This window comes from Arthrobacter sp. TJ-178 (genome assembly GCF_058269275.1).
Genome location: NZ_JBZCNK010000004.1, coordinates 57,672 through 169,555, shown reverse-complemented (window position 1 = coordinate 169,555; position 111,884 = coordinate 57,672). Strand labels below are relative to the sequence as shown.

Below are 111,884 nucleotides of genomic sequence, written 5' to 3'. Positions count from 1 at the left end.
CGACGACGCAGCCCGACAACTCGCAGAGCTGGGGCTGTCGAGCGAGACGACACTCGCGCTATTTCGCCAACGACTGGATAAAGGAAGAGCCTGATGACGATGGACACCACACGCAGTCCGGCGACCGAACCCGACCCCCGTTTCTGGCTCGGAGCGTTCCTCCCGACAGCCGGAGTTCTCTTCGGTTCCTTCGCCCTTTCCCTCGCATGGAGCCGCCAGCTGCCGTCCTCCGTCGCCCAAAAGTGGGACTGGTCTACGCAGGAAGTCATCACCATCGCACCACTCTGGACGGGGATTCTCTCCCTCGCCGGTCCTTCTGCTGCGGCACTGATCTTCCTGGCGTTCCTGAAGTGGTCTGGAAAACTCACCGGATGGGGACGCTGCCTGTCCATCGCCGCGCTCACGGGCATCGCCGTTTTCACCTCCTCGTCGCTGCCCGTCATGCTCAGCGGTCAAGTTGGGCTCACGGATCCGCTTCTTGCCCCTGACCCGCGGACCATGATGGGCGTCGTCGCAGCCCTCAGCCTCGCCTACGGCATTCTCGCAGCGCTCATCGCCGGCGCACGTCCCCTTGCCACGCCGACCGCAGGGGCCACGCCGACTCCGCCCCTTGAACTGGGGCCGAACGAACTTGCTGTCTGGACGACCACCACCACCGCCTGGGTCTGCCTGCTCGGCGGAGGTGGAGCAGGGCTGATCCTCATCATCCTCGGCATTACGACGCCGCTCTGGGGCCTTGCCATCGCCGGCGGGATTCTGCTGGCACTTGGCATCATCACCGGCCGGTGGACCGTCACCGTCGATTGCAGGGGCCTAACCTGCACTACCCTCCTGGGCCTTGGCCGTTTCACAGCACCGGCCATACCGGGAGCGACTGCCGAAGTAGTCACTGTCCGGGAACTGTCCGAGTTCCTCGGCTGGGGTATCCGAGTAGGAGGATCCAGCTCGATCGGTCTGATATTCCGGAACGGAGAAGCCCTCCGCGTTCACGGGCCGAAGAGCTGCAGCCTGACTTTCACCACCACCGACGCCACAACAGCAGCAGCCCTCTTCAACGCCCAAACAGCACGCCACCACACCACGCTGTAACACCGCAGAGTTCCCGTCCGATGAGGCATCCTTCACCCGCAGCCGTTTAGTAGTCAGCTCGGCGATTCAGGTGAATGGGATCCATCAGTTGGCGTTTCGTCAGCTGATGGATTCTTCCACCGCCGGCCCTGAAAGACTAACCATGCGGTGCCGGCAATTGGCACTAGCGGGAAGACGGGCCTCCCGCTAAACGCAACTACCGCAAAGGCGATCCAAAGAACACCAGTGAGAACGCCTACAGAGATCAATGACTTGCGGGTAACCGGGTAGGAAGGCAGTTCAATCCCTTCGGCGCGGAGCTGTCGGGCCTCCGAAGCTGCTGCCCGGATCAAGGAAATAAACACGGCAGCCAAAACGGCGGCGACAAGCGTGGAGCGCCACGGTTCCCGAACGCCGAATGCCTCGAGGGCCGACCCCAGCAGCGATCCCAGGATAATGAACCAAAAAATTGCCCAGCCAGCCAAGCGCCTCCGCTTGGGCGGCATGCCCACTAGGGAATCCGGTGGCCATGACTGCCACTCGTATCTGTTGTCGCTCTTGCCTGCCCCCGTGGCCATGTCCACAGAATACGCCAGTGCAGACTTCGAGGAGGGCGAGGGTGTCCACTGCTGAATTCCTTCGCGGGGTCTTGCCCGTAAGCCGGTCCCTTACCGGAATACTACGGACCGACCTCGGTTACTGCCTCTCGGCCTTGCCTGCTTCAGGAGGATCGGTCGATTCTTGGTTCTCCACACGAGCGAAGATCTCACGGCGAACCTCACGGGCTTCAATCAGATTACTGATCGCAAAGTAGCTCAGAGCAACACCAGCAGGAATGGCACCTACCCACCAGATGTCTGGGAACACTTGCGGCAAAGTTACATAGGCCAGAAAACAGAGAGAGAATGTCCAGATCTTCATTGACCTGCGAACCATAAAGATCTGCCACCGCCGGATCGGGTGCAGTTCGTTGCTACTGATGACGTCTCCTTGTTGTTGGGGCTGTGAAGTGCAGTCTAATCAGGCCGCTCAGGAGGCTCCGCCGACTGGGGTAAGAATGCACAACCAGCAATCGCTGACAGTGACCGATTTGGATCTGTCACTCCCGTCGCAACCAGACACGGATAACTTGCCAAACGCAGCGGTAAATGGCGCGGCTTTGCAGCGATTTGTGGCCAACTCGTCTCGTAAGCCGCTCTTCGATCGTGCGTTATCTGAATGTCAGTTCGGCCTAAGCTGGCCAAAATTATGTGTCCGTCCCTGGCGCCTCTGTCCCACTTGAGCCGAGAATCTACGAACAATGATGAAGGAGGATCGTGGAACCAGGTGATGCCGCTGCGGCCAGGGCCTGGGGAACAGGCAACGCCTGGTCGGAGCCTTCCTCCAGACTCTTCCGGGCTTCAGCTATCCTGCTGGTGCTCGCCCCACTATGCAGTGTCTTGGGCTGGAGCGGGTTTTTGTTCGTTCTCGGACAGCAGGCCGTCCCCGGCTGGGCCATCGGCGGTGTTCTATTCCTGGCCTCTATGGTGTTGCTGAAGGTGGATGCGTTCAGGCAGCGATCCATCACATTTACAGATCGGACCCGACGCAGGCCCTTGTTCGTGACTCTGCTGGCCGTCGTCTCGGTTGCATTCAGTGGCTTGGGTGCCGTGGACGATCTTTCCAGCGCCAAGTACTACGTCCTGTCACCGGCCAACAGCGAGGGTTGCCGCGTGGCTGTGCGCGAATTCTCGTTCCTGTTTGCCGGCAGGGGTACGGTTTACGTCGTCGGCGCCGCCGGCGTCGGCCGGAAGGTCAGTTCATGGACGGCCGATGACGGGCACAAGCCATTTAGCAGCGGAAATTATGAGCTTGAGTGGTACTCCTCCGGCGGCTCGCTCATCCTTCACGGCAAGGGTGATCCAGTCTGGCCGGCTCTGCACGAAATCAACTGCTAGCCAGCATCTCTGTACCGCGGGGTGGTCGATGCTTCGAAATCCTACCCGAGGGGCTGTGTGTCGACCAGTTGTCCCAATCCATAACGTGCGGACGAAACCGCTCCGTCTCGGGGTGGATCTATTGGAATGCTCGGAGATGCTCTTGCACTCACGCGGTTTCGTTCCCTTTGAACTCTGGCGCCAATAGGGTGACACCATGACACTCACATTAGGCATGGTCACGATCAACACCACAGACGCCGAACCGCTCGCTCGCTGGTGGGCTGAGCAGACCAATGCGGAGATCACCCAGACCAACGGGGGTTGGTTCGTGGTCCTCGAGGGCGGTGGGCTGCCAGTCACGCTGGCTTTCCAGAAGGTTGACGACCAGTCCGTCGCAAAGAACAGTATCCATCTCGATCTGGCTGCTCCCGACCTCGACGCCGAGGTCGATCGCTTGCTCACCGCCGGGGCGACCCTCGTCGAGCGCCGGGGCGAGAAAGACTTTCGCTGGGTCACGCTCGCTGACCCTCAAGGCAACGAGTTCGACGTAGCCGAGCACACCTGAGCGCTGACATAGGCCCCGCACCCTTCCTCGATCCTTCTTATAAGCGGATCCTCATTCGACCCAAAACACCGAGGGGCAGCTCTTCATTACCGATCAGAATCGAGCTGTTTGGTGAACATCAGGGTCGTGTTGTCGTCCAGAGCCACGGTTTGACCGGCTGAGACCGGCTGGTTTGCATGCATCACACCTCGCCCGTCCGGCAGGTAGCCGCGGCGTACATAGATTCGCTGGGCCGCTCCGTAGTCCGCATACAGCCCGACGCCGAGGCCGACCGTGGGCGAGCGTCGCGCCGCTATGCGCTCGAGAAAATCGAGTAAGTTCGTCGCGATCCCTAACCTGCGGTAGCGCGGGAGCACGTTGAGATCGGAGACCTCTGGTATGCGCTGCTCGGTAAACGGTGGATACTTCGACTGCCACGCGAGGGTCACATAACCGGCAACGTCACCACTCACCTCTGCGAGCACGGCGTAACGGGTCTGTGAAACATGTTCCTGGAGGTACCGCTCGAACAACGTGATCGGCTTTCCCCAGCCAACAGCCGTGAACGCTGCATGCAGTCTGGGTGGATCACCTGGGTTGAAGGGACGGATCACGATTCTGCTCATATCCGCAATCATCGCAGTTCTACTCTTACTAACAGATCCCTTTGCTGACAGACCCAGTTTCCGATGACCCACCGGCTTGCGGGCGCCGGTCGAGGACGTTCCTTCAAGCACTGCAGCACTGAGTTGTGTCGACGACGGGAACAAGGAGCAGCTGGCGGCACCTGCAAGAGGGTTCTTGAGTGGGCATTGGCTAGCATGGGAATCGACTGAGGGGGGGGGCTGTGCGCGAATTGAGGGGAATTAACCCATTGTTTTGGTTCGCCAACATGATCGTTGCACTTGTCTTTGCCGCAGCTTTCTGGCTGTACGGGGCCTTTTCTGGTGGGTTGAACAATGCGGAGACATGTACGGCCCGTGGCCAAACGTGGGACAGAGAATATCGGCGTTCGAACTGGGAGGAGGCGGGACGGTATTTTCCATTGCACAATAAATGCAACGCTGACTACGACCTAATTCCGTTCTGGATAAACCCGGCGGTGGCATTCCTAACCCTGCTCGCCTTAGCGTTCGCCGCTGCGTGCCTCGTCAGCCTGACTCTGCGGCTAAGGAGGAGGAGACCACGGACGTAGAGGGAATAGTCAGAAGCAGCGTGCAGGCTCTCAGCCAAGGGATCCGAACGTCGAGGGATCCGACAACGCGTCCGCACGAGGACCGGCTTGCGGGATGCCCGATGAGGAGTCTTTCTCGGGCTGCGTCGACGAGTTCGGATGTCGTCGAGTCGTGGCATCATGCTGAACATGAGGCCTCCGGAAAAGCGGTTTATGTGGTTCCTTTGTGGGGGAGTTGCTGCCCTGTTCCTCGTTATGCTCTTTCTCATCACGAGTGGTGTTTTGGGCTATGTTTTTGATCCTTAGAGAATTGGCGGCACCACGAACATGAACCGACAGTCTAATGAAACCGGGGCGGTCTAGGTCTTCGATGCGTAGGCAAGCCGATCCCTCAGAGCGAAACGCGCAGCGCGCGCTTGATGGAAGGCCAAAGCGTGTCCAGCCTGGCAGTCCAGGGATCTGCCATGAGGCCCGCAGTCAGCCGTCGTTCGGCCACCTCCGGTAGCACCCACTCGGCGGCTGTGACTTCGCTGTGCTGCAGAGTCAGCCGCGGATTCGACCTCACACGCGCGACATAGAAGTCGAGAAGAGCTGATGTCTCGACAAACCGACCAATTGGTGTCAGCGCGGATGGCTCCACATGCAGACCCGATTCCTCCCGCAGTTCCCGGCTCGCTGCATCCGCGCCCGATTCACCAGCCAGAGCACTTCCACCCGGGAACTCCCAACTAAATGGGAACTCCTTATTGGCCGCACGCTGGGTCAGCAGAACTGCCCCGTCCTCACGCTGTACACAGACCGCGACAACCAGGTGAAAGCATCCGGACGGCCACCCCTCAGCACCCCTGCGAAAGATCTCGCCGGTTCGCGTTCCCTCGGTGTCCAAGATGTCCCACCACTCGTCGTCGATGCCCATCGCGTCATTGTGCCATTCTGGACGACCGGTCGGGGAAACGTTTCGGAGGTCCTCATCCCAGGTCTCGCGGGCGGGGTGGGGTCATATTGGTGCCGGACGGAAGTTACTGATGAGGAAGCTCTTCCACGAGGTACCGGTTCCTCGTTTCGATGAGCTTCTTCAGATATCGGGCGAGCACAAGCTTCTCGACGACTCGGCCCAGCGCGCCCAGAGGGGCCTCGAACTCGATCCGGTCCGTCATGGTTGCGATTGCGCCGATCTGACTGAATTCGTGAACGTGCCGAAATCGCCGAAACGGACCTTTGATCTGTTGATCCACGAAGTAGTTCGGCGCTTTCATCTCGGTGATTTGGCTTGTCATGCGCAGCGGGATGCCGAAGTGCCACGCTCGCCATGTCACCTGCTCTCCCAGGGCAATCAGGCCGGTAGTGGCGCCCGCAACAGCTTTCTCCCGTGATTGGGCCATGGAACTCACGTGCGCATCAATGCATCGGGCACGGTCAAACAGCTCTAACTGGGATGTGCACGCTTGAGTGGTGCACTCGAAATAGACAGCCATCTCCCCAGTGTCGCAGTCCACCCCATATTGCTCACCTTGGCATGATTACGAGCGCCGTCATGCTGATGCAGTGAAGGTGAGTTGCTGTGGACTCTTACCCCCTTAGGCAGAAATACGCCATGCCGAGTACGCCTCGGTAGCCTTCTTCATATGCAGCGCGCTGTTCCTCATACTGCCGGCGGACCTGCCCTGCGTCGGGGTGGTCGGCATCATGAGCTTCCAGCCAACGGGTAAACCTGTCGCGATATCCGGCCTCGAAGACGTCCCACTCCTGAATGCTTGCAAGGTCGTCCTCCACCACCTCGAATCCAGCGGCGTAGATCTGTTCGCGTAACGCATCTGCTGTCAGGTACTCGTCATCACGTCCAGCCAGAGGGGCGGTAGCAGCCGGATGAGGTGCGGCTGACCAGATTGCCTCGCCGTAGACGAGTCGGCCGCCGGGGAGCACCAGAGCTCGAAGGGCGCGCAGAGCTGCGGCGTAGTCGAGCGGCTGCGCGTCCTCTACCGGCGGCCCCCAGATCTGGCTCGCGCCGATGCAGATGACAGCCTCTGCGGGGCGATCTTGGGCTTCTGCCCCAAGCATCGAATCAAACGTCACTCTGTTGTGCAACCCACGAGCCAATGCCTGTTGCCTTGCCCGGTCGATGGACGCGGAAGCACTGTCCACTCCGCGTCCCCGTGCCTGCGGGGCCGAGGTCAAAACGCGAAGCAGCAGTTCGCCCCATCCGCACCCCATGTCCAGAACCTCGGCCGGTGCCGGGTCGGACAGGAACGCCACAAGGTGTGCGGCACGTTCCTCGGAAAGCGGGGTGAGCCAGGTCAGGGACTCATACAGGGGCGGCAATTCGAGCGAAGCGTCGTCGGTCACTCAGTGATGTTCTCACGCATAGAAGCGACTGCTGGGGATATCCGCTCGTCCGGCGATTGATCACCTAACGCGACATGGCGCCGCATAACGCTCATCTTGATGGTTTCGGTCAATGATGGAAGCTTTTAGAATCCTTCATCCGTGACGCGCAGCGGTCTCAGCGGCCAGGACGGAATCCGCGATCTGCCGTGCGGCTTGGTTCGCTGTGATGTGCGTGTTGTCGATGACCTCGGCTGCATCGTGCAGCCAGGTACTAGCCGCCTCGGCGTATGGCTCTACGTACGCGAAACGGAATGTCGAGGGGCCGAGAACCCTGTCATTCTGTATGCGGTCGCGGAGCGTTGCCTGGTCGGCGTGGAGCACGAAGTGCCGGATCGGTATGCCGTGCTCTGCCAGGCCACCGCTGATCTCCCGCCAGTAGCGTTCGACCAGGACGGTCATCGGCATCACAAGCGTTCCTCCGGTGTAGTCGAGCACACGCCGAGCGGTTTCGACGACGAGGGCCCGCCACGGATCCCAGTGCTGGAAGTTATCCGTGGCAGGAAGTCCCGGTTTGATGTCCATAAGCACCTCACCGACCTTCTCAACGTCGAGGGCACGGGAGTGAGGCAGCATTTGCTGCAGGAACACGCTCGTTGTTGTCTTTCCCGCTCCGTGGGTGCCGTTGAGCCAAATGATCATGGAGCGAACTCTAGTGCCAGCCTGATGCGTAGACTCGTACGTACCAGGGCAGCTTCCCGGTGCCAGTCCGCAGCAGCCGGTCAGGCCTGACAAGGAGGTCTTCAACGTGCAGGACAAGCGATGACGCTCTCCGGGGCACGGCTGCAGCAGATTGCCCGCCAAACAGCGGCCTCGCTTGACGATGTGAGCCACGGACGTCCGTTCACCCCGCATCTGGACGTGTGGAAAGCGCGGGACAAGGTCTTCCTCATCATCACCGGCGGCCGTAACCCGGGGCACTCGTGAACGACACGCCATCCCTGTTCGACGTCGATGACCTCTCACGGCCCCTGGCCGACCGGCTTCGGCCCCGCACCCTGCGCGACGTCGTCGGGCAGGACCATCTGCTCGCACCGGATGCACCGATCGGCCGGATGGTGGAGGCGCACCGGTTGGCATCGATGGTGTTGTGGGGTCCGCCGGGGTGCGGGAAGACCACGGTCGCCAGGCTCCTCGCAGAGCAGACCGATCTCGCGTTCGAACCGCTCTCCGCCACCTTCTCCGGTGTTGCTGACCTCCGGAAGGTGTTCTCCGCGGCGCAGCGCCGCCGTGAGATCGGTCAGGGCACGATGCTGTTCGTCGATGAGATCCACCGGTTCAACCGCGCCCAGCAGGACTCGTTCCTGCCTTACGTCGAGGACGGCACCATTGTCCTCGTCGGCGCGACGACGGAGAACCCGAGCTTTGAGCTCAACGGGGCGCTCCTTTCCCGAACCCAGGTCTTCGTGTTGAAACGCCTCGACGACGGCGCGCTGGAGACCCTCATCGCCCGTGCCGAGGACCTCATCGGCGCACGGCTGCCGCTCACGGATGATGCACGGCAGGCGCTGGTTGCGATGGCGGACGGTGACGGCCGGTATCTGCTGAACATGATCGAGCAGGTCCATGCCCTTCCGGCGCCCGTGGACGCTGCAGCGCTTGCTGCGGCGGTGCAGAAACGGGCACCGCTATATGACAAGGGGCAGGAAGGTCACTACAACCTGATCTCCGCGCTGCACAAGACCATGCGCGGCTCGGACCCGGACGCGGCACTGTACTGGCTGGCGCGGATGCTCGACGGCGGGGAGGACCCCCTGTTCATCGCCCGCCGCATCACCCGGTTCGCAAACGAAGATATCGGCATGGCCGACCCTCAGGCCGTGCAACAGGCCCTCGCAGCCTGGGACGTGTACGAGCGCCTCGGCTCGCCCGAAGGCGAACTCGCCATCGCGCAAGCCGTCGTCTACCTCGCGACTGCGCCGAAGTCCATCGGGGTGTACCGCGCATTCAGCAAGGCGCGCGCCGCAGCGAAACGAACCGGGTCACTGATGCCGCCGGCGCACATCCTGAATGCCCCGACCCGGCTGATGAAAGACCTCGGTTACGGCGATGGCTACCAGTACGATCCCGACACCGACACCGGATTCTCCGGTGCGAACTATTTCCCCGACGGCATGCCCAGGGAAATCTTCTACCAGCCCACCGCGCGCGGATACGAGCGGGCGATTGCTGAACGGCTGGCCCACTGGGCGCGGCTCCGGGCAGCGGCATCCGGATCCTCTGAAGCAGATCCGCCCGGCACCTCTGCAAAGGGACCAGACGCATGAGCGGTGCTTCAGTCGACCCGGTGTCCGCCCGTCACTCGTAGGTGCAGAAACTCAGTGCACCGGTTTGGGCCCTGCTTCGCCTTGGCCGTCAACCCGGTCCGCTGTTTTGTGAAGAATGAACAGGCCTCCGTACGAGGGCTGATCGGACCGCTGCTGGTCGGTGTCCGTGTATTCGTTGAGCACCGAGTAGACCCGGGTGACGAGTTCCTCGGCGTCTCGTGGGGAGAGGTGCAGGACGAAGCGTGAAAGGTTGGCGAGTGCGTCCGGACCTGATTCGGTCAATTCCTCGCGCAACGCGTCCAACGGAGCAAGGGGTGCTTCCGGGCCGGCATCATGCAGTGCCGTATCCAGGTTCCATGTCTCTTTGTGGGCGGCATAATGGTTGTGCTGTGGAACGTCATCACAGTCTCGCTGCGTCAACGTATCACCCCAAACCGACTACTCGGCAGAGTCAATAGTGCTTACCGTCTCTTAGCCTGGGGAACCATGCCCATCGGTGCAGCAGCCGGGGGAGTGCTGTCCCAATGGTTTGGCCTTCATGCCATGTTCGGCATCATGGGACTACTCACCCTCGCGCTGTTGGTGATGATGCCGCTCCTCACGGACAAAGCCATCACCGCCGCTGAGGCGGACCACGACTAAACCGAAGCTGACTCTTATCGTCCGCCGGAAACAACAAGCGGGTGAAAACCCTGGTGCGGTTGAGGAAACCTCCCGTGACACGAACCGCGTTAATTGGCGGTTATGCTCACCTCTCGGCCGAGGATCATGGTGATCAGATCCTCTAATGTTCCGTGGCACTTTTCCACTTCAGGGAGGTGGTAAAACGTGCTGGTGGCCCCGGGATTGTCGATGACTTCGGCCGGGGAATGCAGGATTATCCTTCTGCCTTGAGCGATCGCGATGCCAAGCTCGACATGCGTGCCCTTTCCGCCCGGAAGGAGGACCACGACGACGTCGGCGCCAATCACTGCATCCCGCTCATGCTGACCGATGGAGCGCAGATCATCGAGGGTGACGGTACTCCCATCGAGCGCGGACGCGTTCTGGGTCCAGTCGTACGTGTTGACGTAGCCCTTGCTTTCCAGGGTTTGCGCGATGTACCGGACGTTGACGATATTCCTGAAACTCGACGCAACATAGAATCTTTGCAACTTCTGCCTCCTGGTGGGAATTGCGACCATTGTTCCTCACTGAGCTGGCCCCGCAACGGCGAAGGCCCCGCTTCGCTGCGAATTGACAGGGAAGCAGGGCCTTCTGGGGATTGGACGTGAACCAATCGTTGATGCTCAGTCCTTAGGGCTGGTTGTAACGCGTTCGCACGAAGAACAAGCCCACCAGGGAAATCACGGCGATGGCCATATAGTACAAACCCGGTGCGCTCAGCGACCCGGTGATATTCAACAGCCAGGTCAGCACCAGCGGAGCAATACCACCCAGCAGCGTCACTCCAACGTTGTAGGTGATGGCCAGCCCGGTTCCTCGAATTGCTGCCGGGAACAGCGAGGAGAGCAAAGCAGGAAGCGGTCCAAAGTAGAACGCCATAATCACGCCAAGCAGGCCGATGACGATCACAAGTGTTGGAACTGTTGGGTTGGTGACCAGGAGCTGGAACAGCGGCCAAGCAAGGAGCAGCGCACCGACGGCCGCATAGGTCATCACCTTTGCGGGTCCCACCCGGTCCGCCAGATGGCCGACAAAGGGCACGCCCACGAGGGTGACAAGACCGGCAACCACGCCGCCGAGGAATGCCGCGGTTGCGGGGATTTCCAAGTTCGTCACGGCAAACGTCGGCATGTAGAGAATCATGTAAACGGAGATCGTCGCAACACCGATGACCGCAGCACCGGCAAGCAGGCGCCCATAATGATCGACGATCAGTGTCTTCACCGGAGAGGAAACCTTTTCACTGTGTATGAAATCCTCGGTTTCCGAGAGCCTGGCGCGGATGTAGAGTCCCACCGGGCCAATGAGCAGGCCGACGAAGAACGGCACACGCCAGCCCCAGCTGTTCAGCGCCTCTTCGGAGAGCCCTTCGGTCAGCGCGAAGCCAAAGCCTGAGGCCAGCACCATCGAGGCGCCCTGGCTTGCCACCTGCCAGGAGGAATAAAACGCTTTCTTATGCGGTGCCGTCTCAATCAGAAATGCAGTTGCCGTGCCAAATTCGCCACCGGCGGAGAAGCCCTGGATGAGGCGTGAGAGCAGGATAATGACCCCGCCCCACATGCCAACCATTGCGTAGGTGGGTGCCACGGCCATGATCAGCGTGCCGACCATCATCAGCATCAAGGTCAGTGTCAGCGCGCTCTTGCGTCCCTTGCGGTCCGCGTAGCTGCCCAGCACCATGCCGCCCAGCGGGCGGACGAGGTAGGAAATGGCAAAGGTGGCAAAGGTGAGGATCAGTGCGAACGCGGGGTCCGAATCCGGGTAGAAGTTTTTGGCAATGACGGTTGCGAAGGTTGCGTAAACGATGATGTCGAACCACTCAAGGGCGGCACCAATCGAGCTGCTGATCACCGCCTTCTTCGCGTCTTGAAATTGCTTCGGGGTAATCGTTGCTGTTGCGCTCATAAGGTGCTCCTGGCGGGCGTAAGGGCTGCAGACTAGGCGGTGAGTGATGCCACAAGGTTGTCGATGAATGATTCGCACGCGGCGATCTGTTCCAGATCGATAAATTCATTAGGTGCATGCGCCTGGGCAATGTCGCCGGGGCCGCAGACAACCGTGGGAATGCCCGCGTTGAAGAACAGTCCCGCCTCGGTGCCGTACGTTGCCTTGTCCGGGCTCGGCGTTCCACCAAGTTCGGCCGCCATCGAGACAATCGCGGCCTCGGCGGGGGTATCGAGCCCGGGGGTCTGGGCCAGCACTGCGAATTCAACGCGAGCTTCGGGGTTCTGGGCCTTCATGAGCGCTTCAATGCGCAGTGCTTCGGCACGGAAGTTTTCAATGAGCGCTACCGGGTCATCGGCACCGATGGAACGGAATTCAAAGTGAAGTGTGCATAATGCCGGGATCGTGTTTACCGCGATACCGCCCTGAATCTGGTTAACCGTGGTGGTGGTGTAAGGGACGATGAAGGCTTCATCAGAGGCACCGGCGCTGGCGAATTCCTTGGCCTTGGCATCTACAAATGCCGCAAAGTCGGCGGCGGCGGAAATTGCATTGACGCCCTGAGTGGTCAGTGAGGAATGTGCTGCAATACCGTGGAAATCCACCTTGATGACATTGACCGATTTGTGCCCCCGGACCACGCGCATGGATGTGGGCTCCCCGACGATGGCACCGCGCGGCTTCAGGCCATCGGCGGTGATGGCCGCTACCAAATCAACCGCTCCAATGCAGCCGACTTCCTCATCGTAGGAGAAGGCCAGGTGGATGGGTTCACTGAGTTTGGCCGCGACCATGGAGTCGAGCCTCGTCATCACCACGCCAATAAAGGCTTTCATGTCACAGGCACCCCGGGCATAAAGCTTGCCGTCGCGGATCTGAGGGGTGAACGGATCGGAGCTCCAGTCCTGTCCGTCGACCGGAACAACATCGGTGTGTCCGGAGAGCACAATTCCGCCGGTCCGCGTGCCGTCGCCTGCGGGAATGGTGGCCAGCAGATTTGCCTTCTGCCCGGTTGCATCGTGGATGAGCTTTGACTCGATGCCCAGCGCATTGAGGCGTTCACCCACGTAGTCGATCAGCGGGAGATTGCTGTCGCGGCTGACTGTTTCAAAATTGATCAGTTTGGTGATTTCTTCAAGCGCTGCATCGCTCGGTGTAGGTGACATGTTTTACTCCTGGTATTCATCGAGCAACTGCTCAGATGTCCGCATTTTCAGCGAACGGCTAGCCGAGAGTCTGTCATTATGGGCCATTCTTGTCACACTGTTTCCGGATTCGTGACGTCATACTGTCCCTGAGCGACACGAACTTTCCCATATATCCCACGCAGGTTAAGGTTTGTGGATCGACAGCGGTGATTCCCGCGATGCCGGTTCCAAGAATCCGCCGCCTTGCCTGGTGACTGTTCGATTGCCGGAGTAATTCAGTGGTGTTCAACCCAGCAGGCCAGAATGGTCGTGGAGAGCTGATAGGCCAGGGCGTTCCTGGTGATGCCGTCGGGCCCCAAAGTGGCGGGCAGCCCTGAGGCATCGACCTTGAGAACGAAGCTGTCTTTTTGGAAAACTGCGGATCCGTCGGCAGTTTCATAGGCCGGGAAGCCGAGGTTGGCGAGGCCCTCGATGGGCGTGGCATCACGGGCCAGAGCCTGCATCGCCTCAAAATAGGTCATTGCCATCGTCTGGTCGGGGGCTTCCTGGACGGAGATTTCCAGTGCCCCCTCCTGCAGATGGTAGGTGCAGGTGAAAGTGTCATCGACCCAGTCGTTGACGGTGTGCGGGTCCTGCTCCAGATCCAATATGGAGGTGAGTCTTTCCATGGGCTGATCTCCGCAGACCATCAGCGCGGCGTCACTGGGACCGTCGACTGTGGGGGATGCCGGGGCTGGGGAGCCTTGGTGATGGCCGTCCCCGTGTCCGGGGTCAGCGGCAGCCGAGGCGGTTGCCGAACTTGCGGCGGGGGCATTTTCAACGTTGGTTCCGGCAGCCGGCGCACAGCCGAAGAGGAGCAATGATGCGAAGGCCAGGGATGGCAGCGTGAGGGACCGATTGTTCATTTTCCTGTCCATTCCTGCCTGCTTTGCGCGTTCCAAAAGAGAGAAGCGTTTAGTCGTCAGGCTTTTAATTTGGCGTAGATGACGTAGTTATCGTCGAAGAGTCCGGTGTCGGGGTCATAGCCGTCACAAGTGATAAGCCGCAGCTCGGCTCCCGGAGTATTGCCGTAAACCTCAAGGGTGGGGAATTCATTCTTGCTGTAGAGGGCACCGCGCTCCACGGTAAATACTGCGATGCTCCCGTCGGCTCGATAAACATCGATTTCGGTGCCGGGCGTGAGCTTTCTGAGATCTGCAAAGACTCCCGTATTCCCGCCGAGCGCATTCACATGACCCAACATCACGGACGGGCCGCGTTCTCCCGGGGTTGGGGAACCGTTGTACCAACTCGCAGGTGCTCCATTGCCGGTGTCCTCCGGGACCTCCAGAGAACCGTTATCGCGCAACCCAAGATGGAGAAGATCCGTCCGGACCCCGATCGAAGGAATACTCAGGGTTACCGGAGCGGACTCACTCAGCACCGGAAATTGTTCCTCCCCCGGGACGCTCGAAGTGACAGACGGCGGGGCGGAAGGTGCCTGCGATGGGGCCGCGTTGCTCGCTTCCGCCGAAGCTGAAGCGGGAGCAGAAGGTGAGGGGCCGGCGTCGACCGTTCCGGAGGCGCATCCGGCCAGCGACAGCAGGAGCAGAATCCCGCACGCCGCGGATGCCAGAGGGCCTCCGCGGCGTCCGGGCTTCTTGGTGGTCATCGTATGGACCCAGTCAGCCCGGACTTAGGCTGCTGTGCCGGTGCTGCGCCGGCGAACGACATAGGCTCCGCCTGCGAGGGCTACGAGGGCCAGGCCGCCGCCGAGGGCGAGGGCTCCGGCGTCGCTACTCGTTTCCTGGGCGACACCGGTGTCAGCGCCGCCTGAGGGCATCTCCATCTGCCCTGCCGTCAGCGTCCCGCACAGGGCCGGAGATGTGGCGGCCAGGGGAAGTGTGGGAGCCAGATCGCTCATAGCTGCCTGGCCCGCGGGACTCAGGGTTGCCGGATCAAGTCCGTGGACGACGACGACGGCAGTGCCTTCCTCCAAAGAGGCCCTGGTTGCGGCGTCAATGTCGAATGTGCGGTCAACCGTGTAGGCGCCGCCTTGCCCGCCGACCTTGAGGTCAAGTCCGGCGGCGGGACTGGTGTCACCACTGGTGGACAAGGTGGTGAGGATGTCTCCGTAGAACGGAGCACCTTCAGTAGTTGAGATGACGTCGTCGCCGTCTTTGTCTGCCGCAGGTGCAGGGCACAGGCCCTGGGATCCGCCGTGGATGTGCTGGACGTGGGGATACGGGGCATCCATAAAGGTCTCGGGCATCCCCGAAACGTTCAGGACAACGTGGGCCTGGTTGCCCGTAACGTCAACAGTGATGTTGCCGGAGCCCGTGCTGCCGTTGAGCTGACCCAGGGTGGACTGGTAGTGGTCGGCGCCGTCATGAGCCATGGCGGGGGAGCCCGAAAGGGCGAGGGCAGCCAAAGCCAGGGTGGGAACCGCCATAAGCCGAAGTGACTTATTCATGGAAAATCTCCTAATTCAGGGGCGTGTGATGCTGGTGCCCCGGAAAAGGGGACATCCATGCTTCGGAACCACGCCTGAAAAGGATGGGTGCAAATATGATGCAAACCACAAATGCTCCTGAGGGGCTCCTTGTCCGGGAGGGGGCGGCAAGGGAAAGTGGAGGCGCTGACCCGGCCGGGCCTTGGGCGACGAGTAGCATTACTGCCAATAACCAGCAAGGGAAAGGGCTTTGTGTAATGCAGAACTATGTTGTTTTACAGGTAATCCTCAAAGAAAAACTGTTGGGAGCTGGGTCGGGAAACCTGACCTCCTTAGAGCAGGCCATCAATGATCAGGCTGCGAAGGGTTATCGGCTCCACACCATTACCACCGCGAGCAGCGGGAGCAAGGGATTCGGCGGCGGGGACCGCATTCAGGCGACGATGGTGTTCGAGAGCCTCAGCTACTCTCATGCCGGGAGCTAGCAGCAGCCTTTTCTGCGCATCTCTGGTACGCAGGCTCAGGTGGAGGTCACAATTTGCCGCAGAGCGGTGACAACCTGCTGGACCGCAGTCCTGTGGAGGGCTTCCGGGCGACAGAGGAGGTCTACGTGTCTGGCGAGCGGCAGATCGTGGATCGGTTTGAGAAGCACGCCGCTGCCCGGAGGCGGGGCTGCGGTCCGGCGGGGCATCAGCGCGATGGCAGGGCCGGCGGCGACGATCGCGGCTGCGATGAAGAATTCATTGATCCGGTGCGTGATGTTGAGGGGCCGCCCCGCGTGAACGGCAATAGCCTCCAAAGCCGGCATGAGCGGAAATCCGTCCTGGACTGACACCCAGTCTTCATCGACAAGGTCAGTGACGCTGACGCTTGGTGCCCCGGCGAGCCGGTGCCGGTCCGACATGGCGACGTCCAGGGGCTCCCGCAGCAGCGGGAGGACGCTGATTGATTCGGGCCAGGGTTTGCTGTGCTCAAGGCGGTGTGCGATGACCAGGTCGTAGTCGGCAGCCAGGGCGGGGAAGCCCTCCTGCCCCACGTCGCGGTCATAGCAGATCAGCCGCGGATTTCCTTCTTCGGACAAGGCTTGAAGCAGGGGGCGGAAATAGGTGAGACCCGCGCTGTTGAACGCGGAGATGCTGACGGTTGCACGGGGGTCCTGCAGATAACGGGCTACGGCCTGCTCGGCGGAGCTCATGGCAACGCTGATTTCCACCGCCGCCCGAGCCAAGGCCTGACCGGCCTCCGTGAGGACCAGGTTCCGTCCCCGCCGTTCGGTCAGGGGAACCTCGACGCGACGCTGCAACGATGTGAGCTGCTGGGATACAGCCGACGCCGAGACGTGGAACGCACGGGCGACGGCGGCGAGACTGCCTCGCTCACCCAACTCCCTCAGTAATCGCAGCTGATGTAGATCCATAAGGTAAAGCTAAACCAATATTTCAGAATGTGCCCTCTTGTCTTACGAATCTACTGCTATGAGACTCGAGTGGTGCCTTCTTTCATACTGAATCCAGCAGCGAGCGTACGCGGTGAACGACGACGCCGGATGTTCTCACTTTTTGCTGCGCGCAAAGTAGACCTGTTGCTGCTCCTGGTCGCTATCGTGTGGGGCAGCAGCTATCTGGCGGCAAAAACCCTCACCGACACGGTTGGCGTGACCGTCCTCCTCTCGCTGCGTTTCCTGATCACCACCCTGGCACTGGTGGTGATCTGGCTGATCTGGAACCGCCGCCGGATGACGCGCCGCGAAGCTGCAGTCGGCGTCGTTCTGGGCTTTACCCAGGCGGCAGTGCTCATCCTCGAAACTCACGGGATTGCGGGCACCAGCGCTACCAACGCCGGACTGATCATCAGCCTCGTCATCGTTTTCACTCCCGTTACCGAGAGCATTGCCTTTCGGGTGAAGGTGCCGCGCACGGTCTTCGTTGCCGGCGTCATCGCGGTGGTAGGGGTCTGCCTACTCGTCTCCGGCCGCGGGTTCGCTGCACCCGGTCTTGGGGACATGCTCGTACTTGCTGCAGCTGTCGTGCGCTCCATCCACGTCACCGCAGTCTCAGCTCTCACCCGGGGGCGCGGTTACAGTGCGCTGAATCTGACCGTAGCTCAAAGTGCGGTCTGCGCCTTCGTCTATACCGTTGCCGATTATCAAGGCGTGCTCCGGGCAGTGCAGGGCTTCGACGTACAAGAATGGATGGGCGTGCTCTACCTCGGGCTGGCGTGCAGTGTCTTCGCGTTCCTGGTCCAGACGTGGGCCATCCAACAAACATCGGGATCCAGGGCCAGCCTCCTCATGGGAACGGAACCCATCTGGGCCGTCCTCATAGGAATCACCATTGGCCGGGAGTCCCTTGCGCTGCTGGGCTTGATCGGGGCAGCGCTCATCATCGCCGGCACGTATTTGGGGCTGAGGGCGGAAGCACGTCACCGAACCCGGCCGCGACTAGCTGAGGGCCCCGTCATTTAGCTGCAGGTGCCGGGAACGCCTGTGAATTCCCCTGGCACAGAATGCAATCAGACCAGCAGACCCCAGGCCGGGAGCCTGAGAAGCCAGCCGCCGGCCCATAGGCCCAGATCCAGTAGTGCCAGGACCAGGACCAGGAGCAGGACCAGGAGCAGTGCGCAGGGAAGCAGGAATGCCACGGCCTGACGCAGCGGCGGAAGCTGCCCGAGCAGACCAACCTTGTGCTGACTGCCTCGTGTGTCCTGCAGTTCCAGCGTTCCCGCCGGCAGAAGACGAATATCGAGAGCCTTAGGGTATAGCCATGACGGTCCGTGTAGATGAAGCCCGAGCAAGCTCTTCCATCCTCGACGGGTTGGACGAGGCCAATGTGCGGATGCTTTTGGATAATGCTGATGAGGCAGGCATCGGCATTGGCGGAACAACCAAGACATTGCGCATTGGTGAAACCACCGTCTTCGTGAAACAGCTGCCATTGACAAGCATCGAAGAAGCGGATCCGACAGCCACCATGAGCCGGCTCCAGCTTCCCTTCGTGTCCCACTACGGGATAGGAAGCCCTACCCATGCGGTTGGGCGGGAGCTGGCAGCGCATCAGGTGACGTCCGAGTGGGTTCGGTTCGGCGTCGTGGATTTCTTTCCGCTCCTGCTCGGCTGGCGAGTCATTGACTCAAAATGCGAGGCTGACCTTAGCGAATTCGACGGCGATGCTGTTCCCCGCCGATGGGGACTCCATTGGCTTCAGGTCGAAAGCAAGCTCACCGCGATGAAGAACGCCCCCAAAAGCATGGTGTTATTCCTTGAGTACGTGCCCGAGACACTGGGTGCCTGGATTCGGAGGAGTCTGGCCGAGGGCACCGGGGCGACTGTCTTTCCCGAAGTTGTCGACCAGCTCCTGAAAGCTACAGCATGGATGAACAGTCAGGGGTTCCAGCACTTTGACGTGCACCCGGGGAACATCCTCGTCCGGGATGGCAGACTCCTCTTCACTGACTTCGGATTGGCGCTCCACCGCGAGTTCGACCTCACTGCGGAGGAAGCAGCATCCATGCCCACCCATGACGGCTTCGACCGTGATTCGGGCCTGATGCACCTGTTCCACTGGACCTTGTTTGAACTTGGCTATACCTCAGGCCTGGAGCGACTGGACTTGTTGCGTGCTGCCGCCGCCGACGCAACCACGCCGGCTTTGCATCCGGTTCGAGCCGCACTTGGAGACGGTGCTGACCTCATTGCGGAATATGCGGGTATCGCTGTCTCTATGACCGAGATGTTCGACGCCCTCATGCAGGATGTTCTGGCAACACGATACCGGCGCACGTAGGTCTTTCACCCGAGGGGATTCACCCGCCTTCCGGTTTGAAAGTGCTGCCTGACAGCGGAGCGCGTGCGTACCATCCTGGTTCTTTTTCCCGCAGCAGCGCGGTTCGGGCACGGTGACCGTCGGCCACTTCTGTTTGCAGTGCGACGGTTATGACGTCGAACGCGGCAACGGCATTGGCATTCCGGGCAGGGGCGGATGAGCGGAATGCTCGGAGGGGCACATCCCTTTCGTATGACTGGAACGCAATCTCGTACCTATGGCCCAGCTCGTCCGCCAACCACTCGGCCAACCGGTTGCCCTCAACCGTAAACCGGCGGGCTGCTTCAGTAGACACCCACTCCAAGTCATGAGTCATGGAATGGTAATAGGACTCTTCCCACGACCGGAGAGCACTGATGAGTTTCTGTGTCAGTCCCGAGTCTTCGTATCTGACGGGGCCGTCGAACCAGAGCACGGTCCCGACGTAGTCCGGGAACATGCGTACGGTCGGCGGGTGATCCGCTTCCGGAGTTGTCATGACAGGAGCGTACTGCAGCTTCTGAGCCCGGGGGACTGGGTCCTTCTCAGCTGATACCGGGTATGCCATGATGACCAGCAAAAACAAACGGGGAATGCCATGACGCGAAAGAACCGAGTTGCTGTGACCGCCGCTTTTCTCCCGCTGGTTATAGGAACATGTTCGGCCTGCAGCGTCGAGAAGGCATCCGCTGATGGCTTGCCCTCCGTCAGCTCGTTGGAAGAGGCCCGGCAGGCTGTGTCCGGTCAGCTCGACTGCCAGGAAGACCCGCCCTCGCCCACTGCTGTAATGGGCGCGGACGGACAGATACCGGCAGAATCGGTGAAGTGCACTCAAACCGTGGAGATCTTTTACTTTGACTCATCAGGTGCACGGGACGAGGCCTACACGGTGATGGCTGACGCCGCGGGCAGTGCTGGATCCGTCTCTTTTGCAGAGGGCAAAAACTGGTTTGTCGTTGACTACTCCGCGGTGGGGATCGGTGCCGCAGATCCTGAACCCATGGACCTCTCAACCCTTTCCGAGCCGCTCGGCACCCGTTTCACTGAGGTGAAATAAGGATGCCCGCTCGTCCGGAAGAACGCCATGAGCAGCTGTGCCGAGCAACTCAGCAGAACGCCGCTATAGACGAGCTGCGTTGAATACCGAACGGAGCGCTGCAAACCTTTACAAGCCGGTCAGGTCAGGCGGCCCGGGCTTCCTGGTATTGATGACGCTGTTTTTTACCTTCCTCCCCATACTGCTCCTGGTAGTGCTCTCATTGGACACCATTGGTTCTTTTGTGAGGGGCACTGGTGCCACGGGGGACCAAGTACTGACGTCGTTGCCTTTCCTGGCAGCAGTTCTCGCCGCGGTTGTGACCGGCGTTCTGCTAAGGCGAGCTGAGACGAACCGGAGGGCGTGGGCGATGTCCGTATGTACGGTTGCACTGCTCCTCGTCGCGGCCTTTCCACCTGCTTACAGCTTCGGCAAGGCAATGGCGGAGGAGCTATGCGAAAGCGCGCCAGGCGGCCGGGGGTACTCTGGTGCGCCGAATGAACCTCCCGGCATCTGTCACTGGGCCCGCAGCTAGTTGCGCAGTCCGCTCCATTCTCCAAGCGCCTTGCTGAACAGCATGTAGTCGCCGTCCTGGCCCGTGGTTTCGTAACCCGCGGCCTCGTAGAGCAGGCGGGCTTGGTTGTTCCGATGAACGCCGAGCTTCGCAATGCGTGCTCCGGTTGGGCGGACACTTTGCTCGAATGCCTCCAGCAGGAGCTGCCCAAGTCCCCGGCGGCGATGGCTGTCAAGGATATGGATCGAGGCCAGGGTTGCGCTGTCACCTTCGAGGGTCCACATTGCATACCCGAGCTGCCGCCCGTCGTCGTCGACACAGAACAGCGTCCGGGGAAGGGAATCTATCCAGAACTCAAGGTTCAGGTCCAGGGCCGCCAGCCACCCCTGGTGCGCATCCGGCTCGACGGTCTCCATGTACTCGAGCTCCTTGCGGAAGATGAAGGGCAAATCAGTTACTTCGGCGGGCCGAAGGCGTGTTGGCGCGGTCATGGAACTGAGCATCTCACAGCTAAGACCGAAGGATGTGCAAAGAAACGTTTGCAAATAAACCTTTGCACTGGCATGCTGTCTACATGAACGCAGATCCAGAATCCGGACAGCCCCCAATCCACGCCGGCGACCGGGTTATCGACGGCCCCGTCCTCAAGGCCCTCGCGCATCCGCTGCGGGTGCAGTTGCTCGAAATTCTCTCCCAGCACGGGCCCCAAACAGCGAGCAGCATCGGCAAACGGCTCGGGGAATCCAGCGGCGCAACGAGCTACCACCTGCGGCAGTTGGCCCGGCACGGTCTTGTCCGTGAAGTTCCGGACCGCGGTTCGGTACGCGAGCGGTGGTGGGAACGCACGCCGGGCGCACTGAGTATCAGCACGCCCGGCGCGGAACAGGACCCAGCTGTGCGGGAAGCGGCCCGGCAGGTCAGCAGCTACTTTGAGCGCGGACGCGCGGAGTCACTGGCTGCCTTCATGGCGAGCGACGCAACGGCGCTGCCGGAGGAGTGGTCCCAGGCTGCGACGATCAGCACGCTCAATGCCTACTTCACCGCGGACCAGCTCAAGGCGCTCACCCTCGAGATGGAAGCGTTCCTGCGCGAGAAACTCGAGACCTACCGGAACGATCCGGGAACACCCGGGGCACGCTCCGTTCAGGTGCACTTCAATGCATTTCCACTCATCGACACACAGGAGCCCGCATGAGTTCCACAGCCCTCGGGTACTCCCAGCCCGTCTCCGCGCATGCGGGATTCACCTCCCGCGCCCTGATCCGCCTCGGCACTGCTTTCATTTCTGCTGGTGCCAGGCTCGCCCGCCCGGAGCCACCCGAAGTAGCGTTCTTCCGGGAGCACATTGAGCGCCGAACCGATGCCCTCGCCGCCGCCCACAGCGGCCAGTACCTGCTCCTGTAGGAACCGGCAGCGGATCAGTGGCCGCGGGCGATCCATTCCTCCAGCTGCGGCGCCTCGGCGCCGACGGTGGTGGCGTCACCGTGGCCGGTCAGCACCCTGGTCTCCGACGGCAGGGTCAGCAGCCGTTCCCGGATGGACTTGATGATGGTGGGGAAGTCGCTGTAGGACCGGCCGGTGGCGCCGGGACCGCCGTGAAAGAGCGTGTCCCCGCTGAAGACCACCGGGGAACCGTCGCCGGGCGCGCCGGCGGCCAGCAGGAAGCACACTGATCCGGGGGAGTGGCCGGGGGTGTGCAGGGCCTGCAGCGTAATCCCGGCCACCTCGTAGATGTCGCCGTCCTGGATCTCGTCGTCGGGCGCTTCGTCCGGGAACACCGCATCCCAGAGCATCCGGTCCGCGGCGTGCAGGAACACCGGGGCGCTGAAGCGTTCCCGGGCGGCGCCGACGGCGCGGATGTGGTCGTCGTGGCCGTGCGTGAGCAGGATGGCCATGACTTCCCGGTCACCGACAGCGGCAGCCACGGAGTCGACGTCGTGCGCGGGATCAATAATGATCACCTGCGAGTCGTCACCGACGATCCACACGTTGTTGTCCACCTCCCAGGTGCCGCCGTCCAGGGAGAACGTGCCGGAGGTGATGACGTTGTCGATGTTCACGGCCATTTAGAGGACCACCACGGAGCGCAGGACCAAACCGTCATGCATCTTGGTGAAGGCTTCTTCGATGTCGCCCAGGCCGATGCGCTCGGACACGAAGGCATCCAGGTCCAGGCGGCCCAGCTTGTACTGCTCCACCAGCATCGGGAAGTCACGCGACGGCAGGCAGTCGCCGTACCAGGAGGACTTCAGCGAGCCGCCGCGGCCAAAGACATCGGCCAGCGGCAGTTCGATCTTCATCTCCGGGTTGGGCACGCCCACCAGGACCACGCGGCCGGCAAGATCACGCGCGTAGAAGGCCTGCTTGTAGGTTTCGGGGCGGCCGACGGCGTCAATCACCACGTCTGCACCGTTGCCTTCGGTGAGGGCACGGATGGCCTCGACCGGATCTTCTTCCTTGGAGTTGATGACGTGGGTGGCGCCCTGTGCCTTCGCCAGTTCCAGCTTCTTCGCGTCAATGTCCACGGCGATGATGGTGGTGGCTCCGGCCAGCTGCGCGCCGGCAACAGCGGCAATGCCCACGCCGCCGCAGCCGATGACGGCTACGGATTCGCCGCGCTGGACCTCGCCGGTGTTGATGGCGGCACCGATGCCGGCCATCACGCCGCAGCCGAGCAGGCCCACTGCGGCGGCGTCGACGTCGTCGTCCACCTTGGTGCACTGGCCGGCGGCCACGAGGGTCTTCTCAGCGAAAGCTCCGATGCCCAGGGCGGCGGTCAGCTCCGTGCCGTCCTCCAGGGTCATCTTCTGCGTGGCGTTGGCAGTGTTGAAGCAGTACTGCGGTTGGCCCTTGCGGCACGCACGGCACTCGCCGCAGACGGCGCGCCAGTTCAGGACCACGCGGTCGCCGGGGGCAACTTCGGTGACGTCGGGGCCGACGGCGGAAACCACGCCGGTCGCTTCGTGGCCGAGCAGGAAGGGATAGTCATCATTGATGGCACCCTGCTTGTAGTGCAGGTCCGTGTGGCAGACACCGCAGGTAAGGATGTCCACCAGTGCTTCTCCGGGACCGGGATCCGGAACCAGGATGGTCTCCAGCGAGACCGGGGCGTTCTTTTCCTTGACGACTACTGCCTGAACCTTGTGAACCATATGCGTTGTGCTGCCTCTCGGGGGTGTCCGGGCGGGGCACCGATATCCGGCATCCCGCCTTCCATCCTATGAAGCGGGACGGATTCGCGCGAAGTTGACGTGGGCTGAGCCTGGAGGCCCAGGGGGTTTGCCAAGGCTTGGGAAGCGGCAAGGCCCGGGCGGCTAGAGGCCCAGGCGGGCCTTGACCTCGGCTGCGGACGGGTTCGTGGCCGACGAGCCGTCCGGGAAAATGACGGTGGGCACGGTCTGGTTTCCGCCGTTGATCTCGGCCACCAGCTCTGCGGTGCCCTCCACGTTTTCGATGTTGACCTCGTTGTAGCCGATGCCGGCGGCCTCCAGCTGGGACTTCAGGCGGCGGCAGTAGCCGCACCAGGAGGTGGAGAACATGGTGATGGATCCGGCGTCGGGGGTGAAAGCTTCTGCTGTGGCGGCCATGGAAGGCTCCTTCTGCGTACGGGAAACAGGGACTGCCGGGTACAACCGCCGGGCTGCCGGTTCAATTCCCCGGCCGGCGGACTGGCAAACTGGAAGCATGTGCGGACGTTACGTGATGGCCAGGACGACGGCGGACCTGGTCGCGGAGGCCGAGGCGGAAGCCGACGCTAATCTGGAGCTGCGGCAGTCCTGGAACGTGGCGCCGACGTCGGACGTGCCGGTGGTGCTGGAACGCTACGTCGGCGGGCCTGCGGCAGGCCGGGGTCCGGTGCGGGAAATTCATGTGGCCCGCTGGGGACTGGTGCCGGGATGGGCAGCAGATGACTCGGTGGGGGTCCGGGCCTTCAACGCGCGCAGCGAAACGGTGCTGGAGAAGCCGACCTTCCGCGACGCGGTGTTCTCCCGGCGCTGCGCAGTGCCGGTGCAGGGATACTACGAGTGGAAATCCGGGCCGGGAAAAACCAAGCAGCCCTTCTATGTCCACCGCGCCGACGGGGCCCTGACGTTTTTCGCCGGTCTCTATGAGTGGTGGCGGGACCCGGCGAAAGCACCGGGGGAGCCGGGCAGCTGGCTGCTCTCGACGTCGATCCTGACCGCGGCAGCGCCGGACCCGGAGGAAATCCGTGATGCCGGGCAGTCGGAGGTGCTGGCGGAACTGGGGGAGCTGCACCACCGGATGCCGGTGCCGCTCACGCGCCAGGGGATGGACGCGTGGCTGGACCCCGCGGCACGCAACGCCGGGGAGCTGGTGCACCGGGTGGTCGGCGAAGGCTGCATCGCAGCGGCTCAATGGACTCTTGCGGCAGTGGATCCTGCCGTGGGCAATGTCCGCAACGACGGTCCGGAACTGCTGGCAGCCCCCGCCGCTGAATCAGATTCTGAGCCCGCCCTGTTTTAGCGCACTGTTTTTGCGCCCTGCTCCAGCGCACTGTTTTTGCCCGCTGTTCTAGCCGCTGTTTCGGGAAGACAGCTCGGTGAGTGCGGCCTGGGCCGGGTCAGATGCGATGGGCTCAATGACCTCAAGGGTGACGTTGCCGTTCGCGTCCATGGACAGTCCCGGGTTGTGGCAGACCTCCCAGCGGTAACCGTCCGGATCGGTGAAGTACCCGGAGTAGCCGCCCCAGCTCATCTGGGTTCCCGGCGCCGTAACTGACCCTCCCGCTGAGGCTGCTTCCGCCAGCACAGCCTCCACTTCAGCCGCTGAGCCCACGTTGTGGCCCAGGGTTATGGGAGCAGCTGCGGCCTCACCCATGGCGCCGGCTTCGGCCGCCAGATGATCGCGCCGGAAGAAGGCCAGCAGCAGCCCGGGACCCACCTGGTAGAAGATCACTTCCTCCGGGACGTGCTGAACGGCTTCCCAGCCAAGCCGGGAGGAATAGAACGCGTAAGTTACCTCGAGATCCCGCACGCCTGCGGTAATCACGGATAGAGAAGGTTTCACAGTCATGATCCTGCCACTGCGGGGCGGGTAAACCCCTCTTCGACGCGTTCTGATGCGGTTGAACTCGTCGGCCAAACAGCATGGACGCGGCCGGACCGTTGACCGCGCTCCCGGGCGGGGCTGTCATGGACCTATGCCCCGGAATGTTCCAGCACCCCGTAACCCGGACGGAAGTCACCGGGCCGCCAGCACCGAATCAGGGCAGAGCCCCGCCGGCAGGCCCGGCGGGCGCAGCGGCTGGGTCCGCTTCCTGATTCCGGTGGTGCTGATCATCGTCTGGTTCGGTGTGGGCGGCATTGGCGGACCGTACTTCGGCAAGATCAGCGAAGTGGCGGACAACAACCAGACCTCGTATCTTCCCGCCAGCTCGGCGTCCACGCAGGTGGCGGACCTGCAGCAAAAATTCACGGACAGCGACGCGATCCCCGCCGTCGTCGTCTACGTGAACAATGACGGCCTGACCGAGGCGGACCGGACCTTCGTCACCGGCCGGGCTTCCGAGTTGTCGAAGGTCAGCGGCGTTGCGGGCGAGGTTTCCCCGCCTCAGTTCTCCACCGACGGCAAGGCCGCGGAGATCTTTGTGCCGGTGCAGGACAATGACAGCGCCACGGCCACCGTGGAAGATCTGGGCAATGAGGTGCGGGACGGGATCCCCCAGGGGCTGGACAGCTACGTCACCGGACCGGCCGGGCAGCTGGCGGACATCACCGAAGCGTTCGGCGGCATAGACACCTCGCTGGTCCTGGTGGCGGCATTGGCGGTGCTGGTGATCCTGGTGGTGGTCTACCGCTCACCCCTGCTGCCGTTCCTGGTCCTGCTGACCTCGATCTTCGCCCTGTCCGCCGCCATTCTGGTGGTCTACTACCTGGCCAAGGCCGGAACGCTGACCCTGAACGGCCAGGTCCAGGGCATCCTGTTCATCCTGGGCATCGGCGCTGCAACGGACTACTCGCTGCTCTATGTTTCCCGGTACCGGGAGTCGCTGCGGGACCACGAGGGACGGTGGGATGCCACCTGGGCGGCGCTGAAGGGAACCTTTGAACCGGTCCTGGCTTCGGCAGCCACGGTGACCGCCGGGCTGCTCTGTCTGCTGCTCAGCGACCTCAATTCCAATAAGGCCCTGGGTCCGGTGGCGGCGATCGGCATCGGATTCGCTTTTCTGGCCGCAATGACCCTGCTCCCGGCGCTGCTCTTCCTCTTCGGGAGGGTGGCCTTCTGGCCGCGCCGGCCCACGTTCGGGTCCGAGCATCCGGACCGGGACGGGAACTCCCCCAAGGGGTTCTGGCCCCGCGTGGCCCGGACCGTCAAGGCGCATCCGCGCCGCACCTGGGTGATTCCCACACTGGTGCTCCTGGTCGCGGCAACAGGCCTGCTGCAGCTGCGGGCCTCCGGGGTGCCGCAGAGCGACTTTGTGCTGGGGCAGACCGCCACCAAGGAAGGCCAGCAGGTCCTGGGCGAGCATTTCCCCTCCGGTTCCGGCAGCCCGGCACTGATTGTCGCCCCGGAAGGCGAGATCGACGCCGTCGCCCGCGCAGTGCTGGCCGTGCCCGGCGTGGATGCCCTGGCCGTGGATGCCACCGGCACACCGGCCGGGGAGCTGCCGGTGACGGCCGACGGCGTGCAGTCCTCTCCTGTCCCCGGGACTTCGGGCGCGCCGAAGGTTGTGGACGGAAAGGTCCTGCTGGAAGCCACGCTCAAGGAGGCTGCGGAGTCCGACGCCGCGGAGCAGACTGTCTCCACCATGCGGGAGAAGGTGGCCGGGATCGGGGATGTGCTGATCGGCGGGGTGACGGCCACGACCATCGACACCAACGCTGCGGCCGCCCACGACCGGGACCTGATCATTCCGGTGGTGCTGGTGGTGATCCTGTTCCTGCTGATGCTGCTGCTGCGCGCGCTGCTGGCCCCGTTCCTGCTGATCCTGACGGTGCTGCTGTCCTTCGGGGCCACCATGGGCGTTTCCGCCCTGGTCTTCAACCATGTTTTCCGCTTCCCGGGTGCGGACCCGGCCGTTCCGCTGTTCGGTTTTATCTTCCTGGTGGCCCTGGGCGTGGACTACAACATCTTCCTGATGACCCGCGTCCGGGAGGAAAGCATCAGGCACGGCACCCGCGAGGGGGTGGTCCGCGGGCTGATGATCACCGGCAGCGTCATTACCAGTGCCGGCATTGTGCTGGCGGCAACCTTCGCCGCCCTGGGTGTCATCCCGGTGCTCTTCCTGGCGCAGCTGGCCTTTATTGTTGCCTTCGGCGTCCTCCTGGACACCTTGGTGGTGCGCTCGCTGCTGGTGCCGGCCCTGTCCTATGACATCGGCCGCAGGATCTGGTGGCCTTCGAAGCTCTCGCGGAGCAACGCGGGATCTGTGGACGGCTAATCTAAAGTCATGGAAACCTCTGATCATCACCGATCCATCTCCTGTCAGCTGGACGATGTCCGCACGGCCATTGACGAAATCGATGAAGAGATCGTGGCGCTGATCTGGCGCCGGGAGCGGCTGGTCCGCCTCGCCGGTCCGCTGAAGGACAACGACGCCGAGGTGAAGGCTCCCGCGCGTGTCGAAGAGGTCCTTGAACATGTCCGCGCCACTGCAGAGGCCCAGGACGGGGACCCTACCGTGGTGGAAGCAACGTACCGCGCGATGATTGACGCCTTCATCGACTATGAGCTGAAGGTGCGGCATGAGGCCGAGGCCCAGGCCAAGCTGGACGCTTTTTCGCGCAGCTAGCGGACCATCTCCGGTTCCCCGGGGCAATTCCGCGGCTATCGGGTGGAAGGCCGCGGGCGTGGGGTACGGTACTCACACGTCAGCGGTGCGCGCACCGGAACAGTACGCACTCAGGGGGAAGAGGCAGGAATGGACCAGGAGCAGTCGGCACCGGATATCACTGCGCCGGAACAAGCGGCATCGGAGCAGTGGCGGGCCGTCGCTGCTGCGCTCGCAGATGAGCGCAGGCTGCGGCTCTACGCCCGCATCATCACGGCGGCGGAGCGCGGAACGCCCCTGGACGGGCAGACCATGGAGCCCAAGGAACGCAAATCGCTGGCTGCCCTGCAAAAGGCCGGACTGGTCTCCTCGGGAGTATGCGATGTCCAGCCGGTCAGCGGTGTTTTTGCCCGCCTGCTGGCCAGCGGTAAGCAGCCGCCGGAAACTTCGGCACAGAGGTTCCTGGTCAACGGGAAAATCTCGGCCTACCCCCGGCGCTCCGCTGACCGCCTGGAACTGCTCCACTACGTGGCCGGGCACGTCTTTGAAACGGTCCCGGCACCTCCCGGAGAGGTGCCGGTGCTGACGGAGCGCGAGATTACCGGCCGCCTCGGCAGCTATTCCACGGACCCGGCAGCCGTTCGGCGCTATCTGGTGGATGAAGGAATCGTAGCCCGCAGCACCGATGGGTCCCGGTACTGGCTCACGTCTCCGCGTCCTGCGGACGGAATGGAATTCGCGTAGCTACGACGTTCCCTCTTCGAGGATCGACACGATGGAAAAGAGCGTAAAGCAGATGGCCCCGAGTCCAACCAGCACGTGAGCGCCGACGAAGAACGCCGGCTCCGTGCCTGCGGCTTCAAAGAGGAACGCGGCGAAGAACAGACAAGTGAGCGCTGTTCCGATGGGCATGAGCGGGATGCGGTTGGCCAGGGCAAACGTCCGGCGCCACACGAGGGCGAGCAACAGCACTTTCGACAGGATGCTGAAGCAGATCAGTCCGAGGCCGATCAGCACACATCCGGGGGCCAGCCGATAGGACTCGTCTGAGCTGAACAGCACGAATAGTCCCAGCACCAGGTTGACGGTGCCCGCGGCAGCGACGAGCCACGCCCAGGCGAAACGCTCGCTGTCGCTGAATGCGTTGCGTATCTGGCGAACGATGCTCGCGACCAGAGCGATCAGGGCCGTGCAGATCACCGACAGGCCGGTCACGACGTGGCCGGCAATGAATCCGGGAGTGTCTGAGCGCATCAACAGCCCGGCCGCGAGGGAGAAGCCGACGACGGCGGCCATCACCGGAACTGCGACCAGCATGAGCCCGGCGGCGCGGGAGTGGGCACCTTCCGGCGGGCCGCCCAGGGGTTCGAGCAGCTGGGCTGACTGGATCAGCGTGAATTTTGTGGACGCGGCCGCTACGGTGCTGACGCACGCGGCGACGAGGCCGACGCCGATCACAACGAAACCCGCCGTGAGGTTCTCCGCGGTGTTGTCCCGGTTGGCCAGAATGATGCCCCAGATGATGGCGGCTGCAGCAGCCGCGTAGCCGGAGAGCGGCAGGATGATCCCCCACACGCGCCCGTAGCGGTTGATGAGCTGCCTGATGATGGTGGCCGCCGTAGTGAACAGGGCATAACAGATGGCGGTCAGCCCAACGTTGACGTGTCCGGCCACAAAATGATTGGCATCGTCCGGCCCGGCCAGGATGTAGAGGCCGTACGACAGGCAGACAGCTCCCATCAAGAGCGGTATGGCGCGAAAAATGACACTGATTGTCTGGTTCATGGCCCATCCCGAGAGACATCGTGGATCCCGTGCGGCTTCGACATCAGAATCGGTCCGCGTTTAGTGCCCAGTTTGTGCCCGTCTCACCCGCGGAACAATGCCGGAGGCCTGCAGGCGGCGGGCAGGAGGAGACTCCCTGCCTGAGCAGAACCTGACGGGCAACCCCGAGGTGGCCGCGCGCCGTTGACTCGGCCGCGGGCGGGGCGTCGAATGGAAAGTGCTGTCTGGTCCGGCACTATTCAAGACGAGCTCCCAAGGAGCGTCAATGGCCGCCAAGTTCACCGCCCGAGGAACACATGCAACCCATCCTGCAGCCGCTATGGCAGGGGCCATGGGTGCCCCGGTCAACACCGTGTCGCTGGCGGCCCGTTCCAGTGCGGCTCCGGTGCATCCGGGTGCGGCGGCAACGGTTGCCTCCGCTCCGGACCTCCCCTCGGGCCGGCAGCCGGCACCGGAACACTCCAACCGGCGCGTCGCCGTCATTTTCACCGGCCTCATACTCTCGGTGCTCGTTGCCGCCCTGGACCAGACCATCGTTTCCACCGCACTGCCCACCATCGTGGGGGACCTGCACGGGCTGGATCACCTGTCCTGGGTGATCACCGCATATCTGCTGACCTCCACCATCGGGCTGCCCATGTACGGCAAGCTCGGTGACCTGTTTGGACGCAAGAATTTCTTTATCTTCGCCATTGTGGTGTTCCTTGCCGGTTCCGCACTGTCCGGTCAGTCGCACAGCATGGCCGAACTGATCACCTATCGGGCCATCCAGGGGGTCGGCGGCGGCGGGCTCATGATCGGCGCGCAGGCCATCATCGGTGACATAGTTTCCGCCCGGGACCGCGGTAAATACATGGGCCTGATCGGAGCTGCCTACGGCATCGCCTCGGTCGGCGGCCCGCTGCTCGGCGGGTACCTCACGGATACATGGTCCTGGCGGTGGGTGTTCTACATCAACCTGCCCATCGGCATCATTGCCCTGGCTCTCATTATCGGAGCCCTCCACCTGCCTCGGAACAGCGCAACGGGTGTCCGGCTGGACTATGCCGGGGCCGGACTGCTCGCCATCGGCACCGCCGCCCTGGTGCTGCTGACAAGCTGGGGCGGCAACAACTACGCCTGGACATCTCCGACCATCCTGACGCTGGCTGCCGTGGCCGTCGCAGCCATTGCGGTGTTCATCCCCGTGGAACTGCGGGCAAAGGAACCGCTGCTGCCGCTGCGGTTATTTTCCATCCGGAATTTCCTGATCTGCACGTTGGTGGGCCTGGCCGTAGGGCTGGCAATGTTCGGCTCCATCGGCTACCTGCCCACCTTCCTGCAGATTGTCAACGGGGCGTCTCCCACCATGTCCGGGCTGATGATGCTGCCCATGGTGGCCGGCATGCTGATCAGCTCCATAGGAACCGGCCAGCTGATCTCCCGCACCGGCAAATACAAGATCTATCCCATCCTGGGCTCAGCAGTCATGATTCTTGGGCTGATCCTGCTCTCGCGGATTTCCAGTACGACCCCGTATTCGTTCACCGCCCTTGGCATGCTCGTGCTGGGACTGGGCATTGGGGCGCTGCTGCAGAACGTGGTGCTGATCGTGCAGAACAGCGTCCCGCCCAATGACATGGGTACCGGGGTGTCGACAGCCAACTATTTCCGGCAGCTTGGCGCCTCGCTGGGTATTGCCGTGTTTGGTTCGCTGTTCATCCACCGGCTCAATGACCGGTTGGACTCGGCGCCCGCCGGAGCAGGAGACCCTGCGTCCGGCGGGGCCAACTCGATCAGTCCCGAAATGATCAAATCCCTGCCGCCCGGCGCGCAGGACTTCATTAAGTCTGCTTTCGGTGAGGCACTGCCGCCCATCTTCCTGCTGGGAGTGCCCATCCTGGCTGTGGCGTTCGTTCTCACGCTCTTCATCGTGCAGCAACCGCTGTCCAAAACCTCCCGAGTGGAGGCGGCGACAGAGTAGAACGCACTCCAGTGAGGAGAAGTAATTCCCATATGTCCCACAAAGTCTTTGGCCGCAAGAGCATTTTCGTCTTTGCCATCGCGGTGTTCCTGCTGGGGTCCGTCCTCTCCGGGCTGGCACAGAACATGGGCGAGCTGATCGGTTTCCGCGCCCTGCAGGGCCTTGGCGGCGGCGGTAGAAAGACAGGTGCCCGGGGGAGGTGCCGATTGTCAGCTGCTGGCCGTACACTGGATTCTGTTCGAACATACGTTCTAATGGATTGCCGTTCTGGTGATCAGTCCAAGCGCGGGGCCGGCGTAACCGCGGGTGCACGCCTGCCGGCGGGAAGGAATCGGAAATGGGTGTCTTCAGCGAGGCAATAGAGGTGGTGTGCTCGCCCGCGGGCCAGCCCCTCCGGCTCGTCTGGAGCGGCCATACCTATAAGGTGGCAGCGGATCCGGTGCGCTGGTATGAGCGCCGGAACTGGTGGGAGGAAGAATCCCGGGCAGAACGCGGACGCGGCCCCGGGCTGGTGGACTCTGAGATCTGGCGGGTCCAGGCCCGGCGAACCCCGCGCTCGCCGCTGCGGACCTTGGACATCTCCCATGACATCCGTTCCGACCGCTGGCGGCTGATCCGCATTCATGACGCCCTGCGGGAAAGTGCCTAGGAACTGCCTGCCATGAGCTTCACCCATCTGCATGCCGCCACCGCCTTCAGTGCCCACTACGGGGTGTCCTGGCCGGAGGAAATGGCGCAGGCCGCCGCAGCAGACGGCGCCGACGCACTGGCCTGCACCGACCGGGACGGACTGTACGGAACGGTGAAGCACCTGCGTGCCTGTATGGACGCCGGAATTGATCCAATCGTGGGAGTGGACCTTGCAGTGCTGGGCGAGCCGGATGCCGGCGGTGCCCCGCCCGTTACCGGCCGCGTGGTGGTTCTGGCCCGCGGCGGAAACAGGGGTGCAGGCTACCGGGCGCTGTGCCGGCTGATCTCCGACGCCCACGCCGGCACCTCGGCGTCGGCGGCGCGCAAGGGCAGCAAACCGGTGGGAGTGACGGCGGCGCAGCTGGCCTCGCGGGCTGCCTCCGGCCCCGGTGATGAACCGGTCCTGACCGTACTGGTGGGCCCCTGGTCCGACGTCGGGCAGGCCATGCGCAGCCGCAGCTACGCCGTCGCCCGCACGCTTTTTGCCCGCTGGCAGGCAGTCCTTCCGCGGAAAGCGCTCGCTGTGGAGGTGGTGGCCCACCTCAGCGCTCCCGGAACCAACCTCAGCCTGGCCCACGCCGTACGCATGTTCCGGCTGGCCGATGAAATGCGGCTGCCGGCCATCCTCACCAATGCGGTGCGCTACGTGGATGCCGACGGCGCCGCCACCGCCGATGTTTTGGATGCCGCCCGGGCGCTGACCTCCCTGGCACGGCTGCCCGACCTGCAGCCCAACGGGCAGGGGTGGCTCAAGAGCGCCGCGCAGATGAAGTCACTGGCCCGGGAGATCAGCACCGAGGCGGGCTACGGAGCGGCGGGCGCCTCCCGGATGCTCCGCGACACCGAAGCGCTCGCCGACGCCTGCCGGATGGATCCGGTCCGGGACATGGGCTGGAAGCAGCCGGTGGTTCCGGAAGCCTCGGTGATCGGTATTGCCGCCGAACCCATGGCCGAGCTGGTGAGCCGCTGCGAAGCGGGCATCGGCCGCAGGTTTCCGGCACTGGACGCGGGCAGTGAGGCGCGCCTGCGCAACCGGCTGTCCCATGAACTGGGCATCATTGAACGGCTGGGGTTCGCCTCCTACTTCCTGACCGTGGCGGAAGTCTCCGCGATGATCACCGACATGGGGGTGCGTGCGGCGGCCCGCGGATCAGGGGCGTCCTCCCTGGTGAACTATCTGCTGGGCATCAGCCACGTCAATCCGCTGGCCCATGACCTGATCTTTGAGCGCTTCCTCTCCCGTGACCGCTCCACCCTGCCGGACATCGACATAGATGTGGAAAGTGCCGAACGGCACAACGTCTATCACCGTATTTTTGAACGCTTCGGGGCCGAACGCGTCACTCTGATGAGCATGCAGAACGGTTACCGTGCCCGGGGTGCGGTGCGCGACGCCGGCATGGCCCTGGGCCTGGCCGAAGAAGACATCGGGGCAGTGGCCAAACAGCTGTGGCGCTTCTCCGCCCGGAAGTTCCGTGAGGCGCTCGCGGAAAAACCGGAGCTGCGGGACATTGCCGGACGGGTGGAGGGAAACCGGCAGCTGGATTTGCTGGTGGACCTGACCGAGCGCCTGGACCGGCTGCCCCGGCACATCTCCATGCACCCGTGCGGCGTGATTCTGGGGGACACCTCCCTGCTGGACCGCACCCCGGTGCAGCCCTCCGGCCTGGGGCTGCCCATGTCCCAGTTCGACAAGCACGACATGGATCCCATGGGCATGCTCAAGCTCGATGTGCTGGGCGTGCGGATGCAAAGTGCCATGGCCTACGCCCTGAAGGAAGTGCGGCGGCTGCATCCCACCAAAGCGGACACGGTGCGTGCCGGAGCGCATCCGGCCGGTCCCGACGGGGACGGTCCGGACTATGTGCTGGCGGACGGTTCCATCAACCTTGACGCCGTGCCGCTGGATGACGCGCCCACCTATGACCTGATCTGCAGCACCTACACGCTGGGCTGCTTCCAGATTGAATCCCCGGGACAGCGCGAGCTGATCGGCAAGATGGAGCCCCGGGAGTTCAATGACCTGATCATCGACATTTCCCTGTTCCGGCCCGGACCCATGAAATCCGACATGGTCCGTCCGTTCCTGGAACACCGGCACGGCTGGGCTCCGGAGGTGTATCCGCACGAGGCCCTGCGGCCGGTCTTGGCGGAAACGCACGGGGTGACCGTGTTCCACGAACAGGTCCTGCGCACCTTTGACGTCTTCACCGGCTGCGGGCTGGCCAAGGCCGATGAACTGCGCCGGCTGCTGGGCAATGAAGACGCCGAAAAATCCGTGGAGGATTTCTTCCGCACCGAGGCAGCCAAGCGCGGCTACACCGCAGACGTCATCGATAAGGTCTGGGGCACGCTGAAGGCTTTCGGCAGCTTCGGATTCTGCAAGGCGCACGGCGCCGCATTTGCCGTACCCACTTATCAGTCCGCCTGGCTGAAAACACACCATCCCGAGGCTTTCCTGGCCGGGATCTTTGAACACGATCCGGGCATGTATCCGCGACGGCTGCTGGTGGCAGAGGCCCGGCGGATGGGCATTCCCATCCTGCCCCTGGACATCAACCGCAGCGGCGCGCAGTACCGGGTGGAGCGGGTGCCGGCGGTTCCGGCCTCGCCCGGGCACCCGGCGCGCCCGGAAAAGCTGGGCATCCGGTTGAGCCTGGCCGGGATCTACGGTCTCTCGGCAGCGGAACTGCGGCGCATCACCGCCGGCCAGCCCTACGATTCCCTGGCCGACCTGCGGGCCCGGGCCAAGGTGGGCCGGGCCACCCTGATGCGGCTGGCCTCGCTGGGTGCCTTCGATTCGCTGGCCCGGGACACCGGAACAGGTGCCTCCCGCGCTGATCTTTTGCGCCACCTGGACGCGGCACCGCCCCGCCCGGCGCCGCGGAAATACGATCCCATTCCCGGGCAGCTTGCCCTGCCGCTGGGAGACACCGAACTGGAAAACCTGCACCCCGAACTGCCCGAACCCACTTTGCGGGAGAAGGTGCGCACGGAACTGGACCTGCTGGCCGTGGATGTCAGCGCCCACCTGATCGACAGCTACGCCCCGCTGCTGGCGGAATTCGGCGTCACCAAGGCCCGGGACCTGATTGGACTGCGCAACAATTCCGAGGTCTGGGTGGCCGGCATCCGCGTGGCCACCCAAACTCCGCCCATGCGCGGCGGGCGGCGCGTGGTGTTCATCAGCCTCGACGACGGGACCGGCTGCGTGGACTGCACATTCTTCACCGAGGCCCAGGAAAAGACCGGGCCGCTGCTCTTTGGCACCGAGCTGATGCTCATCCGCGGACTCACCCGCCGCACCGGTCCGCGCGGCATCAGCATGCAGGCGCTGGAGGCCTGGGACCTGAGCGACACCGCATCCCTGCCCCGTCCCCAGCGCGGCAGGTTGGTGGGGCCGAACTCCAGCGGATAACATCGAAGGGGCGCAGAAGCAGCCGGCCACGTCCTGGCCGGCCCAAAAAACGCCGTACAACGAAATCTAGGAGACAACCGTGTCAGTGCCAGAGAAGTTCACCCTCATCGTCGACGGCGAAGAGACCACGGTGGATACTGGCACCACAGGTGCGCAGCTCTTCTTCGACCGCCGCGACGTCGTCGTCATGCGCGTGGACGGCGTCCTGAAGGACCTGGACACCGAACTGGCCCCCGGCTCCGCCGTCGAAGCCGTGACCATTGACTCCGAAGACGGACTCAACGTCCTGCGCCACTCCACCGCCCACGTCATGGCCCAGGCCGTGCAGCAGCTGCGCCCGGACGCCAAGCTGGGCATCGGCCCGTACATCAAGGACGGCTTCTACTTCGACTTTGACGTGGCCGAGCCCTTCACGCCCGAGGACCTGAAGACCCTCGAGAAGATGATGCAGAAGATCATCAACTCGAACCAGAAATTTGCCCGCCGCGTGGTCACCGAAGAAGAAGCCCGCGAAGCCATGGCCAACGAGCCGTACAAGCTGGAGCTGCTCGGCAAGAAGGACGGCGCGGACGAAGCCGGCGAGGGCGCGAACATCGAGGTCGGCGCCGGTGAAATCACCATTTACGACAACGTGGACCGCAAGTCCGGCGACGTCATCTGGTGCGATCTGTGCCGCGGCCCGCACCTGCCCAACACCAAGCTGATCTCCAACGCCTTCGCGCTGACCCGCTCCGCCGCCGCCTACTGGCTCGGCAATCAGAAGAACCAGCAGCTGCAGCGCATCTACGGCACCGCCTGGCCCACCAAGGATGCCCTGAAGGCCTATCAGGAACGCCTGGCCGAGGCCGAGCGCCGAGACCACCGCAAGCTGGGCACCGAACTGGACCTGTTCTCCTTCCCCGATGAGCTGGGTTCGGGCCTGCCGGTGTTCCACCCCAAGGGCGGCATCATCCGCAAGGCCATGGAGGACTACTCCCGCCAGCGCCACACCGAGGCCGGCTACGAGTTCGTTTACACCCCGCACATCACCAAGGGGCACCTGTACGAGGTCTCCGGCCACCTGGACTGGTACCGCGACGGCATGTTCCCTCCCATGCACGTGGACGAGGTCACCGATCCGGAGACCGGCGAGATCACCAAGCCCGGCCAGGACTACTACCTGAAGCCGATGAACTGCCCCATGCACAACCTGATCTTCCGCTCCCGCGGACGGTCCTACCGTGAACTGCCGCTGCGGCTCTTCGAATTCGGTTCGGTGTACCGGTATGAGAAGTCCGGCGTGATCCACGGCCTGACGCGCGTGCGCGGCATGACCCAGGACGACGCCCACATCTACTGCACCCGCGAGCAGATGAAGGACGAGCTGACCACCACGCTGCAGTTTGTGCTGGACCTGCTCAAGGACTACGGCCTGGATGACTTCTACCTGGAACTGTCCACCAAGGACCCGGAAAAGTACGTCGGCTCCGACGACGTGTGGGAAGAAGCGACCCGCACCCTGGCCGAGGTTGCCGAGGCATCCGGACTGGACCTGGTGCCGGATCCGGGCGGAGCTGCCTTCTACGGCCCGAAGATCTCCGTCCAGGCCCGTGACGCCATCGGGCGCACCTGGCAGATGTCCACCATCCAGCTGGACTTCAACCTGCCCGAGCGCTTTGAGCTCGAATACCAGGCCGCCGACGGCACCCGCCAGCGCCCGGTCATGATCCACCGCGCACTGTTCGGCTCCGTGGAACGCTTCATGGCCGTGCTCACCGAGCACTACGCGGGTGCGTTCCCGGCCTGGCTGGCTCCGGTGCAGGTGGTGGGCATCCCCGTGGCCGAAGCCTTCAACGACTACATGTTCGACGTCGTGGACAAGCTCAAGGCCCAGGGCATCCGCGCCCAGGTGGACACCGGCACCGACCGCTTCCCGAAGAAGATCCGCACCGCCTCCAAGGACAAGATCCCGTTTGTCCTGATTGCCGGCGGCGACGACGCCGATGCAGGGGCCGTTTCCTTCCGCTTCCGCGACGGCAGCCAGGACAACGGCGTGCCCGTTGAAGAGGCCGTCAAGCGGATCGTCGAAGCCGTCCGCAACCGGGACAAGTAGACGGCGGCGGAGGCAGGAATGCAGATGGAAAACGGCGGACGGGACGGCAGCGGCAGTCCCTACCCCGGGGACGCTGAAGTCACCGACTCATTTGAACTCCCCGGCGTGCCGGATTCCTTTGCACGCCTGTGGACACCGCACCGCCTGGCATACATCAAGGGCGGGCAGGAACAGGTCTCCTCGGAGCACAACTGCCCGTTCTGCGCCGCCCCGGGCCGCAGCGACGAAGAGTCGCTGATTGTCCACCGCGGCAAGCATGCCTATGTCATCCTGAATCTGTTTCCGTACAACGCCGGACACCTGCTGGTCTGCCCGTACCGGCACGTGCCGGACTACACGGACATTGACGAGCAGGAGACAGCGGAGATAGCTTCCCTGACGCAGACCGCCATGCGCGTGCTGCGGAAGGTCTCCAATCCCAGCGGCTTCAACCTGGGCATGAACCAGGGCGTGACCGGGGGAGCGGGAATCGCCGCTCACCTGCACCAGCACATTGTGCCGCGCTGGGGCGGGGACGGAAATTTCCTGCCGATCATCGCCCAGACCAAGGCAATTACCCAAACCCTGGGGGATGTCCGCCAACAAGTGGCAGACGCATGGCCCCAGGCCAGCGAGGACTGAGCAGTGCTGAACAAATACGCAAGAGGCTTTTTCACCAGCGTCTTTACGCCGCTGGCGGCCTGGCTGCTGAAGCGCGGCGTCTCACCGGACGCCGTGACCATCCTGGGCACCCTGGGCGTCATGGTGGGCGGCCTGGTGTTCTATCCGCTGGGCCACCTGTTCTGGGGCACCGTGTTCATCACGGCGTTCATCTTCTCCGACGTCATTGACGGAATCATGGCCCGCCAGCAGGAACGCACCGGAAAATGGGGCGGTTTCCTGGATTCCACCCTGGACCGCTTCGCCGACGGCGCCCTGTTTGCCGGGGTGAGCATCTGGTATTTCACCGGCGGACACAATGACGCCATCGGCATCGCCGCCATCATCGCGCTGGTGCTGGGAATGCTGGTGTCCTACATCAGGGCCAAGGCCGAGTCCCTGGGCTTTAACGCCAACGTTGGCATTGCCGAGCGTGCCGAGCGTCTGGTCTCACTGCTGGTGGCTACCGGCCTGGTGGGACTGGGCGTCCCCGAGGTGCTGCTCCTGGTGGTCCTGCTGGTGCTGTGCGCAGCCAGCTGCGTGACCATCGGGCAACGGATGCTCGCGGTGCGCCGGCAGGCCATCTAGGCTCAGGCGGCCAATAACTGAAGGACAACTCACAGCTGCGCGTCACCGGAAGCAACCCGGTGACGCGCATCGCTCTTTAAAGCGGAGGGAAGCCCTAGGCTGGGTCCAGCAGCATTTGCTGATTCGGTTTCCCATGAAGGTGAGTTCCATGCACAACCCACAGTTCCCGGGCGCGGCTGCGCCCGTTTCCGCGTCCGGCTCCCTCTCTCCGGTCACCGGCAGCAGCCGGGTCAAGCGCGGTATTGCCGAGATGCTCAAGGGCGGGGTGATCATGGACGTGGTCACCGCCGAGCAGGCCCGCATTGCCGAAGACGCCGGGGCCGTGGCCGTCATGGCGCTGGAGCGCGTTCCGGCCGACATCCGCGCTCAGGGCGGAGTTTCGCGCATGAGCGACCCCGACATGATCGACAGCATTATCAATTCGGTCTCCATCCCGGTCATGGCCAAGGCCCGGATCGGCCACTTTGTGGAGGCCCAGGTCCTGCAGTCGCTCGGGGTGGACTACATTGACGAATCCGAAGTCCTGACCCCGGCCGATTACACGAACCACATCGACAAGTGGAAGTTCACCGTCCCCTTTGTCTGCGGGGCCACCAACCTGGGCGAGGCCCTGCGCCGCATCAACGAGGGCGCCGCCATGATCCGTTCCAAGGGTGAAGCAGGCACGGGAGACGTCTCCAACGCCACCATGCACATGCGCGCCATCCGCTCCGAGGTGGCCCGGCTGTCCTCACTGCCCGAGGATGAGCTGTACGTGGCCGCGAAGGAACTGCAGGCCCCCTACGAACTCGTGAAGGAGGTGGCCGCCGCCGGGAAGCTTCCCGTGGTGCTGTTCACCGCCGGCGGCATCGCCACACCCGCGGACGCAGCCATGATGATGCAGCTGGGCGCGGACGGCGTGTTTGTGGGCTCGGGCATCTTCAAGTCCGGCAACCCCGCCCAGCGCGCGGCAGCCATCGTGAAGGCCACCACCTTCTTTGATGACGCCGATGAAGTTGCCAAGGCCTCACGCGGCCTGGGCGAGGCCATGGTGGGCATCAACGTGGATGAAATTCCGCAGCCGCACCGGCTGGCCGAGCGCGGCTGGTAACACCGGGCGTCCCTGCGGGGGCCGGTGCTGCCGGCCTCTGCAGCGAGCCGTGCAGTCCGTCCCGGGCCTAGCTGCCCGGGACGGACTCTGCGTTAGCGCAGGTCCAGGCTGAGGTACTGCCCGCGGCCGATGAGCTCGAAGCCCCGTTCGGCCAGGAATTCGGCGCCGGCAGGAGCAGCGTTGACCGCCAGGCGGTCCGCACCGGCGGCTTCCGCCACCGTTGCCGCACGGCTCAGCAGCGCCGTTCCGTACCCCTTGCGCCTGCTGGAAGGACCAACCGCCAGCCCGAAAACCCCGGCGAGCGAACCCTTGCGGGGTTTGCGTGTCGGCTCGTCGGGAACCTGCGGCTTGCCGGTGATCGGATCCATGGGCGGGGGCTGCTGATCGACGGCGGCGGGGACATACACCCACGCCCGGCCCGTCAGCTTTCCGTCGCCCCGGGTGGTGAGGTGCCAGGCGGTGCGCGGGTGGCTGCGCCCGGCGGCGAGTTCATCGGCGTCGGGCCCGGTAACCTCAGCGGGCTCCGGATCGACGCCGGCGGTCCCGGCGTCGTAACGCTCCGGTACGCTCACGGGAGCGCTCATCCACTGCGGCTGCGGGCCGCGGCGGAACCCGAAGGCCTCCAGCGGCGCGTAGTTCACTGCGTTGTTCATCCAGACGGACACGCTCTGCGCGCCGAGCCGGGTGGCTTCGGTCAGGCCGGGCCGGATGCCGGCGGGCGCAATCCGCTGCGGGTACAGCAGGACCAGCTGACGCCGCGCTGGCAGCCACAACCACTCCGACTCATGGGTGGAAAAGGTATTGCCGCCAGTGACTCCGGCGAGTTTCGTCAACCAATTCCGGTGAAGGTCCTGACAAGCTGCGATGGTAACCATTTAAATTAGTCTAATCCGCGGCGGTGCAGCAACGGTTCAATGGCTGCATCACGGTCCCGGAAGTTACGGAATGCCTGCAGCGGGTCAATACTGTTGCCCCGGGCGAGCAGTTCGCGGCGGAACCGGTCTCCGTTCTCCCGGGTCAGGCCGCCGTTCTCCCTGAACCACTCCACGGTGTCAGCATCCAGGACCTCACTCCAGATGTAGGCGTAGTAAGCGGCTGCGTATCCGCCGGCGAAGATGTGCTTGAAATAGCCCGAACGGTAGCGCGGCGGCACCAGATCAAGTGCCACGCCGGCGCGCTGCAGGGCCTCAGCCTCGAAGGCCTCCGGGTCCTGCACGGTTTCTCCGGGAGCCAGTTCGTGCCAGGCCAGGTCCAGCAGGGTTGCACCGAGGTATTCCGTGGTGCCGAAGCCCTCGCCCCAGGTGGAGGCGGCCTCGATCTTGTCGATCACATCCTGAGGGAGCGGCTCTCCGGTGACGTGGTGCTTGGCGAAGTTGGCAACAACCTCCGGCCACAGCATCCACATCTCGTTGACCTGCGAGGGGTACTCGACAAAGTCACGCGGAACGGCCGTACCGGAAAACCGGGGGTAGGTGACCGAGGAGAACAGGCCGTGAAGTGCGTGTCCGAACTCGTGGAAGGCCGTCACCACTTCATCGAAGGACAGCAGGGTGGGCTCTGACTCGGGCGGCTTGGGGATGTTGAGGTTGTTGATGACCACCGACTGCGTGCCCAGCAGAGTGGACTGGTGCACCAGCGAGTTCATCCAGGCACCGCCGGCCTTGGTGTCGCGGGTGTAGTAGTCGCCCAGGAACAGTCCCAGCCCGGAGCCGTCCTCATTCTTCACTTCCCAGATCCGGACATCCGGGTGGTAACCGGCCAGATCCGGGCGTTCGGTGAAGGTCAATCCGTACAGCCGGTTGGCGGCGTAGAAAACGCCGTCATGCAGAACCCGCTCCAGCTCGAAGTAGGGCCGCAGGGCCGCCCGGTCCACGCTGAACTTTTCGCGGCGCACCTGCTCCGAGTAGTAGGACCAGTCCCAGGCCTGCAGTTCCTCGATCCCGTCCCGGGCGGCGGCTTCGCGCAGCAGTTCGGCTTCGGCCTGCGCGTTGCGGACAGCGGGAGGCGCGAGCTTGCCGAGCATGGAATGGATGGCTTCCAGCGACGGAGCCGTCTGGTTGTCCGTGGCGAACTCCGCATGGTTGGCGAAGCCCAGCAGGGCTGCCCGGTCGGCGCGCAGCGCGGCCATTTCCGCGGCGAGGCCCAGGGTGTTTTCCTGGTTGTCCCGGAAACCGCGGTTCAGTGAGGCTTCGAGGAGGCGGCGGCGGGTTTCCCGGTTGGTCAGCGAGGCGAGCGCAGGCTGCGAAGTGGGCAGGACCAGGGACAGCAGATAACCCTCCTTGCCTGCCTCGGCGGCAGCGGCGGCTGCCGAGGCGACGTCGTCGTCGGAAAGGCCGTCCAGCTCAGCAGCATCGGTGACCAGCAGCGCCGACTCATTGGTGTCCTTGAGCAGCTTCTGGGCGTATTCGGTGCCCAGCACGGACAGGCGCGAGTTCAGTTTCCGCATGCGTGCCTGGCCGTCTTCATCCAGCTGGCCCCCGGCCCGGATGAAGCTGCGGCGGTATTCCGAGACCAGCCGCGCGGATTCCTCATCCAAACCCTCGGTGGAGACGGCATTAACCCGCTCGAAGAGGTCCTTGTTGAGGTAGATGGCGTCTTCGTGGGCGGCCAGCTGCGGTCCCACTTCCTGCTGAATGGCCTGAACCTCGTCAGTTGCATCCGCTGCCGTAAGCGTGAAGAACACCAGGGCCGTGCGTTCGAGCATCTGGCCTGCCCGCTCCATCGCGGCGATCGTGTTCTCAAAATCAGGTGCCGCCGAATTGCCGGTAATCGCATCGATTTCTGCGAGGTGCTCCTCGAAGCCGGCCTTGAAGGCGGGGCGGAAATCATCCGGGGTGATGTGCTCAAAGGGCGGGAGCTGATAGGGCAGGGAGCTGATACTTCCGAAAGGGTTACTCATAATTGTCAAGACTCGCACACGGCTGTTGAGCCGAACAACAGAAACGCCGTCGTAGGCTGGCCGGGGGCTGCGAGGGGCCTCCTTTGCGCCGAATATGACGAGCGGGAGCGCCAATGACTACACGCAGGTTCGGATTTCTGCCCGGAACGGGTTCGACGGCGAAGGCTGCCGCTGCTGTGCTGCTGCTGGCCGTGGCGGGATGTGCGCCGGCATCGGACCCGGATCCGCAGGCAACGCCGTCGGCCTCCTCCGGTTCCGCGTCGGCCTTCTCGGGTTCCGCCTCGGCTCCCGATTCCGGAAGCAGCGGGACTGCGCCGCAGGCATCTCCCGCTCCCACCGCGACCCCCGGCGTGGGAGCGGAATGCGCTGCTGAGCGGTGCTTCTCGATGATGGTTGCCGGAGACCTTCTGGTGCATCCGCAGCTGTGGACCCAGGCCGGAGCCGACGCCGCGGTGAGCGGAAAGATGCCGCTGGACTTCGAACCGCTGCTTGAGGGCAAGCGGGCCTACCTCGATTCGGCTGACCTGGGCGTCTGCCACATGGAAACGCCGGTTGCGGAGGCCGACGGTCCCTACACGGGCTATCCGATGTTCAACGTTCCGCCGCAGATCCTGACCGCGGCCAGGGACGTGGGCTACGACGCCTGCACCACGGCCAGCAACCACACCGTGGACGCCGGAACTGAAGGACTGAACCGGACCCTGGCCGTACTGGACGCCCTGGGACTGCCCCACACCGGGTCCTACGCCACCGAGGCCGACGCCGCGAAGCCCCTGATCCTGTCCACACCGGCCGCGAAGGTGTCGGTGATCGAGGCGACCTACGGGCTGAACGGGATGAGCGCCGAGTTCGGCTGGCAGGTGGACCTGCTCGATCCCGCGGTGATGATCGCCAAGGCGAAGGCCGCCCGGGCTGCCGGCGCCGACGTCGTCGTGGGCGCGGTCCACGCCGGTGAGGAATACGCCTCGGTTCCCAACTCGCAGCAGGTGGAAACGGCACATGCCCTGGCGGACAGCGGGGAATTCGACTTCATTTACGGTCATCACAGCCACTCGGTGCTGCCGATTGAGAACTACAACGGAACCTGGATCGCCTACGGTCTGGGCAACTCCGTCACCGAGCTGTCCCCCTGGTACGACGTGAACAACGAGGGACTGATCCTGCGCGCCCAGTTTGGCCAGGACGACGACGGCGGCTGGGACGTCACGGACCTGGCCTGGGCTCCGTCCGTCATCGTCCGGGACCCCTACCGCTGGTGCTCAGTGGCGGCGGACCTGCCGCAGGGCCAGTGTGCGCCGCCCGAACAGCAGGCGGCAGTGCGGGCACGGACCATCGGCGTGGTCGAATCCATGGGTGCAGCGGATGCCGGAGCGCATGAATGGCTCGTGACGAAGGATCCGTTGCGCTGACTCCGATTCCGGAGGCGCTGGGCTGGACCGGATTCCTTCGCGCAGATAACGGGGCTAAGAGCGCTGTCCCAGGTTCCTTCGTGCAGATAACGGGGCCAAATGCGGTCTCCCGGATTCTCTCGTGCAGATAACGGGCCCAAATGCGGTCTCCCGGATTCTCTCGTGCACATAACGCGCCCAAAGAAGCAGATTCGGCTGTTTTGAGCCCTTGATCTGCACGAAGGATTTAGGGAAAGCCCGTTATCTGCACGAAGGATCAGCTCCGGAGCGCAATTCGCCGGATCGCAATTCGCCGGAGCGCAATTCGGCAGAGCAGCGACGTCCTAGCGGGGGCGCTGCGAGGCGTGCTGCCGTGCCAGCTCGGAGAGCTTGGCCAGCTCCGCCAGATCCTTCGCTGATTCCGGCCGCGGTTCAAAGCTGCCGAACTTGCGGATCACGGCCTGCTGGAGCAGGAAGTCCGCAATGGCCGGGTTCTTGGGCAGCAGGGATCCGTGCAGGTAGCTGGCCACCACGTTGCGGTAGCGGGCTCCCTCGTAGTTGTCCTTGGAGTTGTTGCCCTCGCCCTTGCGCACCTCGGCCAGCGGCTTAACACCCGAGCCGAGGAATGTCTGGCCGGAGTGGTTCTCGTAGCCGTGGATTTCACCGAATTCCTCGCTGACGGAAAGCACGTTGCCGATCAGCCGTTCGGTGCCGCCGTGGGTTTCCAGGTCCAGCAGTCCGATGCCCGGAATCACGGTCCCGGTGTGCGTCTTGAAGAAGTTGCCGAACAGCTGGTACAGCCCGCAGATGGCCAGCATCGGCAGGTCGTCTTCGGCCATCGCGCGCAGGGTCGGCGCAATTGCCTGCAGATCGTCCTGAATGACCACCTGGCCGCTGTCCTGACCGCCGCCGCCCACCAGCAGGTCCACATCCGCCGGGAATTCGTCGCCGGGGTTGTATTCCAGGACGTTGGCGGTGTAGCCGTGCCATTTCAGGCGCTGCTTCAGGACCAGAACGTTGCCCCAGTCGCCGTAAATGTTCATTTCCCGCGGATACAGCTGCAGGATGTTGATGGTCCGGTCTTCGCCGGCCTGCGGGTTGAGCGGCTCGCTCATGAGACCACCTCTACTGTTGTGATCTTGGAAAGTTCCCGCCGCACGGCGAGCATGGCCGTGTACGTGCAGAAGATGCGCATGGGGGAGGACCCGGCGGATGCGATGAACTTCTTCAGCGCGTCGGTGATGTCCGGGTCGATGTCCGCGACCGGGACGTCGTCGTACTTCAGCCGCAGCGCCATGTCATAGGCGCGCACGCCCGTGACCATGTTCACGCCGTTTTCGGCGAGGGTTTCAAAGTCCACGTCCCACAGCCAGGACATATCCCGGCCGTCGGCGTAGTTGTCGTTGATGGCGATCATGGTGGAGTAGCCGTGGGCGGCAAAGGACTTCAGCCCCAGCCGGAACCCGCTGGGGTTCTTCACCAGCACCAGTTCCAGCGGCTGCCCGTTGACCATCAGCGATTCGCCGCGGCCAAAGGCGGGCTCCACGTTGGACAGCGCCGTGAACAGTGCCTCCGAGTTGGCCTGCGGCCCGGCGATGACGCGTGCCAGGGTGAGAGCGGCGGCGGCGTTGAAGATGTTGTAGACGCCGCGCAGCTTGAGCGAGGTGTTCACCACGGTCTCATCCACGCGGAAATCGGCGTCGGTTTCGGTAACGCGTTCCAGCACGACGTCGGCGGGCAGCACGGCTGCGGCGGCTTCGGCTGAGGAGCCGCGCATCTCGTCGTCGTTCGGGAAGGTGCTGCGCAGCGACGCGTCGAGGCCGAAGTAGCGCACGTCCTGCTTGTCCAGGGAGGCGGCAATGCCGGCCACGCGGGGGTCTTCGCGGTTCAGGACCACGGTGCCGGTGGTGGCCTTCGCAATGGTTTCCAGCAGCCGGGTGGTCTTGTCGATTTCTCCGAAACGGTCCAGCTGGTCGCGAAGCACGTTCAGCAGCAGCGAATAGCGCGGCTGGATGAGTTTCACGAAGTGCGTTGCGTGCGCTTCGTCCAGCTCCAGGACGGCGACGTCGGCATCCAGCCGCCCGCGCCAGTCCACCTCGCCGAGCAGTGCGGCAGCGACGCCGCGGGTGAAGTTGCTGCCCGTGCGGTTGGTGAAGACCTTCAGGCCCTGGCTTTCGAGGAGCTCGACCACCATTTTGGTGGTGGTGGTTTTGCCGTTGGTGCCGGAAACCACGGCAACGCCAAGGGGGAGATCGGCCAGCGTGCGGCGGATGAAATCGGGATCAATTTTCTCCACCACCAGGCCGGGCAGTGCGGAGCCGCCGCCGCGCAGTTTGGAGGCACTGCGGACCAGCTTGCCTGTCAGGACGGAGAAAGAACTCATGGTGTATGAATATATCGCAAGCAGCTCCGCCGGGCTGATTCCGGCCCCGACGGCGGCACCGGACAGCGGGGGCGGCGGCAGGCGTTGCTCCTCCCGGGTCCGTAGACTGGCCCGATGACACAGGAGCGGAAATTGCGGGTGGGCGTGCTGGCACTGCAGGGCGGGGTCCGCGAACACGCAGCAGCGCTGGAGGCCACGGGTGCCACGGCAGTTCCGGTTCGGCGGCCGGGAGAACTCGACGGGCTGGACGGCCTGGTGCTGCCGGGAGGCGAGTCCACCACCATTGACAAGCTGATGCGCACCTTCGGCGTATACGAACCCCTGCAGGGACGGATCCGGGACGGCCTTCCGGTCTACGGTTCCTGTGCCGGAATGATCCTGCTGGCGGACCGCATCGCAGATCCGGCGCACAACGCCTCCGGTGAGCCGCAGCAGACCCTGGGCGGGCTGGACATGGTGGTCCGCCGCAACGCCTTTGGCCGCCAGCGGGAATCCTTCGAAACCCTGCTGGATTTCAAGGGCCTCGAAAATCTTCCGTCGGTCCGCGAATCCGGGGCCGACGCTGCTCCCGTCCACGCGGTTTTTATCCGTGCACCTTGGGTGGAAAAGACGGGTAATTCGGTCCAGGTCCTCGCCGAGGTCCCGCCGCAGAGGGGCGGTCATGCGTCTGCTGAGGATTTGGTCGCTAGAATTGTGGCAGTGCGTTCGGGAAACCTGCTGGCCACCTCGTTTCATCCGGAGGTAACGGGGGAGAGCCGGGTCCACGAACTTTTTATCCAGATGATCAGAGGAGAAGCGTAGAGCATGTCGGGCCACTCTAAATGGGCAACCACTAAGCACAAGAAGGCAGTCATTGACGCCAAGCGTGCAAAGTCGTTCGCCAAGCTGATCAAGAACATTGAAGTTGCGGCCCGCGCAGGCGGCGCCGACATGGCCGGCAACCCCGGTCTTGAACTGGCCGTCGCCAAGGCCAAGAAGACCTCTGTTCCCATTGACAACATCAACCGCGCCGTCAAGCGCGGCGCCGGACTCCTGGGCGAGGCCGTTGACTACCAGACCATCATGTATGAGGGCTACGGCCCCCAGGGCACCGCTCTGCTGATCGAGTGCCTCACGGACAATAAGAACCGTGCCGCCTCCGAGGTTCGCCTTGCGGTAACCCGCAACGGCGGCAACATGGGAGACCCCGGGTCCGTGGCTTACATGTTCACCCGCAAGGGCGTGGTCACCCTGCCCAAGAAGGACCTCACCGAGGATGACCTGCTGATGGCCGTGCTGGATGCAGGCGCCGACGAGGTGAAGGAATCCGGAGACAACTTCGAGATCATTTCGGAAGCTGCGGACCTGCGCGCCGTGGTTGCCGCCCTCGAAGAAGCCGGCATTGAGTACGAGACCGACGAGGCCGAGTTCCTGCCCTCCATGCACGTGGAGCTGGACGCGGACAACGCCCGGAAGTTCCTGAAGCTCATGGACGCTGTGGAGGACCTGGACGACGTCCAGAACGTGTACTCCAACGCTGACATCCCCGCCGAGGTCTTCGCCGAGCTCGAAGAGGACTGAGCAGCCGGTGAGCCTGCGCGTCCTGGGCGTTGATCCGGGTCTTACCCGCTGCGGGCTGGGAGTCGTTGAAGTTGAACGCAACCGCCGTGCCACCCTGGTGGCCGTCGGCGTGGTGGGCACGGAGGCCGGAACCGCCCTGGACGCCAGGCTGCTGGTGATCTCCAACGCCATCGACCTGTGGCTGGACACCCACAAACCGGATGTCCTGGCCGTTGAACGCGTCTTCAGCCAGCTCAACGTCAGCACGGTCATGGGCACCGCCCAGGCGTCCGGCGTCGTCATTGCGGCGGCGGCGCGCCGCGGCATTCCCGTGGCCCTGCACACGCCCACCGAGGTCAAGGCGGCGGTGACGGGTTCCGGCTCCGCCAACAAGGACGCGGTGGGCAAAATGGTCACCAAGATCCTGCGGCTGGATGAAATGCCCAAGCCCGCGGACGCCGCCGATGCCCTGGCGCTGGCCATCACCCACGCCTGGCGGCGCGGCGTGGCCGGCCCGGGGCAGACGACGGCGGGATCGGCTTCCGGAGCGCGGGCCGCAGTTCGCCCGCCCAGCAACGGGCTGACGCCGGCCCAGCGGCTGTGGGCCGAGGCGGAAGCCCGGGCCCGGCGTTGACCGCAGCGTGCCGGAACCGCGGATTCGGGCCGGCACACAGTAGGGTATTCGTAGATATGTTCTACACAGCCCCTGGAGTTTTGTCATGATCGCATCCCTGCGCGGGACCGTAACGCACGTTGGCCTGCACTCGGCGGTGATCGACGTCAACGGCATGGGCATGCTCATCCAGGCCACGCCGCAGACACTGAGCTCCCTGCACGCGGGCCGCGAGGCCGTGGTGCAGACGGCCCTGATTGTCCGCGAGGACTCCATGACCCTCTTCGGCTTCACCGACGCGGATCAGCGTGAAGTCTTTGAAACGCTGCTGAGCGTCAGCGGAGTGGGCCCGCGCATTGCCCTGGCCGTCCTGGCCGTCCACACCCCCGAAGCCATCCGCGTTGCCGCTTCTTCCGGCGATGACAAGGCATTCAGCAAGGTCTCCGGCATCGGTCCCAAGGGTGCCCGGCGGATTGTGCTGGAGCTGGCGGACAAGCTGGTGCCGCTGGGCACCGCGGACAACCCCGCCGCAGCGCGCTGGCAGGACCAGGTCCTGGCCGCCATGACCGGCCTGGGCTGGTCCGAGAAGGACGCCAACGCCGCCATTGATGCCGCCGTTGCCGAAGCTCCCGAGATTGCCGCCGGCGGCAACGTGGGCGAAATCCTGAAACTGACGCTCCGCCGGCTGGGCACCGACGGCGCCCGTGCCCGCGCTCCCCGCCAGCAGGTGAGCTGAGGTGTCGGTCCTTCCCGGCGACGGACTGGTTGCCGCTGCCGGCGACCCGGATGACAAGGCGATTGAGGCGGCTCTCCGGCCCAAGAACCTGGATGACTTTGTCGGCCAGAAGCGTGTTCGCGAGCAGCTCTCGCTGGTCCTGGAAGCCTCCCGGCTCCGCGGCCGCAGCGCGGACCACGTGCTGCTGTCCGGGCCTCCCGGCCTGGGCAAGACCACCCTGTCCATGATCATCGCGGCTGAAATGAACGCGCCGCTGCGCATTTCCTCCGGCCCCGCCATCCAGCACGCCGGAGATCTGGCGGCCATCCTGTCCTCGCTCACCGAGGGCGAGGTGCTGTTCCTTGACGAGATCCACCGCATGTCCCGCCCCGCCGAGGAAATGCTCTACATGGCCATGGAAGACTTCCGCGTGGACATCATTGTGGGCAAGGGGGCCGGAGCCACTGCCATTCCGCTGGACCTGCCGCCCTTCACCCTCGTGGGCGCCACCACCCGTGCCGGACTGCTGCCGGGGCCGCTCCGCGACCGTTTCGGATTCACCGGACACCTGGAGTTCTACTCCACCGCCGAACTGGAGCTGGTGCTGCGCCGCTCCGCCATGCTGATGGACATGAAGGTCAACTCCGCCGGCTTCGCCGAGGTGGCCGGCCGCTCCCGGGGCACCCCGCGCATCGCCAACCGGCTCCTGCGCCGGGTGCGCGACTGGGCGCTGGTTCACGGCGTGGACCAGATTGACGCCCGCACCGCCGGAGCCGCCCTGGACATGTATGAAGTGGACGCCCGCGGGCTGGACCGGCTGGACCGCTCGGTGCTCCGCGCACTCATCACCAAATTCAACGGGGGACCGGTGGGCCTGTCCACCCTGGCCATCGCCGTCGGAGAAGAACCGGAAACTGTGGAAACGGTGGCCGAGCCCTACCTGGTGCGCGAAGGACTCCTGGGCCGCACGCCGCGCGGACGCGTTGCCACCCGGGCCGCCTGGGAACACCTCGGCCTGGACATGCCGGACAACGTGGCAGCGGGTCTGCCGGAGAACATGTTCTCCGGCCCCGGCACCAACACGTCTGCCGAGGATGGATCCGCGTTCCGCTGAACCGGCACCCCGGTTCTCCTTTCAGAGCGGCTTGAGGATACCGGCCGCACGAGAGAAAATGCAGTGCAGGGAGAAACTTTTCTGCCGTTGCGGACGTTTTACCTTTAGACTGGTCATTTGTTGTGCCGCACCCTTGTGTCGTGGCGCACAAAAGACTGAAGCGCAAGCGACTGCGGACATCGCCGGCCCCGCCGGATCGATTGTCCCCATACCTGCACACCATCTCCACAACAGAAACGGAACCACTCTGTGTTCTTAAACGTCTTGGCCCAAAACACCGCCGATCAGTCCGCTGGAGGTTTCAGCTTCAGCAGCCTGCTGCTGCCCATCCTGCTGGCACTGTTCATCTTCATGATGTTCCGCAAGCAGAAGAAGACGCAGAAGACGGTGCAGGAACAGCGGACCCAGATGGTTCCCGGCACTGAGGTAATGACCCAGTTCGGTCTGTTCGGAACCATCCTCTCGATTAACTCCGAGGAAAACAAAGCTGTCCTGGAACTCTCTCCCGGCAACACCGCCACGGTGCACCTGCAGGCGCTGACGAAGGTTGTCACCACCGAGCCCGCAGCCGCTGAAGACGCCCCGGTGGTTCCGGATGATGCCTCCTCCATCACTGCCGGCGATCAGCGCAGCGACGCTGCACGCACGGCCGATCACGTGCAGCAGGATGACTCCGCTGCCCGCGCCGGTGAGACGGCCGAGGAAACACTCGAGCGCCTCAACCGCGAAAACAATAAAGAGAACTAGACTCTCCACGGGCCTGCGGAGCCAGATTCTCCGCAGGCTGCCCGGGGTCACCTGGCCTCCGGTGTCTCACGCTAAAAGGAATATTCCCTATGCCTCGTACCGGCCCCGGCTCGGCCGCAAAAAAGACGCTCCTCTGGTTGGGCGTCATTTTTGCTGCTTTGGCCCTTTTACTCGGCGGCGGTTCCATGTGGAGCAACGCCAGCTGGACCCCGAAACTTGCCCTTGACCTGGAGGGCGGCACCGAAATGATCCTTGCGCCGCAGGTGCAGGGCGGTACCGAAATAACGCAGGAACAGCTGGACCAAGCCGTGGAAATCATCCGCCAGCGCGTGGACGGCAGCGGTGTTTCCGAAGCGGAAATCACCACGCAGTCCGGCCGCAACGTAGTGGTCTCACTGCCGGGCGTCCCGTCGGCCGAAACCCGTGAACTGATCCAGGCCTCGGCCGCGATGGAATTCCGTCCGGTCCTTTCCGTTGGTGCTGCGGCACCAGCCGCCGAGCCGGTTCCGGATGACCAGCTGCCGAAGCCGGCCGCTGAGCCGGCCAACGCCTCCGATGACAACTGGATCACTCCGGAGCTGTACCGCGAATTCGAAAGCACTGACTGCACGGATCCGGCCACCCTGGAAGCTTCGGTGGAGCCGGCACCGGCAGACAAGCCCATGATCGCCTGCGAACCCGGCACCGGCGCCAAGTACATCCTCGGCCCTGTCGAGGTTCCCGGCTCGGACATTGAAGATGCCACCTTTGGCATGTCCACCAGCAGCCAGGGCGCCTCGATCAACGAGTGGGGCGTGAACATTAAGTTCAACGGTGAAGGCACCGACGTCTTCAAGAATGTGACGGAACGTCTCTTCGCCTTCCAGCAGGGAGACCCGCACAACCAGTTCGCCATTGTGCTGGACGGCCAGGTCATCTCCGCCCCCACTGTTCAGGGCGTCATCACCGACGGCCAGCCCCGCATCACGGGCAACTTCACGCAGGAATCGGCAAAGGCGATGTCCGAGCAGTTGAAGTACGGCGCACTGCCCATCAGCTTTGATATCCAGAGCGAACAGCAGATCTCGGCAACCCTCGGCGCAGACCAGCTCAAGATGGGCCTGATTGCGGGCGTCATCGGTCTGGCACTGGTAGCTGTCTACTCACTGTTCCAGTACCGCGCCCTGGGCTTCGTCACCATCATCTCGCTGGTGGTGGCAGGTCTGCTGACCTACCTCGCCATCTGCCTGCTTGGCTGGGGGCAGAACTACCGGCTCTCGCTCGCCGGGGTGGCGGGCCTGATTGTGGCGATCGGCCAGACGGCCGACTCCTTCATCGTCTACTTCGAACGAATACGTGATGAACTGCGCGACGGGCGCGGACTGGCGGCTGCCGTGGACAACGGCTGGAAGCGTGCCAAGCGCACGGTGCTGGCGTCCAAGGCAGTGAACATCCTCGCCGCCGTCGTGCTCTACTTCGTGGCTGTGGGTAACGTGCGCGGCTTCGCCTTCACACTGGGCCTGACCGCGGTTGCCGACCTCATTGTGGTGTTCATGTTCACCCACCCGACCATGGTGCTGCTGGCCCGCACCAAGTTCTTCGGCGAGGGCCACAAATGGTCCGGCCTGGACACCACCCGCCTGGGCGCCGTGCCGCTGTACCGCGGTGCCGGACGCATCCGCGAACCCGGGACGGCTCCGGTGCGGGTCAAGAACAAGGCAGCTTCGAAGGAAGCCGAACGCCGGATGACCATCGCCGAGCGCCGCCTCGCCGAGAAGCAGGATTCACTGGCCGGATCCGGCCGCAGCACTGAAAAGGAGGGCTAGGAATGAGTAAGCTCCCAAAGTTTGCCACGTTCGGCAACGAGCTTTACACCGGCAAGCGTTCCTACCCGTTTGTGCCCAAGGCCAAGCTCTGGTTCATCATCGCAGCCGTCGCCGTCCTCATCTCCATCCTCATTCCGGTGGCCAAGGGCGGATTCAACCTGGGCATCGACTTCCGCGGCGGATCCGAATTCACCGTCTCCGGAACCGAGAACAGCCAGGTCGGCCCGGGTGAGGAAGCCGTGGGCGACGTCGCGAGCGAGTCCCGCGTCACCAACATTGCTCCGGGGACCATCCGGGTGCAGACCGAGCAGCTCAGCGATGACCAGACGCTGGAGGTCAAAGCCAACCTGGCAGAGGCCTACGACGTCAACGAAGACCAGATCACGTCCACGTACATCGGCCCCACCTGGGGACAGGATGTCAGCCGGCAGGCCCTGATCGGCCTGGTGGTGTTCGTGGCGCTGGCGGCGGTGCTGATGGCCCTGTACTTCCGCACCTGGAAGATGTCCTTGGCTGCCATTACCGCCCTGCTGGTGGTTATGGTGACCACCGCCGGACTGTACTCGCTCAGCGGGTTCGAGGTGACGCCGTCGGCCATCATTGGCTTCCTGACCGTGCTCAGCTACTCCCTGTATGACACGGTGGTGGTGTTTGACAAGGTTCGGGAAAACACCAAGAACCTGGACAAGAGCACCAAACGCACGTTCATGGAGCAGGTGAACCTGGCCGTGAACCAAACCCTGGTCCGGTCCATCAACACCTCCGTGGTGGCAGTGCTTCCCGTGGCCTCAGTGCTGTTCATCGGCGCTTTCCTGCTCGGGGCCGGAACGCTGAAGGACCTGTCGCTGGCACTGTTCATCGGCATCATCCTGGGCACGGTGGCCACCGTGTTCATTGCCGCACCGCTGTATGCCGTGCTCCGCCGCAACGAGCCGGACATTGTGAAGCAGGCCAAGCGCGTGAAGGACCGCCGGGCGCAGGAAGCCAAGGAAGCAGCCGCGGCATCGCCTGCGGGTGCCACGGCGGTATCATCCGGCAGCTAGCTGCGCGGAACCTGACCCGGAGAATATCCGGACAGGCACCTGGCTGAAAAAGGCCTCCGGACGGGGTTGTTCGCGTTTGCCGAACACCCCGTCCGGAGGCCTTCTGCGTAATCCGCAGCTCTTCGGCGTCACGGAACGGAGCGGGGATTGCGCGGTTTAGGGCAAGACATGCATAGGCATAGACTTGAAGTAAAGACCGGTACGTTGGGTGCTTCCGTGACTTGGGGGAATGGCAGCGCCTAAGGTGGAAAAGGTCGGATACGTCTCAGAGAGGGCAGCAGTGGGAGAGAGCGCGACACCGGCCGACAAGGCAGGCGCAGAAAGGGCTTCCGGAACACCCGCCACCGCGGATCCGGGAGCTCCGGTTTCCGCTGCGTCCCAGCTGGCCGATTCCCGGAAAACCGCCAAGGCTCCCGTGCCGGTGCAGGCTCCGGACGCTGCTGCTGGGGGCAAGCCTGCGCGTGCGCCGCAGGCTTCCGATGCGGACGGGAAGGCATCATCCGTGCCGGCAGGCGCGGGCGGCGCTGCGCCGGTCCGCCCCGCGCCCGTCCGCCGCACCTCCACCAGGGCGCGCCTGGCACGGCTTGCCGGACGCGGCTCCACCGGTTATTCGCCCATGCTTGAGCCGCTGCTGCGCACCGTCCGGGCCAACAATCCCAAAGAGGACCTGGACCTGATCCAGCGGGCCTACCTGGTGGCCGAACGCAGCCACGAGGGACAGAAGCGCAAGAGCGGCGATCCCTACATCACGCATCCGGTTGCCGTGGCAACCATTCTTGCCGAGCTCGGCATGACCGGCACCACGCTGGCTGCCGCACTCCTGCACGACACGGTGGAGGACACCAGCTACACGCTGGACGAGCTCCGCCGGGAATTCGGCCCCGAAGTGGCCATGCTCGTGGACGGCGTCACCAAGCTGGACAAGGTGACCTTCGGCGACGCCGCTCAGTCCGAGACGGTACGCAAAATGGTTGTCGCCATGGCCAAGGACATCCGGGTCTTGGTCATCAAGCTCGCCGACCGGCTGCACAACGCCCGCACCTGGCGCTTCGTGTCCCCGGAATCCTCCGCCCGCAAGGCGCGCGAGACCCTGGAGATTTTCGCTCCGCTGGCCCACCGGCTGGGTATGAACACCATCAAGTGGGAGCTGGAGGACCTGTCCTTCGCCGCCCTGCATCCGAAGGTGTATGACGAGATTGTGCGGATGGTCGGGGACCGGACCCCGGAGCGCGAAAAGTACCTCTCCACCGTGCGCACCCAGATTGCCGATGACCTGCATGCGGTGAAGATCAAGGCGACCATCACCGGCCGGCCCAAGCACTATTACTCGATCTACCAGAAGATGATTGTCCGGGGCAAAGACTTCGACGACATCCATGACCTGATGGGCGTGCGCGTCCTGGTGGACTCGGTGCGCGACTGCTACGCCACCCTTGGAGCCCTGCATGCGCGGTGGAACCCGCTGCCGGGGCGGTTCAAGGACTACATCGCCATGCCGAAGTTCAACATGTACCAGTCGCTGCACACCACGGTGATCGGCCCCGGCGGCAAGCCGGTGGAAATCCAGATCCGCACCCATGACATGCACCGCCGTGCCGAGTACGGCGTTGCCGCCCACTGGAAGTACAAGGACGGCTCCAGCACTCCCGTGGGGCCCGAAAACAATGACATGGGCTGGCTGAGGTCCCTGGTGGACTGGCAGCAGGAGACGTCGGATCCGGACGAGTTCCTGGATTCGCTGCGCTTTGAAATCAACGCCCGCGAGGTCTTTGTTTTCACCCCCAAGGGCGAGGTCATGGCGCTGCCCGCCGGGTCCACCCCGGTGGACTTCGCCTACGCGGTTCACACCGAGGTGGGACACCGGACCATCGGCGCCCGCGTCAACGGAAAACTGGTGCCGCTGAACAGCGAACTCCAGCACGGTGACTGGGTGGAGATCTTCACGTCCAAGGCTGAGGGTGCCGGCCCGAGCCAGGACTGGCAGGGGTTCGTCAAGAGCCCCCGCGCCCGGAACAAGATCCGCCAGTGGTTCACCAAGGAACGCCGTGAAGAGGCGATCGACAAGGGCAAGGAACTGCTGACGCGGGGGATGCGCAAGCAGAACCTCCCGCTGCAGCGCCTGATGACCCACGACGCCCTGGTAACCGTCGCCCAGGAGCTGCACCACCAGGACATTTCGGCGCTGTATGCGGCGGTGGGGGACGGGCACACTTCGGCCCAGAATGTCATCGAGCACCTGGTCTCGCTGATGGGCGGACACCAGGGCGCCGAAGAGGATCTGGCCGAAACACCGGTCTCGACGGCGGCCCGCCGGCCCAAGTTCTCCGATTCGGGAGTGACGGTCCGCGGAGTGGGCGACGTATGGGTCAAGCTGGCCCGGTGCTGCACCCCGGTGCCGCCGGATCCGATCATCGGTTTTGTCACCCGCGGTTCGGGGGTGTCGGTGCACCGCAGCGACTGCCGCAACGTTTCCGAGCTTCGGGACCAGCCGGACCGGATTGTGCCGGTGGACTGGGCTCCCACCCAGTCTTCGGTCTTCCTGGTGGAAATCCAGGTGGAAGCACTGGACCGCAAGAGCCTGCTCTCCGACGTCACCCGGGTGCTCTCGGAGAACCATGTCAACATCCTCTCCGCCAGCGTGAATACCTCAAGCGACCGGGTGGCAATGTCCAAGTTTGTGTTTGAGATGGGCGATCCCAAGTATCTCGACCACATCCTGGGCGCCGTGCGCCGGATCGACGGCGTGTTTGACGTCTACCGGACCACGGGTTCCCAGCGGCGCGTCTGATCCGGCGCCCGGGCCGCCTGCCGAAGGAGGTCACGGGTGCCCTAAACGCTCCGGCGGTCCTGTTGGGACTGCCGGAGCGCAAGGTCCAGCCGCCGCAGGGCAGCGGACCGTCCCGGTTGCCGGGCTCCGGCTTCCACTGCGCTGCGGACCCGTGTGAGGGGACAGTCCAGCACCGGGTTGGCGGCGATGGCCAGCAGCGCCTGCCGTGATTCTTCCTCCGGACCGTGCAGGGCCAAATCCACCGCCGTGCGCAGGGGAGTGCTAACCCTCATGCCGGCAATGTCCATGCCGTCCCCGGCCGCCAGCCGGACCTCGTGGAGGACCGCGGGGCTGAAGGGCGGCAGGGCCGTGGTCCGGCTGCGGTGGTCAACCAGCAGCTGCAGGCGACGGGGCGGACGCGCACAGCCGTACACCCAGGCCGCCGTCAACCGTCCGAGCATGGCCTTTGCCCGCAGCCGCGGCGGAAGCGTATGCAGGGCGGCCAGCGCACGGCACACCGGGTCAGGCTCGACGTCCCAGCGCACATAGGTGTCCGCATAGACCCAGCGCAGCAGCCCGTCAGCTTCCATTGCCTGCAGTTCAGGAGCGGAAAAGTCACCGCCGGCATAAAACAGCGCCCCGCCGGTGGAGGTGAACTCCGGCAGCACACCCGGGTAAGGAAACAGTGTTGCCGGCATGAGCCAACCCTGACCCACTTCCGGAAAAAGCAAAAGGCCCGGCATCTTCCCTGTGGACAGGGAAGATGCCGGGCCTTTGGACGCTAGGAGAAGTCCTGCGCAGACTTCTGCAGCATGGCCAGCCACTGCTGGCGGGCTTCAAGGGCTTCACGGGCATCGGCGATCTTCTTCGCGTTGCCGTCCTTTTCAGCTGCGGCCAGATCCTCTTCGAGGGAAGCGATCGTGGCTTCGAGCTGGCTCAGGGCACTGTTGGTGCGTGCCTTGGTTTCCGGGTTGCTCTTCTGCCAGTGCTCATCCTCGGCAGCCTTGACGGCCTCCTCGATCTTGCGGATGCCGGCTTCCATCCGGCCCATGTCCGCACGCGGAACCTTGCCGGCCTCTTCCCAGCGGTCCCGGATGGAGTTCAGCGCCTTGCGGGCTGCCGTGAGGTCGCGGACCGGAAGGATGGCCTGGGCTTCCTTCAACAGCTCTTCCTTGACCACGAGGTTGGCGGCAAACTCTTCGTCAATAACCTCATTGGCTGCCTGGCGGGCTGCAAAGAAGGTGTCCTGCGCGGCACGGAAACGTCCCCACAGGGCGTCGTCATCCTTGCGGCTGGCACGCTTGGACGCTTTCCACTCGTCCATGAGCCGGCGGTACTCTGCAGCAGTGTTGCCCCAGTCCGTGGACGTAGCCAGTTCCTCGGCGCGGGCAATCAGCGCTTCCTTGGCCTGCTTGGCAGCGGTGTTTTCGCTGTCCAGCTGAGAGAAGTAGGCGCGGCGGTGGCGGTCAAAGACCGTGCGGGCGGAACGGAACCGCTTCCACAGGCTGTCCTCATTGCTGCGGCCAAGCCGGGGTCCGTTCTTCTGGGCCGCCTTCCAGGCCTCGAAGAGCTCATTCATCCGGTTGCTGCTGGTCTTCCACTGGATGGTGGCGGGATCCTTGGCGGCAATCTCTTCGGCCTCGGCCACAATGGCTTCACGGGCGGCAAGCTCGCGTGCCTTGACGGCCTCGGCTTCGGCGCGTTCGGCTGCTTCAGCTTCCTTGATGCTGGTGCGCAGGGCTTCGATCTGTGCGTCAAGAGCCAGCACATCACCGACCATCTTGCGTTCGGCAACCTGCTCGCCGAGGTGCTTCAGGGTCTTGAGCATGTCCGTGGTGGGAGCCTTGGCCTGCACCCGGGCCTCCAGCAGCGCAAGCTGGCTGGCGACGTCGTCGTACTTGCGCACAAAGTAGGCGAGCGCTTCGTCACGGCTGGCATCGGGGTACTGGCCCACCGGGAATTCTTCGCCGTTCACGATCAGGAAGACATGGCCGTCCTCCTCAACACGCGCAAAGCGGGCTGCTTCCTCAAGGGAGGTGGAGTGCACCGGGGGTGCACTGATGACAGGCTTGGGCGCGGCGGCAGGAGCCGAACCTTCTGCATCAGCTGCTGCGGGCGCCGGACGCCGTGCAGCGAAGGCTGCCGGGGTGGGCGCTGCGGGCCGCGGGGTTTCGGAAGTCTCCGAGCCGGGGCCGGAAACTGTTTCGTCGGATTTCTGACTGTCTGTCACCGCTAAAAGTCTTTCACTCGAGGTTTGGCAGTGCGCGAAGCCCGCGCTGCCATTTACTTCAGGGTAAACGAGTCTATCGTCACCGGCGTTTTCGGTGTGCCGTCCTGGACAGCGGCGCCGTCTTTCAAGGCTCCCTGTGCAGCGACGGATTCCAAAACGTCCAGCCCTGACGTTAGCTTACCCATGATCGAGTAGCCGCCCGTATCCTGCGGAATAACGGAGTCTTTGTACACAATGAAGAACTGCGTTCCGTTGCTGTCCGTGGTATCGCCGCGGGCGACGGCAATCGAACCCGCCGGGTACTTTCCGTCGGCGGGCGTGTTCTCCACGGGACCCCACTGGTAGCCCGGATCTGCGGCTCCGTCGCCGTTGAGGGAACCGCACTGCAGCACGCCCATGGTCTCCGCCGTGGTGAGCCGGTGGCAGGTCTTCCCCTCGAAGAAGCCCGATTCAGCCAGCGAGGTGAACACGGCCACTGCCTGCGGTGCTGTATTTCCGTCCAGCTCCACGCCCAAATCCCCGGCGCTGGTGGCAAGTGTTCCGGTGAAGACCCTGCCTTCGGCAAGCGACGGATCCGGGACCGCCGGGGCAGTGGCTGGATCCGAGGGTTCGGCGGCTGCGGCCTGCTGCTCGATGAGCCGGGATTCTTCGGGGGTGGGATTGGAGGAGAACCAGGCCACCTGCAGGGCCAGCGCCAGCGCAAGTGCCAGGGCGGCTGCCGCACCGGCGAAAACATTGTCCCGTTTCCTGCGTTTGGCCTGGCTTTGCTGCAGGGCGCGCTTCGCCTGGATGCGGGCAATGCGCCGTCGTGTTTCGCGGTCTTGGCGGGGAGCGGCCACGGGTTCTCCTGATGCAGCGGATGGACATCGCCGGCCGGGCGGGGAGCACCGGCCGCAGCAGTGCTGGTCCTTCCGGTTCGCCTTGGCGTGCGCGGACGACCTAAAATGAGTGCCGCACTTAGTTTAGGCATGCCGCCAGGCGATTTCCCTGCAGCAGTCCGCCTCAATCCCCAGAAGGAGCTCGCCCTCATGGCACGCAAGGCCTCACTGTCCGGTTTCCCCGAATGGCTGCCGCAGGAACGCCTGGTTGAACTGCATGTCCTGGACGTTCTGCGGCGCACCTTTGAACTGCACGGCTTCACGAACATTGAAACGCGCGCGGTGGAAACCGTGGGCCAGCTGCTGCGCAAGGGCGAAATTGACAAGGAAGTCTACGCGCTGAGCCGGCTGCAGGCTGAAGAAGGCGAAGCCGCCGGCAAGACGGATCCCAACGCCCTGGCCTTGCACTTTGACCTCACCGTTCCCTTTGCCCGGTATGTGGTGGAGAACGCCGGACACCTGGCGTTCCCGTTCCGCCGCTACCAGATCCAGAAGGTTTGGCGCGGCGAGCGCCCGCAGGAAGGTCGCGCCCGCGAATTCACGCAGGCGGACATTGACGTGGTGGGCGACGGCGAACTCCCGTTCCGGTACGACGTTGAGCTGGCGCTGGTCATCGCCGAGGCGCTGGGCGCCCTGCCCATTCCCGACTTCAAGATCCGGGTCAACAACCGCAAACTGGCCGAGGGTTTCTACCGGGGCATCGGACTGGAAGACACCGCCGGCGTGCTGCGCAGCATCGACAAGCTGGAAAAGATCGGTGCCGCACGGGTGGCTGAGCTGCTGCAGGAAGAACTCGGCGCCACTGCTGAACAGGCAGACGCTGCCCTGAAGCTGGCCTCCATCCGCACCGAGGACATGTCCTTCGTGGAGCAGGTCCGCGCCCTGGGCGTGTCCAACGAACTGCTCGAAGAAGGACTGGACGAGCTTTCCCAGGTCATCGCCGAAGCCGTTCGGCGTGCCCCCGGCCGCGTCGTGGCGGACCTGAGCATCGCCCGCGGATTGGACTACTACACGGGCACTGTGTACGAAACCGTGCTGGTGGGACACGAGTCCCTGGGGTCAATCTGCTCCGGCGGCCGCTACGATTCCCTGGCTTCCAAGGGCAACCGCAAGTTCCCCGGCGTCGGTCTCTCCATCGGCGTGACCCGGCTGGTGATGCGCATCCTGAGCCAGGAGTTCGCCGCAGCCAACCGCAGCGTTCCCACCGCCGTTCTGGTGGCCCTCACCAGCGACGACTCCTGGTCCGCTGCCCAGGACATCGCCGCGGACCTGCGTTCCCGCGGCATCTCGGTGGAAGTGGCCGCGAAGGCGGAGAAGTTCGGCAAGCAGATCAAGTACGCGGACCGCCGCGGGATTCCGTTTGTCTGGTTCACCTCCGAAGACGGCACGCACGAGGTTAAGGACATCCGCTCCGGTGAGCAGGTGCCTGCCGATCCGCAGACCTGGACGCCGCCGGCCGAGGACCTGTTTGTCCAGGTGACCCCCGCCCAGCAGTAACTCCCGGGTCCGACTGCCGCGCACCCGGGCGCTGAAAACTCAGCCCCGGCTGCCGGGCTGTTCCCGGTGCCCGCGTGCCCGGTAGGCGAGCGCAGCCTGCACCCGGGAGGCAACCCCGAGCTTTGCCAGCACCCGGGACACATGGGTCTTCACCGTGGTTTCGGCGATGCCCAGCCGGCGGCAAATCTGCTGGTTGGACAGCCCTTCGCCGAGACAGGCCAGGACCGCTTCTTCCCGGGCAGTCAGCGGGTCCGCGGTCAGCGGATCGGCGAGGCCGGCAGGCAGGGCGGGACCGTTGTCCGGGCCGGGCCCCGGCAGGGCCTTGCCGGCCGCCCCTGCGCCGTGCTGTCCCTGCACGAATGCCGAGATCAGCGTGCCGGTGACTTCGGGGGAGAGGACACTGTCGCCGTCGGCCACGCTGGAGACTGCGCGCACCAGCTCAGCCGGCTCCACGGACTTCACGAGGAAGCCGGCAGCCCCGGCGCGCAGGGCGGCGTAGACGTAGTCGTCGATGTCGAACGTGGTCAGCACCAATACGGCGGAGAGCTTCTCCCCGGTGATTTCGGCCGTAGCGGCGATGCCGTCCATGCCCGGCATGCGCAAATCCATGAGGACGACGTCGGGGCGCAGAGCGCGTGCCATGCGCACCGCCGTGGCCCCGTCGGCCGCCTCGCCCACCACCGTGAAACCGCCCACGGACTCCAGGATCATCCGCAGTCCGGCGCGGATGGCTGAGTGATCATCCGCAAGCAGGACGCTGAGGGTTGTTTCTGCTGTTCCTGTGGTCACTGCATCTCCTGGGCCTGAATCGAAGGCTGCGGCCGGGGTACTGCCGGCCCGGGTTGTCCTGCCGGCAGGAGCGCCTGCACCACCCACTGGCGCGCGGCCCGGCCGTCCGGTTCGGTGATGCCCGCGCTGAAGCTGCCCTGCAGCTGTCCGACCCGCAGGAACATGTTCCGCAGCCCGGTGCCGTTGCCCCCGGTGCCGTTCCCGCCGGTAGTCTTTCCGCCGGAGACCTCTCCGGTTGCCTCGGGCACCTCGTTGCTGATCCTCAGATCCACGGAGCCTTCCCGCTGCCGGACTGTGACAGCGATGCGGCTGCCGGGCGCATGCCGCACTGCATTGGTCAGGGATTCCTGCACAATCCGATAGGCGCTGCTGCCCACCAGGGCGGGGACTTCGATGCCGGGCTCCATCTCCAGCTCCACCGGGTTGCCGGCTAGCCTCGCGGATGCTGCCAGCGCTTCCACCTGCTGCAGTCCGCCGGCTGCGGTGTCCGCAGGCGCTGCGTCGGGCCCGCCGTCGGCTTCAAGCAGGCCGATCAATGACCGCATTTCCTGCAGGGCCTGCACGCTTTCGGTGCGCACCTGCGCCAGTACCCGTCGGTCCAGGTCCGGGTTTTCGGCGGCCAGGGCGGCTGCAGACTGCAGCGCCACGGCCGAAAGGTGGCCGGCAATCGCGTCGTGAAGTTCACGGGCCATGGCGCCGCGTTCAGCGGTCACGGCCATCCGCAGATTCAATTCGGCCAGTTCTTCGGTGCGTTCGGCGCGGAGCCGCTCGGTCTCCGCACGCTGCCGCTCCTGCTCCGCGCGGTCGCTTTGGTGCCGGACGGAGCTGGCCCACCAGAGCGGCATGAGGCAGATCAGGACAGCCTGAAACAGGCCGAGAAGAGCTGCCGGCCAACCCCCGTAGCTCAGCCCCACAGCCAGCGGAAGGATGACGGTGCCGGCAACCGCGGCGTTCTGGACGGCCCGGCTGAGGCGCTCCGAGCCGTAAAGGATGCCGGAGTAGAAGAGTTCGAACACCAGCAGATAGGTGATGATGCCGCCGCCCAGCAGCACGCTGCCTCCAACGGCGGCACCTGTCACCGCGAGCATCACCGGCACGCTCCGCCGTCGGAATACCAGGCCGGCGCACCCGAGCAGCAGCAGCGGCAGCCAGGCCCAGTCCGGCGCCCCCAGCAACGGCGGCACCAGATCTGCCCCGTTCACTCCGGCAAGCATCAGGATGCTGCCGGCCAGCAGGTATCCCACGGCGGAGGCGATGCCGGACTCCCAGACTCCGTCCAGGGAATAGCGGCTTTTAGAGGGGGACATGCCTACAGCGTAGCCATCGGAGCGGGCTGCGGAAGGACGCCCGGACCTTGGTCCTCCAAAGGGATGACGGCGGACACCGGAGATGGCACCAAGTACCGACGACGGCGCCGGCGCGGGAAGGCTTAGCTGTTGCCATGGACGTTTTGGTATATCTCATCATCGGCTGCGAAATCGGCTTCTGGGTACTGCTCGCGGCGGGACTGTGCACCCGTTATCTGCTGCACCAAAAGCGCCTGGGGCTGGTGCTGCTGGCCTGTGTTCCGCTGCTGGACGCGGTGCTGCTGGCAGCCGCCGGAACGGACCTCGCGCGGGGCGGCACCGCGGAAATGGTGCACGGACTGGCTGCCTTCTATCTGGGCTTTAGCGTGGCGTTTGGCCACACCCTGATCCGCTGGGCCGATGTCCGGTTTGCGCACCGCTTCGCCGGCGGCCCGGCCCCGGTCAAACCGGCGAAGGGCACTGCCGCTTACCGGCATTCGCTGTGGGTCGAATACGGGCGGGTCCTGATCGCCATGACCATTGCGGTTGCCGTGCTGCTGATCATGATCGCGTTCCTGGCTGCCCCCGGCGAGACGGGCGAACTGTGGGACTGGGTGAAACGGGCCGGCGCGGTGGCAGGCATCTGGCTGGTTGCCGGTCCGGTGTACGGCATGTTTGAACGGCCGGGACAGGCTCCGGCGGCCCAGCCCGGACCAACTGTCCGGAGCTGAAGGTGCTTCCGGCATCGCCTAGGCTTAAAGGATGTCGACTGCACCCATCGAACCCCTGCTGCCCTCCGCTGAACTTCATCTGCACATTGAAGGAACCCTGGAGCCGGAGCTGATTTTTGAACTGGCGGCCCGGAACGGAATCTCACTTCCCTACGCGGATCTTGACGAGCTGCGCAGCCGGTACGAGTTCACCGATCTGCAGTCCTTCCTTGACCTCTACTACGCCAACATGGACGTGCTGCGTACCGAGGCGGACTTCGCCGACATGACCCGGGCCTATCTGCGCCGGGCCGCAGCGGCCGGGATCCGCCACGTGGAAATGATGGTTGATCCCCAGGCACACCTGCTCCGCGGTGTTCCGGTGGCGGACTGCATACACGGGGTGGCCGGAGTGCTGGCCACCAGCCTTGAGGAGTTCGGCATCTCCACCGAACTCATCGCAGCGTTCCTGCGGGACCGTCCGGCCGCCGAAGCTGAGGAGGTCCTGGCCCAGCTGATCGAGTCCAAGGCGCCGATCGCCGCCGTCGGCCTGGACTCCGCGGAGGTGGGCTACCCGCCGGAAGGATTTATCCAGCTGTACCGGATGGCCCGCGAAGCCGGCCTCAAATGCGTTGCCCATGCCGGGGAAGAGGGCCCCTCGCACTACATTGAGCAGGCGCTTGACCTGCTGCTGGTGGACCGGATCGACCACGGCCTGCGGTGCCTGGATGATTCCGAACTGGTGGAACGCCTCGTCCGGGAACAGGTGCCGTTGACCCTCTGCCCGTTCTCCAACGTACGGCTGCGTTCGGTGGACACGCTGGCCGACCACCCGCTGCCGCAGATGCTGGCCCGTGGACTGAACGTGTCAGTGAACTCCGACGACCCGGCCTACTTTGGCGGCTACGTGGACGACATCTTCGCGCAGCTGCGGCACACCTTCGATCTGACCCCTGACCAGCTCGCAAAACTGGCGGCCAACTCGGTGGAGGCCTCCTTTGCGCAGCCGGACCGGAAGGCCGAACTGCTGGAGCTGATTCGTTCCTGGCGGTCGACCCAAGACTGAAGTCCCGACCAGGACTTTGAGCTAGGACTTTTGCGGCGGGGCGGGTGGTTTTGCACCCGACGGCGGGCTGCCGGACCGGTGGAACGTCAGCCGCACCACCAGCCCGAACACCAGCACGATCAGCATCATCAGGACCGCCGCCAGCGGCAGGCTCAGCGCCGTCAGCAGGGCTCCGGCCAGGCCGGCCAGGTTGACGGCCCGCGGCGTGTACCAGCGCCGCTGCTCCAGCGCATAGCCGCACAGATTGGTGATGGCTGCGTGCAGCAGCAGCGCAAAGCAGGCCAGGGCCAGGAGTGTTCCCAGGGTGGCGGTCAGTACCAGCACGACGACGACGGCGCCTGCCGCAGCGGCTGCCGGCCACGGTACCCGCCGGTTGCGGCCCGTGCGGGCGAAAACCCGGGGGAGGTCGCCGTCGTCGGCCATGGCAGCCGCCGTGTGCGCGCTTCCCTCCGTCAGCAGCCACACGCCGGACAGGCTGGCCGCACCGGCGGCGATGGCCACGGCCCCGGTGCCGATGCCCAGACCCACCTCCGTCACCGGCTCACGCAGCGGAGCCAGCGACGCCGCCAGGCCCGCCGGCCCGTGGAACCAGGCCAGCAGGGATTGGTTCACCAACAGATACAGCCCGAGGGCCACCAGAATGGAAGCCGGGATGGCACGCGGAAGGTTCCGGTCCGGTGCGCGGACCCGGAAGCCGCCCGACGCCAGGCGGGCGTACCCCGCGAAGGCAAAGAACGCGAAACCCGCTCCCTGCAGCAAGCCGGCGGTGGACTCCGTGTCCTCCAGAACGCCCGGCTGCGGAGGAGGTCCTCCGGCCTCGTTGAAGGCAACCACGACCCCGAAGCCCAGCACGCCAATCACGAACGCCAGCACAAAACGGATCACCCAGGTGCTGCGCTGCAGGCCGAACAGATTCAGTGCGGTTGCCGCCACCGCGGCTCCAACCGCCGCAGGACGCGCCTGGCCGGGCAGCACGTACAGGCCAAAAGCCAGGGAGAGGACGGCGGCGGACGTCACCAGGGCACACACCATGGTCCAGCCGGTGAAAAAACCCGCATGGGTACCAAAAATGACCCGGGCCGCGGAGCGCGTTGTGCCCCCGGCGTTCGAATGGCCGCTGGCGCGAAGCCCGGCGCCGAGCAGGAAAGTTGATGCTGCCGAGCAGTACGCCACCAGGGCGGCCAGGGTGAGGGACGCGGCCATCGCGAAACCGGCAGCTTCCGCAACCGGGGGCAGGACCACAAAAATCCCTCCGCCCACCATGCAGCCGATGCCCACCGTGGTGGCGTCGAAGCCGCCCAGCGGAAGTTTCGCGTCGGAGCTTCCGGACACGCGTCCCTCCGATCAGTCGTGCCCGGCCGGCAGTGCGGCCGCAACGGCTGCGCGCTGGAGTCCTTGGCTGGGAAAGGAAGTGAACACCGGTAAACTTCTAAAGAGACCTTGTATTCACAATGAGCGGGAACAGTGTTTTCCGCAAGCAATCTTGAAAGGACTGCTGTGCTGCGCACTCATGCCCTTGGTTCCCTGAGGGCCGAGCATATTGGACAGACCGTCACTCTCGCTGGCTGGGTGGCCCGACGCCGGGACCACGGCGGCGTTGCCTTCCTCGACCTCCGCGACGCTTCCGGGATCGCCCAGGTAGTGGTTCGGGAAGAAGACGTCTTCCACGGACTGCGCAACGAATACGTACTGCAGATCACCGGCACCGTGCAGAAGCGCCCTGAGGGAAATGAAAACCCCTCGCTGGCCTCCGGTGAAGTGGAAGTCATTGCGGACGAAGTTGTGGTCCTGAATACGTCCGACCCGCTGCCGTTCCAGATTGACGAGCACGTGGAAGTCGGCGAAGAGGCCCGCCTGAAACACCGTTACCTGGACCTGCGCCGTCCCACTCCCGCACGCAACATGCGCCTGCGCTCCGAAGCCAACCGGGTGGCCCGCAACCTGCTGCACGACGAAGGCTTCGTGGAGATCGAGACTCCCACGCTGACGCGATCCACCCCTGAGGGTGCCCGCGACTTCGTGGTTCCCGCACGCCTGGCACCGGGATCCTGGTACGCCCTGCCCCAGTCCCCGCAGCTCTTCAAGCAGCTGCTTCAGGTGGGCGGGTTCGAGAAGTACTACCAGATTGCCCGCTGCTACCGCGATGAAGACTTCCGTGCTGACCGCCAGCCGGAGTTCACCCAGCTGGACATCGAAGCCAGCTTTGTCGAGGAAGATGACATCATCGCCCTCGGCGAGTCCGTGGTGAAGGCGCTGTGGAAGCTGATCGACGTCGACATCACCACTCCGATCCCGCGCATGACGTACGCGGACGCCATGGCCCGCTACGGTTCCGACAAGCCGGACCTGCGCTTCGGCCTGGAGCTGACGGACCTGACGGAATTCTTCAAGGACACGACCTTCCGCGTGTTCCAGGCTCCCTACGTGGGCGCCGTCGTTATGCCCGGCGGTGCCTCGCAGCCCCGCCGCACGCTGGATGCCTGGCAGGAATGGGCCAAGCAGCGCGGCGCCAAGGGACTGGCCTACGTGCTGATCCAGGAAGACGGCACGCTGACCGGACCCGTCGCCAAGAACCTCACCGACTTTGAGCGCGAAAACCTCGCGGAAAAGGTTGGCGCCAAGCCCGGCGACTGCATCTTCTTCGGTGCCGGCGAGACAACCGAAGCCCGTGCCCTGCTCGGTGCAGCACGCGTGGAAATCGGCCACCGCACCGGCCTGATCAACCCCAACGACTGGGCCTTTGTCTGGGTTGTTGACGCCCCCATGTTCGAGCCGGCTTCCGCCGCCGTCGCCGCCGGTGACGTAGCAGTGGGCGGAGGAGCCTGGACGGCCGTGCACCACGCCTTCACCTCCCCGAAGCCTGAGTTCATGGACACCTTTGACACGGATCCCGCGTCGGCGCTGGCCTACGCCTATGACATTGTCTGCAACGGCAACGAAATCGGCGGCGGCTCCATCCGTATCCACCAGCGCGACGTGCAGGAACGCGTCTTCAAGGTCATGGGCCTTTCGCAGGAGGACGCACAGGAGAAGTTCGGCTTCCTGCTTGAGGGCTTCAAGTACGGCGCACCGCCCCACGGCGGCATCGCGTTCGGCTGGGACCGCGTGGTTGCCCTGCTGTCCGGCAGCGAGTCCATCCGCGACGTCATTGCCTTCCCGAAGTCCGGCGGCGGCTATGACCCGCTGACCCAGGCACCGGCTCCGATCACTGCTCAGCAGCGCAAGGAAGCCGGCGTGGACTTCAAACCGGAGAAGAAGGCTGAGGCAAAGCAGGACGACGCCAAGAAGGACTAGGTCTTTCGCAAGATTCCAGAATGATGAAAGTGCCCGGCCGCTGATGCGGCCGGGCACTTTCATATTTCGGCTTCATATTTCGACGCACCGGTAATTCTCGGTGATTTATTCCGACAGCCTTTTTTAGCCCGGTGCGGGTGCCGCAGTTGCGGGCCCCATGGAAGTTTCGGGCGCCATAGTGGGGACCGGCAGATTATAGACAACAAGCCAGTAATCTCCGTCCGGCCCGTCCACTGTAATGGATGCCGGGGTTTGCTCCGGTGTGACGATGTGTTCGAAAGACGTGAGAACCGGCCAATTGCAGTTGCTGCTGCTGGAAGTGGTAACTGGGCTTGAATCAGCGTCCAGTACCTCGATGCTGTAATCCCCGGGCTGGTTGCAGGTGAGGAACACGCTGAAGCTGGTCCCCGGTTCCACCTTCGGCAGATCGAAGGTGCTCCTCCAGGTCCCGGGTTCCTCGAGCACAAGGTTGGCGTTGAGCGGACGCCACTTGGGGTTTTGCTGGAAGTAGCTCTCAAGACTGATGGGATTGTCCGCCCGGAACAGTGCCGTCATGGCCGGGTCATTGGGGACAGGAGGCTCCGTGCTTCCGGGGGGCTGTTCCACGCCGATGCTGCTCCGGCTGGAAGAACGGGCTGAGGGGGACGCCGTGGCGGTCTCCTCGGCAGTGGCCGACGATGTGGCCGGTTTCGAGGAAACGGCCTCGGGCTCCTCCTGGGCGCTGCACCCTGTCAGCACCAAGCCCAGCACCGCTGCGGGAAGCAGGGCCTTATGCATAAACGGCAAATCCGACGCTCTGCCCGGCCTTGCCTTAGTCCGTGATGTTCCATTGGCATTTCTGTTTCTGGTCATCTCCGCTACTTCCTTCCGAAGTAATCCGAAGAACGATAGTGGACCCGGATCCGTATGTAAAGGATTGGTAACGGGCGGCCGCTGTCATAAACCCGTGGAACAATTCCCGGCCCGGTATTTCCGGTGCCGACACATTTCTGCCGGTCAGGCGAATTCGGGAACACCCGGACGGCGAAACGCTGAACCGTGGAATATCAGGGGCTCGTGGGCATCGTCGTGTGAGGCATTGACCATGGACGTGCAGCAGCGGCACCACCACTGTCGAAGCCGACTGTCCCTGGCCGGCTGTTTCCCCTCCGGTTAGTCCGGTTCCCTCCGGTTTGGGATAAATCAACCGGTTCGCAGCCGGAGGGATTTCCCAAACCGGAGGGATTTCCCAAAGTGGCCGGAATTTCCCAAACCGGCTGGGATTTCCTGCCGGTGTTGCCCAGCGAACTCAGGCGAAGGACGGGACACCCAGGTGCCGAAACGCTGAACCGTGGAAGACCAGCGGCTCATGGGCATCGTCGTGGGCGGCATGGCCGTGCACCCGCAGCAGCACCACCGAATGGTCCCCGGCGGGAATTTCGGTCTCCACGGAGCACTCCAGCCACAGGGCAGCCCGGTCCAGGAACAGGGAGCCGGAGTCGTCAGTGTGCAGGTTAAGGCCGGCAAAACGGTCGCCGGACCTGGACGCAATTTGCCGGCAGATGCCCTCGTGCCCGGAACCCAAAACGGAGACTCCGATCCTGGCCGCGCCCCGCAGAAGCGGCCAGGTCCGGGACGTGTTCTGCACGGCAAACAGCACCAGCGGCGGATCCATGGAAACGCCCACGGTAAAGGATGAAGCAACAATGCCCTGCGGTTCGCCGTCCACCACGGCGCACAGAGCGGCAATGCCGGAGGGGAATCGGGAGAAGGCCCGGCGCAGGGCTGCGGGCTGAAGGTCGGTTGTGAGAGTCATGCGGAAATGGTCCTCTGCCTCAAGCGTCCGGCCGCCGCGACGAACACGGCAGCGAAACGCAGTACTTGCCGGACCGGTTGGAACAACCGGCGGCCGAATCGTCACCTGGAGCACCCCGCTACGGCGAGAGGGTTGCCGCCCAGCCGGCCAGGGCCTGTGGCTGGAACTCATGATTCTGGTTCCACGGTAGGTCCGGCAGCACAGCCGCGCAAACCCCCGCCACAGTTCGTAAAACTCCGCTTCATAAAACTCCCGCACCCAAAGGGATACAGTTTTCACCATGAGACAGCGGTGGTTTAAACAGGTGGACGTTTTTGGCAGCGAACCGTATTTGGGCAACCCCCTGGCTGTGGTGCTGGAAGCGGAGGGACTCACCGACGCGGAAATGGCGTCCTTCGCACGCTGGACCAACCTGTCCGAAACAACGTTCGTGCTGCCGCCCACGGTGGACGGCGCCGACTACCGGGTGCGGATCTTCACCCCGGGCGGGGAACTCCCGTTCGCCGGACACCCCACTCTGGGAACATGCCACGCGTGGCTGGAGACCGGGGCCAAGCGCCGCTATCCCGACGTCGTTGTCCAGGAATGCGGCATAGGCCTGGTGACGCTGCACGCCAATGCCGGCATCGCCGCGTTTGCCGCCCCGCCGCTGCAGCGCTCGGGCCCGCTGGAGGAAGAAATCCTGGACCAGGCGCGGCGTGCCCTGAACCTGGAACCGGGGCAGGTGCTGGCTTCCAACTGGATTGACAACGGACCCGGCTGGCTCGGACTCCTGCTGCCCGATGCCGCGACTGTCCTGGACCTGAGACCGGACCCCACCATCATGGGCAACCTGCGCGTGGGAGTGATCGGCGCGCAGCCGGCGGACGCTGAAACGGACTTTGAAGTGCGCGCCTTCGTGCCGGGACTGGGCGTTGCCGAGGATCCGGTGACCGGAAGCCTCAATGCTGGCCTGGCCCAGTGGCTGATCGGAGCCTCACTGGCGCCCGAACGCTACGTCGTCACGCAGGGAACTGCCGTCCAGCGCTCCGGCCGGGTGCGGGTCTTCACGCGCGACGGCAAAATCTGGGTGGGCGGCTCCACCGTCACCTGCATTGACGGCACGCTCACGCTGTAAGCGGGAACCATGTTCACCCTGGACTCGCTGTCTCTTCCGATCCTCGGCGCGCCGATGGCCGGAGGTCCCTCCACACCCGAGCTGGCCGCGGCCGTCAGCAATGCGGGCGGACTCGGCTTCCTGGCGGCCGGCTATAAGAGCCCTGCCGCTGTCCGCGATCAGATCACCCGGACCCGCCAATCGACCCGGCGGCCTTTCGGAGTGAATATCTTTGTGCCTGATCATGCCAATACGTACGCCGCAACGTCGGAGGAGAAGCAGGCCGGAAAGCTCGCGGCCTCGCTGGCCTACCGCGAAAGCCTGGCCGCAGCCCGGGAAGCTCCGGCCGGAACGGTAATTCCCGAACCCGGGTTTCCCGATCCGCAGGACGACGACGGCTGGCACGCCAAACTGGAGCTGGTCCTGCGGGAACAGGTTCCCGCAGTGTCCTTCACCTTCGGGCTGCCGGGGCCCGACGTGTTCGCGGAGCTTGCCGGACGGGACATCTGCACGGTGGTGACGGTCACCGACGAACATGAGGCCCGTGCCGCCGCCGCAGCCGGTGCGCATCTGCTGTGTGTGCAGGGTCCGGAGGCCGGCGGGCACCGCGGAACCCTGGACAGCGCCGCAGTCCCCGGACAAGCTGCGCTGCCGGAGCTCCTCGGTGCAGTGAGGGATGCCTGCCCGCTGCCGCTGGTGGCTGCCGGCGGAATTTCCACCCGGCACGGTGCCGCTGCGGCCCTCGCCGCCGGGGCCTCGGCGGTTCAGGTGGGAACCCTGCTGCTGCTCGCCAATGAGGCGGGCACCTCCGTGGTGCACCGGACTGCCCTCCGCGATGCCGTGCTGGGACACAGGGACCCGCGCACCTCGGTTACCCGTGCCTTCTCCGGCCGTCCGGCCCGCGGACTGACCAACGGCTTCATGCGCGCCCATCCGGATGCCCCGGACGCCTATCCGTTTCTGAACCAGATCACCGGGCCGCTCCGTGCAGCAGCAGCGGCTTCCGGGGACCCCGAGGGAGTGAGCCTGTGGGCGGGAACAGGCTACCGGCACGCGGTTGAAGAGCCCGCACAGGCCAGCGTCCGCCGGTTGTTCCCCGGGTGAGACTGCAGGACGGAAGCCTCAGGGCACCGTAATCCGGATGGAAACCGAGCAGGCATCCTTCGCCGCCTGAGCCAGTACGGCCAGCTTGGGGTCCTGGACATCGAGGGGCTGCAGCCGCGGCAGGCTGCTCCACCGAGCAAATACCTTCTGCCGGGCCAGCAGTTCAGTCAGCGACCGGTCTCCGCCGAATACGAGGTATTCCGGCGGATGGTCGGCGAAAAGCCGCGCAGCCTGCTCGGCGGCGGTCTCCACCAGCGCGTCCGCCTGGTTGGCCCGGCGCCGGGCAAAACGCTGCTGCGACCCGCCGCCGGCCGCGGTCCGGGACTGTACGTACCGGTTGCCGGCCTTGGACGCGAGCAGCAGCCCCTCACGGGCCACGCCGGCGGCGTACCCGCCGCGGCGCAGCAGCACGATCCCGAGGGTGCGGGACTGGCCGGCCAGGGAGACCAGGCGTTCGACGTCGTTGGTCCCGCGTCCCGGGCGTCCGTCGTCGGGCCAGGGCGCCCGCAGATCCGCTTCGGTGCCGTTGGCGGCGCGGACGTGCAGTCCGCCGTGTTCGGGTGTGATGTCCAGCGCACCGTTCCCGGAGGCCAGACGGTCCAGCCAGCCCGGCAGGCGCTGCGCGGAAACGAAGGTGTGGCGTGTGGCGGGCATATCGCGATTCTCCTGGTGATGCTGCCCACCGAGCGTGTCGCAGCGTCCGGCGCCTGCCGGACCAACTCCCACGCTACGGCACGAGTAGCCTTGGGACGTGAGTGATTTGTTCAGCAGCGACGACAGTGACAGTGCCACCGGCACGGACAACCAGTACGACGACGGCGCGGATTTGGATGCAGGCGCGGACGACGGCGCCCCCAAACGTCCGCGCAGCCCGCTGGCGGTGCGGATGCGTCCGCGCACCCTCGATGAAGTAGTGGGCCAGCAGCACCTGCTCGGGCCGGGATCACCGCTGCGCACCCTGGCGGAGTCCGCCGATGACCGGGGTCCGGCCGGGCCTTCGTCGGTCATGCTGTGGGGGCCTCCGGGGACCGGGAAAACCACCCTGGCACATGTGGTGGCACGCGGATCCGGACGGAAATTCGTGGAACTGTCCGCGATCACCGCCGGCGTCAAGGACGTCCGCCGGGTCATGGAGGAGGCGCTCACCAACCGCGACCTGCACCGCATCACCACCGTGCTGTTCCTGGACGAGATCCACCGCTTCAACAAGGCACAGCAGGATGCACTGCTGCCGGGCGTGGAGAACCGCTGGGTGGTCCTGGTGGCCGCCACCACGGAGAATCCGTCCTTCTCAGTGGTCTCCCCGCTGCTCTCGCGTTCCCTGCTGCTGACCCTGAAGCCGCTCACCGAAGAGGACATTGCCGCCCTGCTCAAGCGCGCCGTGGAAGATGAGCGAGGCCTCGCCGGCCGTGTCCGCCTCAGCGACGAGGCCCTGGAACACCTGGTGCGCCTGGCCGCCGGGGACGCGCGGCGCGGCCTGACCGCACTGGAAGCCGCGGCCGGCGTCGCGTACTCCGAACGCACCGCGGGCGGGGATATCCCGGAGGTCACCCTCAGCGATGCCGAGAAGGCGCTGGACGTGGCGGCCCTGCGCTATGACCGGGCCGGAGACCAGCACTACGACGTCACCAGTGCGTTCATCAAATCCCTGCGCGGCTCCGACGTGGACGCGGCCCTGCATTACCTGGCCAAGATGCTCGAAGCGGGGGAGGACCCGCGGTTCATTTCCCGCCGCCTGATGATCTCCGCCGCCGAGGACGTGGGCATGGCGGATCCCACCGCGCTGCAGACCGCTGTCGCGGCGGCCCAGGCGGTGCAGATGATCGGCATGCCGGAGGGCCGGATCATCCTGGCCGAGGCAGTGGTCCATATTGCCACCGCACCCAAGTCCAACGCCGCCTACAACGGCATCAATGCCGCCATTGCGGACGTGCGGGCCGGCCGGGGGCAGGGGATTCCCGCCCACCTGCGGGACGCGCACTATCCCGGGGCGAAACAGCTGGGGCACGGGAAGGGGTACATCTACTCCCACGACTCACCCCACGGCATCGCCCGGCAGCAGTACCCGCCGGATGACCTGGTGGGCCGCAATTATTACGAACCGACCGCCAACGGCGTGGAACGCGACATCGCGGCGCGGCTGGAGCGGCTGCGGGGGATTGTCCGCGGGAAGTGAGCGGCGGGAAGTGACCGGCGGGGAGTCAACCGGCACGAAGTGAGACTGCGCGAAGTGAGGTCGCTAGTGCAGGCGGCCAGTGCAGGCGGCGCAGGCCCCGCGGCGGACCCGGGCCCCTGCCGGTGCGTGCTAGCATTGATGGTTGACTGGCAAGTGCGACGCCAAGCCCCCCTTTCGCTTTTACGAGCGTCAGGTGTGCCCGGCGCCGTTTCTGTAGCAGAAGGCAGCGGTTGGCCCGAGCTCTCCCTAATGGAGGCCAGTACTTACGTATCAGTCATCACGGTATCCCGGTGAAAGCCAGGGCTGCGGTGGCCAAACCGCCAAAACAGTGAAAGGTGAACGTGGCTAACAACACACGTGCACGCCGTCAGGCCCGCGCTTCGCGCGCCCTCGGCATTGCTTTGACCCCCAAGGCAGCCAAGTACTTCGAGCGTCGTCCTTACCCGCCGGGTGAGCACGGCCGCGCACGTCGCAAGCAGGACAGCGACTACGCGGTACGCCTGCGTGAAAAGCAGCGTCTGCGCGCCCAGTACGGTATCCGCGAAGCACAGATGACCCGTGTCTTCGAGGAAGCCCGCCGCACCGCCGGTCTGACCGGTGAAAACCTGATCGAGCTGCTCGAGATGCGTCTTGACGCCCTCGTGCTGCGCGCCGGCTTTGCCCGCACGATCGCCCAGGCCCGCCAGCTTGTTGTGCACCGTCACATCATGGTTGACGGCGCCCGCGTGGACCGCCCGTCGTTCCGCGTTTCCGAAGGCCAGCTCATCCATGTGCACCAGCGCAGCGAGACCATGACGCCGTTCCAGGTTGCCGCTGCCGGCGCCCACCGCGACGTCCTGCCTGCTGTTCCGGGTTACCTGGATGTTTCCCTGGACAAGCTGCAGGCACGCCTCGTGCGTCGCCCGAAGCGTTCGGAAATTCCCGTGACCTGCGAAGAGCAGCTCGTCGTGGAATACTACGCACGCTAATCTCGAGTCTTCTCGATTTTTGCAACAGCCCGCGGCCCGTGCCGCGGGCTGTTCGCTTAAGCGGCCCCCTTTGCCGGTGCACTGCGCGCCGCGGAGGCAAGTAAGTGCTCTGGCCTTGAAGTAGGTAAGGTACATAGCGGAAGTTTTTAGTTTTTAACCCAAAGAGGAGAACCATGTCGGGTGGAGATATTGCCGGTCTGATTGCGGCCGGTGTGTTTGCGGTGCTGGTGGTGCTGCTGGCCGTCCCGATCTGGAAGCTGGGCAAGGTGTTTGACGAGCTGCGCGGTGCCATCCGCACCATCAGCAATGAAACGACTCCGCTGATCGAGGAAGTCACCACCACCGTGTCCACCACCAACCTGCAGCTGCAGAAGGTGGACGGCATTTCCTCCAACGTCTCGGACGCCACGGCGAACATCTCCGCGCTGTCCTCCCTGGTGGCCGCCACCGTCGGTTCGCCGCTGATCAAGGTCTCCGCCTTCAGCTACGGCGTCCGTTCGGCCATTTCCTCCCGCGGCAAGAGCCGCGGCCGCCGCAGCAGCCGCTAACCCGCCACCAGCACAGGAGCGAAGAGAATGATCAAGCGAGTCTTTTGGATGTCCATCGGCGTTACGATCGGCGTCATCGCCGTCCGCCGCCTCTCGGACGCCAAAAACACCCTGGGTCCGGCCGGACTCAACAAGGCCGTTGGCACCGCCGCCGACGCCCTGCAGAACTTTGCCGATGCGTTCCGTGAAGGCATGACCGAACGGGAAGTCGACCTGCGCACTGCCCTGGGCGTGGAAACCGGCGACACGGTTGCCGGCACCATGGCCGCCGCCCGCCGCTGAACCACCGGCCCGCACCGCCGCGCACTGCCTGCCCGCAGCCAAATGCTGCAAACACCTGAATTACCGGAAGGGTAAAAAGCACCATGATGTCCCACGAGATTGCACGCCGCTGGCTGGATTTTTTCAGCAAAAAGGGCCACACGGTGGTTCCCTCCGCGTCGCTCGTCACCAATGACCCGTCGCTGCTGTTCACCGTAGCCGGCATGGTGCCCTTCATCCCGTACCTGACCGCACGCGAAAAGCCCCCGTACAGCCGGGCCACCAGCGTGCAGAAGTGCATCCGCACCGCGGACATCGAAGAAGTGGGCAAGACCGCACGGCACGGAACCTTCTTCCAGATGGCAGGAAACTTCTCCTTTGGGGACTACTTCAAGGAAGAAGCCATCACCTTTGCGTGGGAGCTGCTGACGTCCGACGTCGAGAAGGGCGGCTTCGGCCTGGACCCTGAGCGTCTCTGGGTCACCGTCTACGAAGACGGCGACGAGCGCGACGACGAAGCACGCGCCATCTGGCGCGACAAGATCGGCATGCCGGACGAGCGCATCATCGGCACCGGCAAGGCCGACAACTACTGGAACACCGGACAGGCCGGCCCCGGCGGCCCCTGCTCCGAGATCTACTACGACCGCGGACCCGAATACGGACTCGAAGGCGGCCCCGCCGTCGATGAGACCCGCTACATCGAAATCTGGAACCTGGTCTTCATGCAGTACCAGCTCTCCGAGGTCCGGTCCAAGACCGACTTTGACGTGGCCGGTGAACTGCCGCAGAAGAACATCGACACCGGCCTTGGCCTGGAGCGTCTGGCCATGATCCTCCAGGGCGTGGAAAACATGTACGAGACGGACCAGGTCCGTCCCGTGCTGGACAAGGCCGCCGAGCTCTCCGGCAAGACCTACACCTCCGCCGAAGACCCCTCGGATCCGCACCACGCCGATGACGTTAAGATGCGCGTTGTTGCCGACCACGTCCGCTCCGCGCTGATGCTGATCTCCGACGGCGTGAGCCCCTCCAACGAAGGCCGCGGCTACGTGCTGCGCCGCCTGATCCGCCGTGCAGTGCGCAGCATGCGCCTGCTGGGCGTGGAGACCGCCGTCCTGCCGGAACTGCTGCCCGTCTCCCGCGACGCCATGAAGGGTGTCTACCCGGAGGTGGAGACCGACTTCGCCCGGATCAGCCGCATTGCCTACGCCGAGGAAAAGGCGTTCCTGCGCACCATCGCCTCCGGCACCGAACGGCTTGAAGAAGCCGTGAAGGAGTCCCAGGCGGCCCACAAGCCGCTGTCCGGCGAAGACGCCTTTACCCTGCACGACACCTACGGTTTCCCGATCGACCTCACGCTCGAAATGGCCGAGGAAGCGGGACTGAAGGTGGATGAGGCCGGATTCCGCGCCCTCATGCTCGAACAGCGCCAGCGCGCCCAGGCAGATGCCCGGGGCAAGAAGCACGGCCACGACGACGTCTCGGTGTTCAATGAACTCCTTGCCGCCGGACAGACCGTCTTTACCGGCTATGACGAGCTGACCAGCCAGTCTTCGGTCCGCGGCATTATTTCCGGCGGATCCCGGGTGCCGTATGCCGGCCAGGGCACTGAAATCTCCCTGGTGCTCAACGAGACCCCGTTCTACGCAGAAGCCGGCGGCCAGGCCGCAGACACCGGCCTGATCACCGGAGACGGCTTTGTCCTGGAAGTTCAGGATGTCCAGCGCCCGGTCAAGGGACTGAGCGTACACAAGGCCATTGTCCGCGAGGGCGAAATCGCTGAAGGCGCCAGTGTCCTGGCAGCCGTGGATGCCCAGCGCCGCCACGAGGCGGAGCAGGCGCACTCCGGCACCCACATTGTGCACGCCGCCCTGCACCAGATTCTGGGCCCGGAGGCCCTGCAGCGCGGGTCCTTCAACAAGGCCGGCTACCTGCGCTTCGACTTCTCCTGGGGCGAAGGTCTGTCCGACGCCGCCAAGTCCGAAATCGAAGAAGTGTCCAACCTGGCAATCCGCAGCAACTTCCAGGTGGAAACCAAGATCATGTCCCTGGCTGAGGCCAAGGCACTGGGCGCCACCGCGCTGTTCGGCGAGGCCTACGGCGACACCGTGCGCGTCGTGGAAATGAACGGCGACTGGTCCCGCGAGCTCTGCGGCGGCACCCACGTGGAATCCACTTCCCGCATCGGCAGCCTCACGCTGCTGGGCGAACAGTCCGTCGGATCCGGCAACCGGCGCGTGGAAGCTTTTGTGGGCATGGACGCGTTCCGCCATCTTGCCGCCGAGCGTGCACTGGTCAACGAACTGTCCGAAATGCTGAAGGTCCCGTCCGTGCAGCTGCCGGACCGCCTGGCCGCCACCCTGGCCAAGCTGAAGGCAACGGAGAAGGAACTGGAGCGCCTGCGCCGCGAGCAGCTGGCTGCTTCAGCCGCAGCCCTGGTTTCCAAGGCCGTGGACGTTGACGGTGTCCGTGTTCTGGTGCACGACGCCGGGACCGGAGCCGGCGCGGATGACCTGCGCACCCTGGCGCTGGACCTGCGGTCCCGCCTCGGAAGCGGTGCAGCCGTTGTTGCGGTTGCGGGCGTCTCCAACTCCCGCCCGGTAGTGATTGTTGCCACTAATGAAGAGGCCCGCGCTGCCGGCATCAAGGCCGGCGCGCTGGTCAAGGTTGCTGCCGGGGTCCTCGGCGGCGGCGGAGGCGGCAAGGACGACGTAGCCCAGGGCGGCGGCTCGGATGTCGCCAAGCTCGGCGACGCCCTGACCGCCGTCAAAGCCGCAGTAGCCAACCGGGGCTGAATGTGGAACAGCAGGTCTACCCCCGCGGGGTTAAGCTGGGGGTAGATGTCGGCCAGGTCCGTGTGGGACTGGCTGTCAGTGATCCCGACGGCATGCTGGCCATGCCGGTCAAGACTTTGAAACGGGACGCTAAAAAGAACAGCGACATTCGAGTGGTCGTCCGTGAGGCGGAAACCCGGGGTGCCGTACAGGTTTTTGTGGGTCTGCCGCGCAGCATGCGGGGCACAGAAACCGCATCCACGCAAATGGCACGCGACTACGCAGACACTCTGGTGGCAGAGCTGGAACGCAGTGGAAATCCGCTTCCGGTCTCGCTTGTGGATGAGCGCCTGACCACCGTCTCTGCCCACCGGTCTCTGCACGAGGCTGGCTTGAACAGCAAAGATCACCGTAGAGTGGTTGATCAGGCGGCAGCTGTGGCGATTCTGCAGCACGCTATTGACATGCAGCGTTCCCAGAAACGCGATGTGGGGGAACCGGTTACAACGCGCCGGCAGCAGCGTCCCAACGACGCACTGCCGGCCCCGACACAGGAGCCAATCATTTCCCAGGACAACAAGCGCGGAAACGGTTCTGCGCTGTGAGCCACAGGTATCCGGACTACCCTTCGATGGGAACGGACCCCGATTCTGACCCGGCACCGCAGCACGACGCGGACTATGCCCCTGACGGTACAGCCCCCGTGGCCGAACTTTTCGAGGAAGCTGCAGAGACGCGCAAGAGCCGTCCGTCACCCGCCACGCAGCGACGCCGTCGCCGCCGCACCATTGTCATGGTGGTTGTCGCGGTGATTTTCGCCGGCGTGGTGTTCGGCCTGACCGTGTTCGTGCGGGACCTGCTGGGGCTGAATGAGGTCAAGGACTATGAAGGGTCCGGGACCGGCAGCGTGAGCTTTACCGTTGCCGAGGGTGACGGTCCCATGGTCATCGGCACCAACCTGGAAGCGGCGGATATTGTTGCCACTTCCAAGGAGTTCATCAACACGTTCCAGCAAGAGTCCGCCGGGCGCGAGATCCAGCCGGGCTCCTACGAGATGAAGCAGCAGATGTCCTCTTCCTCGGCGGTCGAGGCACTGCTGGGTGAAGAGGATCCCGGCGTTCACTATGCCGCCGTGGCCCGCGACCTGCGCCAGGGCGAAGTGTTTGAAATCCTCAGTACTTCCACCGGAATTCCGCTGACTGAGTTCGAAGCCCTGGCAAAGAACCCCCAGTCGTTCGGCCTGCCGGCGGCAGCCGTGAGCCTTGAAGGTTACCTGCATCCGGGTGAATACCGCTTCCCGCTGGACCAGGACGCAACCTCGATTGTCACGGAAATGGTGAACAGCACCTTCACGACCCTGGAGGATGCAGGCATCACGGACCCGGATGAGCAGTACCGGACCCTGACCAAGGCCAGCATCATCCAGGCGGAAGCCGGTGAAGCCGACTACGCCAAGGTGGCCGGAGCCATCGAGAACCGCCTGCGCGCCGACAACGTGGAAACGTCCGGGCTGATCCAGTCTGATGCGACGGTAACCTACGGCCTGGGGCGCAAGAGCTACGATCTGACGCCTGAAGAGAAGGCGGACACGTCCAACCCGTACAACACGTACGCGAACCCGGGGCTGCCGGTAGGGCCCATCGGCTCACCGAGCACCGAGGCCGTTGACGCGGCGGCGAACCCTGCCGACGTTCCCTTCTATTACTGGGTGACCGTGGACCTGGACACGGGCCAGACCGAGTTCTCCTCCACCCTGGCCGAACACGCCAAATTCGTGGAGCAGTACCAGCAGTGGTGCGGTACGCAGAAGCCGGGCAGGTGCGGGTAGTTGAACGGTTCCGCCGCACGGGCAGCAGTCCTGGGGCATCCGATCAGCCACTCGAAATCTCCGCTCCTGCACCGCGCCGCCTATGGGTTTCTCGGCTTTAGCTGTACGTACGACGCCGTCGATGTTCCCGAAGAGGACGCCGCCGTCTTCGCGGCGGCCCTCCGGGAACCGGATCCGGCCCAGCCCCGCTGGGCCGGATTGTCCGTGACGATGCCGCTGAAGACAGCCCTGCTCCCCGCCATGGACCGGCTGACGCCCATGGCACAGGCCCTGCAGGTACTGAACACCGTGACGTTTGAGTACACGGACAGCGGCGTGGTCCTCACGGGTCACAACACCGACGTCGAGGGGATCGTCCGCGCGCTGACTCATGCCGGGGCGCGCCCGGCACCGCGGATCGTTGTTTTGGGTTCCGGCGGCACGGCCTGCGCGGCGGTGGCTGCGGCAGGAATGCTCGGTGCCTCCTCCGTGGATGTCTATGCCCGCCGCTACCCGGAATCCGCCGACGGAACAGTTGCCGTGGAGGCAGCCGGAAGCCGCACCGGAACCGCACTTACCCTGCATCCCTGGGAGGAAGCGGCGGAAGCCTGCGCAGGCGCCGACGTCGTTATTTCCACCCTGCCGCCGCATGCCGCCGATTCCCTGGCCGACGCCGTCGCCGCGGGCACCGCGGATCTTGCCGGCACGGTACTGCTGGATGTTGCCTACGATCCGTGGCCCAGCCGCATCGCCGGTGTCTGGGAGAACCGGGGCGGGCGGATTGTGCCGGGCCTGGAAATGCTCCTGTACCAGGCGGTGGAACAGGTGCGCCTTTTTACCGGAGACCAATTCCGTGACCGGCAGGCCGTCACAAATGTGATGTGTGACGCAGTGGGAGCACCGCGGCGCTGAACGCGCGCACCGAACATGGCAGTATTGAAACCATGTTGCGTTGGTTGACCGCCGGTGAGTCCCATGGGCCTGCACTGGTAGGAATAGTTGAGGGCGTCCCCGCTGGCGTCGAAGTGGACACGGCCCTGATCCAGGAAGCCCTGGCGCGCCGCCGCCTCGGCTACGGCCGCGGTGCCCGGATGAAATTCGAACAGGACCAGGTCCGGATCCTCGGCGGTGTCCGCCACGGCCTCACCCAGGGCGGCCCGGTGGCCATTGAAGTCGGGAACACCGAGTGGCCCAAGTGGCAGCAGGTCATGTCCCCGGACCCGGTGGACCCCGCGCTGCTGGCCGATTCAGCGCGCAACGCCCCGCTGACCCGGCCCCGCCCGGGCCACGCCGACTTTACCGGCATGCAGAAGTACGGTTTTGACGAAGCCCGCCCCGTGCTGGAACGCGCCAGCGCCCGCGAAACCGCTGCCCGCGTGGCCCTCGGCGCCGTCGCGTCCTCCTTCCTGAAATCCCTGGGCATTGACCTGGTCTCGCACACGGTGAGCATCGCCGGCGTGGCCAGTCCCGAAGGGTCCGCCCTGCCCGGCCCCGGCGACGTTGCCGCGCTGGACGCTGATCCGCTGCGCTGCTTTGACCGGGACACCTCCGCCGCCATGGTGGCCGAAGTGGACGCCGCCCACAAAGACGGCGAAACGCTCGGCGGCGTGGTGGAGGTTGTGGCCTACGGCCTGCCGCCGGGACTGGGCAGCTACGTTCACTGGGACCGGCGCCTGGACGCCCGCATCGCCGGAGCCCTGATGGGAATCCAGGCCATCAAGGGTGTTGAAATCGGAGACGGATTCCTTACGGCCGCGCGCCGGGGCTCCGCTGCACACGATGAAATCCTGCAGGATGCCGGCGGCCGGGTCATCCGCTCCGGAAACCGCGCCGGCGGCATCGAAGGCGGCATGAGCATCGGCGAAGTCCTGCGCGTCCGGGCCGCCATGAAGCCCATCGCCACCGTGCCGCATGCACTGCAGACCGTTGACGTGAGTACCGGCGAACCCGCGCGGGCCCACCACCAGCGCTCCGACGTCTGCGCGGTTCCCGCTGCGGGAGTCGTGGCCGAGGCCATGGTGGCCCTGGTGCTGGCTGAAGCGGTCACGGAGAAGTTCGGCGGGGATTCGGTGGCAGAAACCGCCCGGAACCTCCGGACCTACCTGGAGAACATTCCGTCTGCCCTCGAGTCGGCTGGCACCAATGTCCGGCAGCCGTGACCCTGCGCACATTGTCCTGATCGGCTTCATGGCCGCCGGCAAGTCGGTGGTGGGACGGGAACTGGCTGCCCGCCACCGGCTCAAGTTCGTGGACACGGATCAGCTCATCGTGGAAAAGCACGGTCCGATTCCCGAGATCTTCTCCGCACGCGGCGAATGCGGCTTCCGTGAACTCGAGGCCCGCTGTGTCGCCTCGGCGCTGGCAGACAAGCCCCGTGCTGTCATCTCCCTCGGCGGCGGAGCGGTCCTGGACACCGGCACCCAGCAGCTGCTGCGCCGGGCCACGGTCGTGTTCCTGGACACGGACCTGGACACGGTCCGCCCCCGCATCCTCCGTTCCGGAAACCGCCCGATGCTCGCCGGCGACCCGCTGCGCCGCTGGGAAGAGCTGGCCAAGGCCCGGCGCCCCGTTTACGAATCCCTGGCCGACATCACCGTCGACACCAGGGGACTCACCGTCCCGGCCGTCATCAACCGGCTGACAACTGCCCTCAATGAAGGAGCTTAACCCCATGGCCTCCGATCCCACCGTTATCCCGGTGACCGGCGAAAGCCCCGCCAACAATTACGACGTCGTCATCGGCAACGGGCTGCTCGACCGCCTCCCGGCCATGCTGGGGGAGCGCGTGCGGCGCGTCCTGGTCATCCACCCGCGGGCTCTGCGCGCCACCGGCGACACTGTCCGCGACGAACTGGCCGCCACCGGCCTGACCGCCGTGACCGCCGAAATTCCCGACGCGGAAGAGGGCAAGCACATCCAGGTTGCCTCCTTCTGCTGGCAGGTCCTGGGCCAGAACGACTTCACCCGCTCCGACGCCATTGTTGCCGTGGGCGGCGGCGCCGTCACCGACCTGGCCGGCTTTGTGGCCGCCACCTGGCTGCGCGGCATCAAGGTAGTGCACATCCCCACCTCCCTGCTGGGAATGGTGGATGCTGCCGTAGGCGGCAAGACCGCCATCAACACCGCCGAGGGCAAGAACCTGGTGGGGTCCTTCCATCCGCCGGCAGGCGTGCTCGCGGACCTGGACGCCCTGGGAACCCTGCCCAAGAACGAACTGCTCAGCGGCATGGCCGAGGTGGTCAAGTGCGGCTTCATTGCCGACCCGGCCATCCTGGACCTCATTGAAGCGAATACCGAAGCTGTGGGGGACGGCGCCTCCGACGTCGTGCGTGAACTCGTGGAACGCTCCATCGCCGTCAAGGCCGAAATTGTCTCCGCGGACCTGCGCGAAGCCGGCCGCCGGGAGTTCCTGAACTACGGGCACACCCTGGGCCACTCCATCGAACTGGCCGAACGCTACCAGTGGCGCCACGGTGCCGCTGTTTCCGTGGGTTTGGTTTTTGCCGCCGAACTGGGGCGCATGGTGGGACGGCTCGATGACGCCACCGCGGACCGGCACAAGGAAATCCTCCAGTCCCTGGGCCTTCCGGTGACGTACCGGAAGGACCGCTGGTCGGCCCTCCTGGACGGGATGCGCCGGGACAAAAAGTCCCGCGGAGACCTGCTCCGCTTCGTGGTTCTGGACGGGCTCGCCAAGCCGTCCATGCTTGAGGTCCCCGACACATCGCTGCTGTTTGCGGCCTATCAGGAAATCGCTTCGGAGCCGCAGGGCGGGATCCGCCTCAGCTTGTAGGTGCCGGAGCAGGTAGAATGGTCGACGGACTTAAAACGAAACCTGGCGAATCAACGAAAGAGAAACTGTGGCGACGACCAACGACATCAAGAACGGCACCGTGCTGAAGCTTGAAGGCAACCTTTGGAGCATCATCGAGTTCCAGCACGTGAAGCCGGGCAAGGGTGGTGCGTTTGTCCGTACCAAGATGCGTAACGTGCGTTCGGGCAAGGTAGTGGACAAGACGTTCAATGCCGGCATCAAGATCGAAACGGCCTCCGTTGACCGCCGCGATTACCAGTACCTGTACCAGGACGGCGACGACTACGTCTTCATGGACACCTCCGACTACGATCAGCTGACCGTACCGGGGACCATCGTGGGCGACAACGCCAACTTCATGCTCGAATCCATGATGGTGACCATTGCCATCCACGAGGGCTCCCCGCTGTACATCGAACTGCCCCCGTCGGTGGTTCTGGAAATCACGTACACCGAGCCGGGCCTGCAGGGCGACCGCTCCACCGGCGGCACCAAGCCCGCCACCGTGGAAACCGGTTACGAAATCCAGGTTCCGCTGTTCCTGGAACAGGGAACCAAGGTCAAGGTAGATACCCGCAACGGCGATTATTTGGGACGCGTTAACGAGTGAGTGCACGCACAAAGGCCCGGACCCGGGCACTGGAAGTTCTGTTTGAAGCTGAACAGCGTTCAGCATCAGCCTTTGACATGATCAAGGCCCGCAGGGAACAGACCGATCAGACGATCAACCCCTACACCATGGACCTGGTGGAGGGTGTGGTTTCCATGCAGGAGACCATCGACGAGTTCCTGAGCACCTATTCGCAGGGCTGGCCGCTGGAACGCATGCCGTCCGTGGACCGCATCATCCTGCGGATCGGCGCCTGGGAGCTGCTGTACAACGACGACATCCCGGACAAGGTGGCCATCAGCGAAGCTGTTGAACTGGCCAAGACCCTGTCCACGGACGAATCACCGTCTTTCGTCAACGGACTGCTGGGACGGCTTCACCAGCTCAAGCCCTCGCTGCTTGCCTGATCGAGAGCTGAACGGCCGCAACCTGTGCACAGTGCAGGTTCCGGCACCATGAACCCGCCCGGCTTCCCAAGGGGAGCCGGGCGGGTTTTTTGCTGTCCGCATGCTGTCCCCTTGTTCTCCCGGACGCTAAGTTGTCCCGGAGGCTCAGTTGCCCCGGACGCTAATAGGCGCCGGCGGAACGTGCCAGCATCATGGAGCGGGCACGGGTGACATCGTGCAGGAGGGTCCGTTCCGTGGCTTGATTGGCCGGCACATCCCTGCCGGCGGCAATTTGCTGCCGTGTCAGGGCAAGCCGGGTGGCATCGGAGATAAAGGTTTTCATGGTGCGCCCTGCACCGAACCCGGAGGCCCAGGCCATTGCCTGGTGTCGGCCGGCACGGGTGGAGAGCATCAGCACTTCCTGGGGAGTGAACCACCCGGCCGCAGCATATTCGCCCAGCCGCTGCCGGGTCAGGCGCTGCTCCGCGCGGCGCAGCAGGATTACTCCCGTAACGGCCAGCACAAACAGCGGCACCTGAAGCAGGAAGTAGAAGGAAAAGAAGTTGCCGGAGGCCAGTGCAGTTCCCCCGTTCCACAGCATGTGCGCCAGGACGGCAATCACGAGGCCGCCGAAGAACGCCCCGATAATCCGGGCTGTTCCGCCGCGCTGCACGGCGAACCCCAGCGCCAGGCCAAGGGCCGAGGTGAACAGGACGTGGGCGAAGGGGGAGAGGAGTCCGCGCAGCACAAAGACAAAGCCCAGATGCACCCCCAGACCGCCGCTGCTGATCAGCGCTGAACCGAAGTACAGGATGTTCTCGGTGAACGCGAACCCCGCCGCCACCGTCCCGGCATAGACCACGCCGTCCACCGGACCGTCAAAGTGGCTGCGCCGCACAAACACCAGGATGAGCACACCCAGGCCCTTGGCTGTTTCTTCCACGATCGGAGCCTCGAAAACGGGGCCGATGTATTCCGGCAGGATTCCGGGCATCAGCAGGTACAGGAACTGGGCAAAGAAGGGCCCGACCAGCAGGCTGATGCCCACCGATACGCCCGCACCCCAGAGGAAGGCAAACAGCAGTGCTGAGCGCGGTTCCGGCTCCCACCGGTCCACCCAGCGCAGCCCCAGCAAGCAGATTCCCAGCGGAACCAGTGCAAGGATGCCGCAGAGGGTAAACGCCGCGGTTCCCAGCTGCCACCACAGGAACCAAGCCACCGCCAGGAGCACGGCAGCAGCGGCGATGATCAGCACAGCGGTGACGACGGTGCCCCTGCCTCCCCGCGGGGCTGCGGACCAGAGGGGCTGCACGGGTACCGGGCCGTGGTTCGGGGGTTGAACCTGTGCCGGCTGCGGGGCGCCCGGCGGCGTCCAGGGAACACGGTCCCGCTCCGGAAACTGGTCGGGACCGTGGCCGCTCATGAAATTCCGCCTGTCATAGGCCAACCATAAAAGGAAGAGGCTCCATTGCGCCGGATCCGGCGCGTCGGCAGCACCCCTTGTGACCTAAATCGCATGTACGGGAAACCTGGACCCCCGCAGCCGGATTGCCGGGCCGGCGTAACAGTTCACCGGGCACAGCGGTTGCCGTGATAGCTTGAACACGCATTCACCCTTTAAATTCCGTCCTGTGAGGCGGGGAAGGAGGAGGCAGACTATGGACTTGTCCAATTCGCCGGGCGCACCCGCGCCCGCACGCACAGTTCTGGCTTCAGCTGATATTGACCGCGCGCTTACCCGGATCGCACATGAGATCCTGGAAGCCAACAAAGGCGCCGATGACCTCGTCCTAATGGGGATCCCGCGCCGGGGCTACCCGCTCGCCCGCCGGCTTGCCGCCAAGATTGCCGCCGCTGACGCGTCAGTGGACGCCGATGCAATAGTGGGGCAGCTGGACGTCACGATGTTCCGTGACGACCTGGCCCGGCAGCCCACCCGCGCACCGCACGCCACCAAGGTTCCGCTGTCCGGAATTGATGACAAAGTGGTGGTCCTCGTTGACGACGTCCTCTACTCCGGTCGGACTATCCGCGCCGCCCTGGACGCGCTGACCGAGCTGGGCCGGCCCCGGATTGTCCGTCTAGCGGTCCTGGTGGACCGCGGACACCGCGAGCTGCCCATCCGCGCTGACCATGTGGGCAAAAACCTGCCCACCGCCGCCGCAGAGAAAGTCCGTGTCCGGCTGCACGAAACCGATGATCCGGCTGTGGACGAAGTGGTTATCGAGGCCGCCCCGTGAAGCATCTGCTCTCCACCCGGGACCTCAGCCGCACCGACGCACTGGCCATCCTGGACACCGCCGAGCAGATGGCGGCCGTCTCCCAGCGCGAGGTCAAAAAGCTGCCGGTGCTGCGCGGACGCACCGTGGTGAACCTCTTTTTCGAGGATTCCACCCGCACCCGCATCTCCTTCGAAGCGGCCGCCAAACGGCTCTCCGCAGACGTCATCAACTTCTCCGCCAAGGGCTCCTCTGTCTCCAAGGGCGAATCGCTGAAGGACACCGCGCAGACCCTGGCCGCCATCGGGGCGGACGCCGTCGTCATCCGCCACGGCTCCTCGGGTGCGCCGGCCCGGCTCGCCGGTTCCGGCTGGATCGACGCCGCGGTGCTCAACGCCGGGGACGGCACCCACGAACACCCCACCCAGGCCCTGCTGGACGCGTTCACCATGCGCCGGCACTGGGCCAGGCTGCACGGCACGGCCTCCACCGGCACCGACCTCACCGGCATGCACGTGGTCATTGTGGGCGACGTGCTGCATTCCCGGGTGGCCCGCTCCGACCTGTGGCTGCTGCGCACGCTGGGGGCGTCGGTCACGCTGGTGGCGCCGCCCACCCTGCTGCCCTTCGGCGTCGAATCCTGGCCCTGCGAGGTCAGCTATGACCTCGATGCCGCCCTGGAAACCCGGCCCGACGCCGTCATGATGCTGCGCGTGCAGGGCGAACGCATGCACTCCGCGTTCTTCCCCTCCGTCCGTGAATACTCGCGGCGCTGGGGCTTCGACGACGTGCGGCTCGGCCGGCTGGACGCCCTGGGCCTGACCGACACCATCCTGCTGCACCCCGGACCGATGAACCGCGGCCTGGAGATCTCCTCCAGCGCCGCCGACTCGCCCCGGGCCACCATCCTGGAGCAGGTCAGCAACGGAGTGTCCGTGCGCATGGCCGCCCTTTACCTTCTGCTGGCAGGCGGGGACACCCCCGCTGCCGCCGCCACCTTGGAGAACGCACAGTGACAACCCCCCACCTCCCGCCCGCCCCGGGCACCTATCTGATTCAGAACGCCTCCCTGCTGGGCAGGGAAACCGCCGACATCCTCATTTCGGGCGGCCGGATCGAGGCCGTCGGACCGGCGCTTGAGGCGCCGCAGGACGCCGTCGTTATCGACGCTGCCGGCCTGATTGCCCTGCCCGGCATGGTGGACCTGCACACCCACCTGCGCGAACCGGGCCGCGAAGACGCCGAAACCGTGGAAACCGGCACCCGCGCCGCCGCGCTGGGCGGCTTCACCGCTGTTCATGCCATGGCCAACTCCAACCCCGTGGCGGACACCGCCGGCGTGGTGGAACAGGTCTGGAGCCTGGGCCGCCGGTCCGGCTGGGTGGATGTCCGTCCCGTCGGCGCCGTCACCGTGGGCCTGGAAGGGGAGCGGCTGGCCGAGCTGGGTGCCATGGCAGACTCCCGCGCCCGGGTCCGCGTGTTCTCCGACGACGGCAAATGCGTCTCCGATCCCGTGCTCATGCGCCGCGCGCTGGAATACGTCAAGGCGTTCGACGGCGTGATCGCCCAGCACGCGCAGGAACCGCGCCTGACCGAAGGCGCCCAGATGAACGAGGGCGATGTCAGCGCCGATCTGGGCCTGGCCGGCTGGCCCGCCGTGGCCGAAGAATCCATCATTGCCCGCGACGTGCTCCTGGCCCAGCACACCGGGTCCCGGCTGCACGTGTGCCACGTGTCCACTGCCGGCTCCGTGGAGATCATCCGCTGGGCCAAGGAACGCGGCATCAACGTCACCGCCGAAGCCACCCCGCACCACCTGCTGCTCACCGACGACCTGGTCCGCAGCTACGACCCGGTGTACAAGGTGAATCCGCCGCTGCGCACAGCGGCCGACGTCGAGGCGCTGCGCCGGGGCCTGGCCGACGGCACCATCGACATCGTCGGCACCGACCACGCACCGCACCCCTCCGAGCACAAGGAATGCGAGTGGGCGCAGGCGGCGATGGGCATGACCGGACTGGAAACCGCGCTCTCCGTGGTCCAGCACGCCATGATCGACACCGGGCTGATGGACTGGGAGGGCTTCGCCCGGGTGACTTCCATCACTCCGGCCGCCATTGGCGGCGTGAAAACCCAGGGCCGGCCGCTGGCAGCCGGGGAACCGGCGAACGTCATATTGGTGAACCCGTCTGCGCGGCGGACGGTTGACCCTTCTAAGATGGCCTCAAAGGGACGCAACTCACCGTTTGCCGGCCTGGAACTGCCCGGCGTCGTGCAGGCAACATTCTTCGCCGGCCATCCCACGGTCCTGGATGCCGCCCTCAACACGCCTTCCCCCGTTTCCACAGAGGAGTCCGCATGGATCGCCTGATGTTCGCCCTGGGCACGCTTGCCCTGATCCTGGTGCTCCTGGGTCTTTTTGCCTGGAGCTGGCGCGGACGCCAGCAGCGCCAGGCGGGCGTACCGCGGCCGGTGCCGATGCCTGACGGCCTGGAAGTACCCCGCTTCCAGGCCCTGGGCCAGTACGTCTGCACCACCACCGCCGGGGACTGGCTGGACCGGATTGCCGTCTACGGCCTGGGCGTGAAGTCCAACGCCACCGCCGCCGTCTTCGATGAGGGGCTGCTGTTTGTCCGCAGCGGTGCCCCCGACCTCTGGATTCCCCGCGAAGACCTGGAGAGCGTCCGCCTGGAGCGGGGCATGGCCGGAAAATTCGTGGAAAAAGAGGGCCTGGTGATCGTCACCTGGAAGCTGGGCAGCACGAAAGTGGACACCGGTTTCCGCAACCGAACCCCCGAAGAGAAAACACCGCTGGTAACAGCAATTACCGAAATCCTGCCGGCCGAGCCGTCAGAAACAAGCGAGGAACAACTGTGACCGTCTCAAACACATCCGCTCCCACCCCGGCTGTCCTGATGCTTGAAGACGGCCGAACCTTCCGCGGCCGCAGTTACGGCGCGCAGGGAACCGCCCTCGGCGAGGCTGTTTTTGCCACCGGCATGACCGGTTACCAGGAGACCATCACGGATCCCTCCTATGCCCGCCAGCTGGTGGTGCAGACCGCGCCGCACATCGGCAACACGGGCGTCAACACCGACGACGCCGAATCCCGGCGCATCTGGGTGGCCGGCTACATTGTGCGCGACGCTGCCCGGCGCCCGTCGAACTGGCGCTCCGAGCGCACCCTGGACGAGGAACTGAGCGCCCAGGGCGTCGTCGGAATCTCCGGCGTGGACACCCGCGCCGTCACCCGCCACCTGCGCGAGCGCGGCGCCATGAAGGCCGGAATCTTCTCCGGAGCCGACGCCGCCCGCCCGGACAGTGAGCTGCTCGCCGACGTCCTGGCCCAGGAATCCATGGCCGGCGCCCGCCTTGCCGAGGAAGTAAGCGTGGACGCCGCCTACGTCATCGAGCCCAAGGACCACGGCTGGGAGGGGGAGCCGCGCTTCACCGTGGCCGCCCTGGACCTGGGCATCAAATCCATGACCCCGGTCCGCTTCGCCGAGCGCGGCGTGCGGGTGCACGTCCTGCCCGCCTCCGCCGCGCTGACGGACATTACGGCACTGAACGCCGACGGCGTGTTCATGTCCAACGGCCCCGGCGATCCCGCCACCGCAGACGTGCAGGTGGACCTGCTGCGCGACGTGCTGGACACCGGCATCCCGTTCTTCGGCATCTGCTTCGGCAACCAGATCCTGGGCCGTGCCCTGGGCTTTGGCACCTACAAACTGCGCTACGGCCACCGCGGCATCAACCAGCCCGTGCTGGACCGGCGCACCGGGAAGGTGGAAATCACCAGCCAAAACCACGGCTTTGCCGTGGATGCGCCGCTGGACGGACCCGTCACCGCGCCCGTTCCCCGCTTCGGCCGGGTGGAGGTCAGCCACGTGTCCCTCAACGACGACGTCGTGGAAGGCCTGGCCTGCCTGGACATCCCCGCTTTTTCCGTCCAGTACCACCCTGAAGCCGCCGCCGGGCCGCACGACTCGGCTTACCTGTTCGACCGTTTCGTGGACCTCATGGCCGCCAGCAAGATCAAGGAATCCCACTAATGCCCCGCAGAACCGACCTCAAGTCCGTCCTGGTTATCGGCTCCGGTCCGATTGTCATTGGCCAGGCCGCTGAATTCGACTATTCCGGCACCCAGGCGCTGCGCGTGCTGAAGGAGGAGGGCCTGCGGGTCATCCTGGTGAACTCCAACCCGGCCACCATCATGACGGACCCCGAGTTTGCCGACGCCACCTACGTGGAACCGATCACCCCCGAGATCGTGGAAAAGATCATCGCCAAGGAACGCCCCGACGCGATCCTGCCCACCCTCGGCGGGCAGACCGCGCTGAACACCGCCATCGCGCTGGACAAGAACGGCGTCCTGGAGAAATACAACGTGGAGCTGATCGGCGCCAACATTGCCGCCATTGAACTCGGTGAAGACCGCGAGAAGTTCAAGGGCGTCGTGGAACGCTGCGGCGCCGAATCGGCCGAATCCATCATTGTGCACAGCATGGATGAAGCCTTTGCCGCCGCGGAGAAGCTGGGCTACCCCATGGTGGTCCGCCCCTCCTTCACCATGGGCGGACTTGGCTCCGGCCTGGCCTACAACGCCGAAGACCTGCGCCGCATCGCCGGGGCCGGCATCCAGTACAGCCCGACCTCCGAGGTATTGCTCGAAGAGAGCATCCTCGGCTGGAAGGAATACGAGCTGGAGATGATGCGGGACAAGAATGACAACGTGGTTGTGGTCTGCTCGATCGAGAACTTCGATCCGGTGGGCGTGCACACGGGCGACTCCATCACGGTGGCTCCGGCCATGACGCTGACGGACCGCGAATACCAGAAGCTGCGCGACATCGCAATCGCCGTGATCCGCGAGGTGGGCGTGGACACCGGCGGCTGCAACATCCAGTTCGCCATCGAACCGGACACCGGCCGCGTCGTCGTCATTGAAATGAATCCGCGCGTCTCGCGTTCCTCCGCGCTGGCCTCCAAGGCCACCGGCTTCGCCATCGCGAAGATCGCCACCAAGCTCTCCCTCGGATACACCCTGGACGAGATCCCGAACGACATCACCAAGAAGACCCCGGCCTCCTTCGAGCCCACCCTGGACTACGTGGTGGTGAAGGTGCCGCGCTTCGCGTTCGAGAAGTTCCCCGCCGCCGACCCCACGCTGACCACCACCATGAAGTCCGTGGGCGAAGCCATGGCCATCGGCCGCAACTTCAGCGAAGCCCTGCAGAAGGCGCTGCGGTCCCTGGAACAGAAGGGCGCCTCGCTGTCCTTCGCCCCCGTGGATCCCGCTGACGTGCCCGCCCTGATCGAAGCCGCCAAGCGGCCCACCACCAACCGGCTTCAGCAGGTCCAGCAGGCCCTGCTCGGCGGCGCCACCGTGGAGGACCTCTACAACGCCACCGGCATTGATCCCTGGTACCTGGATCAGCTCCAGCTGATCAACGAGGTGGCCGCGGAAATCCGCGGTGCCGGAACGGTCAACGAGGAGATCCTGCGGCTGGCCAAGCGCCACGGCTTCTCCGACGAGCAGATCGGTGCGCTCACCAACACCCCGGAGGCCGTGATCCGCGGGGTCCGGCACGCCCTGAACATCCGGCCGGTCTACAAGACGGTGGACACCTGCGCCGCCGAGTTCGCTGCCTATACGCCGTACCACTACTCCTCCTATGACGAGGAGGACGAGGTGGGGCAGCACGAAAAGCCGTCCATCATCATCCTGGGCTCCGGACCCAACCGGATCGGACAGGGCATCGAGTTTGACTACTCCTGCGTGCACGCCACCATGGCGCTGCGCGAGGCCGGCTACGAGACCGTCATGATCAACTGCAACCCGGAAACGGTCTCCACGGACTATGACATCTCCGACCGCCTCTACTTTGAGCCGCTGACCCTTGAGGATGTCCTGGAGGTCATCGCGGCCGAGCAGCGCACCGGGGGAGTGCTGGGCGTCTTCGTCCAGCTCGGCGGGCAGACGCCGCTGAAGCTGGCCCAGTCCCTGGCCGACGCCGGCGTGCCCATCCTCGGCACCTCCCCGGAAGCCATCGACCTGGCCGAACACCGCGGCGCCTTCCAGCACGTCCTGGACGAGGGCGGGCTGATCGCCCCGAAGAACGGCACCGCCGTGTCCTTCGACGACGCCAAGAAGATTGCCGACGAGATCGGCTACCCCGTCCTGGTGCGCCCGTCCTACGTCCTGGGCGGCCGCGGCATGGAAATCGTCTACGACGAAGCGAACCTTTCGCGCTACATCGCCAACGCCACGGAAATCACCCCGGACCACCCCGTCCTGGTGGACCGGTTCCTGGAAGACGCCATCGAGATCGACGTCGACGCACTTTTCGACGGCACTGACCTGTACGTGGGCGGCATCATGGAACACATCGAGGAAGCCGGCATCCACTCCGGCGACTCCGCCTGTGTCCTGCCGCCGATCACCCTGGGCACCGACGTCGTCGACCGCGTCCGGGAAGCCACCCGCATCATTGCCGCGGGCGTGGGAGTGCGCGGGCTGATCAACATCCAGTTCGCCCTGGCCTCCGATGTGCTGTATGTCATCGAAGCCAACCCGCGCGCCTCGCGCACGGTGCCGTTTGTCTCCAAGGCCACCGGCGTGCAGCTGGCCAAGGCCGCGGCGCTCATCGGTACCGGGCAGTCCATCGCGGAGCTGCGCGCGGCCGGCAAGCTGTTCAGCGTGGGCGACGGTTCCGTCCTGCCGCTGGACGCCCCGGTGGCCGTGAAGGAAGCCGTGCTGCCCTTCAGCCGCTTCCGCACCCCCGAAGGTACCGTGGTGGATTCCCTGCTCGGCCCGGAAATGCGCTCCACCGGCGAAGTCATGGGCATTGACAAGTACTTCGACACCGCCTTCGCCAAGTCCCAGGCCGCTGCCAACTCCGCGCTGCCGACCGGCGGCAAGGTGTTTGTCTCCGTGGCAAACCGGGACAAGCGCTCCATCATCATGCCGGTGAAGCTGATGGTGGACCTCGGATTTGAGATCCTGTCCACCGGCGGCACCGCCGAGGTGCTGCGCCGCAACGGGATCACCGCCACCACGGTCCGCAAGGTCAGCGAGGGCACCGGGCCGAACGGCGAGGGCACCGTCGCGGACCTGATCACTGACGGGGAAATTGACCTGGTGGTCAACACACCCTCCGGCGGCCAGGCCCGCGGCGACGGCTACGAAATCCGGGCCGCCGCGACCTCGATCGGCTGCCCGGTGGTGACCACGGTCTCCGAATTCGGCGCCGCCGTGCAGGCGATTGAAGCGATGCGCTCCTACGAATGGGACGTCACCTCCCTGCAGGAGCACGCCGCCAAGCTCAAGGCTTCATCCGGTGTCTGAGCCTGAGCCGGCGCGGGCGTCCTTCGGCATCCGGCTGCAGCAGGCCATGGACGCCCGCGGCCAGCTGTGCGTGGGCATCGACCCGCACCCGGCGCTGCTGGCCGCCTGGGGACTGAACGACGACGCCGCCGCCCTGGAGCGCTTCTCCCTCACCGTTTTGGCCGCGGTGGGGGAGCATGCCGCGGCCGTGAAGCCCCAGGTGGCCCTCTTTGAACGTCACGGCTCCGCCGGGATGGCCGCCCTGGAGCGGGTGCTGGCTGCCTGCTCCGAGGCGGGCGTGCTGAGCATCGCCGATGCCAAGCGCGGAGACATCGGTTCCACCATGGCCGCGTACGCAGATGCCTGGCTGCGGGACGGCTCCGCCCTGGCCGCGGACGCCCTCACTGTCAGCCCGTACCTCGGCTTCGAATCGCTGCGTCCCGCACTGGATCTGGCCCAGGCAACCGGGCGCGGAGTGTTCGTCCTGGGACTGACCTCCAACCCTGAAGGCCAGTCGGTGCAGCACGCAGGCGGTGACCACTCCGTGGCGGCCCGGATCGTGGACGCCGCCGCAGCCGAAAACAGCCGTGAACTGGGACGGGCAGCCGCCGCCGCATCCGCTTCCGGGGATGCTTCCGGGGATGCTTCCGGCTCCGCATCCGGGGCGGCCCCCGTTCCCGCAAATCCGCGCCTGGGTTCCACCGGACTGGTGATCGGCGCAACGGTGGGAACTGCGCTGGCGGAACTGGGCATCCATCTGGCTGCTGCGCACACGCCTATCCTCGCGCCCGGTCTCGGCGCCCAGGGCGCCACCGCAGCGGATCTGGCGGCCACCTTCGGGGCCGCCTACCCCAATGTCCTGGCCACCTCCAGCCGGGACATCCTGCGGGCCGGACCGGAACCGGCCGCCCTGCGGGACGCCGCCCGGCGGACCCTGGCGGAACTGGCCCGGTAGCTTGCGTGCGGGGCCGCACTGGCATGTGCGGCCCCGCACGAGGCGCGGATCGGGTAGCGCGGCACGTTGCAATTGCGGTTCGGATGAGGCTACGGTTCAGACCGTACCCCCATACACCAAGCACCGCCCCAGCACCGCAGCTGCGCCATGTGCCGCAGTGCCGGGCCGGTCTCCGCCCGGGAGGGTCTCTTGAACCTCAAGCCACTGACCGAAGATGAACGCACCAAGGCGCGCGAAAAGGCAACCGCCGCCAGGTCCGTTCGGGCCGAGATTAAGGCCAAGATCAAGACCGGAGAAATGTCCGTCGAAGAGGTCATTTTGTCCCGCTCTTCCGAGGAAGCCGTGGGCCGGCTCAAGGTGGTGGACCTGCTTCGGGCGCTGCCTGGCGTCGGAGAGCGCCGCGCAGCTGGAATAATGGATACCGTGGGCATTGCTCCGACCCGCCGAGTGCGCGGTCTGGGCATCCACCAGCGCAAGGCGCTGATAGAACTTTTGGCATCCGACTAGGGCCGCGCTTCGCTGCGGCCCGCACCCCGGGGCCGAACCACAACGAGAGCAAAGAAGGTCCTCAGTGTCGCAACCGCGGCTGACAGTCCTGGCAGGTCCAACCGCAGTTGGCAAAGGCACGGTGTCCACGTTCATTCGGGACAACTACCCGGAGGTGTGGCTGTCCGTTTCCGCCACCACCCGGCCGCCGCGTCCCGGTGAAGAGCATGGGGTGCATTACTTCTTCGTCTCCCCGGAGGAATTCGATTCCCTGGTGGAAAAGGGCGAAATGCTGGAGTGGGCCGTTGTCCACGGCCGCAACCGTTACGGCACGCTGCGCAGCACGGTAGAGTCGGCCATGGCCGAAGGCCGGTCCGTGCTCCTGGAAATTGATTTGCAGGGTGCACGGCAGGTCAAAAAGACCATGCCGGAGGCTAATTTCGTGTTCCTCGCTCCGCCGTCGTGGGACGAAATGGTCCGCCGGCTGGTGGGACGCGGCACGGAAACGCCCGAAGAACAGCAGCAGCGGCTGGAAACCGCTAAACTGGAGCTTGCTGCCGAGCCCGAGTTCGATCACACCGTGGTAAATGATGACGTCCAGCGGGCAGCAGCTGAGCTTGTATCACTCATGGGAATCAGTCCGCGTCCGCGCTGACGTACCGCAATATCCCGTATCAAGAATTTTGGAGAATCTGTGTCTACTGTGTCTGAAGGCATCATCAACCCGCCGATCGACGACCTGCTGAACGTAGCGGACTCGAAGTACGCGCTGGTCATCTACGGCGCCAAGCGCGCACGCCAGATCAACGCTTACTACTCCCAGCTGCACGAAGGCCTGTTTGAATACGTTGGCCCGCTCGTGGAAACCAAGCTGAACGAGAAGCCGCTGTCCATCGCGCTGCGCGAAATCAACGAGGGCATGCTGGTCAGCCGCCCCGTGGAATCCGCCGAATAACTTCGCCGGAAAACACCAGTAAAAGCTGACCCGAGCGGTCAGGGTCAGGAGCAGCAGCGGTGCGCATAGTTTTGGGTGTGGGCGGCGGCATCGCCGCCTACAAGTCCGCGTCGCTGCTGCGTCTTTTCACTGAAGCCGGACACAACGTCTCAGTGATTCCCACGGAAGCCTCCACTCGGTTTGTGGGCGTGGCCACCTGGGAGGCATTGTCGGGCAACCCGGTCTCCAGTTCGGTTTTTGACGAGGTGGAGAAGGTCAACCACGTCCGGCTCGGACACGAGGCCGACCTCATTGTGGTGGCTCCGGCCACCGCCGACCTGCTGGCCCGGGCGGCCTCCGGGCAGGCCAATGACCTGCTCACCAATACCCTGCTCATGGCGCGCGGACCGGTCCTTTTTGCGCCCGCCATGCACACGGAAATGTGGGCGCATCCCGCCACCCGTGCCAACGTCCAGACCTTGCGCAGCCGGGGAACCCTGGTGATGGAACCCGGCATCGGGCGCCTGACCGGCAAGGATTCCGGGGCCGGGCGCCTGCCGGACCCCGAAGACATTTTCGCCGCCGCCATGGCCGCGGTAAACCGCCTGCCGGCCGAGCCGGAATCCGCACCCGGTCCACTGAGCGGCAAAACCGTCACCATCACCGCCGGCGGCACCCGTGAACCCCTGGATCCCGTCCGCTTCCTGGGCAACCGCTCATCCGGCAAGCAAGGTGCTGCCCTGGCCCGGGCTGCCCTCGACGCCGGAGCGCGGGTCCGCTTCATCGCGGCGCACATGGACATTCCCGCCCCCGACGGCGTTGAACTCACCCGAGTGGAAACAGCCTTGGAACTGCGCGAAGCCGTGCACGCCGCCGCCCCCGGATCGGACGTGCTGATCATGGCGGCCGCAGTGGCGGATTTCCGCCCCGATACTCTCTCCGACACCAAGATCAAAAAGCGCGACGACGGCGCGGATCCGGTCATCACACTGATCCGCAACCCGGACATTCTGGCCGAAGCCGTCCAGCAGCGTGCAGCGAACGCAGGACCGGCCCGTCCGGCACTGATCGTGGGCTTTGCCGCAGAAACCGGAGACGGCAGCGCCGACGTCCTGGACTACGGCCGGCAGAAACTGGTCCGCAAGGGCTGTGACCTCCTGGTGCTCAACCGGGTGGGAACCTCCCTGGTCTTTGGCCAGGACAGCACCGAAGTGACTTTGCTTTCACCGCAGGATTCCGAGACGGCCCCGCCGGCCACCTACACCGGGACCAAGTCCGACGTGGCGCGCAGCATCATTGCCCGCGTCGAGCAGGAGTTTCAAGCAGTCCCCGTGGTCAGCTGAAGTTTCCCGCCGGGGCCTGCCGGTTCCACAGCCTTCCGGCCCCCATTCGGAGGACCCGGCCCGGAACCAGTAGAGTAAATTCCGTGACTTCCCCAGATACTTCAGTACTTTCGGCTGCCCGCGACGGGCTGCGCCTATTCACCTCGGAATCCGTCACCGAGGGTCATCCGGACAAAATCTGTGACCAGATCAGTGACGCCATCCTGGACGGCATGCTCAAGGTGGACCCCGAGTCCCGCGTAGCAGTGGAGACCCTGGTCACCACCGGCCTGGTCCATGTGGCCGGTGAAGTAACCACCGAGGGCTACGTGGAAATTCCGCAGCTGGTCCGGGACACCATCCTGGGCATCGGCTACGACTCCTCCGCCAACGGCTTCGACGGCGCCCGCTGCGGCGTCTCGGTCTCCATCGGCCAGCAGTCCCCGGAAATTGCCTCGCGCGTCTTCAACTCCGTGGAGAACCGGGCCGGTACCTCCGACCCCCTCGACGCGCAGGGCGCAGGGGACCAGGGCATCATGTTCGGCTACGCCTCGGATGAGACCTCCGTGTACATGCCCACCCCCATCTGGCTGGCGCACCGGCTCTCCGAGCGCCTCACGGCCGTCCGCAAGGACGGCACGCTGGATTACCTCCGCCCGGACGGCAAGACCCAGGTCACCATCGGATACGACGGCGACCGCCCGGTCTCCGTGGATTCCGTGGTCATCTCCTCACAGCACGCCGCCGACGTCGAGCTTGAGCAGCTGCGCGAAGACCTCGCCGTCCACGTCATCGAGCCGGTCCTGGCCGGAACCGAGCTGGACACCTCCCGCGTCAAGCACATCCTGAACCCGGGCGGCCCGTTCGTCATCGGCGGTCCGGTGGGAGACGCCGGCCTGACCGGACGCAAGATCATCGTGGACACCTACGGCGGATTTGCCCGGCACGGCGGCGGCGCGTTCAGCGGCAAGGATCCGTCCAAGGTGGACCGCTCCGCGGCCTACGCCATGCGCTGGGTGGCCAAGAACGTTGTTGCGGCCGGCCTCGCCCGCCGCGCGGAGATCCAGGTGGCCTACGCCATCGGCATGGCACACCCCGTGGGCATCTATGTGGAAACGTTCGGCACCGAAACGGTGGACCCGGCCCGCATTGCCGACGCCATCCACGAAGTCTTTGACCTGCGGCCGCTGGGCATCATCAACGCCCTGGACCTGAAGCGCCCGATCTACCAGAAGACCGCAGCCAACGGCCACTTTGGCCGTGAGGATGCGGAATTCACCTGGGAGCGCAAGGACAAGGTCGGAGCCCTCCGCAGCTACTTCAACGCCTAGCCCGGAGGCTCCAATGCGCCAGGATCCGGCCGGAGACAACGGGCAGCTCTCCCTGCTGCACGGATTTGTTGCCCCGGCCCGGAGCCTGGGTACGCAGCCAGCAGCACCCGAGCTGCCCATAGCGCGGGTGCTGCTGGATTCACCGCTGCCGCACTTGGACCGGCCGTTCGATTACCTGGTGCCGGCGGACCTGGACCGGGACGCCGTGCCCGGCGCGCGGGTCAAGGTCCGCTTCGGCGGGCAGGAGCTGCCCGGATTCATTATCGAACGGGCAGCTGCTGCGGACACCTCCGCCCGCCTGGTTCCGCTGGGCAAAGTTGTTTCCCCGCAGCCGGTCCTGGCCCCGCAGATCCTGCAGCTCGCGGAGGCGGTGGCGGCCCGCTATTCCGGCACCGTCCACGACGTGCTGCGGGTGGCTGTGCCGCCGCGCGCCGCACGCGTGGAAAAGGAATTCACTCCGCAGGCACGCGAGGCTGCGGAGGCGGGCGCGGATGTACCGGACGGCCCCGAAGGCTCCGGGCCCAACCCCTGGGCGCGGTATCCGCACGGTCCGCGTTTTTTGACCCATCTGGCGGCCGGACACAGCCCGCGCGCCGTGCTCTCCTCCCTGGGCGGTTACGGCCCCGGCGCGTGGCCGGAGGAAATTGCCGCGGCAGTACAGCACACCCTGCTCTCCGGGCGCGGCGCCGTCGTCGTCGTGCCCGATGCCAAGGACCTGGCCCGGCTGGAAACCGCGCTGGCAGCGCGCATCGGCGCCGCTGCCTTTGTGCGGCTGACGGCCGACGACGGCGCAACACCGCGCTACCGTGCCTTCCTGAAGGTCCTGCACGGGGATGTGCAGGTGGTGATCGGTACCCGGTCAGCGGCCTACGCGCCGGTGCGCAACCTGGGGCTCGCGGTGATCTGGGACGACGCCGATGACCTGCACGCCGAACAGCGCGCGCCCTACCAGCACGTGCGCGATGTCCTGCTGCTGCGTGCCGCCGCGGAAAACACCGCACTGCTGCTGGCCTCGCATTCACGCAGCACCGAAGCCCAGCGGCTGGTGGCCAGCGGCTGGGCTGCGAGCATCGCCGCTGAGCGCAGCACAGTTCGCCAGCTGGCTCCGCGCGTGGTCAGCACCGCCGATTCCTTCAACATGGAACGTGATCCGCTGGCGGCCCGCGCCCGCATTCCGCATGCTGCGTGGAAGGCGGCGCAGGACGGGCTGACCCGCGGCCCGGTGCTGGTGCAGGTGGCCCGCAGCGGCTTCTCGCCGGCATTGTCCTGCCAGGAGTGCCGGGAACCGGCGCGCTGCCGGGCCTGCGCAGGGCCGCTGGGCCTGGCCAGCCGCAACGGCGTACCGGCCTGCCGCTGGTGCGGGCGCCCGGAACCAATGTGGAGCTGCGGAAACTGCGGCGGCACCCAGCTGCGCGGATCTGCGGCCGGTGCCGGACGAACGGCGGAAGAACTCGGCCGTGCCTTCCCCTCCGTCACGGTCATATCTTCCGCCGGGGACCACGTCCGGGCCGAGGTTCCCGATGCCCCGGCACTGGTGGTGGCGACGCCGGGGGCTGAGCCGGTGGCGGCCGGCGGCTATGCGGCCGCCGTGCTGCTGGACGGCAACGCCATGATGTCGCGGGAATCCCTGCGCGCGGGGGAGGAGACGCTGCGGCGCTGGTTCAGCGCGGCAGCCCTGGTCCGGCCCGCCGGAGACAAGGGGCTGGTAGTGGTCACTGCCGATGACACTTCAACGGTGGGCCACCTGCTGCGCTGGGACCCGGCCGGGGCCGCTGAGCGGGAGCTGGAGCTGCGCCGGGAACTGGGTCTGCCGCCTGCGGTGAGGTATGCCGAGCTCACCGGCTCCCGCGAGGCGCTCAGCGCTTTTGTGCCGCGGCTGGACCTGCCGCCGGACGCCCGTGTGGTGGGACCCGCACCGCTGGAAGATCCACCCGGCCCCGCGCCCGTTCACCGGGACGGACAGCTGGGCGGCTCCGGCGGCCGCTACCGTACGCTGCTCTTCTTTCCCTTCGCTGCCGCTCCCGCGGTGACGGCTGCCATGCGGGCCACGAAGGCAGCGGTGTCGGCGAAGAGGACCGGAGACCCGGTGTACATCCGGGTGGATGGAACCGACGTCCTGTAAGGACCGAGCACGCTCAGCGCACGCGCACGCCGATTTTCCGTGTCCGGTGGTCCGGCTTTACCGGAAGGAGCAGGCTGAGTATCCCGCAGTTGTACTGCACATTGATGCAGTCGGTGTTGATCCCTGTGCCCAGAAGGACCTGCCGCTCAACGGTGCCGCATCCGCGCTCATGAACCATCCAGCCGGGACCCGAACAATCCCGAAGGGTGCGGTGTGCACGGATGGTCAGGAGCTGGCCTGCCAGGGTGATTTCCACTGAGCCCGGGTCCGCGCCGGGCAGATCCGCATTCAGGATGTAGTGGTCCCCGTGGCGGTACAGATCAACGGGGACGGCGCTGTTCGAAGCAGCGGCGGAGGGGAATTCGGGGCGGTGGTGTCCGGAACCCTCCGGTCCCGGCTGGTGGCCGAACCCGAAGGCCATGCCTATCAAACTCCTTCCTGCGTGGGTCCGGGTGGAAGTTGTTCATCTGCAGTTTAAGACGGCGCTTGATGCACGGAAAAATCGAGGGAAAGCCAGGCAGCGGCTGATTCAGTTGTGCACAACTAAATTGTGGACTAGGCTCGGACCATGAACGACGTCCTCCACCGCCAGGTCTGCTTTTCGCTGTACTCGGCCTCCCGCGCCGCCACCGCGGTGTACCGGCCGCTGCTGGAAGAGCTGGGCCTGACCTACCCGCAGTACCTCGTGCTGATGGTTCTGTGGGAACAGGACGGCAGAAGCGTCCGGGACCTGGGCCGCGCCCTGGAACTCGATTCCGGAACGCTCTCGCCCCTGCTCAAACGCCTCGAGGCCGCAGGCCTGCTGCGCCGCATCCGCTCCGAAGCGGATGAGCGCCGTGTGGAAGTCCACCTCACCGGGGACGGGCGCAGCCTGCGGGAAAAAGCCCTGCCGCTGTCCCAGCACGTTGCCGAAGCAGCCGGACTGGCACCGGAGGAACTGCGGGCACTGCAGGAGACGCTGGTCAAAGTTACCCGCGCCCTGCGCACTGCCGCAGGCTAGCCTTTGCCGGACGCCCGTCCATCCGATTCCCGTTCAGCTGATGTACCCGCCAGATTTCCCCAATTTTTGTCCCCAGCGGGCCCCAAGCCCGCCTCAAGGAAGGTATCGTCCATGACGAATTCCCCTCAGACCAGCCGCCAGATCCAGCTCGCCTCCCGTCCCGAAGGCTGGCCGACGGATGAGAACTTCCGCCTGGCCGAGGTGCCGGTGCCGGAACTCCAGGAGGGCCAGATCCTGGTCCGCAACCTGTACATGTCAGTGGATCCGTACATGCGCGGCCGCATGAATGACGTCAAGTCCTACGTTCCGCCGTTCCAGATTGACGCCCCGCTCGACGGCGGAGCCATCGGTGAAGTTGTTGAGTCCCGTTCGGAGGGTCACAAGCCCGGAGACAAGGTCCTCCACGGCCTTGGCTGGCGTGACTACGCCGTCCTGGACGGCGCCCGTGCCCGCGTCATTGACACCGACATTGCACCGGCCACCACCTACCTCGGCGTGCTGGGAATGACGGGCATGACGGCCTACGCCGGCCTGACCAAGGTCGCGGAATTCAAGGAAGGCGACGTTGTTTTCGTTTCCGGTGCCGCCGGAGCCGTGGGTTCCCTCGTGGGCCAGATCGCCAAGGCCATGGGTGCCAAGAAGGTCATCGGCAGCGCCGGTTCCGCCGAGAAGGTCCAGCACCTGCTGGAGCTCGGCTTTGATGAGGCCTTCAACTACCACGACGGCCCCGTGAAGGAGCAGCTGAAGAAGGCTGCCGGCGAGGACGGCATTGACGTCTACTTCGACAACGTGGGCGGCGAGCACCTCGAAGCTGCCATCGCGGTGATGAACAAGGGCGGACGGATCGCCATGTGCGGTGCCATCTCGCAGTACAACACCACCGACGCTCCCACGGGTCCGCGCAACCTGGCCCTGGCCATCGGCAAGGAGCTTACTCTGCGCGGCTTCATCGTGGGCAGCTACAACCAGTACGCTGACGAGTTTGCGTCCCTGATGTCCGGCTGGCTGCGCGACGGCGCCGTCAGCTACGACGAGACCTTCGTGGACGGACTGGAAAATGCCCCGCAGGCCTTCATTGACCTGATGAAGGGCGCCAACAAGGGCAAGATGATTGTGACCCTGAAGGCCTGATTCCGGCTTTCTGAGGCGGTGCTTCGGCACAGACTCATGCTTCCAAAGCGGTCCCGGGCTCCAAGCCCGGGACCGCTTTATGCTGCCGTCGCCCGTCAGCGCTTCCGGAACAGGCGGACAGCCTCACCGGCGGCGGCAAGGAGATCCCTGGCGGAGGTCTCCCAGGAATACTCGGCGGCCCGCTTCAGCCCGGCCTCGGAGACGCTGCGCCAGCGCTGCGGATCGTCCAGGGTACGGACTGCGTCCGCAAAGGCTTCCGGACTGTCCGGATCCACCAGCAGGGCGGCACCGCCGGAGACCTCCCGGAAGATCGGAATGTCGCTGGCCACCACCGGGGTGCCGGCTGCCATGGCCTCAATCATCGGCAGTCCGTACCCCTCGGCCCGGGACAGGGTCACGAGGGCGGTGGCCGTCCGCAGCAAATCGCCGTATTCGGCGTCGGTGACGCCGTTGGAAAACACCACACGGGCGCCGTCGGGCACCAGTGCCTGCAGTTCGCTGCGCCGCGCCGGCGAAATCCGGCTCAGCAGGTGCAGCGTGTAACCGGGCAGGTGCTCCATCCCGCGCACCACGGTTTCCACGTTTTTGTACGGCATGAACGAACCCATGTACAGCAGGATCTTTTCCGGGGCAGCCGCGGGATCGCGTCTCGCGGCGCCCGGCTGCGGAGCATTGCCGACAATGCGCACCGGGCGCCTGGTGAGCCGGTGCCGGGCCATCAGCGACCGGGTGGTGTCACTGATGGTGGCGACGACGTCGGCCCGGTTCAGCAGCAGCCGCTGCGGCCAGTACGCCAGATGGTAAAGCCGCCACAGACCCCGCACGGGGAGCGGGAGGAAGCCCGGCGGCGTCGGGTTCGAGTAATAAATCAGGTCGTGCAGGGTCAGGATCAGCGGATACTTCCGTCCCCAGCTGCCCATGGTCTGCATGGGGGAAACGACGACGTCGGCGCCAAGCCGGTTTACGCGCAGAGCCACCAGGAGTTCCGCGGGGGAGAGCGGACTGTTGATCTTCACCCAGGGCAGGTCCGGCAGCAGCGCCAGCTGACGTTCATCGGAGATCAGCATCAGCACGGACGTGTGGCGGGACACGGCCTCGATCAGGGAGGCACCGTACCGGCTGATCCCGTCGTGGTGATCCGTTCGCGTGAACCGCGCGTCCATGGCTATGCGCAGGGTCATGAATGCCTCCGGCGCAGGAAATCGGAGATGAGTTCCGCCGCCTCGGTCGGCGCCTCATAGTGGACCAGATGGCCGACCCCCGGCAGCACGTGCAGTTCCGCGTCCGGCATCAGCGCAGCCAGCCGGTGCTGTCCGGCAACGGACCCCAGATCATCGCGTTCGGCGGCAATCAGGAGCACCGGCATGCCGAGCGCGCCGGCACTGTCCCGCACCGTGGAGGAAATCGACGCCCGGAAGGCATCCAGCACCACGTTCCGGTTGGCGAAGGCGCTGAAATACGCGTCATGCTGTCCGTGGATCCAGCGCCGCAGCGAACGGTCCCGGGTCTTGGCCATGAAAATGCTCATGCCGCGGACGATGGCCGGATGCCGCAGCAGGGCCATGCCCAGCGGCTCGGGCAGCCGGGCAGCGGCCAGGTAGTACAGCTCCGCGGCCTTGCTGGTGATGCCTTTAGGGCCCTCCAGCGCAGGTTCACAGATGGGGTTCACCAAGATGAGTTCGCTGATGAGTTCCGGATGTTCGGCCGCCACCCGGGACGCAATGATGGAACCAAAGGAATGTCCCAGCAGCACCGTGTCCGGGCCCAGATCCGGAAGTCCGCCTGCGAGGGCCGCCGCCACAAAGCCGGCGTAAGCGCCGACGTCGTGCGTTCCCGGAAGGGGCTGGGCGGAGCCGAAACCGGGAAGATCCGGAACCAGAACCCGGTGCTCGGGGAGGGCCTCCACGATGCGCAGCAGGCCGTGATGGTCGCCGCGGAAGCCGTGGACCATGAAGATCGGCGGCGCCTCAGCCTCGGGCCCGCTGGACGCCGTGCCGCCCGCAGCGCCGGGTACCGCCGGAAAATCCCAGCAGCGCTGCAGCGTGCCGTCCACGGCAAAGGTCCGGACCGCGGCCCGGCGGGAGAAGGTAACCTCCGCCGTCGTGCTTCCCTGAAAGGCGGTGCGCACTAGTTGACCGTGTCGGGATGCGAGCCGGAGCGCTGGTTCCGGTCCAGGCCGGCAACGGCATTGCGCTGTGCGGGGCTTAGCTCAAAGGAAAAAACGTCAAGATTCTCTGCCATCCGCTCCGGGGAGCTGGCCTTGGGAATCGCGGTGATGCCCTGCTCCATGTGCCAGCGGAGGATGACCTGGGCGGGGGAAACCCCCAGATCGGCGGCAAGGGACGTGATGACCGGGTCGGCGAGGACCGCGCCGCGGCCCAGCGGACTCCACGCCACCGTGCGGATGCCCAGTTCCTCGTGCAGTGCGATCAGCTCGCGCTGCTGGAGCCAGGGATGCAGCTCCACCTGGTTGACTGCCGGAACCACATCGGCAGCATCCATCAAGGTGCGCAGGTGGCCCGGCTGGAAGTTGGACACGCCGATCGCCCGGATCCGGCCGGCACGGTACAGCTCCTCCATGGCCCGGTAAGTCTCGACGAACAGACCCCGCTCGGGACAGGGCCAGTGAATCAGGTACAGGTCCAGAACGTCCAGGCCGAGGCGGGACATGGAGGCGTCAAAGGCACGCAGGGTGGAGTCGTAACCCTGGTCCGTATTCCACACCTTTGACGTGAGAAAGATCTCATCGCGGACGGTATTGGTCTCTTCCGTGAATGTCCGCAGACCCTCCCCAACACCCTCCTCATTACCGTACAACGCTGCGGTATCAACGTGGCGGTAGCCCGTTTTGAGGGCGTCAAGGACCAGTCGAGCTGCATCCGGGGCGGGAACCTTGTAGGTGCCAAAACCCATCTGATCCATGTAAACGCCGTTATTGAGTGTAAGTTTGGGTGCCGGTTCCATGCAGAAGACTCTACCGAGGATGGCGCCCGCCGTTGGAATCGTTTCTGACCGCGGCACTGGATGAGGGGGCCGCCCGGCACGGAAAAGTACCTGTACTTTCCGTGTGCTGTGGCGTTTTGGTGGAGAATCTTGATTGCATGGTGCACGACGGCAACACTGCTCAAGCGGGACAGCGGTACTTCAGCTTCCCGTGGCTGACTGGGGATGGAGTCGTGGCAGAGTTAACCAAAACCAGCGAAAAATCTGCTGGTACATCAGATGAGAAGGATGGAGAAGTCAATGGTGACTCTCGGTGAGGTATTCCTCAGTGAGTTTGCGGGAACAGCAATACTGATTTTGCTGGGCTGCGGCGTGGTGGCGAATGTTGCCCTGCGCAAGACGAAGGGCAGCGGGGGCGGGACCCTCATGGTCAACTTCGGCTGGGGCCTGGGTGTGTTCGCAGGTGTGTTCGTGGCTGTTCAGTCCGGCGCACACCTCAACCCGGCGGTGACCTTCGGGCTGCTGTTCAACGGTTCGGAACTGGCTCCCGGCGTGGAGACAAGCTTTGCCTCAGTGCTCGTGTACCTGAGCGCTCAGCTGCTCGGTGCAATGTTGGGTGCCGTGGTGACCTGGCTGGCCTACAAGAAGCAGTTCGATGACGAGCCCGACGCCGAGAACATCCTCGGGGTGTTCTCCACGGGCCCGGCCATCCGCTCCTACGGATGGAACGTTGTGACTGAGATCATCGGCACATTTGTGCTGGTCTTCGTCATTCTGGCCTTCGGCGGGACCCCCAACGAGCTCGGCCCGCTGGCCGTGGGCCTCCTGGTGGTTGCCATTGGTGCCTCCCTCGGCGGCCCCACCGGCTACGCCATCAACCCTGCGCGTGACCTCGGCCCGCGCATCGTGCACGCCCTGCTGCCCATCCCCAACAAGGGCAAGAGCGACTGGGCGTATGCCTGGGTGCCGATTGTCGGACCGATCATCGGCGGTTCACTGGCCGGCATTGTCTTCAACGGCATTCCGATGCCCGTTGTCTAAGACCGCATACCGGTTGACTGACTCCACCCCCTCGTCCATTCAGCAGTAAAAGGAGCGAACCATGACTGACCCCACGTACATCATTGCCATCGACCAGGGCACCACCAGCAGCCGTGCGATCGTTTTTGACCATGACGGCAACATTGTCTCCACCGGCCAGAAAGAACACGAGCAGATCTTCCCCCGTGCAGGCTGGGTGGAGCACGATCCTCAGGAAATCTGGACGAACGTCCGCGAAGTTGTGGGCACCGCGCTGTCCAAGGCGAACCTGACCCGGCACGACATTGCCGCCGTCGGCATCACCAACCAGCGCGAAACCGCAGTGGTCTGGGACAAGACCACCGGTGAGCCCGTCTACAACGCCATTGTCTGGCAGGACACCCGTACGCAGCCCACCGTGAACGAACTGGCAGCCGACGGCGGCCTGGAGCGTTACAAGGACCGCGTTGGCCTGCCGCTGGCCACCTACTTCTCCGGCACCAAGATCAAGTGGATCCTGGACAACGTTGAAGGAGCGCGGGAGCGCGCCGAAGCCGGAGACCTGATCTTCGGCAACACCGATTCCTGGATCGTTTGGAACCTCACCGGCGGCACCGACGGCGGCGTGCACATCACCGATGTCACCAACGCCTCCCGCACGCTGTTCATGAACCTGGAGACGCTCACCTGGGACGAGGACATCCTCAAGGACTTCGGCGTGCCGCTGTCCATGATGCCCGAGATCAAGTCCTCCTCCGAGGTTTACGGCACGGTCCACACCTCGCAGCTGCTGCGTGAAACCCCGGTTGCCGGCATCCTGGGCGACCAGCAGGCCGCCACCTTCGGCCAGGCAGCCTTCGGACAGGGCAGTGCCAAGAACACCTACGGCACCGGCTGCTTCCTGATCTTCAACACCGGCGAAGAAATTGTCCGTTCCGAGAACGGCCTGATCACCACGGTGGCGTACCAGCTGGGCGACGCCAAGCCGGTTTACGCACTGGAAGGCTCCATCGCCGTCACGGGATCACTGGTCCAGTGGCTGCGGGACAACCTGGGCATGATCCAGAGCGCACCGGAGATTGAGGCCCTGGCCAATGAGGTCACCGACAACGGCGGCGTCTACATTGTGCCGGCCTTCTCCGGTCTGTTCGCTCCGCACTGGCGCTCCGACGCACGCGGCGCCATTGTGGGCCTGACCCGCTTTGTGAACAAGAACCACATTGCCCGCGCTGCTCTGGAGGCCACGGCCTTCCAGACCCGCGAGGTGCTCGACGCCGTCAACGCCGACTCGGGTGTTCCGCTCACCGAGCTGCGCGTGGACGGCGGCATGGTTGCCAACGAGGCACTCATGCAGTTCCAGGCAGACATCCTGGGCGTGGACGTAGTCCGCCCCAAGATTGTTGAGACCACGGCTCTGGGCGCTGCTTACGCAGCCGGCCTGGCAGTGGGCTTCTGGAACAACACCGATGAGCTGGAGACCAAGTGGGCTGAAGACAAGCGCTGGGCTCCGAAGATGGAAGACAGCGAACGCCAGCGCCAGATGCGTCTGTGGTCCAAGGCCGTAACGCGGACCTTTGACTGGGTTGACGAGGACGTGCTCTAACCCAGGCACGTGAGCGTCTGTGAACCGGCACCAGGTCTTCGGACGGTGTAAGGACACAGGGCTTTCTCGCGAAGGGCCCCGGCGGGTAACCGCCGGGGCCCTTCGTCTTTGGGTTAGAAGTAGCTCACACCGCTGGTCTTGAACGGCAGGCCCAGTCCGCCGGCCACCTCCGCCACCACCTCGGGGCAGAAGTAGTACCACTTCAGCTCGGCAATGAGCGGTGCCCCGTACGCGCCGCGGAGGCGCAGGACGTCGCCCACCACCTCGGGCTCGTGCGGTGCGTTTTTCGGACGCTCCCACATCAGGATGACGTCCTCGCCGTCGAAGTGATGGATGCTCGCCCGGAACAGCTCCCCGGCATCCGGACCGAAGTTGTGGCTCATGGACCCGGAGCGAATCTCCTCGTGTCCGGTCTCGCTGACGTTGCCCACCACCTCGGTGCGTCCGCCGGCCAGGAACAGCTCCACCATGGCGTCGATGTCGTACGCATTGAAGG

At 65.0% G+C, this 111,884-nt stretch carries 112 protein-coding genes and 1 riboswitch (2 of these 113 cut by a window edge); of the genes, 71 read left to right on the top strand and 41 right to left on the bottom strand.

All coding sequences use genetic code 11. The features are described from left to right. Both AC4D2Q_RS12370 and AC4D2Q_RS12365 read left to right on the top strand, forming a co-directional pair. Positions 1-94, top strand: the end of a protein-coding gene (locus AC4D2Q_RS12370; protein ID WP_490946724.1) for a GntR family transcriptional regulator. It extends 272 nt beyond the left edge of the window; the window shows 94 of its 366 coding nt (coding positions 273-366); its start codon lies off the left edge, out of view; it ends in the stop codon at positions 92-94. Next, complete coding sequence (locus AC4D2Q_RS12365; RefSeq protein WP_490946723.1) at positions 94-1,089, top strand: hypothetical protein; 996 nt, start codon at positions 94-96, stop codon at positions 1,087-1,089. The genes AC4D2Q_RS12370 and AC4D2Q_RS12365 overlap by 1 nt, the downstream gene beginning before the upstream one ends. A gap of 675 nt (positions 1,090-1,764) precedes the next feature. Here the strand turns inward: AC4D2Q_RS12365 and AC4D2Q_RS12360 are convergent. Continuing rightward, a complete protein-coding gene (locus AC4D2Q_RS12360) occupies positions 1,765-1,989 on the bottom strand; it encodes a hypothetical protein (RefSeq protein WP_490946722.1) in 225 nt (74 codons plus the stop codon). 395 nt (positions 1,990-2,384) lie between these two features. On the opposite strand from AC4D2Q_RS12360, the gene AC4D2Q_RS12355 reads away from it, so the two are divergent. Both AC4D2Q_RS12355 and AC4D2Q_RS12350 read left to right on the top strand, forming a co-directional pair. Next, on the top strand, positions 2,385-3,005 hold the full coding sequence (locus tag AC4D2Q_RS12355) for a hypothetical protein (protein WP_490946721.1): 621 nt from the start codon (positions 2,385-2,387) through the stop codon (positions 3,003-3,005). A gap of 196 nt (positions 3,006-3,201) precedes the next feature. After that, on the top strand, positions 3,202-3,552 hold the full coding sequence (locus AC4D2Q_RS12350) for a VOC family protein (RefSeq protein ID WP_490925750.1): 351 nt from the start codon (positions 3,202-3,204) through the stop codon (positions 3,550-3,552). A gap of 86 nt (positions 3,553-3,638) precedes the next feature. Here the strand turns inward: AC4D2Q_RS12350 and AC4D2Q_RS12345 are convergent, their stop codons facing one another. The 5 genes from AC4D2Q_RS12345 to AC4D2Q_RS12325 all read right to left on the bottom strand — a co-directional run bounded on the left by AC4D2Q_RS12345 (position 3,639) and on the right by AC4D2Q_RS12325 (position 7,729). After that, positions 3,639-4,157, bottom strand: coding sequence for a GNAT family N-acetyltransferase (locus AC4D2Q_RS12345; RefSeq protein WP_490946720.1), 519 nt, complete (start codon positions 4,155-4,157; stop codon positions 3,639-3,641). A 939-nt stretch (positions 4,158-5,096) separates the two neighbouring features. Next, positions 5,097-5,621, bottom strand: coding sequence for an NUDIX hydrolase (locus tag AC4D2Q_RS12340; RefSeq protein WP_490946719.1), 525 nt, complete (start codon positions 5,619-5,621; stop codon positions 5,097-5,099). Between the two features lie 103 nt (positions 5,622-5,724). Then, positions 5,725-6,180, bottom strand: a complete 456-nt coding sequence (locus AC4D2Q_RS12335) for an SRPBCC family protein (RefSeq protein ID WP_490946718.1) — start codon at positions 6,178-6,180, stop codon at positions 5,725-5,727. Between the two features lie 94 nt (positions 6,181-6,274). Next, on the bottom strand, positions 6,275-7,048 hold the full coding sequence (locus tag AC4D2Q_RS12330; RefSeq protein ID WP_490946717.1) for an SAM-dependent methyltransferase: 774 nt from the start codon (positions 7,046-7,048) through the stop codon (positions 6,275-6,277). A gap of 135 nt (positions 7,049-7,183) precedes the next feature. After that, a complete protein-coding gene (locus AC4D2Q_RS12325) occupies positions 7,184-7,729 on the bottom strand; it encodes an AAA family ATPase (RefSeq protein ID WP_490946716.1) in 546 nt (181 codons plus the stop codon). Positions 7,730-7,849: 120 nt separating this feature from the next. Between AC4D2Q_RS12325 and AC4D2Q_RS12320 the strand changes: the two genes are divergently transcribed. Together AC4D2Q_RS12320 and AC4D2Q_RS12315 are read left to right on the top strand one after the other, a co-directional pair. Beyond that, the gene (locus AC4D2Q_RS12320) at positions 7,850-8,014 is read left to right on the top strand and encodes a hypothetical protein (RefSeq protein ID WP_490946715.1); all 165 of its coding nucleotides are present in this window, start codon (positions 7,850-7,852) and stop codon (positions 8,012-8,014) included. Next, positions 8,011-9,354, top strand: a complete 1,344-nt coding sequence (locus tag AC4D2Q_RS12315) for a replication-associated recombination protein A (RefSeq protein ID WP_490946714.1) — start codon at positions 8,011-8,013, stop codon at positions 9,352-9,354. Before AC4D2Q_RS12320 ends, AC4D2Q_RS12315 begins: the two co-directional genes overlap by 4 nt. 51 nt (positions 9,355-9,405) lie before the next feature. On the opposite strand, the gene AC4D2Q_RS12310 is transcribed toward AC4D2Q_RS12315, so the two are convergent. Further along, on the bottom strand, positions 9,406-9,774 hold the full coding sequence (locus AC4D2Q_RS12310) for a hypothetical protein (protein ID WP_490946713.1): 369 nt from the start codon (positions 9,772-9,774) through the stop codon (positions 9,406-9,408). 66 nt (positions 9,775-9,840) lie between these two features. Here AC4D2Q_RS12310 and AC4D2Q_RS12305 point away from each other — a divergent pair, with 66 nt between their 5' ends. After that, positions 9,841-9,996, top strand: a complete 156-nt coding sequence (locus AC4D2Q_RS12305; protein ID WP_490946712.1) for a hypothetical protein — start codon at positions 9,841-9,843, stop codon at positions 9,994-9,996. 89 nt (positions 9,997-10,085) lie between these two features. On the opposite strand, the gene AC4D2Q_RS12300 is transcribed toward AC4D2Q_RS12305, so the two are convergent. The 6 genes from AC4D2Q_RS12300 to AC4D2Q_RS12275 form a co-directional block, all read right to left on the bottom strand. Next, on the bottom strand, positions 10,086-10,538 hold the full coding sequence (locus tag AC4D2Q_RS12300) for a hypothetical protein (protein WP_490925741.1): 453 nt from the start codon (positions 10,536-10,538) through the stop codon (positions 10,086-10,088). A 112-nt stretch (positions 10,539-10,650) separates the two neighbouring features. Next, positions 10,651-11,925: an MFS transporter gene (locus AC4D2Q_RS12295; RefSeq protein WP_490946711.1), complete on the bottom strand. Its 1,275-nt coding sequence runs from the start codon at positions 11,923-11,925 to the stop codon at positions 10,651-10,653. Between the two features lie 32 nt (positions 11,926-11,957). After that, positions 11,958-13,130 carry an acetylornithine deacetylase gene (argE, locus tag AC4D2Q_RS12290; RefSeq protein ID WP_490946710.1) on the bottom strand — a complete coding sequence of 391 codons (1,173 nt, stop codon included), beginning with the start codon at positions 13,128-13,130 and terminating at the stop codon, positions 11,958-11,960. Between the two features lie 257 nt (positions 13,131-13,387). Then, entirely contained in the window at positions 13,388-14,017 is a 630-nt protein-coding gene (locus AC4D2Q_RS12285; RefSeq protein WP_490946709.1) for a hypothetical protein, read from the bottom strand. Between the two features lie 56 nt (positions 14,018-14,073). Continuing rightward, a complete protein-coding gene (locus tag AC4D2Q_RS12280) occupies positions 14,074-14,763 on the bottom strand; it encodes a sortase domain-containing protein (RefSeq protein ID WP_490946708.1) in 690 nt (229 codons plus the stop codon). Between the two features lie 24 nt (positions 14,764-14,787). Next, entirely contained in the window at positions 14,788-15,564 is a 777-nt protein-coding gene (locus tag AC4D2Q_RS12275) for a hypothetical protein (protein WP_490946706.1), read from the bottom strand. A gap of 95 nt (positions 15,565-15,659) precedes the next feature. Between AC4D2Q_RS12275 and AC4D2Q_RS12270 the strand changes: the two genes are divergently transcribed. Next, positions 15,660-16,028 carry a DUF4177 domain-containing protein gene (locus AC4D2Q_RS12270; protein WP_490946705.1) on the top strand — a complete coding sequence of 123 codons (369 nt, stop codon included), beginning with the start codon at positions 15,660-15,662 and terminating at the stop codon, positions 16,026-16,028. Between the two features lie 35 nt (positions 16,029-16,063). Here AC4D2Q_RS12270 and AC4D2Q_RS12265 read toward each other — a convergent pair whose 3' ends face one another. Further along, positions 16,064-16,960 carry a LysR family transcriptional regulator gene (locus AC4D2Q_RS12265; protein ID WP_490946704.1) on the bottom strand — a complete coding sequence of 299 codons (897 nt, stop codon included), beginning with the start codon at positions 16,958-16,960 and terminating at the stop codon, positions 16,064-16,066. A gap of 72 nt (positions 16,961-17,032) precedes the next feature. Here AC4D2Q_RS12265 and AC4D2Q_RS12260 point away from each other — a divergent pair, with 72 nt between their 5' ends. Beyond that, positions 17,033-18,007 carry a DMT family transporter gene (locus AC4D2Q_RS12260; protein ID WP_490946702.1) on the top strand — a complete coding sequence of 325 codons (975 nt, stop codon included), beginning with the start codon at positions 17,033-17,035 and terminating at the stop codon, positions 18,005-18,007. A 47-nt stretch (positions 18,008-18,054) separates the two neighbouring features. Here the strand turns inward: AC4D2Q_RS12260 and AC4D2Q_RS12255 are convergent, their stop codons facing one another. Next, entirely contained in the window at positions 18,055-18,183 is a 129-nt protein-coding gene (locus AC4D2Q_RS12255; RefSeq protein ID WP_490946701.1) for a hypothetical protein, read from the bottom strand. Positions 18,184-18,305: 122 nt separating this feature from the next. On the opposite strand from AC4D2Q_RS12255, the gene AC4D2Q_RS12250 reads away from it, so the two are divergent. Beyond that, entirely contained in the window at positions 18,306-19,325 is a 1,020-nt protein-coding gene (locus AC4D2Q_RS12250) for a protein kinase domain-containing protein (protein ID WP_490946700.1), read from the top strand. A gap of 19 nt (positions 19,326-19,344) precedes the next feature. Here the strand turns inward: AC4D2Q_RS12250 and AC4D2Q_RS12245 are convergent, their stop codons facing one another. After that, positions 19,345-19,842: an immunity protein CdiI family protein gene (locus AC4D2Q_RS12245; RefSeq protein ID WP_490946698.1), complete on the bottom strand. Its 498-nt coding sequence runs from the start codon at positions 19,840-19,842 to the stop codon at positions 19,345-19,347. 198 nt (positions 19,843-20,040) lie between these two features. Between AC4D2Q_RS12245 and AC4D2Q_RS12240 the strand changes: the two genes are divergently transcribed. After that, positions 20,041-20,400 (top strand): hypothetical protein, encoded by a 360-nt coding sequence (locus AC4D2Q_RS12240; RefSeq protein WP_490946697.1) that lies wholly within the window; start codon positions 20,041-20,043, stop codon positions 20,398-20,400. 510 nt (positions 20,401-20,910) lie between these two features. Here the strand turns inward: AC4D2Q_RS12240 and AC4D2Q_RS12235 are convergent. Continuing rightward, positions 20,911-21,384: a GNAT family N-acetyltransferase gene (locus tag AC4D2Q_RS12235; protein ID WP_490946696.1), complete on the bottom strand. Its 474-nt coding sequence runs from the start codon at positions 21,382-21,384 to the stop codon at positions 20,911-20,913. Positions 21,385-21,467: 83 nt separating this feature from the next. Between AC4D2Q_RS12235 and AC4D2Q_RS12230 the strand changes: the two genes are divergently transcribed. Further along, complete coding sequence (locus AC4D2Q_RS12230; protein ID WP_490946695.1) at positions 21,468-22,088, top strand: ArsR/SmtB family transcription factor; 621 nt, start codon at positions 21,468-21,470, stop codon at positions 22,086-22,088. Beyond that, the gene (locus AC4D2Q_RS12225; RefSeq protein WP_490946694.1) at positions 22,085-22,297 is read left to right on the top strand and encodes a hypothetical protein; all 213 of its coding nucleotides are present in this window, start codon (positions 22,085-22,087) and stop codon (positions 22,295-22,297) included. The genes AC4D2Q_RS12230 and AC4D2Q_RS12225 overlap by 4 nt, the downstream gene beginning before the upstream one ends. A gap of 14 nt (positions 22,298-22,311) precedes the next feature. Here AC4D2Q_RS12225 and AC4D2Q_RS12220 read toward each other — a convergent pair whose 3' ends face one another. The 3 genes from AC4D2Q_RS12220 to AC4D2Q_RS12210 all read right to left on the bottom strand — a co-directional run bounded on the left by AC4D2Q_RS12220 (position 22,312) and on the right by AC4D2Q_RS12210 (position 24,480). Beyond that, positions 22,312-22,959 (bottom strand): MBL fold metallo-hydrolase, encoded by a 648-nt coding sequence (locus AC4D2Q_RS12220; RefSeq protein WP_490946693.1) that lies wholly within the window; start codon positions 22,957-22,959, stop codon positions 22,312-22,314. Further along, positions 22,960-24,045, bottom strand: coding sequence for an S-(hydroxymethyl)mycothiol dehydrogenase (locus AC4D2Q_RS12215; protein WP_490925729.1), 1,086 nt, complete (start codon positions 24,043-24,045; stop codon positions 22,960-22,962). Between the two features lie 162 nt (positions 24,046-24,207). Then, complete coding sequence (locus AC4D2Q_RS12210; protein WP_490946692.1) at positions 24,208-24,480, bottom strand: mycoredoxin; 273 nt, start codon at positions 24,478-24,480, stop codon at positions 24,208-24,210. A 97-nt stretch (positions 24,481-24,577) separates the two neighbouring features. Here AC4D2Q_RS12210 and AC4D2Q_RS12205 point away from each other — a divergent pair, with 97 nt between their 5' ends. Then, positions 24,578-25,378: an SOS response-associated peptidase gene (locus tag AC4D2Q_RS12205; protein WP_490946691.1), complete on the top strand. Its 801-nt coding sequence runs from the start codon at positions 24,578-24,580 to the stop codon at positions 25,376-25,378. Between the two features lie 48 nt (positions 25,379-25,426). Here the strand turns inward: AC4D2Q_RS12205 and AC4D2Q_RS12200 are convergent, their stop codons facing one another. After that, positions 25,427-25,927 carry a VOC family protein gene (locus AC4D2Q_RS12200; RefSeq protein WP_490925726.1) on the bottom strand — a complete coding sequence of 167 codons (501 nt, stop codon included), beginning with the start codon at positions 25,925-25,927 and terminating at the stop codon, positions 25,427-25,429. A 127-nt stretch (positions 25,928-26,054) separates the two neighbouring features. Between AC4D2Q_RS12200 and AC4D2Q_RS12195 the strand changes: the two genes are divergently transcribed. The 3 genes from AC4D2Q_RS12195 to AC4D2Q_RS12185 all read left to right on the top strand — a co-directional run bounded on the left by AC4D2Q_RS12195 (position 26,055) and on the right by AC4D2Q_RS12185 (position 29,369). Further along, positions 26,055-28,295: an MMPL family transporter gene (locus AC4D2Q_RS12195; RefSeq protein ID WP_490946690.1), complete on the top strand. Its 2,241-nt coding sequence runs from the start codon at positions 26,055-26,057 to the stop codon at positions 28,293-28,295. A gap of 9 nt (positions 28,296-28,304) precedes the next feature. Continuing rightward, positions 28,305-28,646: a chorismate mutase gene (locus AC4D2Q_RS12190; RefSeq protein WP_490925724.1), complete on the top strand. Its 342-nt coding sequence runs from the start codon at positions 28,305-28,307 to the stop codon at positions 28,644-28,646. A 129-nt stretch (positions 28,647-28,775) separates the two neighbouring features. Then, positions 28,776-29,369, top strand: a complete 594-nt coding sequence (locus AC4D2Q_RS12185; RefSeq protein ID WP_490946689.1) for a DUF2087 domain-containing protein — start codon at positions 28,776-28,778, stop codon at positions 29,367-29,369. Here the strand turns inward: AC4D2Q_RS12185 and AC4D2Q_RS12180 are convergent, their stop codons facing one another. Beyond that, a complete protein-coding gene (locus tag AC4D2Q_RS12180) occupies positions 29,370-30,410 on the bottom strand; it encodes a DUF2776 family protein (protein ID WP_490946688.1) in 1,041 nt (346 codons plus the stop codon). It abuts the gene before it with no gap. Between the two features lie 265 nt (positions 30,411-30,675). Here AC4D2Q_RS12180 and AC4D2Q_RS12175 point away from each other — a divergent pair, with 265 nt between their 5' ends. From AC4D2Q_RS12175 to pdxS, 8 genes are all read left to right on the top strand, one after another. Further along, positions 30,676-32,373, top strand: coding sequence for an MDR family MFS transporter (locus tag AC4D2Q_RS12175; protein WP_490946687.1), 1,698 nt, complete (start codon positions 30,676-30,678; stop codon positions 32,371-32,373). A 32-nt stretch (positions 32,374-32,405) separates the two neighbouring features. Then, positions 32,406-32,735 (top strand): MFS transporter, encoded by a 330-nt coding sequence (locus tag AC4D2Q_RS12170; RefSeq protein ID WP_490946686.1) that lies wholly within the window; start codon positions 32,406-32,408, stop codon positions 32,733-32,735. Further along, positions 32,711-33,022 (top strand): DUF6504 family protein, encoded by a 312-nt coding sequence (locus AC4D2Q_RS12165; RefSeq protein ID WP_490946685.1) that lies wholly within the window; start codon positions 32,711-32,713, stop codon positions 33,020-33,022. Before AC4D2Q_RS12170 ends, AC4D2Q_RS12165 begins: the two co-directional genes overlap by 25 nt. A gap of 12 nt (positions 33,023-33,034) precedes the next feature. After that, positions 33,035-36,481: a DNA polymerase III subunit alpha gene (locus tag AC4D2Q_RS12160; RefSeq protein WP_490946684.1), complete on the top strand. Its 3,447-nt coding sequence runs from the start codon at positions 33,035-33,037 to the stop codon at positions 36,479-36,481. 79 nt (positions 36,482-36,560) lie between these two features. Next, positions 36,561-38,573 carry a threonine--tRNA ligase gene (gene thrS, locus AC4D2Q_RS12155; protein WP_490925717.1) on the top strand — a complete coding sequence of 671 codons (2,013 nt, stop codon included), beginning with the start codon at positions 36,561-36,563 and terminating at the stop codon, positions 38,571-38,573. Between the two features lie 24 nt (positions 38,574-38,597). Beyond that, the gene (locus AC4D2Q_RS12150) at positions 38,598-39,194 is read left to right on the top strand and encodes an HIT family protein (RefSeq protein ID WP_490946682.1); all 597 of its coding nucleotides are present in this window, start codon (positions 38,598-38,600) and stop codon (positions 39,192-39,194) included. Positions 39,195-39,197: 3 nt separating this feature from the next. After that, positions 39,198-39,800 carry a phosphatidylinositol phosphate synthase gene (gene pgsA / locus AC4D2Q_RS12145; RefSeq protein WP_490946681.1) on the top strand — a complete coding sequence of 201 codons (603 nt, stop codon included), beginning with the start codon at positions 39,198-39,200 and terminating at the stop codon, positions 39,798-39,800. A gap of 148 nt (positions 39,801-39,948) precedes the next feature. Next, positions 39,949-40,890: a pyridoxal 5'-phosphate synthase lyase subunit PdxS gene (gene pdxS / locus AC4D2Q_RS12140; RefSeq protein ID WP_490925715.1), complete on the top strand. Its 942-nt coding sequence runs from the start codon at positions 39,949-39,951 to the stop codon at positions 40,888-40,890. 92 nt (positions 40,891-40,982) lie between these two features. Here the strand turns inward: pdxS and AC4D2Q_RS12135 are convergent, their stop codons facing one another. Then, the gene (locus tag AC4D2Q_RS12135; RefSeq protein ID WP_490946680.1) at positions 40,983-41,723 is read right to left on the bottom strand and encodes a GNAT family N-acetyltransferase; all 741 of its coding nucleotides are present in this window, start codon (positions 41,721-41,723) and stop codon (positions 40,983-40,985) included. Between the two features lie 47 nt (positions 41,724-41,770). After that, positions 41,771-43,789: a M3 family metallopeptidase gene (locus tag AC4D2Q_RS12130; RefSeq protein WP_490946679.1), complete on the bottom strand. Its 2,019-nt coding sequence runs from the start codon at positions 43,787-43,789 to the stop codon at positions 41,771-41,773. 113 nt (positions 43,790-43,902) lie between these two features. Here AC4D2Q_RS12130 and AC4D2Q_RS12125 point away from each other — a divergent pair, with 113 nt between their 5' ends. After that, positions 43,903-45,198, top strand: coding sequence for a CapA family protein (locus AC4D2Q_RS12125; RefSeq protein ID WP_490946678.1), 1,296 nt, complete (start codon positions 43,903-43,905; stop codon positions 45,196-45,198). Between the two features lie 323 nt (positions 45,199-45,521). Here the strand turns inward: AC4D2Q_RS12125 and AC4D2Q_RS12120 are convergent, their stop codons facing one another. Further along, the gene (locus AC4D2Q_RS12120) at positions 45,522-46,292 is read right to left on the bottom strand and encodes a type 1 glutamine amidotransferase (protein WP_490925711.1); all 771 of its coding nucleotides are present in this window, start codon (positions 46,290-46,292) and stop codon (positions 45,522-45,524) included. After that, a complete protein-coding gene (locus AC4D2Q_RS12115; RefSeq protein ID WP_490946677.1) occupies positions 46,289-47,560 on the bottom strand; it encodes a MurT ligase domain-containing protein in 1,272 nt (423 codons plus the stop codon). The genes AC4D2Q_RS12120 and AC4D2Q_RS12115 overlap by 4 nt, the downstream gene beginning before the upstream one ends. 114 nt (positions 47,561-47,674) lie before the next feature. On the opposite strand from AC4D2Q_RS12115, the gene pdxT reads away from it, so the two are divergent. The 9 genes from pdxT (at position 47,675) to AC4D2Q_RS12070 (ending at position 57,924) form a co-directional block, all read left to right on the top strand. After that, a complete protein-coding gene (gene pdxT / locus AC4D2Q_RS12110; RefSeq protein ID WP_490946676.1) occupies positions 47,675-48,361 on the top strand; it encodes a pyridoxal 5'-phosphate synthase glutaminase subunit PdxT in 687 nt (228 codons plus the stop codon). A 3-nt stretch (positions 48,362-48,364) separates the two neighbouring features. Continuing rightward, positions 48,365-49,120: a YebC/PmpR family DNA-binding transcriptional regulator gene (locus tag AC4D2Q_RS12105; protein ID WP_490946675.1), complete on the top strand. Its 756-nt coding sequence runs from the start codon at positions 48,365-48,367 to the stop codon at positions 49,118-49,120. Between the two features lie 7 nt (positions 49,121-49,127). Then, a complete protein-coding gene (gene ruvC / locus AC4D2Q_RS12100) occupies positions 49,128-49,733 on the top strand; it encodes a crossover junction endodeoxyribonuclease RuvC (protein ID WP_490925707.1) in 606 nt (201 codons plus the stop codon). Positions 49,734-49,818: 85 nt separating this feature from the next. Further along, positions 49,819-50,448 (top strand): Holliday junction branch migration protein RuvA, encoded by a 630-nt coding sequence (gene ruvA / locus AC4D2Q_RS12095; RefSeq protein WP_490925705.1) that lies wholly within the window; start codon positions 49,819-49,821, stop codon positions 50,446-50,448. A gap of 1 nt (position 50,449) precedes the next feature. Then, a complete protein-coding gene (ruvB, locus tag AC4D2Q_RS12090; protein WP_490946674.1) occupies positions 50,450-51,541 on the top strand; it encodes a Holliday junction branch migration DNA helicase RuvB in 1,092 nt (363 codons plus the stop codon). 249 nt (positions 51,542-51,790) lie between these two features. Continuing rightward, positions 51,791-52,288 carry a preprotein translocase subunit YajC gene (gene yajC, locus AC4D2Q_RS12085; RefSeq protein WP_490946673.1) on the top strand — a complete coding sequence of 166 codons (498 nt, stop codon included), beginning with the start codon at positions 51,791-51,793 and terminating at the stop codon, positions 52,286-52,288. 89 nt (positions 52,289-52,377) lie between these two features. Continuing rightward, complete coding sequence (gene secD, locus AC4D2Q_RS12080; protein WP_490946672.1) at positions 52,378-54,093, top strand: protein translocase subunit SecD; 1,716 nt, start codon at positions 52,378-52,380, stop codon at positions 54,091-54,093. Positions 54,094-54,095: 2 nt separating this feature from the next. After that, a complete protein-coding gene (gene secF / locus AC4D2Q_RS12075; protein WP_490946671.1) occupies positions 54,096-55,136 on the top strand; it encodes a protein translocase subunit SecF in 1,041 nt (346 codons plus the stop codon). Positions 55,137-55,365: 229 nt separating this feature from the next. Then, on the top strand, positions 55,366-57,924 hold the full coding sequence (locus AC4D2Q_RS12070; RefSeq protein ID WP_490946670.1) for a RelA/SpoT family protein: 2,559 nt from the start codon (positions 55,366-55,368) through the stop codon (positions 57,922-57,924). Positions 57,925-57,965: 41 nt separating this feature from the next. Here the strand turns inward: AC4D2Q_RS12070 and AC4D2Q_RS12065 are convergent, their stop codons facing one another. The 3 genes from AC4D2Q_RS12065 to AC4D2Q_RS12055 form a co-directional block, all read right to left on the bottom strand. Beyond that, positions 57,966-58,601, bottom strand: a complete 636-nt coding sequence (locus AC4D2Q_RS12065) for a hypothetical protein (protein ID WP_490946669.1) — start codon at positions 58,599-58,601, stop codon at positions 57,966-57,968. A gap of 83 nt (positions 58,602-58,684) precedes the next feature. Further along, positions 58,685-60,133, bottom strand: coding sequence for a DUF349 domain-containing protein (locus tag AC4D2Q_RS12060; RefSeq protein WP_490946668.1), 1,449 nt, complete (start codon positions 60,131-60,133; stop codon positions 58,685-58,687). Between the two features lie 53 nt (positions 60,134-60,186). Further along, entirely contained in the window at positions 60,187-60,972 is a 786-nt protein-coding gene (locus tag AC4D2Q_RS12055) for a peptidylprolyl isomerase (protein ID WP_490946667.1), read from the bottom strand. A 189-nt stretch (positions 60,973-61,161) separates the two neighbouring features. Between AC4D2Q_RS12055 and hisS the strand changes: the two genes are divergently transcribed. Further along, positions 61,162-62,508 (top strand): histidine--tRNA ligase, encoded by a 1,347-nt coding sequence (gene hisS / locus AC4D2Q_RS12050; RefSeq protein WP_490946666.1) that lies wholly within the window; start codon positions 61,162-61,164, stop codon positions 62,506-62,508. 39 nt (positions 62,509-62,547) lie between these two features. On the opposite strand, the gene AC4D2Q_RS12045 is transcribed toward hisS, so the two are convergent. Together AC4D2Q_RS12045 and AC4D2Q_RS12040 are read right to left on the bottom strand one after the other, a co-directional pair. Then, the gene (locus AC4D2Q_RS12045; RefSeq protein ID WP_490947058.1) at positions 62,548-63,219 is read right to left on the bottom strand and encodes a response regulator; all 672 of its coding nucleotides are present in this window, start codon (positions 63,217-63,219) and stop codon (positions 62,548-62,550) included. 74 nt (positions 63,220-63,293) lie between these two features. Beyond that, a complete protein-coding gene (locus AC4D2Q_RS12040; RefSeq protein WP_490946665.1) occupies positions 63,294-64,604 on the bottom strand; it encodes a sensor histidine kinase in 1,311 nt (436 codons plus the stop codon). 134 nt (positions 64,605-64,738) lie between these two features. Between AC4D2Q_RS12040 and AC4D2Q_RS12035 the strand changes: the two genes are divergently transcribed. Together AC4D2Q_RS12035 and AC4D2Q_RS12030 are read left to right on the top strand one after the other, a co-directional pair. Further along, the gene (locus AC4D2Q_RS12035; protein ID WP_490946664.1) at positions 64,739-65,314 is read left to right on the top strand and encodes a hypothetical protein; all 576 of its coding nucleotides are present in this window, start codon (positions 64,739-64,741) and stop codon (positions 65,312-65,314) included. A gap of 31 nt (positions 65,315-65,345) precedes the next feature. Beyond that, positions 65,346-66,359, top strand: a complete 1,014-nt coding sequence (locus AC4D2Q_RS12030) for an adenosine deaminase (RefSeq protein ID WP_490946662.1) — start codon at positions 65,346-65,348, stop codon at positions 66,357-66,359. A gap of 21 nt (positions 66,360-66,380) precedes the next feature. On the opposite strand, the gene AC4D2Q_RS12025 is transcribed toward AC4D2Q_RS12030, so the two are convergent. Then, positions 66,381-67,691, bottom strand: coding sequence for an APC family permease (locus tag AC4D2Q_RS12025; RefSeq protein WP_490946661.1), 1,311 nt, complete (start codon positions 67,689-67,691; stop codon positions 66,381-66,383). A 165-nt stretch (positions 67,692-67,856) separates the two neighbouring features. Here AC4D2Q_RS12025 and aspS point away from each other — a divergent pair, with 165 nt between their 5' ends. Continuing rightward, positions 67,857-69,653, top strand: a complete 1,797-nt coding sequence (aspS, locus tag AC4D2Q_RS12020; protein ID WP_490925690.1) for an aspartate--tRNA ligase — start codon at positions 67,857-67,859, stop codon at positions 69,651-69,653. Positions 69,654-69,776: 123 nt separating this feature from the next. On the opposite strand, the gene AC4D2Q_RS12015 is transcribed toward aspS, so the two are convergent. Continuing rightward, positions 69,777-70,430 (bottom strand): hypothetical protein, encoded by a 654-nt coding sequence (locus AC4D2Q_RS12015; protein ID WP_490946660.1) that lies wholly within the window; start codon positions 70,428-70,430, stop codon positions 69,777-69,779. 511 nt (positions 70,431-70,941) lie between these two features. Further along, positions 70,942-71,448, bottom strand: a complete 507-nt coding sequence (locus tag AC4D2Q_RS12010; RefSeq protein WP_490946659.1) for a flavin reductase family protein — start codon at positions 71,446-71,448, stop codon at positions 70,942-70,944. Positions 71,449-71,504: 56 nt separating this feature from the next. Next, positions 71,505-71,623, bottom strand: a riboswitch (SAM riboswitch). A 105-nt stretch (positions 71,624-71,728) separates the two neighbouring features. Here AC4D2Q_RS12010 and AC4D2Q_RS12005 point away from each other — a divergent pair. Both AC4D2Q_RS12005 and AC4D2Q_RS12000 read left to right on the top strand, forming a co-directional pair. Next, a complete protein-coding gene (locus tag AC4D2Q_RS12005) occupies positions 71,729-72,565 on the top strand; it encodes a PhzF family phenazine biosynthesis protein (protein ID WP_490946658.1) in 837 nt (278 codons plus the stop codon). Positions 72,566-72,574: 9 nt separating this feature from the next. Then, positions 72,575-73,648 carry a nitronate monooxygenase gene (locus AC4D2Q_RS12000; protein ID WP_490946657.1) on the top strand — a complete coding sequence of 358 codons (1,074 nt, stop codon included), beginning with the start codon at positions 72,575-72,577 and terminating at the stop codon, positions 73,646-73,648. A gap of 18 nt (positions 73,649-73,666) precedes the next feature. Here AC4D2Q_RS12000 and AC4D2Q_RS11995 read toward each other — a convergent pair whose 3' ends face one another. Continuing rightward, on the bottom strand, positions 73,667-74,302 hold the full coding sequence (locus AC4D2Q_RS11995; RefSeq protein ID WP_490946656.1) for an acVLRF1 family peptidyl-tRNA hydrolase: 636 nt from the start codon (positions 74,300-74,302) through the stop codon (positions 73,667-73,669). 232 nt (positions 74,303-74,534) lie between these two features. On the opposite strand from AC4D2Q_RS11995, the gene AC4D2Q_RS11990 reads away from it, so the two are divergent. From AC4D2Q_RS11990 to nusB, 13 genes are all read left to right on the top strand, one after another. Further along, positions 74,535-75,824 carry a replication-associated recombination protein A gene (locus tag AC4D2Q_RS11990; RefSeq protein WP_490947056.1) on the top strand — a complete coding sequence of 430 codons (1,290 nt, stop codon included), beginning with the start codon at positions 74,535-74,537 and terminating at the stop codon, positions 75,822-75,824. A 341-nt stretch (positions 75,825-76,165) separates the two neighbouring features. Continuing rightward, the gene (rpsD, locus tag AC4D2Q_RS11985; RefSeq protein WP_152227785.1) at positions 76,166-76,792 is read left to right on the top strand and encodes a 30S ribosomal protein S4; all 627 of its coding nucleotides are present in this window, start codon (positions 76,166-76,168) and stop codon (positions 76,790-76,792) included. A gap of 173 nt (positions 76,793-76,965) precedes the next feature. Further along, positions 76,966-77,340 carry a DUF948 domain-containing protein gene (locus AC4D2Q_RS11980; RefSeq protein WP_490925683.1) on the top strand — a complete coding sequence of 125 codons (375 nt, stop codon included), beginning with the start codon at positions 76,966-76,968 and terminating at the stop codon, positions 77,338-77,340. 27 nt (positions 77,341-77,367) lie between these two features. Further along, positions 77,368-77,622, top strand: coding sequence for a hypothetical protein (locus AC4D2Q_RS11975; protein ID WP_490946655.1), 255 nt, complete (start codon positions 77,368-77,370; stop codon positions 77,620-77,622). An 83-nt stretch (positions 77,623-77,705) separates the two neighbouring features. Continuing rightward, entirely contained in the window at positions 77,706-80,399 is a 2,694-nt protein-coding gene (alaS, locus tag AC4D2Q_RS11970; RefSeq protein ID WP_490946654.1) for an alanine--tRNA ligase, read from the top strand. A gap of 2 nt (positions 80,400-80,401) precedes the next feature. After that, positions 80,402-80,983, top strand: a complete 582-nt coding sequence (gene ruvX / locus AC4D2Q_RS11965) for a Holliday junction resolvase RuvX (protein WP_490925681.1) — start codon at positions 80,402-80,404, stop codon at positions 80,981-80,983. After that, positions 80,980-82,206 carry an endolytic transglycosylase MltG gene (mltG, locus tag AC4D2Q_RS11960; protein WP_490946653.1) on the top strand — a complete coding sequence of 409 codons (1,227 nt, stop codon included), beginning with the start codon at positions 80,980-80,982 and terminating at the stop codon, positions 82,204-82,206. Before ruvX ends, mltG begins: the two co-directional genes overlap by 4 nt. Further along, positions 82,207-83,097 carry a shikimate dehydrogenase family protein gene (locus AC4D2Q_RS11955; RefSeq protein ID WP_490946651.1) on the top strand — a complete coding sequence of 297 codons (891 nt, stop codon included), beginning with the start codon at positions 82,207-82,209 and terminating at the stop codon, positions 83,095-83,097. It abuts the gene before it with no gap. A 32-nt stretch (positions 83,098-83,129) separates the two neighbouring features. Then, complete coding sequence (gene aroC, locus AC4D2Q_RS11950) at positions 83,130-84,344, top strand: chorismate synthase (protein WP_490925678.1); 1,215 nt, start codon at positions 83,130-83,132, stop codon at positions 84,342-84,344. After that, on the top strand, positions 84,328-84,852 hold the full coding sequence (locus AC4D2Q_RS11945; RefSeq protein ID WP_490946650.1) for a shikimate kinase: 525 nt from the start codon (positions 84,328-84,330) through the stop codon (positions 84,850-84,852). The genes aroC and AC4D2Q_RS11945 overlap by 17 nt, the downstream gene beginning before the upstream one ends. A 4-nt stretch (positions 84,853-84,856) precedes the next feature. Continuing rightward, complete coding sequence (aroB, locus tag AC4D2Q_RS11940) at positions 84,857-85,978, top strand: 3-dehydroquinate synthase (protein ID WP_490925675.1); 1,122 nt, start codon at positions 84,857-84,859, stop codon at positions 85,976-85,978. Positions 85,979-86,045: 67 nt separating this feature from the next. Beyond that, positions 86,046-86,609, top strand: coding sequence for an elongation factor P (gene efp / locus AC4D2Q_RS11935; protein ID WP_342024497.1), 564 nt, complete (start codon positions 86,046-86,048; stop codon positions 86,607-86,609). Continuing rightward, entirely contained in the window at positions 86,606-87,016 is a 411-nt protein-coding gene (gene nusB, locus AC4D2Q_RS11930; protein WP_290167614.1) for a transcription antitermination factor NusB, read from the top strand. Before efp ends, nusB begins: the two co-directional genes overlap by 4 nt. A gap of 160 nt (positions 87,017-87,176) precedes the next feature. Here nusB and AC4D2Q_RS11925 read toward each other — a convergent pair whose 3' ends face one another. Next, the gene (locus AC4D2Q_RS11925; RefSeq protein ID WP_490946648.1) at positions 87,177-88,418 is read right to left on the bottom strand and encodes a PrsW family intramembrane metalloprotease; all 1,242 of its coding nucleotides are present in this window, start codon (positions 88,416-88,418) and stop codon (positions 87,177-87,179) included. A gap of 235 nt (positions 88,419-88,653) precedes the next feature. Here AC4D2Q_RS11925 and pyrR point away from each other — a divergent pair, with 235 nt between their 5' ends. The 13 genes from pyrR (at position 88,654) to AC4D2Q_RS11860 (ending at position 103,691) form a co-directional block, all read left to right on the top strand. Further along, positions 88,654-89,235, top strand: coding sequence for a bifunctional pyr operon transcriptional regulator/uracil phosphoribosyltransferase PyrR (gene pyrR / locus AC4D2Q_RS11920; protein WP_490925672.1), 582 nt, complete (start codon positions 88,654-88,656; stop codon positions 89,233-89,235). Continuing rightward, the gene (locus tag AC4D2Q_RS11915; RefSeq protein ID WP_490946647.1) at positions 89,232-90,230 is read left to right on the top strand and encodes an aspartate carbamoyltransferase catalytic subunit; all 999 of its coding nucleotides are present in this window, start codon (positions 89,232-89,234) and stop codon (positions 90,228-90,230) included. The genes pyrR and AC4D2Q_RS11915 overlap by 4 nt, the downstream gene beginning before the upstream one ends. Then, the gene (locus AC4D2Q_RS11910; RefSeq protein ID WP_490946645.1) at positions 90,227-91,585 is read left to right on the top strand and encodes a dihydroorotase; all 1,359 of its coding nucleotides are present in this window, start codon (positions 90,227-90,229) and stop codon (positions 91,583-91,585) included. Before AC4D2Q_RS11915 ends, AC4D2Q_RS11910 begins: the two co-directional genes overlap by 4 nt. Beyond that, a complete protein-coding gene (locus tag AC4D2Q_RS11905; RefSeq protein WP_490946644.1) occupies positions 91,573-92,091 on the top strand; it encodes a PH-like domain-containing protein in 519 nt (172 codons plus the stop codon). The genes AC4D2Q_RS11910 and AC4D2Q_RS11905 overlap by 13 nt, the downstream gene beginning before the upstream one ends. 38 nt (positions 92,092-92,129) lie before the next feature. Then, positions 92,130-93,266 carry a glutamine-hydrolyzing carbamoyl-phosphate synthase small subunit gene (gene carA, locus AC4D2Q_RS11900; RefSeq protein ID WP_490947054.1) on the top strand — a complete coding sequence of 379 codons (1,137 nt, stop codon included), beginning with the start codon at positions 92,130-92,132 and terminating at the stop codon, positions 93,264-93,266. Then, positions 93,266-96,562 (top strand): carbamoyl-phosphate synthase large subunit, encoded by a 3,297-nt coding sequence (carB, locus tag AC4D2Q_RS11895; RefSeq protein WP_490946643.1) that lies wholly within the window; start codon positions 93,266-93,268, stop codon positions 96,560-96,562. Before carA ends, carB begins: the two co-directional genes overlap by 1 nt. Beyond that, positions 96,555-97,496: an orotidine-5'-phosphate decarboxylase gene (pyrF, locus tag AC4D2Q_RS11890; protein ID WP_490946642.1), complete on the top strand. Its 942-nt coding sequence runs from the start codon at positions 96,555-96,557 to the stop codon at positions 97,494-97,496. Before carB ends, pyrF begins: the two co-directional genes overlap by 8 nt. A 189-nt stretch (positions 97,497-97,685) precedes the next feature. Continuing rightward, complete coding sequence (gene mihF / locus AC4D2Q_RS11885) at positions 97,686-98,003, top strand: integration host factor, actinobacterial type (protein WP_490925666.1); 318 nt, start codon at positions 97,686-97,688, stop codon at positions 98,001-98,003. Between the two features lie 64 nt (positions 98,004-98,067). Further along, positions 98,068-98,637, top strand: coding sequence for a guanylate kinase (gene gmk, locus AC4D2Q_RS11880; protein WP_400928636.1), 570 nt, complete (start codon positions 98,068-98,070; stop codon positions 98,635-98,637). 39 nt (positions 98,638-98,676) lie between these two features. Next, the gene (gene rpoZ / locus AC4D2Q_RS11875) at positions 98,677-98,937 is read left to right on the top strand and encodes a DNA-directed RNA polymerase subunit omega (RefSeq protein WP_152217989.1); all 261 of its coding nucleotides are present in this window, start codon (positions 98,677-98,679) and stop codon (positions 98,935-98,937) included. Positions 98,938-98,996: 59 nt separating this feature from the next. Next, positions 98,997-100,259, top strand: a complete 1,263-nt coding sequence (gene coaBC / locus AC4D2Q_RS11870) for a bifunctional phosphopantothenoylcysteine decarboxylase/phosphopantothenate--cysteine ligase CoaBC (protein WP_490946641.1) — start codon at positions 98,997-98,999, stop codon at positions 100,257-100,259. Positions 100,260-100,342: 83 nt separating this feature from the next. Next, positions 100,343-101,569, top strand: a complete 1,227-nt coding sequence (metK, locus tag AC4D2Q_RS11865) for a methionine adenosyltransferase (protein WP_490946640.1) — start codon at positions 100,343-100,345, stop codon at positions 101,567-101,569. Between the two features lie 13 nt (positions 101,570-101,582). Next, positions 101,583-103,691 carry a primosomal protein N' gene (locus AC4D2Q_RS11860; protein WP_490946639.1) on the top strand — a complete coding sequence of 703 codons (2,109 nt, stop codon included), beginning with the start codon at positions 101,583-101,585 and terminating at the stop codon, positions 103,689-103,691. A 13-nt stretch (positions 103,692-103,704) separates the two neighbouring features. Here the strand turns inward: AC4D2Q_RS11860 and AC4D2Q_RS11855 are convergent, their stop codons facing one another. Further along, entirely contained in the window at positions 103,705-104,112 is a 408-nt protein-coding gene (locus AC4D2Q_RS11855; protein WP_490946637.1) for an Hsp20/alpha crystallin family protein, read from the bottom strand. A gap of 147 nt (positions 104,113-104,259) precedes the next feature. Here AC4D2Q_RS11855 and AC4D2Q_RS11850 point away from each other — a divergent pair, with 147 nt between their 5' ends. After that, a complete protein-coding gene (locus tag AC4D2Q_RS11850; RefSeq protein ID WP_490946636.1) occupies positions 104,260-104,691 on the top strand; it encodes a MarR family winged helix-turn-helix transcriptional regulator in 432 nt (143 codons plus the stop codon). Between the two features lie 111 nt (positions 104,692-104,802). Further along, the gene (locus tag AC4D2Q_RS11845) at positions 104,803-105,822 is read left to right on the top strand and encodes an NADP-dependent oxidoreductase (RefSeq protein ID WP_490946635.1); all 1,020 of its coding nucleotides are present in this window, start codon (positions 104,803-104,805) and stop codon (positions 105,820-105,822) included. Between the two features lie 95 nt (positions 105,823-105,917). Here the strand turns inward: AC4D2Q_RS11845 and AC4D2Q_RS11840 are convergent, their stop codons facing one another. From AC4D2Q_RS11840 to AC4D2Q_RS11830, 3 genes are read right to left on the bottom strand one after another with little or no spacing between them, the layout of a single operon-like run. Continuing rightward, positions 105,918-106,997, bottom strand: a complete 1,080-nt coding sequence (locus AC4D2Q_RS11840; protein ID WP_490947052.1) for a glycosyltransferase family 4 protein — start codon at positions 106,995-106,997, stop codon at positions 105,918-105,920. A gap of 2 nt (positions 106,998-106,999) precedes the next feature. Next, a complete protein-coding gene (locus tag AC4D2Q_RS11835) occupies positions 107,000-107,950 on the bottom strand; it encodes an alpha/beta fold hydrolase (protein ID WP_490946634.1) in 951 nt (316 codons plus the stop codon). After that, a complete protein-coding gene (locus tag AC4D2Q_RS11830) occupies positions 107,950-108,786 on the bottom strand; it encodes an aldo/keto reductase (RefSeq protein WP_490946633.1) in 837 nt (278 codons plus the stop codon). Before AC4D2Q_RS11830 ends, AC4D2Q_RS11835 begins: the two co-directional genes overlap by 1 nt. A gap of 282 nt (positions 108,787-109,068) precedes the next feature. Between AC4D2Q_RS11830 and AC4D2Q_RS11825 the strand changes: the two genes are divergently transcribed. Together AC4D2Q_RS11825 and glpK are read left to right on the top strand one after the other, a co-directional pair. Beyond that, complete coding sequence (locus AC4D2Q_RS11825) at positions 109,069-109,806, top strand: MIP/aquaporin family protein (protein ID WP_490926020.1); 738 nt, start codon at positions 109,069-109,071, stop codon at positions 109,804-109,806. A gap of 61 nt (positions 109,807-109,867) precedes the next feature. Further along, complete coding sequence (glpK, locus tag AC4D2Q_RS11820) at positions 109,868-111,388, top strand: glycerol kinase GlpK (protein WP_490925657.1); 1,521 nt, start codon at positions 109,868-109,870, stop codon at positions 111,386-111,388. A gap of 113 nt (positions 111,389-111,501) precedes the next feature. On the opposite strand, the gene AC4D2Q_RS11815 is transcribed toward glpK, so the two are convergent. Next, positions 111,502-111,884, bottom strand: the final stretch of a protein-coding gene (locus AC4D2Q_RS11815; RefSeq protein ID WP_490946632.1) for a sigma-70 family RNA polymerase sigma factor. Its footprint extends 667 nt past the window's final position; 383 of the gene's 1,050 nt are visible here — the last part of the coding sequence; its start codon lies beyond the right edge, outside the window — the gene reads right to left on this strand; its stop codon occupies positions 111,502-111,504.

What these genes read in the sequence shown, in the direction of transcription:
- ruvA (WP_490925705.1), top strand. Translation starts at nt 49,819, where the DNA reads ATGATCGCATCCCTGCGCGGGACCGTAACGCACGTTGGCCTGCACTCG.
- secD (WP_490946672.1), top strand. Translation starts at nt 52,378, where the DNA reads ATGCCTCGTACCGGCCCCGGCTCGGCCGCAAAAAAGACGCTCCTCTGG.
- pdxS (WP_490925715.1), top strand. Translation starts at nt 39,949, where the DNA reads ATGCACAACCCACAGTTCCCGGGCGCGGCTGCGCCCGTTTCCGCGTCC.
- AC4D2Q_RS12250 (WP_490946700.1), top strand. Translation starts at nt 18,306, where the DNA reads ATGACGGTCCGTGTAGATGAAGCCCGAGCAAGCTCTTCCATCCTCGAC.
- AC4D2Q_RS12300 (WP_490925741.1), bottom strand. Translation starts at nt 10,538, where the DNA reads ATGGTCGCAATTCCCACCAGGAGGCAGAAGTTGCAAAGATTCTATGTT.
- pdxT (WP_490946676.1), top strand. Translation starts at nt 47,675, where the DNA reads ATGACACAGGAGCGGAAATTGCGGGTGGGCGTGCTGGCACTGCAGGGC.
- AC4D2Q_RS12340 (WP_490946719.1), bottom strand. Translation starts at nt 5,621, where the DNA reads ATGGGCATCGACGACGAGTGGTGGGACATCTTGGACACCGAGGGAACG.
- AC4D2Q_RS12180 (WP_490946688.1), bottom strand. Translation starts at nt 30,410, where the DNA reads ATGAACCAGACAATCAGTGTCATTTTTCGCGCCATACCGCTCTTGATG.
- AC4D2Q_RS12040 (WP_490946665.1), bottom strand. Translation starts at nt 64,604, where the DNA reads ATGTCCCCCTCTAAAAGCCGCTATTCCCTGGACGGAGTCTGGGAGTCC.
- AC4D2Q_RS12030 (WP_490946662.1), top strand. Translation starts at nt 65,346, where the DNA reads ATGTCGACTGCACCCATCGAACCCCTGCTGCCCTCCGCTGAACTTCAT.
- secF (WP_490946671.1), top strand. Translation starts at nt 54,096, where the DNA reads ATGAGTAAGCTCCCAAAGTTTGCCACGTTCGGCAACGAGCTTTACACC.
- pyrR (WP_490925672.1), top strand. Translation starts at nt 88,654, where the DNA reads ATGGACTTGTCCAATTCGCCGGGCGCACCCGCGCCCGCACGCACAGTT.
- AC4D2Q_RS11845 (WP_490946635.1), top strand. Translation starts at nt 104,803, where the DNA reads ATGACGAATTCCCCTCAGACCAGCCGCCAGATCCAGCTCGCCTCCCGT.
- glpK (WP_490925657.1), top strand. Translation starts at nt 109,868, where the DNA reads ATGACTGACCCCACGTACATCATTGCCATCGACCAGGGCACCACCAGC.
- carB (WP_490946643.1), top strand. Translation starts at nt 93,266, where the DNA reads ATGCCCCGCAGAACCGACCTCAAGTCCGTCCTGGTTATCGGCTCCGGT.
- AC4D2Q_RS12115 (WP_490946677.1), bottom strand. Translation starts at nt 47,560, where the DNA reads ATGAGTTCTTTCTCCGTCCTGACAGGCAAGCTGGTCCGCAGTGCCTCC.
- AC4D2Q_RS12345 (WP_490946720.1), bottom strand. Translation starts at nt 4,157, where the DNA reads ATGAGCAGAATCGTGATCCGTCCCTTCAACCCAGGTGATCCACCCAGA.
- alaS (WP_490946654.1), top strand. Translation starts at nt 77,706, where the DNA reads ATGATGTCCCACGAGATTGCACGCCGCTGGCTGGATTTTTTCAGCAAA.
- AC4D2Q_RS12175 (WP_490946687.1), top strand. Translation starts at nt 30,676, where the DNA reads ATGGCCGCCAAGTTCACCGCCCGAGGAACACATGCAACCCATCCTGCA.
- AC4D2Q_RS12215 (WP_490925729.1), bottom strand. Translation starts at nt 24,045, where the DNA reads ATGGTTCACAAGGTTCAGGCAGTAGTCGTCAAGGAAAAGAACGCCCCG.
- AC4D2Q_RS11990 (WP_490947056.1), top strand. Translation starts at nt 74,535, where the DNA reads ATGCGTCCGCGCACCCTCGATGAAGTAGTGGGCCAGCAGCACCTGCTC.
- AC4D2Q_RS11995 (WP_490946656.1), bottom strand. Translation starts at nt 74,302, where the DNA reads ATGCCCGCCACACGCCACACCTTCGTTTCCGCGCAGCGCCTGCCGGGC.
- AC4D2Q_RS12320 (WP_490946715.1), top strand. Translation starts at nt 7,850, where the DNA reads ATGACGCTCTCCGGGGCACGGCTGCAGCAGATTGCCCGCCAAACAGCG.
- AC4D2Q_RS12275 (WP_490946706.1), bottom strand. Translation starts at nt 15,564, where the DNA reads ATGAATAAGTCACTTCGGCTTATGGCGGTTCCCACCCTGGCTTTGGCT.
- AC4D2Q_RS11975 (WP_490946655.1), top strand. Translation starts at nt 77,368, where the DNA reads ATGATCAAGCGAGTCTTTTGGATGTCCATCGGCGTTACGATCGGCGTC.
- AC4D2Q_RS12150 (WP_490946682.1), top strand. Translation starts at nt 38,598, where the DNA reads ATGGAAAACGGCGGACGGGACGGCAGCGGCAGTCCCTACCCCGGGGAC.
- AC4D2Q_RS12105 (WP_490946675.1), top strand. Translation starts at nt 48,365, where the DNA reads ATGTCGGGCCACTCTAAATGGGCAACCACTAAGCACAAGAAGGCAGTC.
- AC4D2Q_RS12265 (WP_490946704.1), bottom strand. Translation starts at nt 16,960, where the DNA reads ATGGATCTACATCAGCTGCGATTACTGAGGGAGTTGGGTGAGCGAGGC.
- argE (WP_490946710.1), bottom strand. Translation starts at nt 13,130, where the DNA reads ATGTCACCTACACCGAGCGATGCAGCGCTTGAAGAAATCACCAAACTG.
- AC4D2Q_RS12015 (WP_490946660.1), bottom strand. Translation starts at nt 70,430, where the DNA reads ATGCATAAGGCCCTGCTTCCCGCAGCGGTGCTGGGCTTGGTGCTGACA.
- AC4D2Q_RS12230 (WP_490946695.1), top strand. Translation starts at nt 21,468, where the DNA reads ATGAACGCAGATCCAGAATCCGGACAGCCCCCAATCCACGCCGGCGAC.
- AC4D2Q_RS11905 (WP_490946644.1), top strand. Translation starts at nt 91,573, where the DNA reads ATGGATCGCCTGATGTTCGCCCTGGGCACGCTTGCCCTGATCCTGGTG.
- AC4D2Q_RS12365 (WP_490946723.1), top strand. Translation starts at nt 94, where the DNA reads ATGACGATGGACACCACACGCAGTCCGGCGACCGAACCCGACCCCCGT.
- AC4D2Q_RS12270 (WP_490946705.1), top strand. Translation starts at nt 15,660, where the DNA reads ATGATGCAAACCACAAATGCTCCTGAGGGGCTCCTTGTCCGGGAGGGG.
- AC4D2Q_RS12005 (WP_490946658.1), top strand. Translation starts at nt 71,729, where the DNA reads ATGAGACAGCGGTGGTTTAAACAGGTGGACGTTTTTGGCAGCGAACCG.
- AC4D2Q_RS12245 (WP_490946698.1), bottom strand. Translation starts at nt 19,842, where the DNA reads ATGACAACTCCGGAAGCGGATCACCCGCCGACCGTACGCATGTTCCCG.
- AC4D2Q_RS12225 (WP_490946694.1), top strand. Translation starts at nt 22,085, where the DNA reads ATGAGTTCCACAGCCCTCGGGTACTCCCAGCCCGTCTCCGCGCATGCG.
- AC4D2Q_RS12305 (WP_490946712.1), top strand. Translation starts at nt 9,841, where the DNA reads ATGCCCATCGGTGCAGCAGCCGGGGGAGTGCTGTCCCAATGGTTTGGC.
- AC4D2Q_RS11830 (WP_490946633.1), bottom strand. Translation starts at nt 108,786, where the DNA reads ATGGAACCGGCACCCAAACTTACACTCAATAACGGCGTTTACATGGAT.
- AC4D2Q_RS11925 (WP_490946648.1), bottom strand. Translation starts at nt 88,418, where the DNA reads ATGAGCGGCCACGGTCCCGACCAGTTTCCGGAGCGGGACCGTGTTCCC.
- AC4D2Q_RS11855 (WP_490946637.1), bottom strand. Translation starts at nt 104,112, where the DNA reads ATGGCCTTCGGGTTCGGCCACCAGCCGGGACCGGAGGGTTCCGGACAC.
- AC4D2Q_RS12035 (WP_490946664.1), top strand. Translation starts at nt 64,739, where the DNA reads ATGGACGTTTTGGTATATCTCATCATCGGCTGCGAAATCGGCTTCTGG.
- AC4D2Q_RS12130 (WP_490946679.1), bottom strand. Translation starts at nt 43,789, where the DNA reads ATGAGTAACCCTTTCGGAAGTATCAGCTCCCTGCCCTATCAGCTCCCG.
- AC4D2Q_RS12065 (WP_490946669.1), bottom strand. Translation starts at nt 58,601, where the DNA reads ATGCCGGCAACACTGTTTCCTTACCCGGGTGTGCTGCCGGAGTTCACC.
- AC4D2Q_RS12285 (WP_490946709.1), bottom strand. Translation starts at nt 14,017, where the DNA reads ATGAACAATCGGTCCCTCACGCTGCCATCCCTGGCCTTCGCATCATTG.
- AC4D2Q_RS12170 (WP_490946686.1), top strand. Translation starts at nt 32,406, where the DNA reads ATGTCCCACAAAGTCTTTGGCCGCAAGAGCATTTTCGTCTTTGCCATC.
- AC4D2Q_RS12235 (WP_490946696.1), bottom strand. Translation starts at nt 21,384, where the DNA reads ATGACCGCGCCAACACGCCTTCGGCCCGCCGAAGTAACTGATTTGCCC.
- AC4D2Q_RS12325 (WP_490946716.1), bottom strand. Translation starts at nt 7,729, where the DNA reads ATGATCATTTGGCTCAACGGCACCCACGGAGCGGGAAAGACAACAACG.
- hisS (WP_490946666.1), top strand. Translation starts at nt 61,162, where the DNA reads ATGGCACGCAAGGCCTCACTGTCCGGTTTCCCCGAATGGCTGCCGCAG.
- AC4D2Q_RS12195 (WP_490946690.1), top strand. Translation starts at nt 26,055, where the DNA reads ATGCCCCGGAATGTTCCAGCACCCCGTAACCCGGACGGAAGTCACCGG.
- AC4D2Q_RS12280 (WP_490946708.1), bottom strand. Translation starts at nt 14,763, where the DNA reads ATGACCACCAAGAAGCCCGGACGCCGCGGAGGCCCTCTGGCATCCGCG.
- AC4D2Q_RS12120 (WP_490925711.1), bottom strand. Translation starts at nt 46,292, where the DNA reads ATGAGCGAGCCGCTCAACCCGCAGGCCGGCGAAGACCGGACCATCAAC.
- AC4D2Q_RS12190 (WP_490925724.1), top strand. Translation starts at nt 28,305, where the DNA reads ATGGAAACCTCTGATCATCACCGATCCATCTCCTGTCAGCTGGACGAT.
- AC4D2Q_RS12010 (WP_490946659.1), bottom strand. Translation starts at nt 71,448, where the DNA reads ATGACTCTCACAACCGACCTTCAGCCCGCAGCCCTGCGCCGGGCCTTC.
- AC4D2Q_RS12165 (WP_490946685.1), top strand. Translation starts at nt 32,711, where the DNA reads ATGGGTGTCTTCAGCGAGGCAATAGAGGTGGTGTGCTCGCCCGCGGGC.
- AC4D2Q_RS12185 (WP_490946689.1), top strand. Translation starts at nt 28,776, where the DNA reads ATGGACCAGGAGCAGTCGGCACCGGATATCACTGCGCCGGAACAAGCG.
- AC4D2Q_RS12000 (WP_490946657.1), top strand. Translation starts at nt 72,575, where the DNA reads ATGTTCACCCTGGACTCGCTGTCTCTTCCGATCCTCGGCGCGCCGATG.
- AC4D2Q_RS12220 (WP_490946693.1), bottom strand. Translation starts at nt 22,959, where the DNA reads ATGGCCGTGAACATCGACAACGTCATCACCTCCGGCACGTTCTCCCTG.
- AC4D2Q_RS12205 (WP_490946691.1), top strand. Translation starts at nt 24,578, where the DNA reads ATGTGCGGACGTTACGTGATGGCCAGGACGACGGCGGACCTGGTCGCG.
- AC4D2Q_RS11945 (WP_490946650.1), top strand. Translation starts at nt 84,328, where the DNA reads ATGTCCGGCAGCCGTGACCCTGCGCACATTGTCCTGATCGGCTTCATG.
- AC4D2Q_RS11980 (WP_490925683.1), top strand. Translation starts at nt 76,966, where the DNA reads ATGTCGGGTGGAGATATTGCCGGTCTGATTGCGGCCGGTGTGTTTGCG.
- AC4D2Q_RS12295 (WP_490946711.1), bottom strand. Translation starts at nt 11,925, where the DNA reads ATGAGCGCAACAGCAACGATTACCCCGAAGCAATTTCAAGACGCGAAG.
- carA (WP_490947054.1), top strand. Translation starts at nt 92,130, where the DNA reads ATGCTTGAAGACGGCCGAACCTTCCGCGGCCGCAGTTACGGCGCGCAG.
- AC4D2Q_RS12350 (WP_490925750.1), top strand. Translation starts at nt 3,202, where the DNA reads ATGACACTCACATTAGGCATGGTCACGATCAACACCACAGACGCCGAA.
- AC4D2Q_RS12210 (WP_490946692.1), bottom strand. Translation starts at nt 24,480, where the DNA reads ATGGCCGCCACAGCAGAAGCTTTCACCCCCGACGCCGGATCCATCACC.
- AC4D2Q_RS12070 (WP_490946670.1), top strand. Translation starts at nt 55,366, where the DNA reads ATGGCAGCGCCTAAGGTGGAAAAGGTCGGATACGTCTCAGAGAGGGCA.
- AC4D2Q_RS11850 (WP_490946636.1), top strand. Translation starts at nt 104,260, where the DNA reads ATGAACGACGTCCTCCACCGCCAGGTCTGCTTTTCGCTGTACTCGGCC.
- AC4D2Q_RS11860 (WP_490946639.1), top strand. Translation starts at nt 101,583, where the DNA reads ATGCGCCAGGATCCGGCCGGAGACAACGGGCAGCTCTCCCTGCTGCAC.
- aroB (WP_490925675.1), top strand. Translation starts at nt 84,857, where the DNA reads ATGGCCTCCGATCCCACCGTTATCCCGGTGACCGGCGAAAGCCCCGCC.
- AC4D2Q_RS12045 (WP_490947058.1), bottom strand. Translation starts at nt 63,219, where the DNA reads ATGATCCTGGAGTCCGTGGGCGGTTTCACGGTGGTGGGCGAGGCGGCC.
- AC4D2Q_RS12125 (WP_490946678.1), top strand. Translation starts at nt 43,903, where the DNA reads ATGACTACACGCAGGTTCGGATTTCTGCCCGGAACGGGTTCGACGGCG.
- AC4D2Q_RS12160 (WP_490946684.1), top strand. Translation starts at nt 33,035, where the DNA reads ATGAGCTTCACCCATCTGCATGCCGCCACCGCCTTCAGTGCCCACTAC.
- AC4D2Q_RS12200 (WP_490925726.1), bottom strand. Translation starts at nt 25,927, where the DNA reads ATGACTGTGAAACCTTCTCTATCCGTGATTACCGCAGGCGTGCGGGAT.
- AC4D2Q_RS12335 (WP_490946718.1), bottom strand. Translation starts at nt 6,180, where the DNA reads ATGGCTGTCTATTTCGAGTGCACCACTCAAGCGTGCACATCCCAGTTA.
- AC4D2Q_RS12360 (WP_490946722.1), bottom strand. Translation starts at nt 1,989, where the DNA reads ATGAAGATCTGGACATTCTCTCTCTGTTTTCTGGCCTATGTAACTTTG.
- aroC (WP_490925678.1), top strand. Translation starts at nt 83,130, where the DNA reads ATGTTGCGTTGGTTGACCGCCGGTGAGTCCCATGGGCCTGCACTGGTA.